Below are 115,343 nucleotides of genomic sequence, written 5' to 3' on the forward strand. Positions count from 1 at the left end.
GTTAACAACCAGAATATCAGTACGGCTTCCGATCTTCGTCTCAAGCCCCAAGGTCGTGGCACGGTTAAATCGAACGACCAAATCGAAACTGTCGATTTTGGCTCCATTCTCATGATCCATGATGGTCGGCGCATTTCCCACAATGGCGATCGACTTTGAGATTGCAAATCGCTTGCGGAACTCGAACGGACTAATTTCCTGCATTATCCCTGGCCATTAAATTGACATCAAGAAGATCCACTACTGAGTCTCGGCTGGCGTGGGAAGCACGGCGAATTCACGTGCGAGCTCAAGCCACTCTTGGGAATATCTGGCATCAATTTCTCGCTTAGGCTTCCAAGTGTCATAACCGAGCCCTGCTTCCTCGCCGAACCATGGCCCGCCGGTGGTGAAATGGACGTTAGCGGGATCAGTCGACTCGTCGGAATGCCCGTCGAGCCAGTTCCACTGGTCTGGCAGGGCGCCAATCTCGTCGTCGGGAAGCCATTGGAAATTATGCAGCCATCGCCCCGGTTTCGTGTTGACATCGTCCACTGTCAGCATGTGATGAGCTGGATGGCCGCAGTTATACAGCACAAAGCTGGACCAATTTTTGCGACTGTATGACGTTTGTAGGCAACCGTACATCTTGCGTTCCTGACCGCCGCCATCGTACTGATGCTGCACACAATGAATGGCAGGTCCGTCCTGTTTCGCAAATTCATCGAACAACAGGCAGGGATCTTTGCGGAAATACATGTCGCAATCCATAAAGACTGCAAACCCTTCGAGCTGGTTCAAAAACGGCACCAGGAAGCGAGTGAAACTGAAATCGGTTGAAAACGGCCGGCCGTCGAATGCATCAACCATGTCTTTGGACGGTGGATTACCCCAGCACGTCGAATCCACATGCGGCGTTCTACGGTACAACCCGGACCGACGCAGCCCCATCACGTTTAATGTGACGACGTTGATGGGACGCGACGCGTGCCGTTCAATGGACTCCATCAGCACCCGCACCGCCACATGCTCGCGAGGATCGTATCCAATGTAGATCGTGTCCAAGCGATCGATCGCTAAACCATCGGAGTTGTTAATTCGCCTTCCCATAAGTAGTCCTCAGTAAGAGAGTTGCAGTTGAATTCAAGCAGCTGGCGATTCGGTCCGCTTTGGCAAACGCCATTTAATGGACTCGTAGACTGCCCCCATAAAGATGGCCGCCTTGCTAATTGAGCGTCTGAGCGGAGACAAGAAGCCGCCTCCAGACTGGCCTTCCAGATGAGCACGCCAGTAGTGGGGCATCAGCCGTTTCTGTGCACCCTTGAAGTGCAGCAGCCAGCTTCCCTGATCAGCATCCAGTATGGTGCTGAACGTATTTTCGGGAGTAAAGTTATGAGTTGCGCAGGGCCACAATTCGATCCGCGCTTCGTCGACCGTAGCACGACGCCGACCGTTGCTTTGCTCACCAACGGACACCGTCGAGTCCAAATCAATCATTTTCGCCAAGGCCAGCTGATCACAGAACCACGCATGTTTATCCGAAAAATCTGACTCCGTAATCTCCCGAAATCGCTGAAAGAACTGGCTACAGATTTCGGGATGTCTATCAGCCAGGATGATCAAGCCGCCGTTCAAAGGCTGGTCGTTGCGTTCGACGTATGTTAACCCGATATCAAAATCGGAATTTGGAAAAAGTCCAGCGAATGATCGATTGAAGAGCATATCGCAGTCGAGCAGAATCAGCGGACCGCCGAAATCATATTGCTGCACGTATCGTTCTTGAGAAACAACTCGGCTGAACATCGGGGTTTTAGGTTCGATATCAAAGCGATGGATCTCAATGTCGCCCCAATTTTGTGGAAACAAAGTCGCTTCATCCGTAAGAACGACCTTTCTACAGTTGGGGTGAAATAGCGACGCGGACCGGAACATCAGATCGATCATCTGAAGATACTGATCGCGAAACGCCGCTCCGTATGGCAAAACGCGACGCGCACGCCGATCCGAAAGATCGACATGAAATGTTGCGAAAGTAATCATGATGTTTTAGCGTTCTGGCGACACGACTCTGGAGAAAAGGCGAGCGTGCAAGGAATCGCATAGATCTTTAAATCCGTAAATTGCTCTGGGGTAAATCATTTCGTGAAGCACTTTGGGTTCGCCGTCTGGCCATTGAAGCGATCGACCATAATCGCGGAGCTTCCAATAGTCAGTCCAACGACGTTGATACTTAGCCAACTCAAGACGCTCAACAAGTTCCTGCAACAGCAGGGTTTCTAACTTCACCGCCAATGCATCTCCCAACAGGTTTTTAGACCGTAGCACCCAATCCAACCGGCTCTTATGGTGCGGCACGCGATGGTCTCCGTCGCGGTGCTGCTGGCCCGGATGTGAGCGATACCCCATCAACTGCTCTGGACAACAAGCGAAGGAACCATGTAGCGAAAGCTCCGCGAAGAAAATCATGTCTTCAGCCCGCTGTGTCCAAGCGGGAAATCGAACCGGGCACGGATTTTTCACCATCGCGGTGCTTACATGTACCAGCGGGGAACAAATCAATGCTTCGACCTGGGTTCGGCTTGCGTACTCTGTTTCATAGTCGAAATGTGACTTTGACTGCCCTTGATCATCAAATTCATAATAGTCGCTGTGTAAGCAGACGGCATCCGTGTGTCTATCCAAGAGCATCAATTGCCGCTCTAGCTTCGTGGATTCCCATCGGTCATCCGCATCCAGAAATGCCACCCACTCCCCACGAGCCTCGTCCAAACCACGATTGCGAGCGATCGATTCTCCCTGGTTCGCTTGCCGTATCACACGGACAATAGTATCCAAGCCTTCAGCCAGGGATGCGGAACGATCGGTGGATCCGTCGTCGATCACCAGAATCTCATCGACCTGATGGGTCTGCGCCAAAATGGAGCGGATGGTTTCTTCGATAAACGCTTCACCGTTGTAACACGGGATGACAACTGATACGGGCGTCACTTGATCGGGGCCGGGCGAAATGAATATGAATGATGGAGCGCGCAGGAATCGGACACCTGGCCGCTAATGCTTGCGTCGACAGACATAGATTCGGTCTTCATCGGGTAACCGTGAGGCCCGTTGTTCGGCTTCGCTGCAAAACCGATTCGGCGTCATTTCATCTACGACAAATCCAGCCCCTCGAAGACGCTCGGAAAAATCCGGCCCATAGCGACGAACATGATCTTCTTGACCGAACAATCGCAGTCGTTCTTGCGGATCTGTAACCGAAGGATCTTCCACGGTCTGCTCTGCGGTGATGGGGACCATCAGAACGGCGAAGCCGTCGGGGTTCAGCACTCGGAGAAACTCTTTCATGGCTTTGCGATCGTCGGGCACATGCTCCAGTACATGGCTGCAATAGATGACATCAAATGTATTGTCCGGATATTGAATCTCCGTAATGTCCATATTTACATCTACGTCATTGGCCAATAAATCGGCGGTCAGATAACTCTCTCCGATATGCTCCTTGAAATGCGGACGCAGGCAAGGCTCTGGGGCGACGTGCAGCATTGCTGGCTGGCTATTCATCACATCGGTCTCCCGAAGAAAATACCACCAGACCAGACGGTGCCGCTCCAAGGATCTGCATCCTGGACAGCGAACCTCTTTACGCAATGGCCTGCCAAAATCTTCAAAATTGCGTCCGCGAAAATCGCAGATCGGGCAATACCTTTTCCAAATGAAGGGCAAACAGGCTTTCAGCAAATTTTTCACGCAACCGTTCCCAAAGGGTTTAAAAACTGCATCGCAGAAGCTCGACTCAAGGAAACTCAACCCTGCGAGAACTTTGGCCGATTTAACACCACCTTTGTGTCACTTAATCGGCGTGACGACCGAGGCGGCAACGAATCTGCGATCTTATCCCTGACCGCCGAAAGATCAGCGCCACTGCACACAGCCTCGAGTATCGTCGACAAACGCTTGAGGCTTGACCCGAGCGGGTAATAGCGACGGACACGTTCGGCCGCTTGGCGGCCCAGTGCCTGGGCGACCGCGGGGTGTCCGACTAATTCAGTCATCTGCATCGCCATGTTGCAAACGTCGCGTTCGTCACTTAGCAATCCTGTTTCACCTTCGACAACAACATCGGGGATGCCGGCGTGGCGGGTTGCGACGACAGCCTTCCCGCACGCCCCCGCTTCAAGGACGGCGTTAGGCGTCCCCTCCATGTCTCCGTTGAAAGCGGTCACCGAATGCATCACGAACGCACGGCACGCCTGCATCTTCTGTGCAACAACTTCATGAGACTGGCTCCCCATGAAGGTGACGGACTCGGCGATCCCCAGAGCCAAGACCATGTCTTGACAGGATCCAAGCAGGGGACCGTCTCCGATCATGATCAATCGAGCCGATGAATCATTGCGGACCAGTTTTTCAAACGCGAGTAATGTCAAATGTGGAGCTTTCTTATCGACAAACCGACCAACGCTTAGAAACGTAGGAGGAGTCTCAATGGAGGAGCAATCGACGAATCTCGCCACGTCGACGCCATAGGGGCAGTAGATCAGCTTTTCCGCGGGGCACCCCAGGGCCAGCAGCCTCCGCTCCATTTCATACGAGACTGCAATGACGGCCGCGGCACACCGAAACATGGCCGGGTAGCCACGTCCCACCGAATCAAGGATTTCGCTGGAACATGCGTCATAACCATGGAAGTGCACGACCAGCGGGATTCCCAGTCGCTGGCAAGCCGCCGCGACCTTCACCCCTGCCATCCCGTATTCGGCAAGGACGACCCCGGCCGCCGACTTCTTGATGGCAGCCTCGATTCCGTCTTCAATCTCTTGTTTCCAGTCTGCCCGACTTAGCATCCGTTGGATCTTACGCGACGCTCTTGGAGCAAACGTTTGACGGAGCGCAGGTGATTTATTCAGATACGGAATCTGATCCTGGAAGTACACAACGCCTTGAACACCCTCCAACCGTTGCTCGTGCAATCGAATGAACGTCTCCGAAACCTCGGAAGGCTTCGGTTTTGCGATTAAAATTCGGGGGGAACTCATACCGGCTTTTGTGCAACCACGACGTATACGCAGGCGTCCCGATTTCTCGCATCCTGTGAACACTTTTTATCTGCACGTTCCATCATTCGCTGGGTAAACCAAGTGAAGTAGCGTTTGCAATACTTCGGAACGCGCGGAAGTGTGGCATCCTGCCAAAGCTGAATCGCCGTCGCCGCGGGCCCCATCATGCCCTCCAAGTCAACAATTTCAAAACCAGTTTCCTCGATAATTCGCCTAAGCCCATCACAGGTCCATCGCCAAAAATCGGTGGGATCTGGGTGATACCTCCAAACTCCGTGCGTTGAGAGAATGAGTTTTCCGCCAGGCTTAAGTACACGCAACGCCTCTGACAGGTACAGATTTGCGTCACCAACGTGCTCAAGAACTTGCGAAGACAGCACAAAGTCGACCGAATCAGTTTCACACGAAAGCCGTCCCTGATCGTCAACGGTGCCATCGGCCAGATCGTTGCCAGGCAAATCATATCCAACAAATTCTTTGACATGAGGCTCAAAGCAAGGTCGATACGGCATGCTGCCGCAACCAAAATCGAGCATTAATGCATCCCTGCTGCCTGCAACATATGTAGTCGACACCTTCATCATTAAATCTCGAAGGCAGATCAAATGCCAATACAGCCTATCTGCCTTGGAAGGCGCAAAACGGTTGTCGCGAAATATCTCCGCCTTGAACTTATCATTCGTCATAAATTTAGCGTTACTCAGCAGAATTCGGATGATTCGACCGTTTGCCGATCTCGGCATGGGTGACCCCAAGAGCCTTTCTTAGCGATTCCAAAACTCGAGCGGGCAAGAGTGACATCAACTTTCCACCTTTACCTTCAAGACGACGTGGGCTACGGGGACTGACGCTTTTCGCCGTCGCCCACTTATAAAGAAATTCAGGTCGGATGCGACAAATATCCTGAATGAGGCCGTTAAGCACCAACTGCCGCTCTGTAGAAACGCGAAACGGATCGACCGAATAGACAGGAAAGCTCAGAGTTCTACAAAAAAGCCGATCTAATTGCTTCAAACTTTCTTCGTCATCACTTCCGATGATCCTGACAGCTTCTAAATAAGCAACTAAAGCCCCGGCCAGCAACGAAACATTCTCAGACGTTCGCGTCACGCTGCGGCAATCTTCGAACGCAAAGTAACCCATCTCCGAAATCGTCACTACTCGCTTGGCTGCCATGAAGAAATTAATATTAACAAGATAGTCCTCATTGATACTCACGCGTCGTGACGTGCTCCACGCGTCCAGTGATTTGATCAACTCACTGCGATACACCTTGTTGCACAGAGAACCTGATTTAAATTCCCAGCTACAGAATCGCTCGAAGAGACAATCGTCATAAACTTTCCGATGCGGAAATCGCACATGGGCCCTGCATTCATTTCCGCCACTGCCTTTTGCGAGGAACATTCCGCAAATTGCGGCGTCCGAGTTTGACTCCTCGCATGCAGCGATCAGGTCTTGGTAGCAGTACCTGCCAATCCAATCATCTGCATCTAAAAACCCCACGTACTTGCCAACCGCACGCTTTACGCCTTCGTGCCGCGCCGCGTGAACTCCTACATTGTCCTCCAGTCGACAAACCTGAATCCGAGAATCCGTTTGCGTGAGACTCTCTACCACACCAACCGTTCCATCAGTAGATGCATCATCGACGACGATAACCTCAACTTCACTAACATGTTGCTGAAGCGCAGATTGAATAGCACGCTTGACATGAGTCTCACCGTTATAGACTGGCAGGATGATAGACAGCCGCATAAAAAACTCAAAATCTTCTGTTGCAAAGACACACCTGAATAATCCGCACCGTTCTAGTACCGCCCTTAATGAAAGTCACTTAACAAGAGAAACAGACAACGAATCACTAAGCCGCTCTTTATTTGGCTCTTATTTGGTTCTTTCAGAAAACTGACTGGAAGCGAGTAACCGCCAAAGCGAACCGTCGCATGAAAACACTTACGATGTGACTCACTCGAACGCACCTGCATCCCTGCAAACGCCTTACTGAGTCAGCGAAGTGTCGCACGACGCTTTCCATTTCCACAAGCGCTCTTGTCAATCGACTTGGTTCAACTCTGCACAAAAGAAAATTGACATAGAACGCGGATTCAAGCACCTATGCGCCAGCCCTGTGTTCGAACCAAGTTCTCTCATTTTGAATTGATCTAATTCGCACTCATTCCACAGAACAAAACTCTCAATAACATGCCGCCAGTATCCTCCAACAAATAATCCGCTCTAATGTCCCACGCAAACGAGACGTTATTTTCACACACCCACTGCAACGCCTAAAGATGAGACACATCTAATTTGGAAAACACAACATCCGTTTGCTGTGACACGCCTCCTCTCAGACGCACTAGAGCGACACGCCCTTGATTGCGAAAATATTCGTTCATTTGATAGCTATTGCCTATGACGTAGGGGTTAAAGCCGAAGGATTGCATAAGATCGATCAATTCCGTTGCGCTCCGCTTACCATCTTCCTGCAATTCCGGACTTATTTCAACAATTAACATCGCCGAGTCAGGCAGTCTTCCGAGCACAGACTGGAGCCCGGTCAGCACGCTAAACTCTGCCCCTTCGACGTCAATCTTAATTGCCTTGATCGCGTCAACGCGGATGCCCGAAAGCAACTCTGACAATGGAACCCCTTGGATCGGTACTCCGCCAATTGCGACTTCCCCAACGTTTGTCTTTCCAATGTTGGTACTTGGGCCTGGAATAACGCAAAGTCTTTTTCGCGAATCAGTTGCAGCGACGTTATGCGGACGGATATTCGAAATTGCATTCAACTCTATATGCAATTTCAACAGTTGGTAAATTTCCGGACTCGCCTCGACCGCGATAACGCACCCGTGATCTCCGACCAACTTACTTGAAAGAAGTGAGTAGTACCCGATATTTGCTCCAACATCAACGAATATATCGCCAGGCTCCAAAATTTCCTCGAGCCATGCTGTTAAATACGGCTCCCAAACTCCAAAAAAAAACAATCGCTGCTGAATATAATCGGTCGATACGCCTTCAACTAAAATCCCCTGACGGATTTCCGTGCGAAACCTGAACTTCCGTCGCCGGATCCGTTCCCATAAATACGCCTTACCCCACTCGAACGGTACATGGCGAAACCACCTGCGAACCAGAGAATAGTGAAGCTTTTCACGCAATTCTCCAATACGAGAATGTTTCTTTGAAAGTTCGATATATGACAAATTGTCCATTTTGGGCCTATAATGCAATCTAAAATGACGAAACCCCACCAACATCAAACGCTACTGTATGTCTATGGCTACAACTCTCACGCTCTTCAATGTGAGACCTGAAGCAATCCGCGATGCCATCTAAAACGAAACAGTTTTGGCGAGTGACAGCAGCATGGCTACTGCGTTCTTGCTGACATGAAAAGTGACGGGCTTCCAAGATACACCAAAAGCCAATTCAATAAGAAGCGAAACGCCAGAGCAACGGCGCAACCGAAAAAAAACAGCGACCTGCAACCTCCACTAGCCGCAAGCAATAGCTAAGCAACGATTTTTCTACCAATCTCTTATCGCGTTTTCCAGCTAAAATACTTTCTCTGAGCAACCCGGATCTCAGCTCAGATCCTTTCGCGGCGACAAACGACGCTGCCAACAAATGCTGCCGGCTTTAAGATAATGAATCCGGCTTAGATCGACCCACCAATCTTTAGCTCGTTAACAGCAGTCGCGCAGTTATCCTGAATCAGCCGTGCATTAACCTCCGCTTCCTGCCCAGCGAAATCCAGGTCACCAAGCTGGATTTTATGCCTGCTTTTTGCGTTCACTTTCTTACTTCTTCTAAAGAAACGCTTCCCCACACGATAGCATGGTGACGGTACCAACCCCAGTTCTCGCTCAAGCATCCGCTCTGACCGACCGGACGTAAGAGCTTCAAATTCGATCTCTACTACTTTCGAACCAAGATCTTGCGCTTTTTTGCGATAAAGGCACGCCCGACGTTCAGTTTCAACGCAGTACCAATAGCATAGCTGGTAGTCTGAGAGATGCTCCCAGTTACCTAACGCCAGGACACCGGGATCATCAGGCTGGAGCAGGTATCTACGCCCTAGGCTTGATCGAGATGGGATCGTGCCAAGCGCCAGCAAACTCTTCGCAACACTTCTCATGTCACGGCGCAGAATGATGAGGTCTGGAAATAACCCCAAATCCACAAGCGGCTCGAAAAACCCCTTGCAAAACAAATGACTCGAATCGAAGTAGAGTGAACTTTTGGTCCATTTGATTGAGGGTAGCTTGGACTCAATGAGAAATTCCTTTGCTTTCCTCGGATCCGACTGAGAGCATCGCATCACGTCGACGAAGTTCGGCTCTTCCTCATGTGCCGAATACACTCCTTGAAAACGGCTCATCTGTCGAGTCAGTAGCCCGGTACCACTCCTTCCAGTTGTAACGCAGAACACAAGACGCGGAAATTCTTGACCATTCATATTTTACAGCCTTTAATGCAGTACGGCCTATCTACTGACGCATCCCGATCTACGTGGCCAAATAACGCGTCCGAACACTCGATAAACACGAACGATGCCAATGGGAGCGTAAGAGGAATCCACTTTTAATTGATTTTTGCAATTGAAAAGATGCTAATCGCCTAACGGCGCCGGCCAAAACCGCAGTGGGAAACTTAGCCCGCGTGCACCTACTGCAACGCAAAAGCTAGTTACCTATCGGCGCGAAATCGCAGCATATAACCAACTGGCTTTAATCATGCCGATCATTCAGATGCAACACGCCCAACCGGACAGTAAGTCGCGTAGAGATGCTTTCTTGTCGTTGCGTTGAAACTAAAGAGATTTATGGACTTTGCACACAGCTTCTTGCCACCATTGCTATATAGATTCAAATTGACGCTGTACCGACCAGTTGAAAGGCATAAATGATTAACGACAAAACTTAAGCGTTGTTCTGATCGCAGGTTCTCCTGGATGTCTACATGCGTCTGTGCTGCCTGCGATCCAGCCTGATCAACTATTCCAATAATTGCAGAGTCCAGTCCGTTGACCTCGCTGCTCCTGAGCGAGACGGAAAATCGCAACTCCCCTCCTTGATGCACATCTCTTGAGTAGTCAATCAATTCGACCCCCAAGATTTCGTCCCCATAGACATCAGCTGTGCCAACTGAGTCCTCCGCTACGCAAAGGTATCGCTCTATCTGCGACGTAGGTGCTCCGCGGCTTACCAGCCTTCCTTTCTCCATGAACAAAACTTCGTCACAGATTTGAGCGACTGTTGCCATACTATGCGAAACAAGAACTACTGCTGAACGCGAGAGGAGCTCAGAGATCCTCACTAATGACTTCGCCTTAAATCTCGCATCTCCAACTGCAAGCACCTCATCAATCAGGAGAATGTCGGGTTTAAGTGATGTTGCAACTGCGAACCCCAACCGAACCATCATCCCTGAACTGTATGTGCGAACTGGTGAGTCAATGAACTCAGACATTTCAGCAAACTCTACAATCGAATCAAATAGTTTTCGCGTCTCCTTCTGCGACAGCCCAAGTATCGATGCATTAACGAATACATTCTCACGTCCGGTCAGGATGGGGTTAAAACCCGCTCCAAGCGCTATCATCGCGCCTACGCGCCCCGAAATTTGCACCTTGCCTTTGTCGGGCTTAATCAGCCCATTCAGAAGCTTCAAGAGTGTTGTTTTTCCTGCACCATTGTGCCCGATCAATCCGACGCACTGCCCCCTCTGGACACTAAACGACACCTCTTCGTTCGCCCAAAACTCATCTTTCCGCAACGCTTCTTTGGCGGTCCGACCACACAAGTCGAAATAGGAATCCTGGATCCCATACCATAAACTCTTGCGAAGGTTCCTGCAAAATTTTTTCGAAACTCTATCAGCTACTATTAAGTTGTTGTTCATTCAGTCGTGTATGTAATGATAGAGAATGTGGTTGCTAGCAAATTGCATGGACGTCCTTGCGACAAGAGTCGGTGCGGTGCCTACATCCCCATTCTTGCGACGAGATGCGGCATTACAATACGAATAGCAACAGTAGACAAAACGCAAATTATCGAAGCGGCAACCAATATTGCGGCCATCGGCATCAGGTGCTGAGTGTCGCCACTCGTGAGAATGTCCCTGGTTCCCATCAAGATAGGTGTCATTGGATTCCACGCTATGACAACAGACGCGATTCCAGATCTTGGCGGGGGGAACACGACGGGCGACAAGTACATGAGAAACCCCATGATTACCGGTATCGCTTGCTGCACATCAGTGTAAAGACTTCCTATCGGCACAAGCATCAATCCTAGAGCAGTTCCAGTTACCATTAGTGTAACAACTATTAGCGGAATAAATACAATGGTCCATGGAGGCATAATTTGGTACGTAAGAAAAACCGGCACCAAAACAATGCTATAGATCAGAAATTCAAATACTGCTCGCGCAGTCCCTGCCGCGATGAACGCCTCAGCCGGAACGTTCAGCTTCATAAATACCGGCTTTCCCTGGGCAAAGGAAACGACAGGACTTTGCAAAAGCTTTACAAAGGTTTGCCAAACCACCGTTCCAATTATCACAAACACTGGATACGGAATTTGAGTTTCCTCAACTGCGATTACTTGTTGTGCATTCAGAAAGAGCCAGATCGCCGTCGTCATCACCGGGGGAAGGAATAGCCAGACGTACCCGAGGTAACTTTGTCGGAACTGAGCCTTTAAATCTCGCAGAAAGAGAATCCAGATTAGTTCGCGATATCGCCAGAGATCGCCGAACACATCTCCTACTAGTTTTCCTGGTTTTGCGAGCGGAGATTCGGGAGAGTAAACTACCTCGGGAAGCTGGTTGGCCGCCGAACTCGTCGTTTGTGTTGTTGATTGCACGGAAGTTGACATCAGATGATTGTATTGATTAGCGAATTGAATCACGGAAGGTCCAACTCAACCGAAGCGTGTCGTTCATTCTACAAAGAGAAAGTCAACGACAAATGACGGTCGTATGCATTTGGGGGTGAGATGGGAATCAATGGCTTGGACGAGGTTGGCTAACTCATGTAGGCAAAATCCTGAGACGGCCATCCGCTATAACCTGATTTTGAAGTGCATTTCTGCCTAGGCAAAAACTCTCTCACGGCCACTAAGCAAGCGGCACCGCCGACGGCGGCGACGGTATACGAGCCCTCCACCAAAGCTCCGGAGGAAAACTGATTGCAAACCAAAAATCCGCAGATCCCTGTCGCCGCCCCGAACAACGCCGCCGAGACTTCCGCCGGGAGCAGACCTTTAACGCTGCGGTTGCGGAGGATGCGAAATGCGGTGAAGCCAGGAATCAACAGAAAAGATAAATAACAAATCAGGGCCGGAATTCCGCAACCGGTCGAAATTTCAAAGATCAGATTGTGTAGAGCCTTATCAGTTCGCTCCATCCCGCCTTCGTAATAAGACGGAACCATCCGACGACCTGCATAGGGGCCAACACCCAGCAGCGGGTAATCTCTTGTGATTTCGTAACCCGCCTTCCACAGTTTCTTGCGTGATTCGGCGGAGGAATCTCGGTCTTCGGCTTTTGCGAAAATTGAACTGAATTGCCGGACCACCGAAGGGCCGGCGAGCGCGAAGGTGCATATGGCGGCGATGGTGATGATCTGAATGTTGTGCCGCGTTCTTGGAACCAGCAGGACGGCCGCAGCCGAAAGTGCGACCAAACCCAACATGCATCCGCGAGATTCAAGCAACATCACCTCATGTACATGCATGACGAACAGAAATCCAGCCAACGCTTGCTGCCAAACCTTTTTGGAATAAAAGACCAGACTCAAACAAGCTGCTGAAATGCAAACTGCGAGGTTTGCAAGCTGGTTGCTTCCGTATCCACCCCAATCATTTTCTCGTACGTACTGGCAGTATCCCGTTTGGAAGTATTCGAGGTTGATTCCCCACGCGTTGTACCCGTGCGCGATGGCGATTGTCCAAAGAAACACGCCGATTTTGCGAGGTGTATCGAGGAGCCTAACAACCAGCAAGGCGGTGACCACAATCTTCCACATGTTACCCATGAAGAATCCCGACATCCATGGATCGATACTCTGCATGCTGCTCAGGTACGCGAGCCCCAGAAAACTGAGAAATCCCAGACACGCGATTCGTATCGGCCCCCGGAGTTTCTGGCCAGGTAATGCAGACAGTAACATGCCCACTACGGTGCACGCAAATATTGCCTTCTGAAAACCTGGGTCCGGCGGAATCGACCATCGCCAATTCCATTCGGGCATGAGCAAGACAAATCCATAGAAACCTACGATCCCGATCCACGGACGCACAAAGGCCACGAGGCAGACCGAGACGAATGCGATGTAGACGAAGAAAAATCCAAGCATGACGCTCTAGTCTCTTAGCGTCAGCAGAAAGCTGACGATGTCATCGAGTTGCGAATCGCTCATCTGCTGGCTGGTCCAAGCGGGCATGGGGGATGTGTCGCGAATCAGCACCTCGCTACCGTCACGAATCTCGACCAGCTCATCCCTCTTCAATTTGCGAATGTGGTATTTTCCGGATGCGTCCTGAGACAGCAGTTCGATTCTTGCGTCGTCTTGCGACAGCAATCGTCCAACATGCGTGTCGCCGTCTTCGGTCAAACACTGGACGGAGCGATACTTCTTGGCAATTTGCTTACTAGGATCGCGGATCGATGTTGTCAGCCAGTCTCGCCCCATGAGTCCAACACCATTCAATGAAGGGGCGGCTAGATCCTGTCCCGCGAAGTGCTCTCCCCAACCGTGACAGCTCTGGCACTGAAATGTCTCAGTGAACAGTTGGCGGCCATTCTCAATATTCGTCAATTTCAGCGTTAGCCCATCTGTTGCCTGACGCGTTTGCGGCGCATCCGCCAACCCAATCACATTGCGAAAATTTGGGGAACTCCCGAGCGATGACAAGTAGGCGACCAAATCCTTCAGCTCGCGATTTGACAGAATTGCATCGTACCCGTTTGGCATCTGGCCATCTTCAACGGCCTTGAAGCGGTCCGGAAAGACGATCGACTCCCAAAGGTATTGCTCAGCAGACATTCCGGCGACTCGAGTTGCTGCAACCTGCCCAATCTTCGCTAACGAAGGCCCCATGCCATCTTGTCTGGACGCGTCATTGGAATGACAACGTTTGCAATGATGCTGAAAGAGATCACTACCGTGAGCAATGCTGATACGCTCTCCCGTAACGGGGAACCACACTGCTGACGATCCGACGCCAATCGCCAGGGGCAGGATCCCGCCGATTGCCATTCGAAGCAAGAAGCTGACCTGAAGCATGTTAAAGACGTTGAAGCTCGCTAGGAATCTGGTCAATCACTTGAAAGTAACCTCGTAAAGTCCCCGGTCACTATAACTGCAGGCGTAAATGGAACCCCGCGGAGAGCAGCAAACGGCAACAACGGATGGAATACGCGCGAGAAATGCGATCTTGGCCGACAATTGATTGTCCTGATCGACCAATTCAACAGAGTTGAGCGCATCGTCGCCGAAACTTGCGACGATCAGCTGATTGTCGATCGGTGTCCCTGCATCACCCAGAAAGGCTAGCCCCTGAGCACTGGAAAGTCGGGCGATGGGACTTTCAATGTCTTCCACGTTGATTGATGAGTCGGTGTCATAAGGATGCCCGTAATGCTTGCCTTCGACGACGTGAATCAGCTTGTCGCCAGGATTTGACTTGTTCTGGTCATTATCGGTGCAAAAAAGATTTCCGCGGTGGTCAAAGCAGATTCCGAACGGATTTCTGAAACCTTTGGCGAACACGTCAAGTTGGTCATCGTCAATGCTGTACCGTAGAATGGTCCCATCGAGCTTTCCGAAGGCGGGGGCGTGATCGGTCGGTGTGCCAACCGTGATATAAAGCCGACCCGCCGTATCAAACGCGATTCCGTTGTTTTGGTGCAAGCCGTCGGGTAACTGCGCCCCGGGCAAGCCCGAGACGATGTCTTCAAAGATTTCATAGTTGCCATCTCCATCAAGATCACGCAGACGGGTCACGGCGCCGGTCGCCTTTTGAATCAGCCTTCCATTGACCGCTTGTGCATACTGGCCGGCTCTGGAAACAAATATTTCGCCGTCTCGGTAAGCCAGGCCATGAGGACGAGTCAGGCCCCGGCCGACGGTGCGAATGCTGGGTTGGTTCGTGCCGAGTTGGACTTCGACGACTGCACCATTTTGAAAATAGAGCCCGGCGTATCCGGTCACTAGGATTTTTCCGTCCCCCGCCCACGCGACTGCAGTTGGACTCACCGGCAGATCCGCAATCCGTCTGACTTGCCATCCCTTGGCCGCATCGGTCGCTACCAGTCCCGATGCTCCGGTGGCATTGGGATCGGCAAGATACGGTGAAATTAGGTTCTGAGCGATCAATGCAGCAAACGACATAAACGCGAGCAGATAGATGCTGGACGCGATCAACAAGTTACGTTTCTTTTCAAATCTAGCGACAACCGAAACTGCCAGTCCGGCGAGGATCCCGGTGCATGCCGCTCCCAAATGCACGGCCAAATCGGCTCGACCACCGATCGTTCGTCCCGATAGCAACCGAACCACTAAGTTCTGCGAGGGACTCCCAGCCGCGACAATCGCCGTGGTTCCGCAGATCAGCACGATCACTCCGATGACAATCGCTACGAATCCCCTGTGCGTGGAGGGCCGTGCAGTCACCAGGATGGCAATCGTTGAACAGATTACAAAAATCAGCAGAAACAGAGATTCATTCATCTCAATTCGCAACGTCCAGTCGATGCTCAGCGATCGCAACGCTCAGCAGGTTAGTGATTTGGCTCATACGGGCGGACCACGCGTAATGATCAACAACCAGTACACGGGCGGCACACGCCATTCTGGTTCGCACAGTGGTATCGTTCGCGAGATCACTGATTGCATCGACCCAAGCCGCTTCGTCGTCGGCGATAATGAATTCGCTGCCGTCGATTGCGTCGATGCCTTCGGCTGATTGCGTGGTGGTGATCACGGGCAGGCCGCAGGCCATCGCTTCGAGGACTTTGTTTTGGATGCCGCGGGCGAGCTTGAGCGGACTGATCGCGATGTCGGCCGCGTGCAGATACGGGCGGACGTCGGGGACTTCACCGACCAGGTTGACTCCGTCGAGCGAGCCGAGGTCTTTGACGGCTTGGTTGGGCCGGCGGCCGACGATGGTGAGTTGGATGTCGACGTGGTTGCGGAGGGTTGGGAGGATTTTGGTGCAGAACCAGATCAGGCCTTCGACGTTGGGCGGGTAGTCGAGGACGCCGGTGAAGAGAAGGTTTGACGCGCCGCTCGCTGACGCTTCCCGCTGGGATGGCGGGCCGCTCGCTGACGCTTCCCGCTGGGAGGGTGGGCGAAAGTAGTCGGTGTTGACTCCGTTGGAGACGCCGTGGACGGGTGTGGTGGTGGTGATGGTTGACTTGAACAGGTCGGCTTCTTGGTCGCTGACCAGCGTAATCGCGTCGGCGCGGTCGGCGATGCGGCGTTCCAGGGTTCGCACGCGTTTGGATTCGATGGAGTAGATCCAGCTTTTGGGTCCGGAACGGTCGATCGAGAGCTGCCGCCATTTCTCGCTGTCGACGTCAACCAGGTCGACGATCATCGGGGTATCTCGGAAGGCGTCGTGATCGACGTAGGGGAACATGCTGCTGCAGAACACCAATGCGGCGTCGAACGGTTGGGCTTGGTGGCAGGCGAGGACTTGGTCGGCGATCGCTGGCTGGTGGAACAGGCCTTCGGTCAGGCTGTGGCCGCCGAGTAACGACACGCCGGCTCGCAACCAACGGGTCGTGCCGACTGGTGCGGTGATGACGGCGCTGCAGATTTGATTGACGTGCTGCAGTTCCGCATCGGAAACGGGTTCGTCGTGGGGACAGGCCAGCGTGACGTCGAAGGATTCCGCCAGGACACGCATCAAGTTGTAGGACCGGATCCGGTCGCCGCGGTTGGGCGGGTAGGGGAACCGATGCGTCAGCAGCAAGACGCGTTTGCGGCGTGCAGTGCCGACTGGCGTGGTGATGGGAGCGTTGACGGTGGTGAAGGCGGGCAAAACAGGGTGTGATTTCAGCGGGTAGCGTGAGCGATCGGCGCGTGGGGTTCAATTATCACGCGCCACTGGCTAACGCGGCGTGCTGGTGTGGTTGGTGCTGAGGAGTGGCAGAATGATGCTGGGGAGTTTTTGGTCAAAAAATGGGGTGGTCAAAAAATGGTAGGAAGATTTTTGGGGTAGGAAAATGAGACGGGGAGAGCTCGTAGGGCATTGCTGTGCATCCCGGTTGGATTGCGATGCACAGCATCACCTACTTCGAACGAGGAGTGGCAAAACGATGGGGGCAAGACGATGAAGGCAGGGAGGCGGAATGATGGATGTCAGCTGGACGCGTGAGCGAGCGGCGCGTTGGGTTTATTGCATCACGCGCCACTGGCTAATGCCACGTGCTGAGGTGTCAGCCGGACCGTGATGCACAGCATCACCTACGCTCCTTGTCTCCTTGTCTCCTTGTCTCCTTGTCTCCTTGTCTCCTTGTCTCCTTGTCTCCTTGTCTCCTTGTCTCCTTGTCTCCTTGTCTCCTTGTCTCCTTGTCTCCGTCCGGGCGGACTTCGTCCGCTTGGGTGACAGGCGGTTTCTGTTTGCCTGCCAACCATGCGGTTGATTTTGATTGTTTTTGGGGACGACCGAAACAGGGCAATGCCCGGTGACGGTCAGCACGATAGGCTGGGGGAATCTCCCCGGCGGGTGTCACCGCTGGTGACGGGTCGCTCTGAACGCAACGGGATGGGTCGGTTTGTTCATCGAGTGATCGATGCGTTTAGATCCGAGCGTTTGTCTGCGGTCTTCTTCTGATGCTGGTCGGCATTTTTTCGTGATTCGGTCATCGTTCCGAACGACAATCGGTTCATCATACGACGCAGTTTCCGCTCGGTGCGTTCGAGTCCGATGTAATGTCGGAAGGCAGCCGAGCGACGCAGCCCTTTCACTCGCGGTTGTTCCGGATCGATTTCCCAGGGATGAATGTAAAACATCGCCGGGCGGTGTTTCTTTTCGATCGACTGGATCGCACGGATTGTCAAGTGAAGCGGTAACAGCCGGAAATATCCTCCCCCGACCGGTACCGGGGCTTTACCGAACCGGGCAATCGATGGCGGATACTCCCGGATCGGTCCGTGCGTCGTCTTACGTGTATGAATGTCTTTCCGCGATCCTGGGACGCCGTAGCGGTCGTGACCGGCGATCGGAAAAATGCTGCTGTCGTCGGTGAACCCGTGTTCGACCAGAATGTCAAGCGCCCAGAGCGAGTCTTGAATGATCGAAAAACTGGGGGCACGATAGGCCGTCGGCCGGACACCGCAGGCTGTGTAAATGGCATCACAACTGTCGCTGATGTCCTTGGCGAATTCATCCGGGGTGATTTCGTAAACCAAGCGGTGCCAGTAGCCGTGCGAGGCGATTTCGTGCCCTGCTCGGGCGATCCGTTTGACCAGTGCCGGGAATCGCTCGGCTACCCAACCCAAGATAAAAAACGTCCCGCGCACGTCGACCTCGTCGAATAGGGACAGCATGCGATCGGTGCTGCGTTCGACCCTGCTTTCTAATTGGTCCCAATCGGAACGGCACACGCGGTCTTCCATGCCGGAGACCTGGTAATAGTCTTCGACATCGACGGTCATCGCGTGGATGGGGCGGCCGGTCATAGGATGAGGCGATGTGGTTGTTTGATTGGATTAAACGTGGGAGAGGATTCCAGCGTGTCGATGTTCGGGGTGATCGGCTGGAAGGCTATCCCATGTGGGGTTGGTGATGCGCTAGGCGGTTGGTTTGGGGTGGGGCCACTTGCTGACGCGTCGTGGTGGGGTCGATTCTGGATGTGTGGTGAAGGGGTTGGGTTGATTGCCTCTGTGTGTTGTTGGGGGGCCACTCGCTAACGCGTCGTGCTGGGGAAGCGTTGGGATGGGGTGGGGCCGCATGGTTTTACTTAGGTCGATGCGGGGGAGAAGTGGATGAGCAAAGACGAGAGGGGCAGCAAACGGACACGTTGGATCACTTGGGTGTCATTTTGGTGCGTGGCGACGGTCACAACGAATCGCGGGATCGCTCCGATGATCGGGGCTGCTGGATCTTTCGGTGGTGTTGGCCGCTCGGCCCCCTTGGTCGGGAAACAGTTTCCGGTTGTCGCCGGGCTGGATGATGACCCTTTCAACGACCAAGGGGGCTCGACACAGCGATAGCAACTTCATCGCTCGGCCGCCGCGAATCCCGATGACGCGCAACCCGGTGGCGGTCAGCATTCTCAAATCCAGCCATAGGTCCGCATTCTGGATGTACAGCAAGTCGAGAAACTGTTTGCGTTTGACGTCCGCGACGGTTTCGTCGGGTTCCAGGTTGATCTGGGCCAACCCGGTGACACCCGGTTTGACGACGTTGCGGTGGTAATAATCGTCGATAAACGTTGTCAGGACTTCGCAAATCTCCGGTCGCTCGGGACGTGGGCCTGTCAACGACATTTCGCCCTTGACGACGTTCCACAACTGGGGCAGCTCGTCCAGGTGGGTGCGGCGGAGGACTTTGCCCAGCGGTGTGATGCGTTTGTCTTTCTTGGTGCTCCAGACAGGCTTACCGCCGCGTTCGGCGTCAACGTACATCGAGCGTAGCTTGTAGACATGGAATGTTTCGCCATGCAGACCGACGCGTTTTTGGCGATAGATCCCCGGACCTCGCGACGTAATGCGGACGAGCCCAATCAGCACGGCGATAACCGGCGCCGCAGCGACAAACATCACTCCGCCGAGGACGCGTTCAACCGCATACTTGCGGCGGAAGTATTTGGCGCGTTCAACTGCGATGCGTTTGCAGTCATCGATACTCGAGGTACGCCGCGGCTCCTCACGCAAGTCATGCGTGTCGGCGCGTTCCCGGTCGCTAACCGCCGTCGAAATCGAGGAGTCTTCATCGCTGTCGTAGTAGTCGTCGTCATGTGGCGATGCAAAGTGGAGCACGGCGCAATCCTATTATTGAACGAGTTTCTCAAGGTGGGGCAAGAATGCTTCGAGGAACGAGTGACAGGGATCAATCGCCGACCCGGTCACGGGACCGGCAAGCTGGATCTTGTACAGGTCATCCGTCAGCCAGAACCGAGGACTGTCTGCTGCGACGAATGCCCCACCGTCGCTAAAGCCGTAATACACTGCCAACGATGCTTCTGGCTCGTCATCGCGGCTGAATTCGACCGACCACACCTGGTGGCGGTTCTCTTTTGTCTTAAAGGTCTCTGTTCGACGCGGACGGGTTTGTTTGGTTCCGACGGAACTGTAACAGACTTCGGGGGTGTGCACGGCGATGGGACCGCGAGGGCCGTACATGACCGCGAAGTTGACCATCACGCCGGTTTCGGTGTGTTGGTAGACCCGGACGACCGAACCGTAACAACGCAACAGACGCTGCGCTGATTCCGGCAAGTCTTGCTCGTCAAGCAATTTCCAGGGGCCGACAGTAATTGGCAGTTGATTGAGCAATGCTCCCTGATCCGATCGCGAAGTTTGCGTCGTCCAGCGTCCGTCCAGGTAGCCGTGCACGACACCGGAAAACAACGCCAGCGTCAACAGGCTGGCGACGATGACGCCTCGTGATTGGAGCGACTTGGGGGCGGATGAATCGGTCATTGTTTTGCGATCAGAACGGCTTTGGTCAATGTTTCGTCAATCGAATTAGCTGCAAGAAACGTGGGGTGAGGAACTCATCTAGCTAGGCTGCCTCTTTGCTGGCTGATGGATTAGTGCCGAGCCGTTGGTGCAGCTGCTTTAACGCATCACGCTCGGCGGGGGTCAGACCTTGCAAGTCCAGTTCTTGGAAGTTGACCTCGGACCAAATCTTCTTGGCGTCCTGGAGGCGATTGAGTTCCAAGAGTGCTTGAACCAGATGGAACTGGTAGCGGGGCAAATTTTTTTCTTCACCGCTTTCGATCGCCTGCTCAAATTGCTCAACCGATTCCTGAACACGGTTGCCGCGCAACAGGACAGTCCCCTTAGTGTCCAGCAACTCGGCGTCGTCGCCTGCTATCTCTATCGCGGCGTCGATGTGCTTGAGACCTTCGAGTTCCCGTCCGGGCAATTCGGCGAAGATCATCGCCAGATTGTTGAGCGGACGAAGACGTCGTTGATCGAGGCGCAGAACCTTCAAGTACAGCGCGATGGCTCGTTCATTTTCGCCTCGCTGCATCGCCCAGGTAGCAACACTATCGTTGAGCGCCGCGTTGTCAGGGTAGGCCTTGACCGCTTCGTCCAGGATTTGTGCGTAGCGAGGTTCAATCATTTCGGGATCGAACGCCAGCAAGGATTCTACCAGCAAGACGGCCGTCGTGGCCGTCGGCTTTTCGTCGTAGCGATCTGCTGCGACTTCAGCAGCCAGGTCGTGGTTACCTGCGAGGGACAAGGCCGCAATGTAATTGACGAAGGAGTCCTTGTTCGCTTCGTAGGCGCGGCGGAACCAAGCCAGACCTTCGTCGATGAAACCGTTCCTCATCAGCGCATCCCCGGCGACCGTTTCCACGCCGCCAGCGACAGTGTCGGCGTTGCCTGTCGATGGATCATTTGCCCATTGGTCCACGATCGCTGGCAGGCCTTCTTTGTCTCCACCCTGGCCGGCCAGCATCATTTCGATCTTTAAGACTTCCAATGCGGACCCGGGCAGCGTTTTCAATCGATCAATGACGTGGCGTGCTTCATCGAGATCGCCTTCGTCATTGATGGAGATTAAAAAGGCACAATATCGGGTCAAGTCGACCAGTGCGGGATTGTCCCGGCCAGCGAGCTGTTTAAAAACCCTTCTCGCTTCGGCGATGTATTGGTCTTTGTCGAACTGCTTTTGTTCCGAAGGTGTCAGCTGGTCATACTGCGATACCATTTCGAACATCAGCGCCGCCTGGACACGAGAGGCACCAAGACCGATCTCGGTTGGGCTTCCCGCCATGTCGCGCAGCAATCGCACCGCTTCTTGCCGCTGGTAATGCGATCCTTTCGAGGCAAGGAGCAGTGCATACACCAAGCGGTTCTGTTCCGTGACAGCCTGATCGCTGTTGAGTAATTTGGCGATTTGATCCCAATCGATTTCTTGACCGCTATCGATCAGCTGTGCGGCCAACTCGGTACGGATGCGAGGATTGTTCGGGTCTTGACGGAAGGCTTGTTCCAGAATGGCCAGGGCGTCACCGCCTCGACTTCTTGATCGAAGCAACCGCACCAACGCCATCTGCGCCTTGAAATCCGGACGAAGATCGTTGGCGGCTTTTAATTTTTCGATCGCGTCGTCGATGCGATCCAGCGCGATCAACGCCTTGGCCTCTAGCAACAGTCGATCGCCTTGCTTCAATTCGCCGTTTTGAAGCTCATTAAGTGCTCGTTCGATCTGTTGCCTGTCGCCGACGGCAATGGCCAAACTCATCCTTGCCGATGCGACCGCGGATTTTTGGGAGGCCATCTCGGCCAACCCTGCTGCTTTGTCAATCGCTTCGTTGGCATCCTTCAACAGCAGTTCCGCATCAAGCGTCTCGGCGACTCCGCTGTCGGAAATCGCTCGGGCCCGCATCACAAGTGCAAATCTCGCGTAGACCAACCAGGCGATCGGATCATCGACGTTGTCCTCGGCGATCTGCTTGGCAGAGTCGAGTGCCAGCGAATAATCGCCCTTGCGTATCGAAATCCCGATCGAAACTTCGTTGTAGGGATCCAGGTCGGTTTGGGTGGCGATGCCGGCCAGGCGAATCTCCCGCTCGGCTTCTTCATCGCGTCCCAACGTCAGCAGTGCCTGCCACAGCAGTTGTCGCGTACGAAGTTGTCGATCACCGGAGTTGATTCCTCGACGCAACTGCTCGATTGCCGACGCGTAGTCTCCGCTTGCGAACGATAACCAACCGCTGAGGGCGACCGCGTTGCCCCAGTTGGGACGCAAGGACTGTAACCGGCTGATCAGCGTCTTGGCTCGCGTGTAATCCCGCTCGTCGCGCTGCACGCCCCCCCGCGCCAGCAGTTTTTCGACCAGCTTCGTTGCCTCAATCAACAGCGAATAAGCCGGTGACGTCTCCGTTTGACCGCCGATCGCACGAGCATCGGCACGATAACCTTCGACACGATGCAATTCGGACAGGTACTGCTCCATCTCGCCGGCCTGATCTTGCAGCTTGGCGATTTGGTAGAGCGAAAAGTAGATCGCCGGGGTGCGTTGAGCTTCGGGGATTCTCAGTAGGGCTTGTTGGGCCAGATCGGGTGATCCGGAACGTTTGGCGTACTCGGACGCAATTTGCGCAAGTCCGGTTGCGGCCTGCGAATCGACTTCCATCGCCTTCAACAGCAACTCGCCGGCCTCGGCATGTTTGCCGGACGCGGCCAACACGCGGGCACGCAACAGTTGCTGCTGGACCGGAGCCAATTTCTGATCCGAATCAAGTCGTTTGAGCACCGACTCGGCCTGCTCAGTTTTGCCTGCCGCGGCCAACCGCTCGGCCGCGTACATTTGCAACTCGGTGTTGTTCGGATTCTCATCGGCCAAGGTTGAAATCTTGGTGGCAAGCTCTTCCGATTGCAGGTATTCCTCGGCGAGCACACCCTCCGGAGGCAATTGAGCCCGCAGGGTTTGCAAGCGAAGTTGTTCTTCGGCGAACGTGTCCCCGGCCTTTTCCAATAGTTCATCCAATTCGCGAACGCGCGATCGCAATGTCGCGATCTCCCGCTGTTCAGGGATCAATCGCAACTGGTAGGCAAACTCGGCCTCCAACGAAGCGACACGGACACGTGGCACGTTTGACAGGCGGGCTCGCTGCCACTGTTTGGCGGCTTGTAAACGGTTCCCCGAGCGGGTCCATGCTTCACCACTGGCCTGGACCAGCGCCTCATTGGTTGGGAACAATTCGGCGGCTTCGGTCAGTGTTGTTGCCGCCAAGTCCCAGGCGAGCTGTCGCTGGTAAGCTCCGGTCAGCTGAGAAATGCCCGCGATTCGGATCTGAGGTTCCAAGCGAATTTCGTCGTCGGTTAAACCGTCGAGCAGGCCGATGATTTCCCGATCGTTCTTCGACGACGGCTCCTTGCCTGCGATGACGGTCGCCTGGGCGACTTTCTTTTTCCAATCGGCGTTCGTGATTGCCTCGGCGAACGCCGTCCGATCGGCCAAACTGATTTGATCGCTGGTCATTAGCATCAATTCACTTTTCTTGCCATTGATGACACCGGAAAATTTCTGGATCGCTTTGTCGGCCGCGTCGGTTGCCGTGGTTTTTGCACTCTCATCGGCTTCGGCAGCTCGCCGCGCGAGCGCCCAGGCGACGTTGCCGAGCAAATCCAGGTTGTCGTCATTGACGACGGTCAATCCTTCCTGCCACAGGTCGATCGCCCGATCCAAGTCTCCCGATGATTCGGCCAACAGCCCGGAGACGAGGTAGGTTTGCTTGACGGCTTCGGGGCGGACCGGTACCGAATCGACCCCGAGGTCGCGGAGCTGACTCAGCCAGTCGGTGGCGAGCTTGATTTCTTCATCGGTCGCCATTTTGACGGCGGCACGGTCGACAATCGAACCAGCACCGAAATAGACACACTGGTAATCCCAGACCAACGCTTCGGCTTCTTCGCTTAGCTGCAGCCCCGGTTCCGGCTTGTTTTCCGTGCTGCCATCACCTCCTGTCTCGGGCTTCGAAAAGTCCTCTGCCGCCAACCTGGCCGATGCTTCGGCGGCGGCAGACTTGATCAACTCGCTCGCCTTGGCGTTTTCCCCAGCCATCGAGGCGTAGCGATACAGCAAGATCTTGGCACGCGAGTCCGGACGCGCGTGAAGCCCCAGCAAAACTGAATCCAGGACTTCGGCGGTGTCCGTGTCCAATGACGCAATGGTTCGGGTAAACGATTCGACATTCTGTTCATCACTGGCGATTACGATACCGAAGGTCTCTGGTTCGGTTTGCAACAGTGCGATGAATGCACCGATCAGGTCCAAGTCATCCGCATTTCGTTTGACCGCTTCACGCAATACGATTCCCGGCGGTTGGTGGGACAACCAGCCGTAGTAATCGTCCTCATGTTCCACTGCGTTTGCATCGCGGGATTGATAGAGCATTTCCTGGACCTGCCCCACCAATGCAATCGCCAGCCATTTGTGAGCTTCCGCATCATTCTGACCAGCACCGAGCAGACGAACGTGACGCTCGACGTCTTTGAAGAAATAGCCACCGCTTTGAATCAGGCGGTTGATCAGCCGCTTGCGAAGATCGCGTCGCATATCCGCCTGGAGGTCGTCAGCTTCATCTGCCGTACCGAGATAGGCGATTGCCGTACCCAGGCGTTTTCGTGCAGTCGTGACGCGGTGAACAAGGTTCTCACGGGTCGCCGTTTCGGCCGCGGTATCGGCCGAGATCGCCGCGCGAATCACTTTCTCGCGGTCATCCGGGTGCAGCAGCAGATAACTGGATAGCCAGCGAACTTCTTCGGCCGGCTTGCCATCTGCCGCCGCCTGGTCGGCACGGCTGAGGAAGGTGCTCGCTGCCTTGCTAGAATGGTAGACGTACGACGCGGCCATTGCGACCATCAGGAACACCGCACCCAAGGCGGTGTAGCCGACCAGCCGCCAATCCATCACCCAGTGGTAACGACGTTCACTCAGTTTTCCCGCATGCGATTCCGAGATCACCTCCGGCTCGTGGCGGCTATCCGCTTGCTGTCGTGCAGCGATTGGGGCGTCGCCGTCTACAGTCTGGGTGGGCTGGGACATGATTGGGTCTTTTGGACGGATCGTGATTCAATTTAACGTGTGAGAACGGGTTGGTCGAATCAGTTTCGGTGCGTGGTCTCCGCTAACATTTGACCGAAATCGCTGTACTTGTAGTCTCCATACCGATAGGAGTACTGTCGCGGCGTTACGCCGCTAAAGATCGTTCCCACGACATTTGCCCCGGAGGCTTCCAAGCGATGCGTCGTGCGGACGACGCTGTCCATACGGGTCAAGTCTCGCATCACGCAGACCAGGGTCGAATCGACGACCGACGCGACGGCCAAGGTTTCACCGGCCGACAGGACCGGGGCCGTGTCCAAGATCACGTATTGATAGGACTCCAGCGCCTCATCCATCAGCTCTTTCATCGAATCTGGCGAGATCAACCGGTGCGGACTGGCTTTCAGGTGACCGGCGGGAAGAACGTGCACCAAGTCGCCCAGCTCGCGATTGATCGCTTCCTTCAGCGGAACCGCTTTGCGCAAGACTTCGTTCAGACCTGGCTCCAGGGCCAGTCCAAAGACGTCGTGCTGGTCCGGACAACGCATGTCACAGTCGACGATCAGCACCGTATTGCCACTGGACTTGGCCAGCGAAATCGCGAGCTGGGACACCGCCGTGCTCTTGCCTTCGCCGGACATCGAACTGACCACGGCGAAGGATCGGGCATGCCGGGTGTCTTTGGAAAGCGCCAGATTGGCACGTAATGCATCCACACTCTCCTCGAACACGCGTCGACTTTTAGAATTCCTACCGACCGCTGCCCGAGGAGCTCGAGCCAGTTCCCCAATCACGGGCGCGATCAAATGCGATTTTTCAAGGTCCAGACTGTCCGTAATGCGTTTAGTCCGAAATTCCCAAGCTAGACCGATCAGAAATGGAATCGCAAATCCGGCACCTCCAGCCATGATCATTTTTTTAAATGGTACGGCTTCAACCGGGCGGCTTGGTGGCGTCGCTTGGGAAATCGACATGACCGAACTACCTCGCTTGCTCTCCATCTGAATTGATGCTAGCCGATCCGTAATGCGGTGTAACATTGATCGAGTCCGCTCCAAATCATCTTGGGCGAAGAGCAGAGCCACACTGACTCCATCACGTTGGCGGAGGATATCTGATTCAGCTTTGTACTGAGACTCCAGCACATCGAGACGCTTTACCAATTGTTCGCGACGCTCTGCTATCTCTGCCTTCTCCTGATCGCTCATCAATTCTGCACGACGTGCGTGCTGCTTCTGCTTTGCAATCGAGCTTGCGACATACTCAGCCCGGGCACGCTCAAGTTCCTCATCGAGCTCTGCCTCCATGATATCGATTGCCCGCTCAGACGCGGCCTTCCTCGCCAGTGCATGCTTCTCTTCCCACTGATCCCGTTCCGTCTGCAATCTCGCGTACCGGTCTTTATCAAACCTCCAACGCTCCGACACTTCCAATTCGATGACCTGCTTGCGGTAGATTTCGTACATCTCTTTCGTGCGGTTGACTTCCTTGTCTCGACTGATGAAATCCGAAAGACGCTTAGGATCAATTGTGCCGCGCTTAACTTTTTCCACAGCCGGAACGAACTCCTCAATTGAGGACTCCCCGAGTTCGCTGCTGCTCAGTGGATTCCGTATCCCTACGCCAGCGTCAAGCAACGCAATTTCGATCTCCAAATCACTAATCTGACTTCGGAGATTACGGATCACCGAAAACGAGTCACTATTCTCTAAAGCGGCAACGCGTTCGCCAGGAGCGACGCCATGAGACTCTTTGGCTAACTGTGCAACAAGTTTCTCTTGTTCCTCAACCTTGCGTTTCAGTTGTTCCACTTGAGGTGTCAACCAGTTCTCCAGTCGCCCGATTCGTCGATTGTCGTACTCATCACGCTTCTGAAGGTACGCTTCAACGATCGCATTGCAAACGTCGGCAGCAAATCGCTTGTCAATATCCCTGTAGCTGATCGACAGTGTGGAACGCGTTCCGCTGTTTCCGATCGTCAAATTGGAGAGTAGAGCCTGTTCTCTGACATCCGGATCGGGATCGTTCAGACTAAAAGCTTGCAGTTCTGGGTTGTTTATCACTTGCGAAAGGACGATTGGGCTTGTTAAGAGCAAACGCTCTGACTTCGCAAGATCCTCCGGCGCTGGGAGCACCCCTCGATCAATCAACCAATCTTTGTTCGCGGCTAAATGATGAGATGCTCTGTACATTGGCACGAACGTCTGCAGGACCAAGAAGGCCGCAACCGTCGCAAGTACGATCCCTATCGGAATCGCCCAAAACCAGCAGCGGCGGAGCGTGATCCATAGCAGCCACGGATCGAATGAGTTGGTTGGTTCACTGCTGGCGGGCACGCGAACAACCGGACCAGCGTGATAAGGCTGCAACTGATTTGATTGATGATCCATTTTTGTCGTTAGCTGTAACGCAAGATTTAGGAAAGGTTCCAACCCGGTGAGATTGGCTGGGAATTCGTCGTGACGGGGAGCTGACTGAAAATCCGATTTCTAAGACAGTCCGAGAAGAGTGGGGTCATCCAGATGAAACCGCCGGTCTTGGCGATCGTCAGTGCTGAAAGGGTCGTTTTCACAACATCTACCTCTCCGTCCGTTTGAACGCCGCCTGGCACAGTGGATACACGAAAAGTTCAGAAATTTTGTAAAGATTGAAGCACATTCAACCGATCCGGTGTGTCCGCCCGATGAGAGGCGGTGAAGCCAGCCTTGGCAGTTGGACGGCCGTCGCCAGCGTGTTTGACAAACTCGCGTCGGCTATCCCCCTGATGCGTCCTTCGATGTGGCAACCCGCACCGGACGGCCTCCATACTACCCAGCCGACAGCGGTAGTCTAATGTTTGACGTGAATTATCTACGAATGGCTGACAGAGCCCCGCAAAGTCTCTTTTGCGGTCATAATCGGAACTCTTTTGTACACCAGCTGCCAGTACCAGCTGACCAAGCCCAGCAATGCGAAGGAGGCGGCGATCATCGCGTACCCCGAAAAGTCATGAATCCAGTGTCGCCCGGCGGCCGAGGAAACCTGTGTGTAGAACAGCCCGATCACCACGATCCGAGCCGCATTGACCAGAATCGCCGCCGGGATCGCCGCCATCACCAACACCGCTCGATCGGACCAATTGCGGTCACTCAGCACGGCCCAAAAATACGCACACGCGGCCATGCCGACGAAGATCCGCAGCCCGCTGCACGCCTCCTCGATCATCAGCTTCTCTTCGCCCATCCACACGATGTGGCCTTCCGCAACCGCGGGCTGACCTAGGGCACGCAGGAAAAACGTGCTCAGATCCGTCGCAACCCCCTGCAGATTCCAACTCAAGGCACTTTCGGCCTGAAACGGCAGCGGGATCGCAAAGAATAGGAACCCGATCGCGGGTAGGGCCCACAGCATCGCCCGCAATCCCAGCAGGCACCAGACCGCACCGGCCAACGCGGGCAGGATTGAATAGGCGTCCAGAAAGTCGGCGTAGGCGAAACGACTGAGCACTCGGATCCCGATCGCCAAGAAAACGAGCGAGAGCCCCTGCCAAGCTACTTTTTCGCTCGCCCCGGGAAACAGATGGCTGCGGCGGTAACAAAGGTACAGAGCAAGCGGGACCACAAACCACCCATGGCCGTAGTCCGGTTCGTTTTGCCAGCTATCGACGATCCACGAGAACGTGGGCAGATAGCTGTAGGCCAGGATCCCGATCGCCAGAGCGAGCATCCCCCAGGTACTGGCCGACCACCGCCTGGGCGGCGCGACCTCGACCAGCGGCTCGGCCTCCGCTTTCTGCGGCGCGAGAGAAACCGACTCGCCACGGGCAAGTTTACGGTTCATTTCGGTAAGGCCCGCGGATTTGCTACGGCTACGGGTCTTTCCGCCGCCGTTTTTTGCCGGCGGCCGGATCGGTTTGCGTTTCTTAGACATGGGAAAAGCCAGTTCCGGTAGATCGGCTCTGGTCGCGGTTCAGGGTTTGCGAGAGGGTGGGGGCTTCTGGCAGGCCTGGCGGATCGCCAAGCCAGTGGTTGGCTGATTCGTTATGCCTAGCCACCTGACGATTCGACATCTTGCTCATTAAACGCTCGTGTTTGGTCCAGCGCGAGACAAAGCGTCACGGGCGTGAGCATGCGAGTGGCTAAGTCGAAATGCGAAGGCTAGTGTGGGTTTCGTGGCTGTATCGGCAGAAACATGGCGTCGTCGTTCTGCACAAAGCGGATCCGTGTATGACGGATTTGCGATAGGTGAAGTTCCAATGATCAGGCGATCGCATCTGCGGGCGATTAGCCTACCCGCACAGAGGGGTTCGCCTTGGGCCTGAGGATAGGCGACAGATACCGACTGTCAAGCAGAAATCCGGATTGCATGATGCTTGGCGAACCTGCGGAATCCGGATATCACGACAAGTTGGAATGACCGGAAAGAAGGAACGCTCTTCCAGACGTTTGAGCACCGGCCAGCTATGAGCCTGGGGCGGGCCAGGTAAGATGTGGGGATACGTGCATCCCTGCCCACAGAAATCGTTTACGGCTTGATGCCCCCATCGGATCACACGTGAAATTAGCCGCGAGCGTACGGCCACCACGCCAGGAAAACGCTCCTAGGCCTGTACGCTTGCGACAAATGGCTGATCAAACCGCCAATCCGCAAGTGCTTCGGTTCGGTTAGTGCCTCGCCGTCGAAAGCCTTGGCGGCTCTCGCCGCAGTCAAGCTCAGCTCTTTTCTCCTCCTCTACTCCCCCCCTCTATGCAGTACTGGCCGTCAACGCGATGGAGTTTCTCGTCCAGGCGAAGGGATGACGACTCATGGGTCGAGCTGCCGCTGCCCTTTGCGCTGATCGGATCACACGAGCGGTGCCAGGTCCATGTCGAGTACAAGCGATTACCGCCAGTGGTTTACTTTGCCGTCGTTTGCGGGTCCCGGGTTGAAGTTTGGCCGCTTTGCGGCATCGCGTTTCCGATCTGGGGCCGCATCAAATCGGACACTCAATTATTGGTGGGCAAGCAACGCCTGTCACTGATGTCGGATGCCGACCCCAATTGGATGCCGCCCATGGTCCTGGCCGAGCGAACGGCGGATGAAACCGAGGCGATTGGGCAATCGTCCACCGAGGCCGAGCCGGCTGATGCGGTCTTGGTGATGGATTGGGGGACGGGGGAGCAGACGCGACGGCTCAGCCGCCAGGTCACCATCCTTGGCGAGGGGCATCCGAGTTCGATGCGTATGCACGGACTGGGGCTGCGCATCTGTGAACTGGGTATCGTTTGCGTCGGCAAGCGGGTCTGGGCGGTACAGCTCAATCCCGATTCCTTGCCCGATGGAGATCCCATGGTCCGGGAGCTGATTCCGGGAGGCCAGTCGATTTGGGTCGGAAACGTGCACCTGTGGGCCAACAAGCTCGGCAGCCGCGCCGACCGCCGTTTCGGAGACCCACTGGCTGAAAACCCGCCTAGCGAGGCCACCCCCACAATGCCGGGGGCTGCGGCAGGCGACAAGGACGACGCGGTTCCTCAGGAATCCAGCCGCCCGATCGTGGTGGTTGACCAGCCGCACCGACGGCCGATGAGCAGCATCACTCGGTCAAATCCCCAACACATCAATACCGACCGCGTCGCGTCCGATTTCACCGATCGCTTGCTGGAGAAAACCGAAAAGCGAGCGAATCGGCAGAGTCTGATCAAATGGAGCGTGACGGGGGGGCTGCTTCTGGCCGCCATTTCCGTCGCCGGATTCGTGCTGATCCGAGGCGTTTTGCCTATTTTCCGAGCGATTTACTCAGAGTAACGAACTGTAGAACAGCCAGTTTTTTTCGAGAGGAAGAGGGCTGAGGAAAATGAAAATATTGCGAGACACCCGCTTAACACCTGCTCCGCTCTGCCGCGGAGCTGAAGGCGTAAATGCCCAAAAGTGTGCCAAGCAACGAAACAACGGCTTGTAGCGATAAAGTGTTAAGATGGGAGGATTTGACAAGGAGGTGAACAGATAATGCTTGCGAAATTGGATTGGAAGAGTACACTAGCCCCCCTTAGGTTGTTTCTTATCCGACTGGGAGCAGGAATAGCTGTGAAAGAGATGAGAAACGTACCAACGAACCGCCCTCCACTCCGATCGAGTGCTTCAATGATTTCGCGAGTATGGATTCCTCGCCGGACGCTTTTACTGTGCGCCGTCTTCGCGGCCGCGCTGGGCGTTTCGCGCGAAGCGACCGCAGGAATTATGCTGGGCAAGCCCGATATCGAACTGTCGCAGTTAACGGGAAGTTTCGATGATTCGACGGGAACCTTGTTAATCACCGGGACGGCCGCTCGCATCGTTTATACAGAGACACCGTTGACGTTCGAGCGGATCTACAAGGGCACGGGAAACACCATCTCGACTGATGGCTGGATGGGTAAATTCCAGCTCACAGCGAAGTTTGACGCATCCGGCAACTTGATTCCGGATTCGGCATCAACCAACAGCACGACGTTTCGGGTCGAGGGAGCTCCCAGTAATGCTGATAGCGCAGTGACACTGCTTGCCGGGTCCCTAACGGAGCTAAGACTCGAATCTGCAGTCCACTTTGACCCCAGCGCAGATTCCGACCCGTCGAATGATTCGGACCCGATTCTGTACAAACTCACGACGACCTTTTTGGCCTCGTCCACCGGCGGGACCAAGCAATCTGACTTCGGCACCGACTTGGTCGTCAACATCGTCACAACCGCGACGTCGGACTCCTTTCTAACCAGCTTCCAAATATCGGCAGGTGGCGGCGATGTCGCAGCCCAAGCAGTGCCTGAGCTGTGTTCGTTTTCATGCTGGGCGATTGGTTGTACTTGCCTGCTCGGCTTTCGCAGAAATCGCCGAAGATTAAGCTGAGTTTCAGCACGCTCTCAGCGTTGATCATTTATTTAATCGGGGCACTTTCGGCGATTAGTTGCCGACCATTTATCGCTGACCACTCAACTGAATGCGAACACAGGGCTCTGGTTCGTGTTTTCTAGCTGAGGGTCGTGAATCACTGCTCCCAAATCGACACGGTCTGGGACCATCACTCCTTTTGTTGGGTCACGGGACGCCTCACCCCGATGGTATAACGATGCTGGTACAGAAAGTTGGTCGGTGGCTAAAAGCCGCACCACGCAGTCGCTCTCATTCAACAATGACGAACCAGAAGCGACGCTTGTTAGTTCAGAGCCTGGAAGACCGTCGTGTTCTCGCTTTGCTGGGACTCCAATTGGAGTACCCGCAGATCTTTGCAAATAGCACCGGTTCGGTGACCTACGACGCAGCGACGGATAGATTCTCCGCAAAAGCGACCCCACTCGATTTCACCGCGTTTGATACCAGCGGCAGTGGCCCTACTGGAATCATTGATCCACCCAACGCGGTCTTCCGGCTAGACTTTCTCGTCGATGATGCGGGAGACTTCGTTGGCGGCATTGCCGGCGACGACTTTACGCTCTCAGGGTCCCTTTCCGATTTTGCCACAGGCTTTACCGCTGACGGCGTGTTGCTGACGGGCGAGGTGATTGCGTTCGGATATAGCAATGGGTCGGTCTCGGATCTCTACGAGGTTGAGCTTCAAGTAACCGGCGGTTTGCTGAACACGTTGCCGTCGCCAGGAGGAGGGCCCGCGTATTTCGCTGGGAAGAACATCGGGATCTTCATCAACAGCGAGAACTCGAGTTTCTCGGGGAGTTTCCATTCGAACTTCAGTGGTGGCAATAAATCCGATGTTGGCCCGACCGAGCCCACTGCTTCGCTTGGTGACTTTGTCTGGTACGACGACAACTCCAATGGGATTCAAGACGACGATGAAGCCGGGGTTCCTGGTGTGACGGTGACGCTCACCGGCGGTGGGCTCGATGGTATGATCGGCAGCGGTGGTGATGACACCACGGCGACGATGGTGACCGATGGTGACGGCAAGTATCTGTTCACGAACTTGAATCCCGGCGAGGAATACAAGGTCACGTTTAGCGACTTGCCGCCAGGCTATGTCTTCACCGCGCAGGATGTCGGAGGCGACACGCTGGTCAGTGACGCGGTCGATTCCGATGCCGATCCGGTGACGGGAATGACGATCATCACAACGTTGGATCCGGGCGAGCAGGACCTGAGCTGGGATGCAGGAATCGTTCGTGACGAAGCGGAAGTCCAGATCGAAAAGTACGTCCGCGTCGATGATCCTCCGGTGCCAGCGATTGACATCGAAAAGTACGTCAAGCCCGTGATCGTGCATTCCGGCGACGTCTGCGACACGATCGGAAAACCATTCGAACTCACGTTCGAGTATGACCCGGGAACCGCGGTCGACACGCTGCAGGACTCCGGCAAAGCAGGAGCCACTGGCGGCGTCGATGCAACCCCCGATGATAGTTTTCTGGTGGTCAACGATGGCGGCTCGCACACCTATTTCTCCGGAACCGTTCCCGCCGGCGAGACATTCACCGCGTTGTCATCCCAGGCCGGCAGCTCGAACTTCGGATCCAATACCGAGATCTTCCTCTACGACAACGAAGCGGCTTATCTATCCGGCGCAAGTCCGCTTCAGTCGATGCAATATCACACCTCCTGCTCCCAGCCGATTCGACTAGGCGACCGAGTCGGCAGCGTGATCGTCGCCGGCTTGGCTGGCGATGAAGGCACAATCGCGAACACGACTACGGGGTATGGCGATGACGCCGATCTGCCGACTGGACCGCAGATCCCCGTTGGCAATGATGTGATGTGGACCTACGTCGTCACCAATCCGGATCCCAACAACCAGCCAGTGGGTGACGTGGTGGTCATCGACGACGCGGGCACCCCCGACGATCCTAGTGATGACTTGTATCCCAGCTATGTCGAAGGAGATGACGACGACGGGTTGCTGGAACCCGGTGAGGTCTGGATCTACACCGCCACCGACACCGTTTCCCTTGCCGGTCAGTACCGCAATATCGGCAAGGTCACCGGTAACGTCGACGGCGACATGGTCATGGACGATGACCCTGCGCACTATCTCGGTGTGAACGAAGGCGTCGGCGTGGTGTGCGACGACGTCGGGCGTCCGGTGCAATTGACGTTCGATTACATCGGCGGGGCCGACCTGAACACGGCCCAAGATTCGGGTAAGGCGGGAGTGAGCGGCAACCCCGATGCAACGCCCAGCGATTCGTTCTTCTATGTCACGGATTCAACGGATCTGCAAAAGGTCTACAACGGCGAGGCCAAGGACTATTTCTCCGGGACGATCGCGCTGGGCAACGCGTTGACGGCCATGGCAAGCAACGCGGGACAGACGCGATTCAGCTCGAACATGATGATCTACTTGTTCGACAATGAAGCAGCGTTCAACGCCAACCAGACTCCCCTGCAAACGATGCAGTATCACACCTCATGTTCCCAACCGATCAATCTGGGTGATGTGATCGGCGGATTGCAAGTGAGTGGCGCGGTCGGTGAAAGCGGGTCGTCCACCGTCATCGCTGATGAGTTGCCGCCACTCGGCCCGCTTGTCCTGCTGGGACCAACGGTGCTGTTGGGTCCAGACATCGTGTTTGACCCGTCAGACATTGGGGTGGACGCGGACGATCCGACCGGTCCGATGGCGCAGTTGGGCGACAAGATCACGTTCACCTACGAAGTGACCAATCCGGGAAGCGTTCCGTTGACTAACGTGATCGTCACGGACAATACGGCAGTGACGGTCGAGGCAATCACCAAGCCCAACGGCTACAATTTCGGCGATCTAAACAACGACGGTGCACTCGACCCGAACGAGACCTGGTATTTCCAGGCGGTGGAGATTGCCGATTCGACCGGCCAACAGATGAACGTCGGAAAGGTGACGGCCGATCCGAATATGGTGATGGATGATGATCCTGCCCATCACTTCGTCAATCCGCTGGATCTCGAAAAATTCACTCGTGGTGAAGCCGAAACGAGCGGACTGACCGGCGTAGATGTATGCGACGATATTGGTTTGGACAAGTTTGCATCGATCATTCTGAGCTACAACGGCGGCAACTTCATCAGCAATCCGCAAGAAGGAAGAGCCACCGTCGAGGGAACGCTGGCCGATCCTCCGCCGACGGATGTGTTTATCGTCGGCAGCAAAGACTCCAACGGTGACAGCGACCTTTTCTTCTCCGGCACCGTCAGCCTTGGCGGCACTTTCGAACTCTCCTCTTCGTTTTCCGGCACTGACTTCGGATCGGAGACGTTTGTGTTGATCTATAACGCGGATCCCAGCATTGGCGGGACGCTACTGCAGCACATCAATTTCCACACCTCCTGCTCCAAGCCACTCGGATTGGGCGACATCTTCGGGGGCGTCACGTTTGTCGGTGCGACCGATGAAGACGGTGACACGGCGACGTTGCCGACATCAGACGGCCCAAACGATTTTGGGCAGGATGCAGATCTGCCAGAACAGGCCGTTGAAATCCCTCTCGGTGATAAGGTCGTTTTCACTTACGCGGTGTCCAATCTCGGCGATGCCCCGATCGTCCTGGATAACGTCGTGGACGACAACGGAACACCTGGCGACCCCGACGACGATCTGTACTGGATTCCGCCGAGCGGATTTGATCAGGCGATCATGCAGATCGTAGACGAAAACGGTCACAACGTCGGAGACATCAACGGGGATGACTTGCTGGACCCGAACGAAGTGTGGTTGTTTGAAGCGATGGACATCGTTCGCCAAGAGGGCTTGGTCGGCAACAAGGGCGTCGTCACCGGAACACTCGCCGGTGTCGCGTTGATGGACATGGACTTCAGTCACCACAAAGGTGTCTTGCCAGCGATTGATCTTTGTGAAACCGGTCAAAAACCACAGCAACTCAATTTCCGTTACACCGCGTCGGACGACTTTGCCAACGGGCAAGGCGACAAGTCGGAGATCACGGTGAGCAACGGCAGCTTGGTCGGAGTTTCGAGTGTCTTTGTCCGAGTGACCGACGACAGTGATGCGTTCAAACAGGGTGCGACCTTGTTTGCGGGTGGAACAGTCCATGACGGGCAAGTGTTTGGCGTGGACGCGATGTCGGCGGGCGACGATCGATTGCCGTCAACGATCTATCTGCATTTCTTGGACCCGGTGACTGGGGCACTGATTCGGACCGTCGAAATCCATGCCTCCTGCTCGGCTCCGCTGGTGCTCGGTGATGATTTTGCCGGCGCGGAGTTGGTCGGCTTTGTCGGCGACGGCGGCGCAGTGCTCGGCTTGCAACCCGACGCAGCGATTGCTGGCGACGGGAACATCGTTGCCGGCGAGGTCTTGTTCGCAGGCAGAAAACTGAAATTCACCTTGACCAATGTTGGCAACACCGAAGCTGTTCTTGAGAGCCTGATGCTGGAGTGGGCGGAATCGAACAAGAAGCTCAAGAAGATCAAGATCGACGGTGTAGAGGTGTTCCGGACCGAGACGGCGTGGACCAGTAGCGGCGTCAACATCGGAGATGGCGACTGGAAATCCAACACCTTGGATGACCGAACAATCGCCGCCGGGCAGATTGTCTTCGTCGAGATCGAATTTGAAAGTGACGTGAGCGAAACGGCCAGTGACTACATGCTGACCATGACGTTTGATGTCGACGATGACGACGATGGCCCTTCTCAGTCGGTCAGCCTATTCTGAGAAACGGCGACACCGGTCTCATAAGCGTGGCCGCAAGCCGTCACGCCTCATCTAATAGAGCAGCCTGACTGGTGAATTCGATTGGGTCGCGCGGCGCGCTGATCTTCGCGTGTTGCGTGCATCCTGGCATCCCATGCTCTGCCCGCGTTGTGCTTCAGGCCGGCGATGACAACGCAGATGCGTGTCGCGTTTGCACGACACGGCATGTTTTTCCCCTTTTTGCCGATTTGGGGACTTCCGTCAGCGGAACAATCGTCACGGACTCGCGTTCTTTTCGCGTGTTTTGCCGCGTAATCTCCTCAATCTCCGGATTGCGATTATGCTCGATCGCAATCCCGATTCCAGATTGCATTGAGTCCTCCCCGCTAAGCCATTGCTCCAATGATTTCAAACCCATTTGCATTTCGCAGTAAGAAGCGTCACGAGAATTCGAAACAACAACGCGTGAAACGAGCGTCGAAACGCAAACTGTTGGTTCAATCGTTGGAAGATCGTCGGGTGCTGGCGCTGCTGGGACTCCAACTAGAGTATCCACAGATCTTTGCAAATAGCACCGGTTCGGTGACCTATGACGCTGCGACGGACAGATTCTCCGCCGATGCGACGCCGCTTGATTTCACCGCGTTTGATACCGGCGGCAGTGGTCCCACGGGAATCATTGATCCGCCCAACGCGGTCTTTCAGCTTGACTTTCTCGTCGATGATGCGGGCAATTTTGCTGGCGGTGTTGCCGGCGACGACTTTACACTCTCGGGATCCCTGTTCGATTTCGCCACAGGCTTCAGTGCAGACGGCGTGTTGCTGACAGGTGAGGTAATTGCGTTCGGATATAGCAATGGATCGGTTTCGGATCTCTACGAGGTTGAACTTCAAGTAACCGGCGGCTTGTTGAACACGTTGCCGTCGCCAGGAGGAGGGCCCGCGTATTTCGCAGGGAAGAACATCGGGATCTTCATCAATAGCGAAAATTCGAGCTTCGCCGGCAGTTTTAGTACGAGCTTCAGCGGTGGCAACAAATCTGACGTTGGACCGACCGCGCCCTCAGTGGCACTTGGTGACTACGTCTGGTACGACGACAATCTCAACGGCATTCAGGACAACGGCGAGTTGGGCGTCCAGGGTGTCACCGTCAATCTTTATCGCGACGGGGACGGTGACGGGATTCCGGAGACCGATGGGTCGGATGGCCCGGTGATCGCGACAGACGTGACGGACAGCAATGGATTGTATTTGTTCGAGAATCTTCAGCCGGGGAACTACTTTGTCGAGTTTGTGACATCGACGCTGCCCAGCGGTTATGTCCTGACCAGCCAAGATCAGGGAACCAATGATGCCGTCGATAGCGACGCCGATCCATCGACGGGGTTAACCGAGGTGATCATTCTCGGCACGGTGGACGATTTGACGTGGGACGCCGGGATCTTCCTGCCTCCGCCGCCTGTGAATCCTGCGATCGACATCGAAAAATTTGTCAAGGTCGTTGAAGATCAGACCGGCGGCGGTGAGGGACTGACTCCTGGGTTTTGGAAGACGCACTCTGAATTCGGACCAGCACCCTTGAAGGGCTGGCCCGATACCGGTTTCGCTCCCCTGGATTCCTACAATTCCGTCTTTGGTGTCAGTGACGATTCCGGATTGACCCTGCTGGATGCGCTGGGACGTGGCGGGGGTGGACTGAATGCACTCGGGCGCCATGCGACCGCCGCACTGCTCAACGCCGCCAATCCCAATGTGGATTACTCCTACACCCAAGCGGAAGTGATCGCGCTGACGCAGGCGGCTTACGCCTCTGGCAACGCGTCGCTGATTGAAAACACCAAGAATCTGTTCGCCGTTCAAAACGAGCTGGGAGCCGACCTCAGCACGCCGGCAAGCGTTCCCAACACCAACCCGAATGACTTTGGCGTCGATGCGGATACCCCGCCCGGACCTTCCGCGGAGCTGGGCGACACGATCGTGTTCACTTACTTCGTCACCAACCCTGGCGATGTTGAACTCACTCCCGTTGTCGTCAGCGATGACAATGCGACCCCTGGTAATCTCGGCGACGACTTCAATCCCGATCCCGTCGAAGAAGATGATGGCGCAGGGAACTTTTTCAACGTCGGCGATGATGACCAAGACGGCCGGCTCGACCCAGGCGAAACGTGGCTTTATCAGGCACAGATCACCGCTCTCGCGATTGGGCAGTTCACGAACATTGGGACCGTCGTCGGCACTCCGGTGGATGACAACGGTGATCCTGTCGGACCGGACGTCAGCGACGAAGATCCGGCCAATTACGTCGTGGGCGCCGCGACCGGAATTGACATCGAAAAATGCGTCGAGCATGTGGTGGCCGGTAGTGGCGAGATGCACGTGATCGATTTTGACGGGTTCGCCGCGGGGACCGTGATTGATAACGAGTACTCGGCGCTCGGTGTGACGATTGCCGCCAACAATGGTCGATCGAGCGGGCCGGACATCGCGATGATCTTCGATAGTGCCTCGCCAACCGGCAACGACTACGATCTGGGCACTCCAAACCAAGACTTCTCCGGTCCCGGGGTCGGTCACGGTGGCAAGAGTGGTGCGGTCGGCGAAAACAGTCAGGCTCTCGGCAATGTCTTGATCATTTCCGAGGATGGTGATTCCAGCGACCCCGATGACGAGGCGCGCGGTGGCACCATCACGTTCACGTTTGATAACGCCGTTCGAATCGACCACATCGGGTTGTTGGACATCGACACCAATGAAAACGGTGGCACCGTCGTCACCGTCCTGACCAATTCCGGTCAGCAATCGTTCAATATCGCGGCACTGGGGAACAACAGCTTCCAACAGATCGACATCGACGTCGATGAAGTCACTTCGCTGGTCGTCACGTTCCCCGGCAGTGGCGCGATCACGGAATTGAAGTTCACCAAACCGAATCAAATGGTCGAGTGCCTGGATGCCGACACCGGACCCGGACCAAGCTTCAATGTCGGCGATGACGTCACGTTTAACTATGTCGTGACCAACACCGGCGACGTTGATTTGGAAAATGTGATCGTCGTCGACGATAACGCCACACCCGGCAATACGGCTGACGATTTCTTCCCGACCTACGTGAGCGGCGATGACGGAGACGGAATCCTGCAAGTCGACGAAATCTGGTTGTACACGGCGACCATCACAGCCACGATGGCAGGCCAGTTCACCAACATCGCTGACGTCGTGGGCACCCCGGTGGTCCCGAATTTGGACGATGTCACCGATGAGGATCCGGCGAACTACTTCGTGATCGGGACGCCCGATATCGACATCGAAAAACTGACCAACGGCGTGCAAGCCGACACGCCCGGCGAAGCGGTTGAGATCGCTCCGGGTGACACCGTGACGTGGACCTACATCGTCACCAACACAGGCGACACGCCGATCAACGCCGCCGACGTCATCGTCACCGACGACAATGGGACGCCCAATGACGCGAGCGATGACTTTACGCCAACCTTTGTCGGACCGGATGACGGCGGCGATGGCATCCTTTCGCCCGGAGAGGATTGGGAGTACACCGCGACATCGACCGCACAAACCTTGACCGCTACGGGCGCGACCAGCATCTTTAAATTCAATCAAAGTGGTTCGATCAGCGGCACCAACGGCAACCAACGCAGCTTCACGACTGACGGTGTATCGGTCAACGCCAGTGCCTTCAGCCGCGATTCCAACGGCAACTGGGATGAAGCCTACTTGGGTATCTTCTCCGGCGGGCTGGGCGTGACCGACACCAGTGAGAGCGGCAGCAACGGCACGCACCGCGTCGACAACATCGGCCGCGACAACTATGTGTTGTTTGAATTCTCCGAAACCGTTGTCGTCGACAAGGCCTTCCTGGACAGCGTGGTCAACGACAGCGACCTTTCGATCTGGATCGGCACCATCCCGGGTGCCTACGGGACGCACCAAACGCTTTCTGACAGCGTGCTGAACGGACTGTCCAACGAAGACAACAACACCAGAAGTTCCTACTCCCGCTGGGCCGATTTCAACGGTGGCGAAGTCGCAGGGAACGTGCTGGTGTTGGCTGCGTCGACGTCGGATTCGACACCGGAAGATGCCTTCAAGATTCGCAAACTGAAGTTCCAACATGTGGTCGACGGCATCTACGGCAACGTTGCGTCGGTGGATATCGGCGTCGCATCCGACTCTGACCCCAGCCACTACAAAAACCCCACCCCGCCACCGCCGGGTGTTCCGAATATTGACATCGAAAAGTCGACGAACTTGGTTGACGCCGATACGCCCGCCGAAGCCGTCGAGATCGCTCCGGGGGCATCCGTCACGTGGACTTACACGGTGACGAACACGGGCGAGACCACGTTTACGTTTGCCGAAGTCGTGGTAACGGACGACAACGGCACGCCGAACGACACCGGTGACGATTTCGTGCCAGACTTTGTCGGTTCGAACACGAACAATGACGGTTTGCTGTCGCCGGGCGAAATTTGGACCTACAACTACAGCACCACCGCAGAAACGTTGACAACGTCTGGTGCCACCAGCACGTTCTACTTCAACGGCAGCAGCGGTCTGGATGGAACCAACGGCAACATGCGAACGTTCACGACCGATGGCGTTTCGGTCAACGCAAGTGCGTTCAGCCGTGACGACAGCGGCAACTGGAACGAGGCCTTCCTGGGCATCTTCTCCGGCGGCCTGGGAGTGACCGATTCGAGCGAAGGTAATGGCGGCAACGGCACCCACCGTGTCGACAACGTCGGCCGTGACAACTTTGTGCTGTTCGAATTCTCGGAAAACGTCGTTGTCGACAAGGCCTATTTGGATAGCGTCGTCAACGACAGTGACCTGTCGATCTGGATCGGCACGATTCCCGGAGCCTTTGGCACCCATCAAACACTCAGCGATGCGTTGCTCAACGGATTGACGCTCAACGAAGTCAACAACACGACCAGCAATGGATCACGCTGGGCGGACTTCAACGGCAATGAAGTCTCCGGAAACGTGCTTGTCTTGGCAGCCTCGACCGTTGACTCCACACCGGAAGATCGATTCAAGATTCGCAAGGTGAAGTTCCAGCACCTGACCGCTGGCCTGTACGCCAACGTGGGAACGGTTGTCGCCGATACCGTCACCGATTCCGACCCCAGCCACTACAAGAACCCGGTGGCGGCACCGTCGGGCAAGATCGGAAACTATGTGTGGAACGACCTGGACCGTGACGGCAAGCAGGACGCCAACGAGCCCGGCATCCCCGGCGTAACGGTCAAGTTGCTTGATCCGCATCATAACGTCTTGGCCACCACCACCACTGATTCCGACGGGCTGTACTCGTTCAACGGACTCGACGGCGGAGACTACTTGGTGCAGTTCATCGCGCCGCAAGACTTTGTGTTCTCGCCACAATACCAAGGTTCCAATCCCGACAACGGCAGCAACGCCGACGCCAACGGCAAGACGGATTTGATCCACTTGGACGACTACGAATGCGACAACAGCATCGATGCCGGTCTGTACGAGGCGGCGGTCGACAAGATGTTCGAAGCGGAAGACTACGAATGGATCGATTGCCCCTGGAAGGTTTACAGTTCCAGCTATGCCTCCGGCGGGAAATACCTCATGGCGCCCAACGGATCGGGATCGCACTACAACAGACCGCCTTCCTACAAGAAGGTGATGTATCAGTTCTCGGTCGATCACACCGCGAACTACGAACTGTCCGGTCTGGTGAAGGCATCCAGCGGCGCCGACAATTCGGTCTGGGTGAAGATCGACAATCTGCCGTGGGTCCAGTGGCACATGGACACCGGACGTTCCTTCGATTGGCAGACCGTGACCGATGGCTGGAACCAGGATGCGACCAGTTTCTACATGGATGCCGGGCACCACACGATGCAGTTGAAGGTTCGTGAAGACGGCGTGAAGCTGGACAAATGGATGATCAGCAAGTTGTCCAGCAACACGATCGTGATCGATGCGACGCAGATGCAACGCAGCGGCGATTGGATGACCGCGTTTGACGACGACGGCAATGAATTCCTGGTCGCGTCCAACGGAACACCGCACTACAGGTCGCCGTCGGTCGGTGATGAACTGACCTACGACTTCGCTGTCGACCACGCGGGCGTGTTCACGATGCATGCCTTGGTGAGTGCGGCTGACGGTGCTTCGAACTCGTTCTGGGTTGCCATCGATGATGGCCCGTGGGTGAAGTGGCACATGCAGGTCAACAATGGACAGTTGACTTGGCAAACCGTGTCCGAGAAAGGAGAAACGGTTCAGTTTGATCTGGAAGCCGGAAACCACACGCTGAAGGTTGCGGTGCGTGAAGCCGGTTCCGGGTTGGACACGATCGTCATCACCGACGACGCCGATTTCCTGACGACCGTGTAAGGGATGACGCGTCCCGCGGGGATGCCTCAGCACGTGGTGTCAGCCAGTGGCGCGTGATGGTTGGTGGATCGAAGCACGCGCCGGTCGCTTACCGGCTGTTGATTTAATCAGCCGTTTGGCGCGAGCCTACGGGCGCCGGAGAGTATTTGACAAGATGAATGCCCGTACGCTTGCGCGCTCGCGGCTAATCCCACGTGCGATCGGATTAAATCAACAAGCCGTTACGCGTCCCGCTGGGAGGCGTTTTCGGTCGGATCGATTCGGCTGTTGGGAACCGCTCTTCGTTTGCTGAGCATGGGGGCGCCTTGGCCGGAGAGCGGACGCTCGGATTGCAGCCGGTTGGAATGTAGCAGCTTGTGAAAATAGTCATACGTTTCGTCGGACCAGGGCCGTGGCACGGTGTCGGTGGCGCTGCTCATCGATCCAAAGAAACGTTCGTAGAGTTCGCTGCCGCGATGGTCTTCGAACACCAACGCCAACATCACCGCCGGATTGCCGTTGGCGTACGGACAGGTCGACATCTTGCCGATTTGTTCGAACGGTAAAATCCGTTGGTAGAGCCGCGCGTGCTTGGGGTGCGCCGCGGCAACCAGTCCGTCGTAGCCACGGGTCTTCGCCACCTGGGCGAGCAGCCGTCCCATCGCGGCGAACGTTTCAATGAAACGCACCGGTGAATCGCGACAGTCGGCAAGGCTACCGATTTCGCCCATCCGCAATCCGCGATTCCTGATCAACTCCACGTTTTTTGGATAAATCGATTCCAACGGTAATCCCAGTTCACCGTCGCCGATCAGCGAGACAGTGGAGACGACTTTGTCAGCAAGCTTGGTCACAAAGACTTCGGTGGTCGGCAACAGATGAAACGGAGTCAGCCGAACCTGGCTTTCGTTTTCTTCGACCAACCCCGCGCGTCGGTACGAATGGTAGATCAGGCTGAACGCTTCTTGCAGGTCATCTCGACGATACGCGACTTCGTACCGGAGTCCGGGTATGGAGCGTTTGGCCGGGGCCTTCGGTGCTGACGGGATCAGCGGGCAGACCGTTGCAGTGCCGGCGGCTACGTGAGTCGTTTGCATGGTGAATGGAAGAGGAGGAGGAGGTCTGGGCACGTCGGTCGTCGCCGAACGCGCTTTCGTATGACAATCCCCCCGGACAATCACCGTGTCTGATTGAACCCTAGATTTGGCGTTAGCGCCGCGCGATCGGATCGCGGCGCAAGAGGCGACGAAGTGATCGTGTCCCGGTCGGTTGTGACGCCTGTTCGGGATGCAGTGGTTGTGGTGGGTCTGCACGCGCCGGTCGCTGACCGGCCTGCTGGTCAGCACGTGGCGTTAGCCAGTGGCGGGCGTGATGGCACGGATTTAAACACGCGCCGGTCGCTCACGCGTCCCGCTGGAATGCGTTTCAGCCAGTGGCTCGCGAATCACGTTGCTGCTCTCCGGACGAACCCTAACGGTGTGCTACGGTTGTTCAGATGTTTCTATCCGGCACGAACAGGGGGGCGGCTCTGTGAAACTTACCCATTGGCATGGGCGATTGATGCTGCGACGCCCGCGAAGTGAGTGGGCTGACGCGACAGTGATGCTCGGCGGCGGCGGCGCCCGCGGCTTGGCACATCTCGGTGCAATGCGCGCCATCGGACACTCCGGGATCGGAGTCGGACGCATGGTCGGCGTCAGCATGGGCGCGCTGATGGCAGCCCTCTGCGCCGTCGAACGAGATGTCGAACGCGCCGAAGCACTGGCCCGTGATTTTCTAGAATCAGACCGCTACCGCACGCTGCAACAGAAAGTCGTCGGCGCCGCAGCGGGGGCTTCAGGACGTGATGAGTCTAACGCGCGGTGGCTACGCCGCTGGACGCGTCTGTTTTGGGCGCAAAAAGCAATCGGTCGCGCCGCGCTGACCGAATCCTTGTTGCCCAGCACGCTGCTGGAAGCGATCACCGACGAACTGTTGCCCGATCTCGCGATCGAGGACCTGCGGACGCCCCTGCACTTGATCGCGGTGGACTTACGCAGCGGAGAACGTGTCGTACTGAGTCGCGGCTCGCTTCGCAAAGCCGTCGTTGCGTCGATGTCGATCCCCGGTGTCTTTCCGTCGGTCGAGATTGACGGTCGGAAACTCAGCGATGTCGGCGTCTACGATGCCGTGCCTTGTGATCTGGCGCGGGGCATGATGGATGGCGAAGGGGAACTGCTGGTGATCGATGTCAGCCCGACAGAATCGGCGCACAAATCTTGCCGAACGGCACTGCAATCGGTGTTGCGTTTTCAGGAGCTGGCCGAAGCGAGAATCCGGCAGCAACAGTTGACGTATGCCGATCTGGTCGTGCGTCCGCAGCTCGGGTCGGTGGCGTGGTTCGATTTTACGAATCCGGATCCTTTGATTCAGGCGGGGTATGACGCCGCGGCGATGGCGCTTGCGCGGGCGGACTGAGGGGTGGCAGAAAGATGGTGGGGAGTGGAGACAGGAAAATTGGTGACAAGAAAATGGCGAGGCGGCCCGAGTGGATTGAGTGATTCCGCTGGAAGAGCTAGCCGGAACTGGCCTTCATGCCCGTTTGTGGGTTATGGCAGCGATATGACAAAGAAATCTGCATTTCGGGTGGTTCGAAGGGCCAACTCGGTGTTGATCGACTAGGGAAAATGGGCGATATTCTCCGGCTGACTCACGGGGCCTAGACTTCTTAAACACTCATTTGGATGGAGCCAATGCTTGCTCGATCGTGTCAACTTTTGGTTTTGGTTGCGTGTCTGATCGGCGTCGCGAATGCGAATGCGGGGTTGGTGATCACGGAGGTGATGTACAGTCCATTGAGCGACGTCAGCAAGAGCTTTGGTGAATGGGTCGAAATCTATAACGATAGTCCCAGCAGCTCAGCCCCGATTGATCTTGCGGATTACGATCTCAATGTCGGTTCGACGACTTTTAATGACACGGTTACGCACATGGGAATCGAGTATGCGGATCTTTCGGGATTCCTTGGCGCTGGTGAGGTCGCTGTATTAATCGATGGGAATTACCCATTCTCTGGATTAGATATTGAGGACGATTTTCGAGCCCAATGGACTCTGCCGAACAGCGTCAAAGTACTTCCGTTATTTAATTGGACCTCATTGCACGATAGTCCCGATTTAACCCTTCTTAATCGCGAAACGTCGGCTGAGAACACACTCACCGATTACAGGAATTCCCCTTGGCCTGATGCAATTGAGCCAGGGCAAAGCATCACACTTCGCGGGCTCGGGTACCCAAATACGGCGGGTGGTAATTGGGTCGGGTCAAAATCACTTTTCGCAATGATCGGATCCGGAAGTGAAAACGAGTATGGATCACCTGGATTCGCTCCCGCGCCGCTAGGACCGCCAGCCACGGTTCCAGAGCCTTCTTCGTTGGCGATTTTCGCCGGCCTGATTTGTGGGACGGTGGGTCTGCGTCGACGTCGCTCTCGCCGAGAGTCATAAAACTTGACGGAAATTGAAACTTGTTCGTGGCCGTGTGCGTGGCCGGAGATTCGTCTCGCGGAGGAGTGCCAGCTTGCGGGGCATCATCCCGCATGGATCAGTTCGCTCGCCGATGGCTTGGGACACAAGGCCTATTTGCTTCGTTGCGTCGACGGACAAGAGGTTTATGGCGTCCTTCCCCTCGTCTTCGTCCGCGGTCCGATCTTTGGCAAGTTTTTGGTGAGCTTGCCGTATCTGAATACCGGCGGGGTCTGGGCGTCGAATGACGACGTTGCCAGCCAGCTGATCGACGCCGCGTGTGATTTGGCCGACCAGTTGGATGTGAAGTATCTGGAGCTGCGTCATGAGCAGCCGGTCGATCATCCGAAGTTCAACATGGTGCGGACCGATAAGTTTCACCTGCGTCTGCCGCTGCCGGAGACGGACGAGGAATTGGACAAGTCGTTCAAGTCCAAGCTGCGGAGCCAAGTCAAGAAGTCGGGGACTTATGACTCCACCGTTCACTTCGGCGGCCAGGAATTGCTCCCAGAGTTCTATGAGGTGTTTGCCCACAACATGCGGGACCTCGGCACTCCGGTGTTTTCCAAGAAGCTGTTTTCGAGCATCTTGACGAATTTTGACGGCGATGCAGAACTGTGCGTGGTCCGCAATGAAGACAAACCGATCGCGGGCGGGCTGATCGTTCACAGTCGTGGCGTGACGGAAGTGCCCAGTGCCAGCAGCTTGCGCGAGTTCAATCGAACCGGTGCGAACATGTTGATGTATCGTCATCTGCTGCGGCGGGCGATCGAGAAGGGTAGCCACACGTTTGATTTCGGACGCAGCAGCGAAGACGCCGGGACGTACAAGTTCAAAGCCCAGTGGGGCGCGAAGCCTCATCCGGCGACTTGGCAATACTACGTCCGCAAGGGCGACCCAAACGAGATGCGTCCCGATGCCGGTGGGAAGAAGCGATTGGTCCAGGCCTGGCAAAAGCTGCCCGTTTGGCTGACCAAGCTGATCGGCCCCTCGATCGTTCGTGGGATCCCGTAACGCAGCCAATACCAGCACGCGGCGTGAGCCAGTGGCTTCCGAGGTTGGCCCGAAAAGGATTAGCGGAACGGCGCGAGCCGTCCGGTCTCCGTTGGGAAACGTGGCGAAAGACCGGAGGGCTCGCGCCCTACCGCTAACGTTGAAACACTGCTGATTTCATGCACGCGCCGGTCGCTGACGCGTCCCGCTGGGGTGGGTTGGTGCGCAGTTGCTGGCGGTGGCTACAATGGTCGCATGGTTGATGTTGCAACAAAATGGAAGCGGCGGTTTTGGCTGATCTTGATCGCCTGGGCTGTCGTTACGCTTGCGTCTTCCTTTGCATCCGTTCGCGGTGTGCTGATTCAACCGCTGTATGTCCATGACGGCGATGCGCGTGGCGAGATTGCCTACGTCATGGCGGATGGGCCTGCCTATTGGGAGCGACTATTTGCGGCGTCGGACCTGTATCACTTCCATCGCGTCGAACAGATCTACCTGCTCGAGGAACTGAATTCGTCGAGCTACAACTTTGTCCGTCGGCAGAACGACACGCGGCTGCAACGGGCAATCGACTACCTGGCGATGCGTGGTGTCCCGGCGGACGTGATTCACAGTGTTCCGGTCCAGCCCAACGTTTGGCTCGGCTCGCGGAGTGAAGCGGCGGGCGTTGCGAATCTGCCACAAAAATTCACCCGCATCGTCGTGGTGACGTCGCCGCCCCACACCCGCCGCAGCAAGCTGTGTTTTCAACGGGAGTTTGGTGACGACACGGAAATCTCGGTTTACGCAGCGACCAGCCCCGGTCAGAGTGTGGAGACGCATTTCCCAATCTGGCTGGAGTATGCCAAACTGGTGGTGTACTGGTTTTGCGCGTGAAGAGGGGCTGGCTGTGGTTGCATTGCAAATGGATGGCATGCACAGCGTGCCCCCAACAAAACGTTCCACTCGTAACTTGAGCGAATGAAATGAAGGGTTCTAAACCATTGATCGGTGTCGCGTTGCTCGCTTTGCTGGCGGTTTGTGTGGCTGGCCAGCTGAGTGCCCAAACGGGTCCGTCGGAAACGGGAGACTCGAAAGCGGCGAAATCGGCCGACGAAGTCCCTCGTGCGGCGCTGTTGACCGAACGCGGACGTCAACTGGCCGAAGAGCTTCGGATGCTCAAACGCAGCCGCGACTCGATGGGATCCAAGCACCCGACGCTTCCCTTGGTCAACAAGAAGATCGCAGCGATCCAGGAACAGCTCGAGGCGTGGGAGCCCGCCGTGGGTGAGCCGCCGGAGAACCCGTTTCATCCGAATCGAGAACCCAAGCCTAAGATGAACGAGTATGACTTGAGGCAGATTGTGATTCGGTTGACGAAGCGTGTGGAGTTGCTGGAGAAGCGGGTTGCGGAATTGGAACGGAAGTGAGAGCGGGGGGAGACAAGGAGACTGGGAGACTGGGAGATGGTGCATCCCAGCGGCACGCGTGAGCGAGCGGCGCGTGGGGGATTGAGCTGCTGTCGCGCGCCACTGGCTGACGCCATGTGCTGAGATTTCAGCGGGACGCGTGAGTGAGCGCCGCGTCGTGGGATGGCGTGATGGATCTTTCTGACGTCTCCGGTCAGGGTCCGGTGGCGATGCGGGCGTTGGAGTTGCGGATGGCGTGGCGGTAGTAGGATTCCAGGCACAGCGTTGCCATCGCGGTCGTGTACACCGTGCCTCCGTAGCCACCCCAAACCGTGTCGGCCGGCCAGCTTCCATCGGCGCGTTGCGTCGCCAGCAAGCGGTCTTTGAGTGCCGCGTTCCAACGCTCCCACGCTTCGTCTTGCAATTGATGCAGCGCCAGCGTGGCGTAGTACCAGTAGTAGTAATTGTCTTGCCGCGTTCCCGGCAACGACTCCAGCAAATACCGTTCAGCTTCGTCGATTTCCGCTTGCGGGACATCTTCGCCGATCAGCAATCGCGTCGCCAACGCTTCAGCCGTCATTGTTCGGCTGATCGCTTCACCGGGACGATAGCATGCCAACCCGCCGCGACCGGCGCGAACACTGCGCAAGAACCTGGCAACGCCCGCGACCGTATCACGCTCGATCGTGATCCCCGCCCGTTTGCCTCCGTCGAGCACCATCGCTTGCCAGCCCAATTGGCTGAGATCACCCGGATCGCCGCGTGTGTAGCGCCAACCTCCGGTCACTGGGTGCTGCATGCGAACGGTGTGGGCGATCGCGCGTCGGGACGATTCGATCGCGGACTTGTCGTTCGTCATCACCGCGGCTTCGCAAAGTGACAATGCGGCCATTGAATGACAATAGCTGGCGGCGTAGACCGTCGCGTTGCCGCTGAGTGATCCGTCGGGGTGCTGGGTCCGAATCAGATACGCCAAACCTCGATAGACATTTTCGGCATAGTCGCCGGAGAGATGCGTGTTTCCGGCCCCCATCATCGCCAGGAGCGAAAGCCCGGTCAGCCCCGTCGCGCTTTTGCTGCCCGCGCCCGGTCGTCGTTCTCCCAAGGGCATGCGATCTTCACCGGCTCCGGACGCCTGCGGATCCCAAGCACCATCGGGACGTTGCGCAGCGGCCAGGAACCGTAGTGCCGCCTTCACTGCGGCTTCGGTTCGCGCGTCGCCGCCGGTTTGTGCGATCGCCAGTTGCTTCGCCGCCCCGACTCGGTTGGCAAAGTCGGCTTGTTCGGATCCGGGAACCACGGCGGCAGCGGAACGTGTGGTCGCGACAGGCGGACGCGTCTCCGCGTGCTCGATCGATTCTGTCGCTTGAGCGATCGGCGGTGCGGCGTCTTGGGGCGGCATCGCATCGGGAACGTGTTGCGTCTGCTCCGGTGTGGCTGCGGCAACCATCGCCGTCTCTTCAGGAATCTCTGCCGCGGCCGCACTCTCGGCCAGTTCCAGTTGCGATTGCAATAACTGATCGAGCGATGCATCGAGGTCTTGAGCGATCTGTTCCAGCGCGGGACTGATCTCACTGGGCGAGGCCGTCGCCAACGATTCCGGCGTCGGCGGCGGTTGATTCGGTGTCGGCGGTTGTTCTTGCGGTTCGATGTCCTCGAGCGAGTCGTCTGCAACGGGCTCGTCGAACGGTTCGGCCAACAGGTCTTGCAACTCGGCGATAGGCAACGGCTCGATCGACGGTGTGTCCATGTCGCCGGATGCGTCGTCGACCGCCAGGTCTGGATCGAAGGTGGAGAACGTCAGGGATTCGACACCGTTTGCGATCGGATCGACTTCCTGTGCCGACGATCCGCCGTCATCCTGTACCTGGTACGGCACCAAATAAATCAGCACGGCGTGCAGCGCCACCGACAGGACCAGGCAGATGGTTCCGGCGGCGCGTCCATCGCGTTTGGCCCGACGGAACAGCCAGATCGTGATCGCCAACAAAACGACTGCGGCGATGGCGACGGCGTAGATCAGTCGCGGATCGTCCCACAGCCCCGTGATTTGACTGATCAGGTTCAACGGAGCATTCCTCCGCCTCCGCCCGCATCCACTTTCACCGCGATACCGATTTGCGCGACGCCCGACCGACGGACGGTGTGGATCGTTTCGGCGAACCCTTGCAGCGACCCCGCGCTGTCGGCCCGCACGACGACTTTCAGATCGGGGTACTGGGCATATTGCGACGCCAAGATTTCGGCAAGCTGTTCGTTGTTGACCACTTGTCCGTCGAGCAACACGTTTCCATCGGCCGTCAATTCAACGACGCGTTCATCGGGGACACGTGAGATGGCATGCATCGGACCGACCGACGGCACCGAGACATCGATCCGGCTTTCCGATTCGCTGAATTTGGTGCCGACCATGAAAAAGATAACGAGCAAGAACACGACGTCGATCATCGGCGTCAAGTTGATCGTCACATCGTCGTCGGATCGGTTTCGTTTGGCCATGAGATTGTTTAAGTGGCGTAAGCTTCCAGCTTGCGATTCAGCCTGATTGGAAAGCAGGATGCTTACCCCACGTTGTTAGGCGGCTTTTCGTTTTTTGTTGCGTTGGGATCCGGCGTCTTCGAGACCTTCGGCGGAGATGCAGTCGATCACACGTTGGCAAAGTTTTTCGATTTCGCCGAGGTAGCGATCGGATTTGCTGCTGAAATACATGTACGCCAAGTAGGCGGGGATGGCGACGGCAAGTCCACCGGCGGTGGTCATCAGCGCCATGCTGATTCCGCTGGCGAGTGTTTCGGGGCGTCCGATCGAATTCTGGTCGCTGATCACTTCAAAGGCATCGATCATGCCGATCACGGTGCCCAGCAGACCGATCAAGGGAGCGACGTTGCTGATCGCGTGAAAGACGCGCAGGTATTTTTTCAGCCCATCGGAAACCCGATCGCCGGCGTCCATCACGGCCTGTTCGATTTCAAACATCGGCCGACCCCAGCGACGCAATGCCGCTCGAAAGACTTCACTGACCGGACAGTCAAACTCTTTGCACAACTCCGTCGCTTCGTCATAACTGAGCACGCCGTCTTCGACACACTCGGTAAAACGACGCACAAACGGACGCGGGATCACGCGACCGCGGCGCAGTGCGATCAGACGCTCCAACGACAGTGACAAGACGACCAGCGAGCAGATCGCCAGCGGCAGCATCAACCAACCGCCCGTCATGACCTTGCTGACAAACGCTGGTGTTTGAAACCAACTCGCACCGGCGTCATCGGCAGCGGTTTCGTCGCTGCCGATCTGCCCCGTCGCAGTCCCTTCGGCGGGCAGTGCCGGGATACCGCTCTGCGTCGACTGCGGTTGGCCCTGTCCGCCGGGTTGCATGGCGGTGCGAAACGCGGGCTGCCCCGGAGTCGCCGAATACTGGGGCTGGTTGCCGTATTGGCTGGGTTGAAACTGGCCGCCGAACTGAGCGTTCCTGAATTGCGGCTGCGTTTGGGCGAGTTGCGTTTGGGCTTGGGCCAAATTAATCGTCGACATCCACCACAGCATGCCGAGGGCCAAGACGACCACCGGCAGAATGTGAGAGATCAGTCCGGCCAGTCGCCTCGGTCGCCGTTCCGGTCGCAATTGGACCTTGGAACGCGATTTTCGGGACGACCGTTTTTTTGAGTCAGAATGTTTCATCGATTGGCGTCAATCAGCGTCGCAAACTTGGGGAAGGGTAAGACGCGGCGTCGTCAGGTGAGTCGTTCGGTGACCCGTTCTGCGGGCTTCCGTTGCCGGAACCACCGGCCGCAGACCGTGCGGCGCCTGGCAAAACCGCCATCCGGCGTCGTGCTTCGGTCGCGTAGGAACTGTCGGCGAAACGGCCTAACAGTGCTGAGTAGCAATCTCCGGCCTCGCGTGTCAGCCCCAATTGCTCAAACGACTTGCCGGCTTGAACCAGCGATGCCGCCACATAAGGGCCTCCGGGGTCCAGCCCTTCGACCTTGCGGTAGTCGTCGATCGCTTTGGCAAACTGACGCTGCATCAAGTGGGTTTCGCCGATCATCCATTGGGCACGTCCACGCAGCGCCGGTGTTGCGTCGGGGCTGCGAACGACACGTTCGTAACGCGATCGCGCGCCGGTCAAGTCGACTCGCCGGACGGCCAAATCACCAGCCAACAGATCCACCAACGCGACTTGCACGCCGGTCGATTGGGATGCTTCTTCGCCCAACGCTGCTCTCACACGCTCCAGTCTTCGCACGGCTTCGACGACGTCGGCATGGGCCACCGCAGACTCGGCACAACGCAGCAACGTCGCAAAATCCGTCGCGCCGTGATGGTCCACGACATGAGCCCACCACTTGGCGGCCGTTTGTCCTCGATCGGTTTGCGTCAGGGCCTCGGCGAACAATCGATCGACGTGAACGCTTCTGCGATCACCTGCTGCGTTCAACCCCGTCGACTCGGCGGCCAATGCCAGCATCGACCAACGTCCCGTTCGGCCCGCCCAGCGGCAAGCCGATTCGCGAGCCATCGGGGTTGAATCCACCAAGTCACCGGAGATCAACGTCGCCGCGATCTGTTCGGCAAACCCGGCGCTGCCCAGTTCCGTCGAATCGTGCAGCAGGACAGCAACCCGCTGCCCCGTTTTGTCTTCGGCCGCCAGTCGTTTCAGCAAGGCATCGAAGCGTGGCGGCGGCAGCTTCGGGCCGGCGAACAACAACGCACGGCTGATCAAGTCCGCCGACCATTGTTGCGGATGTCCCTGCTGGACCACCCAATGCATGACGGAATCCCACAGCGGTGAAGTCGGGTCGGGCGGATCGGTCGAAAGCGTCTGCAGCACCATCTGGTCGGCGCTGTGGCTCGATGGCCAACGCTGAAGCAGGTCCGCAATCGCAAGCACAGCCGCCTCCTCGTCGGCCTTCTGCAGGCATTGAATTCGCATCGCTGCCGCGCTGGCGGCGTCGGCGTGCGAGGAGTACGCGTCGATGAATTGCTGCAGTCGATCCGCAGCGACAGGCATTCGATCGGGCTGCATCGCAGTCGCCCAACCCAAGCCCAGCATCGCCAAGGCGAGATCGCTGCCGACCGCGTCGTCGCCGCCGGTTCGCGTGGCCAAGTCGACGATCCGGCCGTAGAGAGCTTCGGCATCAGCAGGACGCTGTTGGTTCAGCGCCGACCAGGCCGCCCGCATCGCGAGCTTGACCAGCGGTTGCAGTGTGTTGGCGGGCGGCGGTGGAGCGGCGGCGGTGTACAGTTCATCGAAGGCCGGGACCAGAATTTTGGCAACCTGATCGTCTCGATGGGTGGCGGCAAAGTGATTGGCGGCCGACGTGCGAATCAGCAGACGCCGGGCGACCGACTCAGCATCCGGCTGCTGGCGGGACAGCGAATGAACCGCATGCAAATACAGCTCGTCGATCTGCTTGGCGTCTAACTGTCCCTTCGCCGCCCGGGCCAAAAGCACAAAATCCACCGAGAAGTCGGCGTCAGACTGCTCGGCAAGTTCGGTGAGCATTTCGGTCGCGGATTGAACGTCGCCCTGATCGCGGGCGGCCCTGATGTGTGCAATCGCATGGGGCGTTTCTGCCGGGGGGGCAGCGGACGCCTTCGGAAGCGTCGTCAACAGGATCAAGAGCAGGAACCAGGCGACGGGAACCCTCCCCTCGCTGCGCTCGACCCTCCCTGAGGGAGGGTGACTCTGTAACGGGTTGCGCATGCCCCTGGCAGGCAACGCTGTGAAGCAGTTTTTAGCGGTAGGGCGCGAGCCCTCCGGTGTTTCGGGAACGATCAGGGACCGGAGGGCTTGCGCCCTGCCGCTAACACCTCGTAGAACGCTGGGAATAAGCGCAGCGCAGTCACCTGGCCGCATGTCCAGGCATCGTTTCAGAACGGTTTCGGGGAATTCGCTATGCATTTTTGCCGGTACAATCGGAATAATCGGGGTTACCGAATTAGTCTGCCGAGTCGCAAGCCGAATTCGGCCTCCGGTGCCCCTTGATCCCGTGGTTTACCGGCAAACCAGCTATCCCCATCCCGCCGTTTTATCTACTCTTAAGGGGTCATCCGGCCACGTGCCGTAAGCATCCAAAGTGGCGTACGCTTCCAGCTTGCGTCGCGCCATAAGCTCCAGCATCCGACGTGGCGTACGCTCCCAGCTTGCGTCGCGCCCTAAGCTCCCAGCTTCCGACGTGGTCTAAGCTTCCAGCTTGCGTTTCAGCCTGATTGGCAAGCAGGATGCTTACCCCACTTTGGCAAGCAGTTTGCTTCCCCCACCTTCCCGACTTCCTCTCTCTGCTCCCGTATGCTCAAAGCTCTCGAACTCGCCGGCTTCAAAAGCTTCGCGGATCGTACGCGCTTTGATTTCCCCGACGGGATCACAGTGGTCGTCGGCCCCAACGGCAGCGGGAAATCGAACATCGTCGACGCGATGAAGTGGGTGCTGGGGTCGCAGAGCGCTAAAAGTCTCCGTGGCAAGGAGATGTCGGACGTCATCTTCAAGGGGTCGCAGACCCGCCCCGCAGCGGGTGCCGCCGAGGCCACGATCATTTTCGACAACGCCGACGGCAATCTGCCGGTCGACGCCCCCGAGGTCCACGTGACCCGCCGGGTGTACCGCAGTGGCGAAAGCGAATACCTGATCAACAAGCAATCGGTGCGGCTGAAGGACGTGCGGGATTTGATCCGCGGCACGGGAATCGGGATCGACGCCTACAGTTTGATCGAGCAGGGGAAGGTCGATCGAATGCTACAGGCCAACGCCAAGGATCGCCGCGCGATCTTTGAGGAGGCGGCCGGGATCAGTCGCTTCAAAGCCAAGAAACTGGAAGCGGAGCGACGACTGGCACGCGTTCAGTCCAACCTGACGCGGCTGAGCGACATCGTGGAAGAAGTCGGCACGCGGCTGAGAAGCGTACGCAGCCAGGCGACCAAGGCCGAGCGGTATCGCCAAGCCAGCGAACGTCTTAAAGAACTGCGCACCGTCGTGGCGTGGAATGATTGGACCAATCTGAACGAAGAAGTCGCCAAGTGTGACGCGGAGCTGCAGGTCGCCAGCGAGCGGCTCAGCCAATTGCAGGCCGAACGCGAAGAGATGACGACGCGTCGGCAGGCCGCCGATCTACAGCTGCAAAAAATCGCCGACTCGGCGCGGGCATTGGAATCCGAACGACGAGAGACGCTGGGCCGTGTCGCTTCACTCGACGGGCGTAAAGATGCCGATCAAGCCTCGGTGTCCGACCTGCGGTTTTCGATTTCTCAGTCCTTGCGACGCGTCCGGTCGCTGCGATCACAAGCGCAAAAAGCGGCCGCGGAGTTGGCCGATGCTTCCGAGCGCGTCCTGGCGAGCGAGCGAGACTTGGAATCGGTCCGTCAGCGGAGTGCGGAAGTCGAGGCGAAACGCGACAAGATTCAAGTTGAGACCGATGAGATCGTGCAGCAGCGCGACACAACGCAGCGAAACCACTTGGCGGCGTTGCGCAAGGTCGCCGAACTGGAATCGAGTCGGGAACGCATTCAATCGCGGTTGTCTGAATACGGCCGGCTGCTGGTGAATCTGACCAAGCGGGTTGCCGAGGCGTCCGAGTCGTTGCAGTCTGCTAAGTCCGATGACGTCGAGTGGACCAAGCGAGTGGAGTCGCTGAAGCGGACCATCGAGACGGCGAAGGCTGATGTGCGTGCGGCCGAAGTCAAGACCAACGAACATCGCCGCACACTGGACCGCCGCAGTGGCGAAACGGCCGCTTTGAGAACGCGACTGGAAGGGATTCGTCAACGCTACCTGGTGCTGGAAGACCTGCAGCAACGAAACGAAGGGGTTTCCGGCGGCGTGCTCGGCGTGCTGGATCAAGTGACCGCGCCTGATCATCCGCTGGTCGATTCGATCGAAGGCATGGTCGCGGATCTGGTGACGGCGAACACCGAAATCGCGCCGATGATTGACGCCGCACTCGGTGAACGTTCGCAATACCTGGTCGCTCGCTCGGGCGACTTGGCCGAAGCGATTTGCAACGGCGAGATCGAAGCCGACGGTCGGGTGGGGATCATTCGCAGCGATCTGTTGCCCGAGCCGCCAAAAGAAAACCGCATCCAGCTCGAAGGCTTGCAGGGCGTGATCGGTCGCGCCGATCGTGTCATCGACTGCGCGCCCGAACAGATCAAACTGATCAGCCATCTGCTCTCGTCGACTTGGTTGGTCGAGGATCTGCAAATCGCACGGACGGTCAAGATGTTGAGCGGTCCTGGCCAACGCATCGTGACCCGCAAGGGCGAAGTGCTCGAGAGTGACGGCACGATGGTCGTCGGACCAGCGGCGACGGCAACGGGCTTGGTCAGCCGACGCAGTGAGTTGACTGCGGCCGCCGAAGAAATCGAACACTATACGTTTAAGATTTTTGAAAACGACGAAGCGATCACGGAGTTGGCCAAACTCGTCGACACCCATGCGAGCGAGTTGGGCCGTTTAGAAATCGCCCATCGCAACCTGGTCACCGAACTGGCCGCTGCCGAAGCCGAGCGAAGGCACGCCGGCGAGCGATTGGCCGGCATTCAAGCGACACACGATGCCATCGTCTCGGAAGTCGAATCGACTCAGGCCGAGCAGGCGGAAGCGAAAACGGAATCCGAGCGACTGGCGCAGGAAATCGTCCAGAATCGCCAGACGGTCGAGAAGCTGGAGAGCGAAGCGGCGGAAATCGAAGAGACGCTTTCGGAGACCCAGCAGGCGCTGCAGTCAGCGATAGGTGCCGTCATGACGGTCTCGGTCGAAGTCGCCCGCGCCGAACAGAAACACGAATCCCTGGTCGCAACGATCCAGCAGCAACGCCGCGACCAAGTCCAGCGCGAATCCGCGGTCGCAGAAGCTCAAACGGCGGCCGATACCGGATACGCCAGGCTGGCCGAATTGAATCAACGGATCGCCGAAACGCTGGAAGAACTGGCCACGTTGAAAGTCGAGAGCGATCGCCAGGAAAGTGGTCTTCACGAATTGGCAACCAGCGCGGAAACGGTTCGCGAAGCGAGCCGCGAGATCACGAAGGCCAGTGACGAAGCGATCAAGGGAGCCGCCAAGGCCAGCGAAGAGGTTCACGCGATCTCCAGTCGACGCGATGCCGCGAAACTGCGCTTGGTGTCGCTCGCCGAACGCATTCAAGAAGACTATCAAATCGACCTGGAAAACGACGAGCCGCCGGAAGAGCTGTCGGAGATTGAAAACCGGGTCGCGATCGATGAGGAGATCAATCGGCTGCGAGACCAGTTGCAACGCACCAGCAACGTCAACATGGAGGCGCTCGCGGAACTGGAAGGGCTGCAAGAACGCTACGACCATTTGAGCGGCCAATATGAAGACCTGTCCGCAGCGAAAGATTCACTGCAGCGGATCATCGGCCGGATCAACGCGGACAGTCGTCGTTTGTTCCTGGACACACTCGAAGCGATCCGCCAGAACTTTCAAAAGCTGTATCGAAAATCCTTCGGCGGCGGGCACGCGGATCTGGTGCTGGAAGATTCTGAAGACCCGTTGGAAGCCGGCGTTGAAATCGTCGCGACGCCGCCGGGCAAACCCAGCTTCAGCAACTCGTTGCTATCTGGTGGCGAAAAGGCGTTGACGGCGGTCGCGTTGTTGATGTCGATTTTCCAGTATCGCCCCAGCCCGTTCTGTGTGCTGGACGAAGTCGACGCGCCGTTTGACGAAGCGAATATTGGTCGATTCGTCACCGTGCTGAGCGAATTCTTGGACCACAGCAAGTTCGTGGTGGTCACGCACAGCAAGAAAACAATGACCGCCGCGACCACGCTCTATGGCGTCACGATGCAAGAGTCTGGCGTCAGCAAACGCGTCTCGATCCGCTTCGAAGACGTCAGCGACAACGGAGAAATCTCCGAAGGCGAAGCGGCGTGAGGCAAGGGCTCACCGGCTTTGATTTCAGAGAACCGCTGTCCTCATCCCAGAGAGCTGCTGGTTTCATCCCAGAGAGCGACTGGTTAAGCCCCAGAGGGCGGCTGTCTTAGGCCCGGAGGGCCGGTAGAGTGCATGCCGGTGGCGTGAGCCACCGGACTGGTGGCCAGTAGATACTCAAGGCCCGGAGGGCCGGAAGAGTCATGACGGACTCTGTCGGCCCTCCGGGCCTGAACGCAGCGCGGTGCCTGGCCCCGGTGGCTCACGCCACCGGCAAACACTCTGTCAGCCCTCCGGGCTTGGTTGCCATGCAACTTGATTCAATCGAAGACATAGCGAGGATCATATTCAATGCCATGGTTTTTCAGCATTGCAAGGTACTCGTCTTCAAAACTGCGCTTTGAATGGTGTCGCATTTGATTGTCGATGTAATCATAAACCGCCTGACACATCGATGAACTCACGGTGAACGCCCCATAGCCATCTTGCCAGTAGAACTTTCGTGTCAACCACTTGTTCTCGTTGATGTGCTTGCTCGTATTTGACTTGATGCGTCCGACGAATTCGCCAACACAGACCTTGGTGGGAATGCGGGCAAGGATGTGCGCGTGATCGTAAAAGCCATTGACGTTTAGAGCATGTCCGCCAAGATTGTTTGCTACCCCGGCCATGTACGAAAACACATCGTCTCGAACTTTGTCGATCAGCAGTTGGCGTCGTTCCTTTACACTGAACACGATGTGATAGAGCAACTGATGATGGCCCATTGGGCACCCCCGTTTCATTGAAGAGAAGAATGAAGAAGAGAGCAAAATCGTAGAGCGGCGCAAATCTGGTAACAAGCACTCAGCGATCGAACGAAATGCAGAACGAATCAATGAAAGCATTCGCAGTCGGCCCGCTGTCTTAGGCCCGGAGGGCCGGCAGAGTGTATGCCGGTGGCGTGAGCCACCGGACTGGTGGCCAATAGATGCTCAAGGCCCGGAGGGTCGGTAGAGTGTATGCCGGTGGCGTAAGCCACCGGACTGGGGACCAGTAGATACTCAAGGCCCGGAGGGCCGGCAGAGTCATGGAGGCGCGGAACTCTGTCGGCCCTCCGGGCCTGCAGGCAGCGCGGTGCCTGGCCCCGGTGGCTCACGCCACCGGCAAACACTCTGCCAGCCCTCCGGGCTTGGTCGCGCGGAAGTCCGCGCCGGCAAGCACTGTTTCAGCCCATCGGGCGTTGCAGCGCGGTCGTCCGCACACGCAAACACTTTCTCAGCCATTGGGCTTGGCTGCGCGGTGGTTCGCGCAAGCAAAACTCATTCAGCCCATCGGGCTTGGTTGCATCGTGGTTCGCAAAAGAAAAACGGCTTCAGCCGATCGGGCATAGGAATCGGCAGTCCTTCGGGATGCAGTCACAGGCTTCGCGATAATGCTGCTTGAGCCCCGGAGGGCCGGTAGAGTGCATGCCGGTGGCGTGAGCCACCGGACTGGTGGCCAGTAGATACTCAAGGCCCGGAGGGTCGGCAGAGTCATGGCGGCGCGGAACTGTGTCGGCCCTCCGGGCCTGCAGGCAGCGCGGTGCCTGGCCCCGGTGGCTCACGCCCAATGCCACCTATTCTGGACCCTATCGGGTGGCGCGGTCCCAAAAACCCGGTTTTGGCACGATTTTTGCGCCTGGCAGGTAAGTTTACACTTACTGCCTTTCTGACTGGGAATCGCCATGGTCGACCCGACGACACTCGGTGCCGATGAAGAGTCTCGCTTTGGCAAAGCCAAAGCGTTGCTGGCTGAGCTTCTTGAATTACCCAAACTACAACGGGTCTTTGAAGATCACGATTGTGCCAACGCGCGGATGGTCTATACGCAGGCCCCGACCCTCTGGCTACTCGTTTTACAACGGCTCGAAGGAGGCATCTCACTAACCGATGCCGTCGCAGATTTGCTCAAAAATCATACGGATATTTTGCCTGACAATCGAAGGGTTCAAGAGAATCGCCTTTCCGAAAACAATTCGGCCTACAACGCCGCCAGAAAAAGGATTCCGCTCGCTGTCGTGGAAGAGTTTTCCCATCGAATCTGCGATCACCTTGCTTCCCGCGCTCCCAAAGCCTTTCTCGATCGACGTGTATTCATTATCGATGGGACGACGATCACGCTTCCTCCGACCGAAGCACTTCAGAAAGCGTTCCCGCCGGCGTCCAACCAACACGGAGAGACGGTTTGGCCTATTGCGAGATTGCTGGTCGCAAATGAAATGCAGACCGGGTGCGCGTTGTTGCCGCAAGTCGATCCGATGTACGGAGCGGACAACAAAAGTGAACTTGAGCAAGCCAAGCCGATTATTGAACGACTCCCGAAACGCTCGATCGTTCTGGCTGATAGCGGTTTTGGGATTTTTAATGTCGCCCACCACTGCCAATTACATCATCAAGACTTCGTGCTGCGGCTGACCAAACAGCGATTCAGGTCGTACCGCAAGTCGGCTACGTTGGTCGACCAAGGGGACGGGTACAAGACGTTTCACTTGATTTGGCGGCCGACACCGAAGGACCGCCGAACCAATCTCGATCTTAGTAAAGACACGTCTATCGAAGTCTTTCTCCACCAAATTGAACTTGAAAATGGAGACACGCTGGAGATCGTGACGAGCCTTGAGACGGACGCTCACTCGGCCGCTGCCCTGTACGTTCGTCGCTACGATGTGGAGTTCGATATCCGCGATGTCAAAGTGACGATGGACACAGAAAACATTCGCGCCAAGAGTGTCGACACGGTGATGAAGGAGCTAATGGGATCGATCATCGCTTATAATCTTGTCGCTCAGCTACGCAAACAAGCAGCGAAATTGATTCGAGTTGACCCTCGCGAGCTCAGCTTCACGGGAGTTTGGACGACGTTCAAGCATCATCTGCTACGTGAAAAGCTTACGACCCTGGAGGAATGGAGGCTGGCTTATCACGGCGCTTTGGTGAGCGCAGCGGGCCGCAAACTTCCCAATCGAAAATTGCCTCGCAGCTACCCACGCATAGCCCACCCGCGGCGCCAAAAGACAACGAAATTCCAGAAGTCACTTCGAAGAAAAAAACAGCAGCCCGATGATATACCACCCGAATGACCACAAAGTAGGTGGCATTGGGCTCACGCCACCGGCAAACACTCTGTCAGCCCTCCGGGCTTGGTCGCGCGGAAGTCCGCTCCGGCAAGCACTCTGTCAGCCCTTCGGGTTTGGTCGCGTGGACGTCCCCGCCGGCGAATACTCTTTCAGCCCTCCGGGCTTGGTCGCGCGGAAGTCCGCGCAGGCAAACACTCTGTCAGCCCATCGGGCTCGCCCGGCCGCAGGTCTCGCTATCGCTTCGGGATCGTCGGGGCGTTCGGTTGGCCTTCGGCGATTTGAGGCGGCAGGAAGTTCTGGCGGGTGATCTCCCAGTTGGACGGCGGTTTCTTGGGGATGAAGTTGCCCATGAATTGCTGCAACCCGGCGCCGATGGCGTTCCGTTTGACGTCACTGAACTCGTAGTGATCCCATTGCGGAGCCAGCTTTTCATGAAAGTTCGGCGCGTACATGATCAAGACTTCGGGCTCGAACGTCGCGCTCAAGACGACTTGCACCATCTTGTATTGTGCTCGGTCTTCCTGCCGTTTCGGCCAGGCTTGAATCAAAAAGGTGTTGGCTTTGGGCGACGGCTTCAACGTCAACCAATAGCGCTGCTTGATATTTTGGGCGTCCAAGTTGAACACAAAAGGCAACGGGCTGTTGAAGATCTGTTGGCCTTGCATCTCCGGCGGCAGCGTTTGCACGTTGCACTTCTTCTCACCGCGATCGTATTCAATCAACTCCACCCCGTTGCAGACCCAATACTCACCAAACTTATTGGGGTTCGGGCCGTATTGCGGCTTGCCGTCCTTCATGCCCTTGTAAAACATCATGCTGTCGACCCGGAACAAGCCCTTGTCCGGGTTGGCGTATTTGATTTCGCCTTCGGCCTTGTGGGCGTGGACTCCCGCGGGGGCGGCCATCAAATCAAAGTGCCAGCGTTCGAACTTGCATTCGAGCGTCTTGGTACCTTGGCTTTGCGTTTGCCAGGCCAATAACACCTGGTCCAACTGTGCTTGCTGCTGAGGCGTCAAAGCAGGGAACGGCTGTTGTGCGGCGGCGGGTTGGCCGCCACCGGCGACCGCTTGCTGGGCTCCCGGCTGCTGTGCACCGGCTTGCTGGGCAACGAGCATCGGCGTGGTGACCAGACAGCCGATGATTGCTGCACTGAACCATCGAAATGCGCGGCAACGGTTCGTCCAACCGATCCCGTGTTCGCCGTTCCTGATTTGTTGGTACGTCTTTCCCATGGCCAGCGGCACCATCCTTGGAGTCATTGATTGGTCAATTCATTCGACAAGAACCGCGTCAAAGTCCGCGGCCGCTGGCGTTGTAGCAAGTCCGGACGCTCTGCAGAAAGTCGGATTTGCCCCGCGCCGTCAGTTTTGCCACTCGCCAAGGCCTTGCTAGCAATTGGTTTTGGAGATTCCGATTGATCCGGTCATGAGTGGCGGGATAGATGGCCGATGACAGAAGAGAAGCGGGCTGCGCAGAGTTTGCGTTTGCCGGCGAGTGGAATTTGAAAGCAAGGTACGCAGGACCGCCCGGATTGCGGGAGGGAGTCACATGTCAAAACGAACAGCCTCTTTGGACGTCAAACCGGGTCTGTCACGTCGTTGGATACTGACCGCTGCGGCCGGCGGTGCGATGGCAAGTTTTCGCTGGGCACCGTCGGGTTGGGCGACCGAACCGCAGACCCCGGTTGCGGCCGGATTGTCGGCAAAACCGGCGGTTGAACGATTGGTACAGACGAGTGAAAGTCAAATCATTCGGCTCAAGGCGGTCAGTTCGGATTTTGGCAGAACGATTGTCCAAGCGATCGCGTCGGATCCACGAGGCGAGTTGATCGCGGTCGCAGGCGATGATCATGCGATTCGAATCATGGATACTGCGCGGTTGGAAGTCCGCGCGACGCTGCAGGGGCACACGGACATCATTCAAACGTTGCATTTTGATCCCGCCGGCAATCGGTTGGTTTCGGCGGGCAACGATGGGCAACTGATCATTTGGAATCGCGACGCAGATTTCGGTGTGGACCAACGGATGCAGGGCACACCGGCGCTGGCTTGTGTTCGGTTTTCGCCGGACGGTCGAGAAATCGCCGCGGTCGGTTTCGAAAACAAGGTTTACTTGTTCACTCGTACGAAACGTGCGAACCAACCGCAGGCGGAATGCGACTGCACCGACCTGCGTGCGGTGGACTATTCTGGCGATGGAAAGCTGTTGGCGGTCGCCGGACGCAGCGGCGATCTTCACTTGTTTGATCGCGCGACCAACAAACTGATCGACGACTATCTGATCCACACCGGTCGCATTCACGATTTAAAGTTCAACGGATTGTCCCCGGTGATCGTCACCGCGGGCGAAGACGGCTACGTCGTAATGTTTGACACCGACGTTAGAAAGCCGATTGGTCGTATCGCCGTCACGACGGGCAAGCTGTTTTCGGTGTGCATCCTGGACCGCCAACACCTGGCCGTCGCCGGCAGTGACAACATGATTCGGATCGTCAACGTGACGCTCGGTCGTGTCGTCGAAAAGCTGAGCGGGCACACCGGATCGATTGCCGCATTAGCGTCCAGCGGCGACGCTCTGTTTTCTGGCGGATATGACGCAACACTGAGACGATGGGACCTGGGCGGATTAAAAGCTGGCCGAGAACGCATCGCCGAACGCAACAACCCGATCGATCGATAACGCACACATCGCCTCGAGCGGGTCTTTCACGCCGGGGGAGCGGCGAAAGCATCGACATCATCCGCTTGTGACCAGAGCAGAAACTCGGAAAAGCCCCCTTTTCCACTCGTACAGGCACATGGAGGTGCCGCGCTCGTGATTTGGAAACCCAAACGAATTCGCCGTTCATCACGGAAGCAACCGTCGGAAGTCAAGCGTCGTGCGCCTCGGCCACAGCACTTGGAGCGACGTGAATTGCTGGCCGCTGATCCGATTCACGTCGGAGTCGTGTATCTGGAAACGGACTATCTGGAATCCGACAACGACGTGGGCAGCGATTCCAAAGGCGATCGTTTTATCCTGTCGTTCACCGGAGGCGCCGCGGACACCGAGCTGCAGCAACTGCGGATTCGCACCGACAAAGACGGCGATGGCATCTCCGTCGGCGATCCGATCTTTGACACCCAAATCGGCGGCCGCGGCAAAAGCAACGCGCACCATTTCCAGATCATCAAGATCGAAACGCTCGACGGCCGTATCGCGACGGCGGAAGCCACGGTCGCCGATGGCGGGCAAGAGTTGGTCTTGAACCTGCAGAACTTCCGCGCCGGCGATCGATTGGAATTCACCCTCGACGTCGACGAAGTGCTGCGCAATTCGCTGGATCTGGCCGTCTTCAACGATCGCTTGGACGTCATCACGTCGGGACAGGAATTTCAGGATTCGATTCTGGAAGCTGTGTTTGAAGCGCCGCACTATGAATCCGCTACCGCCGACGCGATCTTTTTGAATGATTACGGCGCGCCCCATCTGCAGCATGGACTCAATCTGCCGCCGGATGAAGGCAGCGGCCCGGACAGTCGCCCCAACCGTAGCGCGGCGGCGGTCGCGACGACCAGCCAAACGCCCAAGCCGGTTTCGATCAGCGGTGGAGTCTGGCTGGACAACAACTTGGACGCGATCTGGCAAGACGATGAAATCGGACTCTCCGACGTCGAATTGGCCCTGTTCGCGGCTGGTCAGGATGGCCACTATGTGGACACCGGACACCGAGTCCAAACCGACAGCTCCGGTCGCTACGAATTTGCGCGATCGCTGAATCTGATGCCGGGGCAATATCGTGTGGCGCAGCGGCAACCCGACGGGTTGTTCAGCGTCGCCGCGGTTCCCGGATCGGTTGGCGGTCAGACGACGGGCGTGGTGACGAGCGTCGATGTCTTGTCGGCGATTCAAATTCCGTTCGGGGATACCGACGCGATCGAGATGAACTTTGCCGAAGCGGCACCGGCGTCGATCGGCGGATCGGTGTATCGCGACGACAATGACAATGGCGTCCGCGACTCCGGCGAAGCTGGGATCTCGGGCGTCACGGTACGATTGGTTCCGATCGATACGATTGCGTCCCAAACCGTTAGCACCGCGATCACCGATGCCTCCGGGGCCTATTCGTTCGATGGGCTTGCGCCGGGCGTTTATGAAATCATCGAGGTGACCCAGCCGGTTGATTTTGTCGACGGGACCGATGCGGCCGGAACCATCGACGGGCAGATCGTCGGGGCGGCGGTGAATCCGGGCGACCAGATCCGCGACATTCGTTTGGACGGCGGTGACGTCGGCATCGATTACAACTTTGGCGAACTGGCGCTGGGAGAACTATCGGGTTACGTGTTTCTGGCCGCGCCGGGCGAGGATTGTGAAGGCGTCCACACACCGGGGAGCAATGAGCCGCTCGGTGGCGTGATCGTCGAACTGCAGACCCCCGACGGAAACGTGATCTCACGCGTGACAACGACGCCGATGGGTCACTACAGCTTTGACTCGGTCGCTCCGGGCACCTACCGCATTGTGCAGTACACGCCGTCGCATCTGCTCGACGGTGCCTCTCACATCGGCACCATCGACGGCATCCACAGCGGAACGGCGAACGACGGAACGATGATCCAGAACATCATGCTGACGCCAGGCGGTGTCGGCGTGGAATACAATTTCTGTGAAATCGCCCCCGTCTCGCTTTCGGGCTATGTCTATCACGACCAATCCAATGATGGCCGGCGAAACGTCGGCGAAGCCGGTATCGGCGGTGCGATCGTGACCTTGATCGGTGAAGACGGCCAGATCGTTGCGACGACGGCGACCGACCATGACGGGCGTTACGAATTCAACGACCTGCCACCGGGTGTTTACGAAGTCCGCGAAACACAACCGGATGGATTCTTGGATGGAATCGACTCGGCGGGGCGCGTCGACGGCGTCACGGTCGGCGATGCGTCGGACGACTGGATTCGAAGGATCGATCTTCCGCAAGGCTTGTCGGGCACGGAATACAATTTCGGCGAACTCTTGCCCGCATCCCTTTCGGGACTGGTGCACGCGGACCTGGATGGTGACTGCGTTCGCGATGAAAACGAAGTCGGCTTGGCCGGCGTGATGATCCGGTTGCTCGATGAGAGCGGTACCGAAGTCGCATCGGCGGTCACCAACGCGGACGGCATCTATCGATTCTCCGATTTGATGCCCGGTCGCTACACGGTCGTGCAAGATCAACCGGAAGGCTACTTTGACGGCGGGTCGAAACCCGGATCCGAAGGTGGCGTGGCGAGCGAGAACCTGATCCGTGAGATCGAGTTGGAATCCGGCACGGTGGCAACGGACTACGATTTCTGTGAAGAACCGCCGACAAGTCTGGCCGGTTCGGTGCACGTCGACAGCGACGGCGATTGCGTCCGCGACGAAGACGAACGTGGACTCGCCGGGGTCACGATCGAACTGCGTGACGCAAGCGGGGCGCGCGTCGCGACGACCACCACCGACGCAAACGGCGACTACCGTTTTGACGGGCTGCGTGGCGGCGACTACAGCATCTTTGAAGTTCAACCGGCCGGCTATCTCCAGGGCGGCCAGAAACTCGGCAGCGCCGGCGGTGTCGTCTTGGGCGTCGACTTGATGTCCGTTTCGCTGCAACCGGGCCAGGCCGCGGTCGACTACCTGTTTTGCGAATACGAGCCGGGCACGCTGTCCGGAACGGTCTGGAGTGACAGCGACCAGGACCAGATTCATGACGCCGACGAAGATCGGATCGGCGGTGTGACCATCAAGCTGATCGATGAAAATGGCGTCACGCTGCGAACGACGACGACCGACGTGCAAGGTCGCTACGTTTTCGACCAGCTACCGCCGGGTGTCTACAGCGTCCGCCAAATGCAGCCGGCGGACTACTTTCACGGCGGCCAACGGGTCGGTGACCAGGGCGGCGTTGCCGTCGAAGACGACTTGATTGTGGGGATCAACATCGGCAGCGGGATCGATGCGTCTGATTACAATTTCCCCGAAGTCCCACCGGCAATGATCTCGGGATTCGTTTTCATCGACGGAGACGCGATTGAAACGGAAGACCCGATCGCGGCGGAGGATCTGCGTCAGTATCGCGACGGAGTGTTCACCAGCGACGACACGCCGATTGCAGGGGTCCGAATTGAGATTCGTGACGCCGACGGTGGCCGACTGAACGATGACGCATTCTTGTCCGGGGACGCGTCGGAGCATTCTGTCGTGATGACCGACAGCGAAGGCGTTTACGTATTCACGGGACTGCGACCGGGCACCTACACCCTGTTCCAAACTCAACCCGAGACACTCACCGATTCGATCGACACGCCGGGCACGACCGGCGGTTTGGCGGTCAATGCGGCCGATGAGTACACCGACGAACAAGCTCAGCTGATCGCTTCCATCGATGCCACTCAATCGTTTGACGCGTTGTTGTCGATCAGCGTCGGTGCCGGAATCGAATCGCAGCACAACAATTTCAGCGAAGTGGTCATCGAAATCGTATTGCCACCGGTGGAGCCGCCGGTCGAACCACCTGTCGATCCGCCCGAGTTGCCTCCGCCGTCCGATATCCTGCCGATCCCGGAAACGGTGCGCCTCTCCGCCCCACCGCCACCCATCGAAACGTTTGACACGAAAACGATTTCGTTCACCGCAGGCGAGGTCGCAGAGCGAACGGTACCGCATTTCATCGGCGAAGTCGACGCAGTGACGTGGCACTTGAGCGTGATCAATGGCGGTTACCCGCGAGGCACCGTCGCTACGGGTAACCAATTCAAAGAAGTCGCGATGAAGCGAATGAGTCAGAATTGGTCCGAAGGTGACCACGCCGAAGGCTCGTGGAAGTTGTTGACGATCGAGGGCGAAGTCCGGCAAGAGAGCAAGCAGATGACGCTGGGCGCCGAAGACGCGGTCGCGCTGGTCGGAGATTTCAACGGCGACGGACATGACGAAGCCGCGGTGTACGTCGCAGGTCAATGGTTCGTCGATCTGAACGGCAACGGAGTCTGGGACGAGGGTGACCTGTGGATCTTGCTGGGGACGGCGATGGATCAACCGGTCGTCGGCGACTGGGACGGTGATGGCAAAGACGACATCGGCATCTTTGGACGAAAGTGGGAACGCGACCTTCATCGCGTCAAACTGGATGCCGGCTTGCCGGATCCGTCCAACCGTTCGCGACGCTTCCTGGAAAACCGCAAGACGCTCGGCTTGGTGTCGGCACAGATGCGTGGTGAAGATCGCGCGCGGCTGCTGCGGCGGGGTAACGATGGTGAGTTGCGGGCCGATGCGGTCGACCATGTTTTCCAGTTCGGCGAAGACGTGGACACGCCGGTTGCCGGTGATTGGAACGGCGACGGGATCGACCAAATCGGAACCTTCCGCGGCGGCACCTGGGTGTTGGATGCCGAAGGCGATGGACGTCGCAAAGCCGGCGAAACCACCTTCGACTTTGGACAGCCCGGTGATCGTCCCGTCGTCGGCGATTTCGATGGTGACGGCATCGATGAAGTCGGTGTGATCCGCGGTAACACCTGGATCATCGACTCCGACGGCAACGGCAAAATGACGGCCGATGACCTGCGAATCGAACTGCCGCCGGGCGACGCCGACGCCCAACCGATCGTCGGTGACTGGGACGGCGACGGCAAAGACGAACCGGGTTACTACAACCGGGCGGGGTGAGGAGCTGTTAGCTGTTAGCTGTTAGCTGTTAGCCAGAGTACTGAGTACTGAGTACTGAGTACTGCCGAATCCGGTGGTTTTTGAACGACCTGTGTTGCGAAAAGGCAACGCGTCGGTGGGACGGAAACAACGCGGTTTTGGGGTTCGGATGCAGCTCCGTCGGTTCTGCCCGGCATCGGACGATGGAACGTCTGCTTCGGCACGAATTCTGCATTAGCGAGACTGCACCTCTCGCGTCTCGTCCTTCGATTGCAGTCAACCGCCGATGCATTGCGTTACCCTTGCCGACCTCGCCGCCACGCTGTCCCAGCACGGACCTTCTCTACTGGAGTTGCGGCCGCGTGTTCCGTCCGCAACGATCATACGGTATTGGACGGCATCTCGTTCCCGACATGAACTGTGGCACCGCGTGATGTCTCGTTATCGAGACGCCAAGAACGCAGGAAACTATGGGCGACTGGCGGACTGGTGGTCCGAGCATCGGGTGGTTCTGGAAGAGATCTTGGTGTCCGAACTGTTGACCCGCGTCGTGGCAGCGATCGGAGCGGAGACGGCGGCGACGGACGGCGCCGAGAACCACGAGAGCCACGAAAGTCTGGCCGCGGTCACACACGGGATTTACCTGGGGCAAATCGAAGCCAGCAATCGAGTGGCCCAAATCATCTTGGAATCCTGCGGTGCCCGCGTGGAAGACACCGTGCGTCTGAATCGATTGCGATACGGGGTCGAGCGTTGGACGGACTGGCTGATCGGCCGCGTCAGCGTGCATCGGGATCGATCGTTTCAATACAGCATCGACGCGGAACGATCCAAGACGTTTTACGACGAAGTCCGCGAGGGTGCCTCGTGCACGCACCGAGACACCACGACGTGGTTGATGAATGCGGCGATGCGCGAGATGTTGGTCCGTCGCACCAGTGAGAAATCGGCGTTGGCCCACGCCAACCACGAAGTCGCTTCGTCCGCCCTGGCTCTGTTTCGGCCCGAGCTGTTTGACGACTACGGCGTGCCGAAGTCTGTTTGGTTGCACCGACTGCAAAAAGACGCCGCCAAACTCAAGCCGTTTGACTTTGCATTGGTCGGCGATTGAGCCCTGTCGATTTCTTGCACCGACAGCCCATTGACGCGTCCCGGTGGATGGCCGGTGATCGATCAATCGTCACTGGCCAAGATCTCCACACGCCCGGCGTGGCTGATCACATCCAGGCCCGGAGGCGGCAATCGGTCAGGCTGTCACGTGCGGCGGGGTGAAATGACTACTGTGCCCACGGATGGCAGCGTGAACCCACGGATGTTTGGCACCCTGTCATCCGTGGGTTCGCGCTGCCATCCGTGGTTATTAGTTTCGATGGTTCGCCTGGGAAGAAGACTGAAGTGTTTCGTCCAGATTGAGCCTTGGGGTCGAGGACGTAGCGGAAGCCAATCCCACTGATTTCCTACCAACCTTTTACGATGCGCGGCCTGAGAATTCGGGCTTGGTTTCGATCAAGATGTCGAGAATGTCTCGGCGCATCTTCGGAGTCAGGTGTTCGAAGTCCGGTGAATCGTCTCGGCCTTCGAGGATCGCAAACAAGCGGGCGACGACTTGTTCGCGAACCTGCTTCGGCAACGCATCGAACGCGGGTGAATGAATCAGGTAGCTGCACGGGTACTTGAACAATCGGGTTTGCAAGTCGAACTCACGGAGCGATCGACCGCGTGAATCTCTGATCCCGCGTGATGCGAATTCCGCTTCGAAATCCGACGCTCCCTTCACCGCGTCGGTCAACTGAAACTCGTCGACCATCAACAGGTAGCGCAGCACACGGTCGGCCGACGCTGCGATCCGCCGCTGGGCACTCTCACTGATGTGATCCTTCGGCCGCTCCAGCAGTTCATTCATCTGATAGGACTGGTGCAGGGCTTGGCGCGTTTCGTAGTTGGCCGCCGCAATCGCATTGTGCATTTGCGTTTGGTGTTCCAACACCATCAAGGCCACGATGTCGCTGTGCGGCGCGATGTAATCGTCGGTGTCGATGTACTCGTCCAAGTCGGATTGATTCGCGCCGGGATCACGATCGAACGTGTATTCGTCGCCTTCACAAATCGTGTTGCCCATGTGACGCATCTCACCGTGGCTACCGGTGACGTACCAACCGCCCCAGCGCTGTTCGAAGGGGCTGGTGTGGTCGGTCAGAAACGTGCCACTGCCCAACTTGGGACGGCCCGCGGGGTCCGAGAAGACGCTGCGGATCAAGTAGCCGGGAACCCCCTGTGTGCGGCTGGACGCGTGGCAGGACAAGCAGTTGCCACGGTCGCGAACGAACGACGGCTGGTCGTCCCGAGCGGACTGTTTCAGCGTGTAAAAAATCGCTCCCTGGTTCGCATCGGTCGCGGCAAACTCGAGCACGTCACCGTTTTGGCAGTAGCCGACATAAACATCGTCGTTAAAGTAAAGCGCACGGGGTCGCCGTGGAGAAATGCGATGCAATTGGAGACTGGTTTTGGAAAACACCAACGTTTGAGAACTGACCGGGACGTCCAACGCTTCCAGCACCGATTGCAGGTACCCGAACTGGTCGTCGTAACGGAGCGTCGTTTCGCCGGATTCAAGTTTCTTGGACAGTTGGGCGACCGGGTCGTTGACCTCCGCGTCGAGATAATTGATCGGCTCGCGTTCAAAATTTCCCTGCTGTGCGAACGAATCGGAAACACAGAGTGTGGTCGTGAGAACCGTGACCAGTACGACGATGGCACGCCGAGGACGCATTGACAATCTTCTCCGGCACACGGGAAACTCCCTACAAACGTGAAAACGTGGCGTTCATGAACCCACTGATGCTTCGACCGAATCGAAAATTGGCAGAGCACCAAGCCACCGATCAGGTTATATTTTAACATTCTGCACGTCAATGTGCACTATTTCGCCGTTTCCGAGTTTCGGGCAAATTCATGCTATCCAAAACCGCCGAATACGCCCTTCGCGCCGTCGCTTGCATGGGGGGCCAGCCTGGGGAACCCGCCTCGGCGGACCGTCTGGCCGAGCAGACGAAGGTGCCGCGCCGCTATTTAACTCGCGTGCTTCAGGATTTGGCTGCGGCCGGCTTGGTGCGTTCGCGACCGGGGCCGGGAGGCGGGTATGAACTGAGCCGCTCGACGGACGAGCTGACGATTCTGGACGTGGTCAATACGGTCGCACCGATCGAGCGGATCCGCCGCTGTCCGCTGGGGCTGAAGTCGCACCACAAGCTCTGTCCGCTGCACGCCGAACTCGACAAAGCCTACGCGGCGACCGAAGCGGCGTTTGCCGGCGTGACGATCAAAGCGCTCGTCGAATCGACCAGCGAGATCATCCCGCTGTGCGAATCAAAATAGTGGCGTACGCTTCCAGCTTGCGTTTAGCACGATTTGGCAAGGTCTTCGAGCATCGCGTCGAAGGCTTCCGATGGTTCGATCTCGGCGTCGATCGTCAGCGCCAACAGTGGCCGCTTGGCGATCCGGTCGGTCTGTAACTTGACCAGATCTTTTTGCGTGCAGATCAATTGCTGTACATCATTCAAACCGTCGGCCCAGCGATTGAGTTGCTCGATCGTGTCGCGATCGTATTGGGCATGATCCGGCAGCACCTTTTCGGCGACGACTTCAGCGCCCCCGTCTTCGACGGTTCGGCGGAAGGCGGCGGGATTGCCGATGCCGCTGATCAACGCCACGCGCTGACCGCGCAAGGCGTCGACGGGCGTACGTTGATCGGGGTGCTGCAGCAAACCGCTCGGTCGATGATTTGAACGCAGGACCAACAGGTCTTGATTGCACGAACGGATTGCCTGCATCACCGCCGCGATGTCTCCTTCGGCGACTTGATCACATCGCGTCAAGATCGCGACCTGCGCCCGCGTCAGGCTTGCGATCGGCTCACGCAACAATCCGCGTGGCAACAAGTGTCCGTAACCGAACGGGCACGTCATGTCGATCAAGACGATGTCCAGGTCCCGATGCAGGCGGCGATGTTGAAATCCGTCGTCCATCAGAATCAATTGTGATTCGAGTTCATCGACGGCGATCCGTGCAGCCTCGACGCGATCGGGGTTTTGCACGTGGGGGACATCCGGCAACCGCTGGTGCAGTTCGGCGGCTTCGTCATTTTCATCCGCATCGCCTCGACCGTAACCGCGCGAGACGATCGCCACACGGACGCCGTGCTTGCGGAACCGCCGTGCCAGATCAGCGACGACGGGAGTCTTTCCCGTGCCACCGGTCGTCAGGTTGCCGATACTGATCACCGGCGCGTCGCAGCGTTGGACGCCGTGGCCTTGATCGAAGCGACGATTTCGCCGCGCCACGACGACGGCGTAGGGAACCGCCGCGGCCGATAACCCGGCTCGCATCAGTCCGGCGAACAGACCGCGACGCCGGCCGCTCATGATCGATCGATAGTCCAACGCGAATGACTGAGGGTGTTGGCGGAGCGGGAGTCGGGAACGGAAACGTTGTGAAGCATTGATTTCAGTGTTTTACAACGTATTAGCGGCAGTCCGCGAGAGGCCTATCGATTTGGTCGATGCTCCGAATTCGACGCGATGACGGTAGCCCGACGCGTCAGTGAGGGGCGCTGCGTGGCACCTTGCCATGCATAGGGGCTCAATCGGGTTGCCGAATCCAGTGGCGGGGACGCTCGGCGGCACCGCTGCCGGCTTGGTCATCCGGGGGCGGCAATTGCGACAGCACCGAGAAGTCACCGGATTGGCTGGATCGAGCGGGTGGACCGACGGCCGCCGAGCTTGCCAGTTGGGCGCCGGGAGGGTTGGCGGGATGACTGGGGGACGCGACCGAGTTTGGCGCGGCGGCATCAGCCAGCGAAGGGGGCTCGCCGATCGCGTTCTGGTAAACCCATTGTTTGCCATCGGGGGAGATGGCCGCGGGAGGAACGCTGTCGGTGTGCAGGCCCGCGATCGATTGATCGACGTACTGGGTCTGGGCAAACACGCGTTCCAGTTCGGCCAGCCGCTGTGCTTCATCGGGGCTGGTCGCTCGATCGGCGACGGCTGCGGTGGCGTTGAACCGGTTTTCGTAGAAGGGGTCTCGATCCACCGGCACGGCCAGATCCTGGTAGGTGAGCGGCAGTTGTCGCGGCGGGGTCGACTGTACCGGTGGCGAATAGTCCGTCCGCGGGTCGTAGACGACGGGGACTTGGACATCTTCGGTCACTTCCCGGACCAGCATCTCGATCGACGCGTCATCAAACGGATCGGATTTGGTTTGCTTGGTCCCGTCTTCGATGGCGGAGGCATCGGGCAGCGTTGGCTTGCGAAACGGCAGGGAGAAGAGGATCCCGCCGCCCAGAATCAGAATTCCGAGAGAGGTGCGTCGCACGCGAAAACCTGGGGCTGGAGAGGAAACGGAGAGGGCTCACCGCCGGAGCGGGTGAGGTTGGGCCAGTTTCTTCCATGAAGGTCAAGGCGCTTCGTGCGATTGAATCCTTTCGTCACGTCCGACACCTGCGGTCCAGCCTGGTCGGGCAATTCCGCCGGATCATCGAAGCCGCCCCCCGGTCCTGACGGTTGGGAAAACACTGCGGCATCGGCGAGGGCTGTGCCCTACGAAAAACGCTCCGTCGATGATACGCTTTCCCGTTTCACACACGCCCCCTGTTTGAACAGAGCCATGGAAGCTGGGATTGTCGGATTGCCGAACGTTGGCAAGAGCACGCTATTTAACGCATTAACGAGCTCGCAGGCCGCCCAAAGCGAGAATTACCCGTTTTGCACGATCGAACCCAACGAGGGGATCGTCAACGTTCCCGACGAACGTTTGGGGCGAATCACCAAGTACATCGTTCCCCAAAAAACGATCCCGGCCGCGCTCAAGTTGGTCGATATCGCTGGGATCGTCAAAGGCGCCAGCGACGGCGAAGGCTTGGGCAATAAATTTCTCAGCCACATTCGTCAGGTCGACGCGATCGTTCAAGTCGTGCGCTGCTTTGAAGACGCCGACGTGATTCACGTTTCGGGTGCGGTCGATCCGCTGGCCGACATCGACACGATCGAAACCGAACTGGTTCTGGCGGACCTTCAGACCCTGGAAAACGCCCTCGCCAAAGCCCAGCGGACGGCTCGCAGTGGTGACAAAGAGGCGAAGATTCGGGTGACCGCGATTGAGAAATGCAACGCGCATCTGGAATCGGAGCAGCCCTTGCGAACGCTGAACTTGACCGAACCGGAAGCCAAATCGATTCACAGCTTTGGTTTGATGACGGCCAAACCGATCTTGTACGTCGCCAACGTGGACGAAAACGACTTGGAAGGAAAAGATCCGCTGGTGGACAAGGTTCGCCAACACGCCGAGACGTCGGGAGCCAACGTGGTCTGCGTCAGCGCGAAACTGGAAGCCGAATTGGCGGAACTCGACGACGCCGATCGCGATGAAATGTTAGCCGACGTGGGGTTGGAAGCGCCGGCGCTGAGCACGATCGCGCAGGCCGCCTACAAGACCCTGGGGCTGCAAAGCTACTTCACCGCGGGCGAAAAAGAGGTCCGGGCCTGGACCATCCCCGTCGGCGCGACCGCTCCCCAGGCCGCCGGCGTGATTCACAGCGACTTCGAAAAGGGGTTCATTCGCTGCGAGGTCTACACGCTCGAAGACCTGGAAACCTACGGCAGCGAGAAAGAAATTCGCCAAGCCGGTAAACTACGCGTGGAGGGGAAAGACTACGTTATGCAAGACGGTGACATCTGTCATTTCCTTCACAAAATCTGATTCGGCCACCCTCAACTACGAAGCACTTCCGCTCAGGTATTCATGACTAAGATGCTGATTCCCATCCTCTTTGCCCTCGGCACTGCACTCTTCTGGGGCTGCTACGGACCAACCATTGGAAACGCACAGGCACCGCGGATCGATGGGAAACCGTTGTTGCCGCCCGATGGCTGGACGCCGTTTAAGCCCTACGTGTTCATCGGGATCGCGTATCTGGTGATCGCGATTGCCGGCGGGTTGGCGATGATGAAATTCAAAGGCGACAGTTTCAACTATTTCGCTCCTGTCCCCGGAGTCGATGGCCTCTCACATTTTGCGACCGCGAAATGGGGATTCCTGGCCGGCACCCTCGGGGCTTTCGGCGCGCTCTGCCTGACGACCGCAATGATGACCAGTCGCGGCAACGCGTTGTTGGTGATGCCGATCGTCTTCGGCGGTGCCGTTTCGGTCACGGCAATTGTTTCGATCATTAAACTGCGTGGGCACGGCCCCTTGGAAATCAACCCGTTGTTGTGGGTCGGGATGGGCTTGACCGTTGTCGGTGTCGTCTTGGTGGCGATGAACACGCCGCACGGCCACGCGCCCAAAAAGGCGGCCGTTCCGGCCACCGAGTCGATTGCAACGGCCGATGCCGCCGCCCCCGAGAAACCGGAATCCACGGAAACGTTGTGAGATGAACGCTTCACCGACCGAATCACGCGACCGGGTCGAAGCCATTGACCATCAAGTCGCGCATCTTTGGATGGTGCGAACATTCCTCAAGCACGCCGACGAAGCGGAAGACGACGAAGAACTACGGAGTGTCGTCAGAGACATTTACGACTTCATCCTGGCGGTCGGGCCGATCGACGACGTCCAGGACGATGCGGTCTATCTGAAAATGGCCAAAAAGAAACTCTCCAAGCTCCGCAAAGCCACCGAGTTGTACGAGGAGATTCAACCCGAAGTCAGCGGGCACACCAACTTTGTGATGGCCGCCAAGTCACTCCGTCTGGCGCTCGACGCCATCACCCACATCGTCCATCCCCCCGTGGCGTAAGCTTCCAGCTTGCGTCTCTTGGCCCCTGGGCCAAACCCTAACCGCCCCCCAACCACCACGGCCCCTTCCGTGCCCGATTCCAAATCCAAGACGAAAGATTTTATCGATCCGACGTTTCTGTTTCGGTTTGAAGTCGAGATCCGTCAAGCGGATTTGGAATGGACCTCCAAGGGCCTGAAACTTCCCGAGAGTTGCCGGATGCCATCGTTCGGGGCGCTCGGTGGCCGCAAGGTGTTTGCCGATGTGCGTCTCGGCTGGTCCGAAGACGGGATCGGGGTCCAGATTCTGGTCAATGGAAAGCGGCAAGTGCCTTGGTGCCGCGAGACGCGACTGGATGAAAGCGACGGCTTTCATTTGTGGTTGGACACGCGATGCAGCCCCAACATTCACCGGGCGACACAATACTGCCACCGTTTTCTTTTCATGCCTGCCGGTGGTGGTCCGAGGCGCGAACGACCGATCGCGTCTCTAATCGAAATCAATCGCGCCCGCGGTAACCCCAAGTCGATCGCGGCCGACGCGTTATCGATCAAAGCGTTCGCGCGTCACGACGGCTACGAGTTGTGCGGTCTGATCCCCAGCTCCGCACTGACCGGATTTGATCCATCCGATCAATCACGTCTGGCGATCTATTACGCCGTGATCGATCGCGAACTCGGTTGGCAAACGCTCGGCGCCGGCCCTGAATACCCCGTCACCGAAGACCCCAGCCTGTGGGCCGACGCGGTGCTGGTTTAGTTAGCTGTTAGCTGTTAGCTGTTAGCAGAAAAATGATGGACAGAAAAATGGACGATGAACGGCAACGAGTCAGACAAGAAAATGGGTGACAGGAAAATGTCGGACATCGTCTGAAGACGGAAGTACTGATAACTTGGAACCTGAAACTTGAAACCTAAAACCCCCTCCCCGAAGGTCTCACCGTGAAGTTTCCGTTGCTGGTCGCTCTCTGCCTTTGGATGGCATCGATCGCTGTCGCCGATGGCCCCGCCGACAATCTCGCGGATTCGGTCCGGCCGATTCCGCCGCTGGGCGAGGACTTGGATGACGCACAGTCGCAACAACTGATCGACGCATGCCAGAACGTCCGCCGCGTTTGGAGTGAATTGCTCGGGCGCGCCGAAGAAAAAGCTCGGTCGGGAAACAAGTGGCAACGGGCACAGCATCAGCAAACGCTCCAGACGCTGTCGGAGTTGACGCCAGAAATCCTGGTCTTTCCCCGTGCGGTCGAACTCGCGCTGGAGTTCAAACAGTTTTACCAACCGAACGATTTCAACAACGCGGTCTCGCTGTTGGAGGAGGCGAAACGTCGGATCGATGTCGCCGGGGTGACGCCGCAATGGAGTCGGGTCGTGGGGATCGGTGACGGAGAGAGCCAGCAACTGATCATCGGCGGCTATCAATCCAAGATCGATCGGTCGTACCAGCCCTACGCGGTGGTCGTTCCGGCCGGATACACCCACGGTGACTCGCGGCCGAGACGATTGGACATCTGGTTTCACGGTCGTGGTGAAACACTTAGCGAAGTCAGTTTCTTGGCCAAGGGACGCACCTCCGCCGGCCAATACACTCCCGCCGACACGTTTGTCTTGCACCCGTATGGTCGCTACAGCAACGCGTTCAAATTTGCCGGCGAAGTCGACGTGTTGGAAGCGCTCGAACACGTCCGCGACCACTTGCCCGTCGACCGGTCGCGCACCAGCGTACGCGGTTTTTCGATGGGCGGCGCCGCATGCTGGCAGTTTGCGACCCATTACGCCGATCGCTTTTTTGCCGCCAATCCCGGTGCGGGGTTTTCCGAAACGCCTGAGTTCTTGAAGTCGTTCCAAGGCGAAGACCTTTCGTCGACTCCGGATTACCAGCGGACGCTTTGGCGACTGTACGATTGCCCCCACTGGTCACGCAATCTGGTGCACTGTCCGACCGTCGCCTACAGCGGAGAAATCGATCGCCAGAAACAAGCCGCGGATGTGATGGAGGCGTCGTTGGCCCGGCACGGTATCGATTTGGTGCACGTCATCGGACCGCAAACCGCGCACAAAATCCACGAGGATTCCAAGGTTGAAATCGAAGCTCGGATGAATGCTCTGGCGGCATCGGTCCAGCCGACGGTGCCACGGACGATCGATTTCACGACGCAGACCTTGCGTTACAACCGCATGCACTGGGTCACCGTTGACGGTTTGAAGAAACATTGGGACACCGCGCACGTTCAGGCGAAATTCATCGACGCGGAAAGTCAGACACGCATCGCGGTAGAGACATCCAACGTGACGCACCTGCGGTTGGACTTTGCTCCCGGACAGTGGCCGGGACGTCTGCCCGAGCGTCCCATCGTCGTTATCGATGGCTCCGAATGCCAAACGCCGGCGGTGCGATCGGATCGGTCTTGGAGCGCGGAGTTTGTCCGTCGCGACGGGCGTTGGCTGTCCGGCAAGATCGACGAGGCCGGCGTTCGCAAGCGACCGGGTTTGCAAGGACCGATCGACGACGCCTTCATGGACTCCTTTCTGTTTGTGCTTCCCTCCAAACCATGCGATGACCCGGCCTTGCAAGCTTGGGTGGCTGCCGAAGCCGAACACGCACAGTTGCATTGGCGAAAGCACTTTCGCGGCGACGTTCAACGGGTTCTGGATCGCCAGCTGACGAAAGAACAAATCGCCACCCACCACTTGGTCCTGTTCGGCGACCCGGAATCCAATTCCGTGATCGCCCGACTTGCCGACGCCCTGCCGGTCAAATGGAACAACGACACCATCGAGCTGGGATCGAAGACCTGGCCTCGCAAGGCTCACGCGGTCGCAATGATCTATCCCAATCCGCTAAGCCCCGACCGCTACGTCGTGCTCAACAGCGGCTTCACCTTTCGCGAATACGACTATCTGAACAACGCACGCCAAACGCCCAAGCTGCCCGACTGGGCGATCCTGGAGATCGACGACGGCGCGACGATGCGAGATCCCGGCAACGTTGAAGCGGCGGGATTTTTTGACGAACGGTGGAAGCCTTGAGGCGATGGTGACGGAGAGGCGTTGGGGGAGAAGGTGGCATAACGGATGGCAGAATGATACGGGGCAGAATGATGGGGAGAACACGCTGAGAGGGCGTGCTGCTTCACTTGTTCCCGGGCCCTAACCATCGCTGTGAAGCATTGATTTCCGATGGTCTTAGCGGAAGGGCGCAAGTCGTCCGGTTTGACCTTGAAAGACCGGAGGGCTCGCGTCCTACCGCTAAAATAAACCAACGTTGTTAGCGGAACGGCGCGAGCCGTCCGGTGCCGGCGTAGGTAGACCGGAGGGCTCGCGCCCTGCCGCTAAAATAAACGAACGTTGTTAGCGGAACGGCGCGAGCCGTCCGGTGCCGGCGTAGGTAGACCGGAGGGCTCACGCCCTGCCGCTAAAATAAACCAACGTTGTTAGCGGAACGGCGCGAGCCGTCCGGTGCCGGCGTAGGCAGACCGGAGGGCTCGCGCCCTGCCGCTAAAATAAACGAACGTGGTTAGCGGAACGGCGCGAGCCGTCCGGTGCCGACGTAGGTAGACCGGAGGGCTCGCGCCCTGCCGCTAAAATAAACGAACGTGGTTAGCGGAACGGCGCGAGCGGCCTGTCGGTTTAGTGTATCCACAAAACGAGGGGAGGTGGCTTAGTAGGCATCGTCACGATGTTTGCTATTCTTGGCGGATCGTCGTCGCGATTCACTTCTCACGCAGGGAGGCTTGCCCAGTGAGCCAGAGACAACCCAAGACCAGCTATTGGCAGGAAGCTCCTACACCACGCGGGCAACTGGTCCTCATTCCCACCGCCCTGGAGGAACTCATCCCTCAGGATCATCCCGTTCGCTTGGTCGACGAGATTCTCGATCAGATGGACTGGACTGATTGGGAGGCGGCCTACAACGGCGGATTCGGTCAGCCGCCGATCCATCCCAGCGTAATGGCAAAGATCCTGCTGTTTGCCATGATTCGGCGAATCCGATCCAGCCGGAACATTGAATACGAACTCAAGCATTCGATCGATTTTATCTGGCTTAGCAGCGGTCGCCGCATCGATCACAGCACGATCAGCGACTTCCGCCGAAACAATAGTGATGCAGTCAAAGGCATCTTCAAACAAATGGTCAAGCTGGCGATCAACCTGGGGATCGCCAATCTCTCGGAACTGTGCATCGACGGCACACGCATCCTGGCTGACGCCAACAAATACAAGACTTGGACGGCCAAACGATTAGCCAAAGCACTCGAAGAACTTGACGCGCAAATTGATGAGGCCCTGGAAACCTTCGAAGTCAACGACGCATGCGACGAAGATCTCATCGGCCAGGACGTTTCGGCGGACCGCATCCCCGCCGCCGTCGCCAACTTGAAGTCACGCCGCTCACAACTGGCCGCTCATCTGGAGACGGTCAATGCGATGGACGAAGTCCGCAGGAAAAATGGGACGAAGGGCCCCGCCCAGTTACCCAAGACTGACACGGACAGTCGCATTCTTCCCAATAAGGAGGGTGGTTACGCAGCCAACTTTACTCCGATGGCGACGACCGAAACGCAGAGCGGCCTGATCGTTGCGGCGGACGTCTTGATCGGCAACGTCGAACACCACGAATTTGCCACCATCGTCGACTGTGTGGCCAACGACTTTGGAATTGACATTAAGCGAGTCATGGCTGACTCGGCTTACACGACGGGCAAAAACCTCACTGCGGCTGAGGAAAAACAGATCGAACTGATTGGCCCGCTTGCCGAAACCAATCGCGAGAACAACCCTGCCGAGCGTTCGGATTTGACTGAGCCCGTTGCCGCCGATCAGATTGATCAGTTGCCGGTTAATCCACAAACCAAACGATTTGACAAAGCAGCGTTTGTGTACGACGAAGCGAACGACTGCTATTACTGCCCGGCAGGCAAAGTGCTTTCACATCGGACGACCGAGAACACGACGCATGGCGACGGCTCTCCGGTGCAGCGAAAGGTTTACACCTGTTTTGAATGCGAGGGCTGCACGCTGGCTGGGCGTTGTCGCAAGAACGTGAAGCCAAAAGACGAGGCAAGCAGCAGCGAGGCATCGTCCCAGGAGTCCAGCGAAGCGACCTCGTCGGACAAGCGAGCGGGCAAGCGACGTGGTCGCAAGCCTGGCCCGCCACGTGGTCGCGAGACGATGCATGATGAGCATGAAGGAGCGCGACGTCGGCAGCGTGCGCGAATGGAAACGCCTGCAGCCAAAGAGGCTTACTCTCGTCGTCAGCATTTCGGTGAAACGCCTTTCGCCGTGATCAAGAGCACGCTTGATATGCGGCGATTCCTGCTTCGAGGTATCGCAGGTGTGAATCAAGAATGGCGCTGGGCGGCGACCGGATTCAATCTGAAGAAAATCATGAGTTACTTGGCGAAGCTGCGCGCCGCCGCGGCGACACAATCGCTCGGAACAGCAAACTAGGGGAGATAGGGGGCATTTCGAACGAAATCCGCCACAAGCGAACGCCACGATCCCGTCAACACGCTTACCAACGACTCTGGATGCCCCGCATAGCACCATAAAAGCCTCGTCCGGAACCAAAATCGAATCAACCGTCCCCAGGAACTAAATCGACAGGCCGCGAGCCGTCCGGTGCCGACGTAGGTAGACCGGAGGGCTCGCGCCCTGCCGCTAACAAGAAGCACCCCGTTCGGTCTCAAAGTAAACCGAAGTGCCCACTGCGCGTCCGATGGTATCCACCGCAAGCCCTACTCAATTCGCTTGAACGTCACAAGGATGTGCTGATTCTCAGGCGTGGACGTGAAGTCGGTGGGACGGTCTTTGTCGTTTCGCACAAAGCAAAGCTTTCGGTTCTTTTTACCGAGCTGATAGATCCCGACAAATTGATCGCCGCTGCCTCCGCCCTCGGTCGCGGTGAAGTCGATGGTTTTGGGTCTTGCCCTCGGTGAAATCGTGCTTGTGCCTTTGCTCGTTTCCTTGTCTTCCGAACGCACGCTCCATGTGCCGTCATCGCCGTTGACGACCGTGAGCTTCTTCACGTCTTCGTTTTTTGCTTTGTTGCCGGCGATCACGAGCGAGGTGACTTGCCAAGTGCCCTGCAGTTTCTTGCGATCCTTTTGGACGGCCCGGTCTGTCGCATCGTCCGCATGCGCGGCGAGCGGAAAAGCGAACCCAACCACCAATAGCCCCATCACTAAACTACGCATCGCACCGGTCCTCCACCTCTAAACGGACAACGAAAAACATCCCCGATTGTAGGCGTTGCGTCATCCTCCAGGTCCGATCACTTTTGGATTCGGGTATTCTTGTCACCCATTTTCTTGTCGCATTGCCACATGCTCATCGGCGGCAACTCGCCAATTGATTTTTCGGGCGTGCCAGAGCGACGGGACGTCTACCCGGCACTCGCGCAGCACCCAGGTGATCAAGATCGCTTCGGTATTGGCCAACGTGACGCAAACCATCGAAAGGCGCACGAGCCAGGGGGTGATGCCGGCCAGCCAGAGGGCTGTGCCGGGGATGATGATCAACCAAACCCCCTTGGCGGCCCAGGTGTGGTAGCTGGGCAGCCGCCGAAACTTGATCAGACAGGCTAGCCAATTCAACGCATAACTCGTGATCGCCACCAGCATCCAATACTTCTCGGTGGCGACCAGATCGGGCTGGTACGCAATCAACGCGAGCAGCACGGACGAGTAGAAAACGGCGTCCGCGACCGTATCCAGACGTGCGCCGACGGCCGAAGTGGCGTGGGATCGTCGGGCCAGATATCCGTCCAACCATTCGGTGAAAACCAGAAAGATCGCCAAGGCGGCCAGCCAAGTCATCTGCTGGGCGATCGCCAACGGGACCAGCGCCGGGGAGCCTACAATACGGGACGTGGTGATCACGTTGGGAGCCGTCAACCAACGATCTGTTTCAGGTGCGATAGTCACGTTCCCGGCTCTCTCCCTCCTGCAACACCGCAGGCGGTTGGTGGGCTATCCAACGACACGAACCCGAGCATACCATTGATCCGGACACCACCCGAACCGAATCTTTGCGTGCCTTGCAGGCTTCCGACCAGCGACAACGATGAATCAGCAACCCAACAATCCGCTGCACGGCGTCACATTGGCAGACTTGCTGGAGCGGCTGGTCGAACGGTACGGGTGGGAAGAACTGGGCAACCGAATCCAAATTCGCTGCTTCACACACGATCCCAGTCTCAAATCAAGCCTGAAGTTTCTGCGGAAAACACCCTGGGCCAGAGCCAAGGTGGAGCGGCTGTATCTGCGGTCGATCTGCTACGAGAATCGAAACGTCGCTCCAAACTTTGGGAGCGGGGGCGATGTCGACGGACAGGATGGTGAAGACTGAGTGGGTTAGCCAGCGATGGGGGAATCGCAATCGGATGGCAGAATGATACGGGGCAGAATAATGGCTGGCGGATTGATAGGGGCGGCCGAACGATCGGCGGCCTGATGCGTTCGGTGTGCAACCCATCGAGTGGTTGGCCGGGGGAAGAATCCGGCGATGCAGTGTTTTTGGGGTCGTGGTGGGGACGCCAAATACTGGGGCCGAACGGTGCTGTCACAGAAGGGTACTGCCACAGAACAGGCGGTCACAGAACGGACCGCGGAGAAAGAAGTAGCGAGGACTGGACTTGAACCAGCGACCTATGGCTTATGAAGCCACCGCTCTAACCGACTGAGCTACCTCGCCAAGTGCGGGACAGTATGCCAAAGCCGGCCAAGCCTGACAAGCCTCGTCTTGAACTCTCCCGCGGACCTTCTCCGACGGGAAAATCTTCGTCCTTGATTCACCCCACCGGCCGGTCTGACGGCAACGCATCGGCGTCATCGGTCACTCCCGTGACCCCCATCCTGTCCGGCAACTAAATTCTGGAACGCCTGTTCGGAGAGCACCTTGACCCCCAATTCGTTGGCCTTGGTCAGCTTGCTGCCGGCTTTTTCTCCGGCGACCAAAAAGTCCGTGTTTTTGCTGACGCTACCCGACGCTCGGCCGCCCAGTTCCGAGATCAGTTTTTTGATCTCGTCCCGCTTGTAGTGTTTCAGGGTCCCCGTGACGACGAGGGTTTTCCCTTCCAACAAACGACCGCCCTCGACCTCGACGGGTTCGGGGTCTTCCAATTTGACGCCTTCGGCGGCGAGTTCGTCGAGCGTCTTCCGGCCGTAGTCGCTGTGCAAAAATTCATGCAAACTCTTGGCGATGCGATCTCCGATCTCATGCAGATCCGCCAGATCTTCGACCGATGCCTCGCGGAGCTTTTCGAGGGTGTGGTACTTCGCCGTGATCAGCGACGCGACGCGTGGACCGACGTGCCGAATCGAAATCGAGGACAGCACCCGGGCCAGCCCGCGATCACGGCTCTTGTCGATTCCCGCGATCAGGTTTTCAGCATTTCGCTCGCCGACCTTGACGACAATCAATTTCCCATCTTTCCCTTTGCGTTGTTTCAGCCAATCCAACGACGCGACCTGATCGACCGACAGACGATACAGGTCGGCGTAGCTGTGTAGCAGACCGTGGCCGAGCAGCAGGTCCACGACTTCCTCGCCTAGTCCATCGATGTCCATTCCGGGACGGCTGCCGAAGTAAATCAAGCGCTGTTTCAGCTGCGCGGGGCATTGGGGATTGGGGCATCGGATGTAGACTCCCCCGTCGTCGCGAACCAAATCCGTTTCGCACTCCGGGCACGTCTCTGGAAAACGATACGGCGAAAGCTTTCCCTTGCGCAGGTGTTTTTCGACGCGCACCACCTTGGGGATGATCTTCCCCGCTTTTTCGACCACCACCACGTCTCCGATTCGCACGTCCAACCGTTCGATCTCGTCGGCATTGTGCAGTGAGGCGCGCGAGACAGTCGTGTCGGCGATCTCCACCGGTTCCAGGTGAGCCACCGGGGTGACGGCTCCCGTCTTGCCGACTTGAACGCTGATGTCGCTTAAACGTGTGACCGCTTCGTAACGTTCAAACTTATAGGCGATCAACCATCGCGGACTCTTGCTCCGCATGCCCAGTTTTTCACGCTGCGCGAAATCGTTGACTTTGAACACAATCCCGTCGACCTCAAATGGCAGGTCGGGCATCCCCTGTTCCAGCTCGTCGACCGCCTCGATCACCGCCGCGGCACTGGGAAAGACGCGGACATCGGGTGTCATGGGAATGCCATACGCCGCGATTTCCTCCAGGAATTGCATGTGGTTGGTCGCGGCCAGCCCATCGACTTGTCCCACGCCATGGCAAAAGAATCGCAGATTGCGTTCGGCGGCGATGGCCGGATCGAGCAACCGAATCGTGCCGGCCGTGACGTTGCGGGTGTTCTTGAACGGCTCGGCTCCCGCGGCGACTTGCCGTTCGTTCAAGTCGGCCAGGTCCGTGTTGGTCATGTAGACTTCGCCGCGCACCTCCAACACCTCCGGCGCCTTCTTTCCCTTGATGCGGAGCGGCAAATCACGAACGGTCCGGGTGTTGTGCGTGATGTCGTCGCCGACGGTCCCGTTGCCTCGCGTCACCGCAAGCTTCATCTCGCCATTTTCGTAACGCACCGAGGCGGCCACCCCGTCGATCTTGTATTCCATCACCCACTCGATCGGCTGGCCTTGGAGCAGTTTTTCGGTGCGGTCAAAGTAGGCTTTCAATTCCTCGCGGCTGTACGTGTTGTCGATCGACAGCATGGGGACCGAATGCGGAACCTGGACCAGATGCTCGACCGGTTGATCGCCGATGCGTTGGGTCGGCGAGTCGGGCGTGAGCAGATCGGGGTGTTCGGTTTCCAGGTCTCGCAATTCTTCCAGCAGCCGATCGTATTCCAAGTCACTGATCGACGGCTTGGCCAACACGTAATACGCGTGGTCGTGACGGCGAATTTCATCGCGAAGTGCTTGGACGCGTTTTGCCGGAGTCGTCATGGAATCGATCGAAAAAAGGTCGGTGGCAGACAAGGGGGCGACGTAATTTACCGCGTCGCTTCGGGGGCTCGCCACGGGGCACGGTTTGATTACGATACTTGGCGCACGTGAATTCCCCGTCTTCCCCGCTTGTTGCAAGGATTGTCCCATGGCTCGGCTCGCCCACCACGTTTTTTTTACGCTGAAAGACAACAGCCCGGCAGCGGTCGACAGCCTGGTCGCGGACTGCCAAAAATATCTGGACGATCACGACGGAGTGATCGGTTTTTCGGTCGGCCGCCGAGACACCGAGCTAGACCGGCCGGTCAACGTGAAGTTTGACGTCTCGCTGCACGTGATCTTTCGCGATCGCGCGACCCACGACGTGTACCAAACGGCCCCCCGACACCTCGAATTCATCGAGCGTCAGAAAGAGAACTGGGCGACGGTTCAGGTCTGTGACAGCCTGCTGGAAGACTAGAGCCCCAGCTACCTTGAAACATAGGGTGCCGCGGAAAAGGGGTCAGATACCAATGGCACGGGCATGAGTGTTGGTGTGCAGGCTTTAGCCGCCCGGGGTCGCTGCGGAGCAGCGAACGGGAGCGCCTAAAGGCTAGACACCAACGTGCGCTGGTGTGCAGGTTTTAGCCGCCCGGGGTCGCTGCGGAGCAGCGAACGGGAATCGCCTAAAGGCTAGACACCAACGTGCGCTGGTGTGCAGGCTTTAGCCGCCCGGTGTCGCTGCTCCGCAGCGTACGGGAATCGCCTAACCCGGATATTGCATCCGCTTATTCGACTGCCCCTATAGCGCGAAAGCCTTAGTTCGTGTATCTATTGGAGTTACGACACTTCATAGACCACAAAACCAAGGCTTTCGGCAATGACAAAGCGTAAACGAAATCGTCCCGCATTGAAACGCCTCAGAAGGCAGGCCGTTGAGGTAGATTTCGACGGCGGATCGCTCACTTCCGATGGGGGCCTCGTCCTGCTTCGCGAAGTCGACAAAAAGCTCAATTTGATCAAGCGGATCGACCAAGCGATTCACGACCCGCGTGATCCGATTCACACCGTTCATTCTCAAGCGGAAATCCTTATCAGTCGAATCTTTGCGATCGCGGCCGGATACGAAGACGCAAACGATCAACAGCAGCTTCGCGATGATGCCGCCTTTCAAGTCGCCGCCGGACGGCCCCCTCGAATCAATGACAGGTCGGATGACGATTGGGATCCCACTCTGGCGAGCCCCTCGACTCATTCCCGATTTGAAAACCGAATCACCAAAAAAGAACTCTTCGAACTCAGCAAGATCCTCGTCGACATTTTTCTTGACAGCTTCGACACCCCGCCTGATGAAATCACACTCGATCTAGACGCAACGGACGACAAGGTACACGGCGATCAAGATAAAAAGGCTTTCAATGCCTACTACGACAGCTATTGCTTCCAACCTCTGTACGTGTTTTGCGGCGACCAACTTCTCGTCTCGTATCTTCGTCCAGCCAACCTCGGTGATGGCCATCACGCACGCGGAATCACAAAATTGCTTGTTGCAAGGATCCGCCAACGATGGCCTCGGGTCAAAATCACCCTTCGTGGTGACGGAGGTTTTGCGATCGAACGCCTCATGCGCTGGTGCGACAAAAACGATGTCCACTACGTCTTTGGTTTGCCCAAGAATAAGGTTTTGGTCAAGCAAATTGCCTGCGAAATGACTCGCGCAAGAGTCGAGAGATTCCACCGTGGTGGCAAACAAGCCTTTTACAAGTGGTTTCGCTATCGCACCGGCAGGACGTGGGACCGCCATCGCTGGGTGGTCGGCAAAGCAGAGTATACCGCCAAAGGCCCCAATCCTCGCTTCGTCGTAACAAACTGTTTCTCAAGTGACGACATTGTCGACACGACCTACCATCGACCGATGGTCGATGGCAAAAGGCAGCCGCTACAAGTTAAGACTCCAGGGACATGGTGCTCTGTCGCTTATGACCCGGAGAAGTTTTATCGAGAGCACTACTGCATGCGTGGCGAGATGGAGAATCGGATCAAAGAGCAACAGCTTTGTCTGTTCGCTGATCGCACCAGTTGCACCCGTTTTATTGCCAATCAGTTCCGCGTGATGCTTTCATCATTTGCTTACGTTCTACTCGATGGGTTGCGTCGCCTGGGCCTGAGTGGAACGAAACAGAGTCGTCTACGTGTGGACACGATTCGATTGCGACTGTTGAAAATAGCAGCCCGAGTTCGAGTGACTTGTCGTCGGGTGGTATTTCATCTTTGCAGCCATTGCCCCTGGGAACCGCTGTTCAATCAGGTGCTGGCACGTCTGTGCCGTAGCGATTAGCCACTCCCATCGCATCGTGTGGCACCGCGCAGCGACTTCCGGTCGTCTGGGGGTAGGGGGCCCTCTGCCCGCAGCGAATCGATTGCAGCAAAAACCGGCTATCGTGGACAGCCTCGCCGTAACTCAGTCTAAAATCAGAGTCAACCAGTCAGCGGATGCAATATCCGGGCTAAAGGCTAGACACCAACGTGCGCTGGTGTGCAGGTTTTAGCCGCCCGGGGTCGCTGCGGAGCAGCGAACGGGAATCGCCTAAAGGCTAGACACCAACGTGCGCTGGTGTGCAGGCTTTAGCCGCCCGGTGTCGCTGCTCCGCAGCGAGCGGGAATCGCCTAAAGGCTAGTCACCAACGTGCGCTGGTGTGCAGGCTTTAGCCGCCCGGGGTCGCTGCGGAGCAGCGAACGGGAGCGCCTAAAGGCTAGACACCAACGTGCGCTGGTGTGCAGGCTTTAGCCGCCCGGGGTCGCTGCGGAGCAGCGAACGGGAATCGCCTAACCCGGATATTGCATCCGCTTATTCGACTGCCCCTATAGCGCGAAAGCCTTAGTTCGTGTATCTATTGGAGTTACGACACTTCATAGACCACAAAACCAAGGCTTTCGGCAATGACAAAGCGTAAACGAAATCGTCCCGCATTGAAACGCCTCAGAAGGCAGGCCGTTGAGGTAGATTTCGACGGCGGATCGCTCACTTCCGATGGGGGCCTCGTCCTGCTTCGCGAAGTCGACAAAAAGCTCAATTTGATCAAGCGGATCGACCAAGCGATTCACGACCCGCGTGATCCGATTCACACCGTTCATTCTCAAGCGGAAATCCTTATCAGTCGAATCTTTGCGATCGCGGCCGGATACGAAGACGCAAACGATCAACAGCAGCTTCGCGATGATGCCGCCTTTCAAGTCGCCGCCGGACGGCCCCCTCGAATCAATGACAGGTCGGATGACGATTGGGATCCCACTCTGGCGAGCCCCTCGACTCATTCCCGATTTGAAAACCGAATCACCAAAAAAGAACTCTTCGAACTCAGCAAGATCCTCGTCGACATTTTTCTTGACAGCTTCGACACCCCGCCTGATGAAATCACACTCGATCTAGACGCAACGGACGACAAGGTACACGGCGATCAAGATAAAAAGGCTTTCAATGCCTACTACGACAGCTATTGCTTCCAACCTCTGTACGTGTTTTGCGGCGACCAACTTCTCGTCTCGTATCTTCGTCCAGCCAACCTCGGTGATGGCCATCACGCACGCGGAATCACAAAATTGCTTGTTGCAAGGATCCGCCAACGATGGCCTCGGGTCAAAATCACCCTTCGTGGTGACGGAGGTTTTGCGATCGAACGCCTCATGCGCTGGTGCGACAAAAACGATGTCCACTACGTCTTTGGTTTGCCCAAGAATAAGGTTTTGGTCAAGCAAATTGCCTGCGAAATGACTCGCGCAAGAGTCGAGAGATTCCACCGTGGTGGCAAACAAGCCTTTTACAAGTGGTTTCGCTATCGCACCGGCAGGACGTGGGACCGCCATCGCTGGGTGGTCGGCAAAGCAGAGTATACCGCCAAAGGCCCCAATCCTCGCTTCGTCGTAACAAACTGTTTCTCAAGTGACGACATTGTCGACACGACCTACCATCGACCGATGGTCGATGGCAAAAGGCAGCCGCTACAAGTTAAGACTCCAGGGACATGGTGCTCTGTCGCTTATGACCCGGAGAAGTTTTATCGAGAGCACTACTGCATGCGTGGCGAGATGGAGAATCGGATCAAAGAGCAACAGCTTTGTCTGTTCGCTGATCGCACCAGTTGCACCCGTTTTATTGCCAATCAGTTCCGCGTGATGCTTTCATCATTTGCTTACGTTCTACTCGATGGGTTGCGTCGCCTGGGCCTGAGTGGAACGAAACAGAGTCGTCTACGTGTGGACACGATTCGATTGCGACTGTTGAAAATAGCAGCCCGAGTTCGAGTGACTTGTCGTCGGGTGGTATTTCATCTTTGCAGCCATTGCCCCTGGGAACCGCTGTTCAATCAGGTGCTGGCACGTCTGTGCCGTAGCGATTAGCCACTCCCATCGCATCGTGTGGCACCGCGCAGCGACTTCCGGTCGTCTGGGGGTAGGGGGCCCTCTGCCCGCAGCGAATCGATTGCAGCAAAAACCGGCTATCGTGGACAGCCTCGCCGTAACTCAGTCTAAAATCAGAGTCAACCAGTCAGCGGATGCAATATCCGGGCTAAAGGCTAGACACCAACGTGCGCTGGTGTGCAGGCTTTAGCCGCCCGGTGTCGCTGCGGAGCAGCGAGTGGGAATCGCCTCAAGGCTAGACACCAACGTGCGCTGGTGTGCTGGCTTTAGCCGCCCGGTGTCGCTGCGGAGCAGCGAGTGGGAGCGCCTAAAGGCTGGACACCAACGGTTGCTGAATCACTAATTGGTCAAGTACCTGACCCCTTTTCCGCTCGTCAAAGTTGACGAAGCACTAGAGTCCCAGCACCTTTCGATAAACATCCGCCGTGCGACTGGCCATCGCAACGTCTGAGAAATCTTCGGCGTGACGCTCGATCGCGGCGGCGGACATCTGTTGCCAGTCGTGGACGCCCGAGATCAGCTCCTCGATTTTCTCAGCCAGACTTTCCGCGTCGCCCGGCTCGGCGAGCAAGCCTTGGGCACCGTCGGTCAACGCTTCGGGCGTTCCTTCGACCCGCGTGGCGATGACGGGAAGACCAGCGGCCATGGATTCGAGCACCACCATCGGCAACCCTTCTCCGTACAGACTCGGCAACACCATCGCGTCCAACTTGGCCAGTTCGCCCGGTACGTTGCGTGTAAAACCGACGCGCTCGACCAGTCCCGTGATCTGCAGTTTTGCGATCAGGTCTTCGATCGATTCCTTGTAGGCGTCGGTTTCGAAGGGTCCGATGATCCGTAATCGAACGTCGTGTTGGTCACGCAGTTTTGCGATCGCTTCCAAGGCAATCTCCAGTCCCTTTCGCGGTCGCATCAACGCGACCATGCCGAGCACCCAGCGTCCGCCGACGACCGGGGTAGCCGATCGCGGTGGGCAGATCGCCGGCACGCCGTTGTGCACCACGGTGACATCTTCTTCGTGACAACCGCGGCGAATGCAATCCAATCGCAAACTTTCCGAAACGGTGATCAGGTGGCTGCATCCCCGCAGCGACAGTTTTTCGACTGCGGCATTGGCATGATTCGTCAACGGCTTGGACGAATCACGAGCCGTGGGACTGTGAACGTGATAGACCCACGGCAGCCCGGTCAGACGGGACGCCAGCGACGCGATCATCGCCGTTCGCGGCGTGTGTGCGTGCAGCAAATCGTACCCGTTCTCTCGGACCAGTCGGCGGACCCGCCAAGCGGCTCGGACGTCCAGCCGGTTTTTCATGTCCGCACGGAAACAGCGGCCCCACGCTCCGCCGTGTTCGACCAGCGTTTTGGCAAACTTCCCCGGTTTCACGCACGCGAAATCGGCATCGACGGCGAATCCGGGCAAGCAGCGGCCCAGGTGGGACTGAACCCGTTCGGCCCCCGCGAAATGTTCTCCGTTGACGATGTGCAACACGCGAACGGATGATGTCGCCGCGCGGCCCCCCACCAGACTCGAATCCTGCTCCGCCGGACCAGAGGCCTGCGGATGGATGACGATCGGAGTCGTGGGGAGTGGTCCGGTCGAGCTTGATCGGCCGAGATTTCCAGCTTGCATGATGGCGTTGGGGGTAAAAGAACGGGCTCCAATGACCTGTCTTCAACAAGCTGCGTCGCGATTCCACCCTGCCGCGATCAATTCGGCCGGCCGCGTGCGAACAGACACCCAGGTGGCAGGTCGAGGGATAGGATTTGCGGATTGAACCGGTTAGTCGGGATGCCGAATCGTCCGCCTCGCCTCTGGGGAAAACGGCCGGATTCGGCTACAGTACGCGTTTCCCTGAACAGCCCTTCCTCCCCAGACCAGCCCAGAAACCTTGAAAGCCTCCATCGTTCTTTTGCCCGGCGACGGCATCGGTCCCGAAATCACGCAGCAAGCCAAACGTGTTCTCGAAACGATTGGTGAGATTTTCGGTCACGAATTCACTTTCCAATCGCATTTGATCGGCGGGATCGCGATCGACGAAACCGGTGACCCGCTACCAGAGGCGACCGTTCAGGCCTGTCGAAATGCCAATGCGATCCTGTTAGGCGCCGTCGGCGGTCCCAAGTGGGATGACCCGTCGGCCAAGACGCGTCCGGAAGCCGGACTGTTGAAGATCCGCAAGGAACTCGGACTGTTCGCCAACCTGAGACCGATCAAGTTGTTCGATCAATTGATCGACGCCTCGCCGCTGCGTCGCGAAATCATCGAGGGCACCGACATCCTGTTCTTTCGTGAGCTGACCGGCGGAATTTATTTCGGCGAATCCAGTCGCAGCGGATCCGGTAAAGATGAAACCGCCAGCCAGGCGATGGTCTACAGCGTCGGTGAAGTCGAGCGCATCGTTCGGCTGGCCGCTCAAGCCGCCAAGGGACGCGACAACCGATTGACCAGCGTCGACAAGGCGAACGTGTTGGAGCCGAGCCGGCTGTGGCGTCAAACCGCTGCACGCGTGATGGCCGAAGAGTTCCCCGAAGTCGAATACGACGTCGTGCTGGTCGATGCGATGGCGATGCACCTGATCAATCGCCCGTCGGATTTCGACGTCGTCGTCACCGGCAACATGTTCGGTGACATCTTGACCGACGAAGCGTCGATGTTGCCCGGTTCGTTGGGCATGCTGCCGAGTGCCTCGCTGGGCAGTGACGGTCCCGGATTGTATGAACCGATCCATGGTTCGGCGCCTGACATTGCGGGCAAGGGGATCGCCAATCCGCTGGCGACCATTTTGGCTGCGGCAATGTTGCTGCGTCATTCGTTGAACGCGGATGCCGAAGCGGTTGCGATCGAGACGGCTGTCGGCGACGTGTTGGCCGCCGGCCTGCGAACCGCCGACATCGCTCGGGGCGGCCCGTCGGTCTCCACCGAAGCGATGGGTGACGCGGTCGTCAATCAACTCAAGCAGTGATGGGTTTGCAATGACTCTGTAGCCGGACGTTCTGGCAACGCCGGCTACCCATTGCCATGCACCGGGAACCCTGATGAACGACACACTAATTCAACCAGAAATCGGGATGCTTGCGAGCACCGTCTGGTTGTCCACGCGGGCAATGATTCTCGTTGCGGTGATCCTGTCCGCGCTGGGCATCGCCTCGTTGGTCGGTTTTCTGTTGTCACGTCGCGAAACGATGGGCGTCGAATCGGCCATCGTCCGACGGTACAACCAAAAGCTCCGTGTCTGGTGGCTGATGACGGCGATCTTCGTGTTCGGCTTCTTACTGCAGCGAATCGGTGTCGTCATCCTGTTCGGGTTCGTGTCGTTTTGGGCGCTGCGAGAATTCATCACGATGACGCCGACGCGGCGCGGAGACCACCGCACGTTGTTCTGGGTGTTCTTTGTGTTCACGCCGCTGCAGTACATCTTGATCGCCCTGGGAAGCCATCCCCCCAGCTTCGTTCCCCAGAACGACTACTACGGCTTGTACAGCATCATGATCCCGGTGTACGCCAGCCTGTTCATTCCGGCCCGTGCCGCGATCGCCGGTGACTACAAGCGGTTTCTCGAACGGAGTGCGAAAATCCAAGCCGGATTGCTGATTTGCGTGTACGCGCTCAGCTACGCTCCGGCGCTGCTGGATCTGGATCTGGTTCGAACCGGCGGCGAGCCGTGGCACGGCAGCAACGTCAGCGTGTTGATCTTTCTGGTCGTGATCGCGCAGTTGGCTGCCGTGCTCGAACGCGGCTGGACCAAGCTGGCCGGGCGGCATGTCATTGCGGAAAAGATCAACGGTTCACGAACCTGGGAAGGCGTGCTGGGATCGATGGTGACCACCGGGCTGATCGCCGCGGCGCTCTCCTGGGCGACTCCGTTTTACCCCTGGGAAGCCGGTGTCCTGGCGGCCGTCGTCACCACCATGGCCTGCGGCGGCGCGATGACGATGAGCGCCATCAAACGCGACCGTGGCGTCACCGATACGGGAACGCTGGTCCAAGGTCACGCCGGCGTGCTCGATCAAATCGACAATATCTGTTTCGCCGCACCGGTCTTTTATCACCTGACTCGCTACTTCTTTTCAGCCTAATGACGCTGCGACTGTTCGACACCCACGCGCACCTGAACGTCGATGCCTTTGCCGAAGGTTTGGACGAGACCGTCAGCCGCGCGCGCGACGCCGGTGTGGAAGCGATCATGGTGATCGGGATCGATGTCGCAACCAGTCGCCGCGCCTGTGACCTGGCAGCCGAATACCCGGGATTCCTGTACGCCGCTGTCGGAATCCAACCAAACTCCGCCGCCGAAGCAGATGTCGGCGATTTCGCGATCATTGAAGAGTTGGCCGGATACCCCGGTGTCCGCGCGATCGGTGAAACCGGACTGGACTGCTACTGGGACGACACGCCGATCGAATTACAGCACGTGTATTTTGATCGACACATGCAACTCTGTCGCGACACTTCGCTGCCGATGGTCATCCACATGCGCGACAGCGGTGATTTGATCGTCGAACAATTGAAACGGCAAAGCTCGGTGCCGCCGGGGATCATGCATTCGTTCACCGGCGATTGGGAGTGTGCCAAAACGTGCTTGGATCTCGGGCTGCACATCAGCTTTGCCGGGATGGTGACCTTCAAAAAGAGCGACGACCTGAGAGACGTCGCCCGACAAGTTCCCGCAGACCGATTGCTGGTCGAAACCGATTCGCCGTACCTGAGCCCCGAACCCCTGCGAGGCAAACGGCCGAACGAACCGGCGCGGGTCGAACACACGCTCCGCTGCTTGGCCAAGCTTCGTGGCGTTTCGGCCGAATCGCTGGCTGAAACAACGACCGAAAACGCAAGACGTTTGTTTCAACTGCCGTAGCGAGACAGCGAACAAGTGGGATCGGCTTCCAGCTTGTCAATCCTTCGCTGCGTCGATCAAGTCGTCGGCGACAGGAATCGAAGATGATGGGCCGCGTGGGCGCTATGAACACGCTCGAGCATCTTTGCATCAAGCCGACCAAAGCCCGGATGGGGATAGAATGCACCCTTGTGGGCTTTCAATCGGCCAACGCTCTCGCAAAAGAGCGAGACTTCTTCGGCATCGTCAACCTCAGCCGCCGGGACAAAGATCCTGGACGTTTTGATCCCGACAGGAGAGTCATCGGCAAGGATCTTCGGCAACAAAAGTCGCCTGACCAGGGGACGAAGTGGCGCAAACAATGACATCCAAAACGGATAGCCGTCCAGACTCGGGTCTTGCACCACGCGCAGGTGCTGGCAAATCTGCCCCAGCGTCCAGTTGCCGTGACGCTGGTATCCGCTTGCGAGTAAACGCTGTGCGTCGTCCACTGCCTCATCAAGCGTGCGGAAACGAAGTTGACGCAGCGCTGCAGTACCTTGTTGGTTCGGTGAAAACGCTGGACGGGAAGCGGAGCGTGTCATCAGGGCATCTGGGCATCAGCGGTGGACGGCGGCAACGCCGGTTTCTCATCAACGGCACAGGCTGAGAACGTGAGAGGGGGCAAACAACATGAGACACTCGCGTCTTGTGTTAAAATTCTGCTGCAATGAAGACGTTCGTGAAACGATGCCTCAGGATCTCAGCGCGATGGAATTGGACCAACTTCGATACTTTTTGCAAGTCGCCGCGGACGGCAATTTCACCCGTGCGGCGGAACATTTGGGTATCTCCCAGCCAGCGCTGAGTCGATCGATCGGACGGCTGGAAGAGGAGATCGGGCAGCCGGTGCTTCAGCGGCAATCCAAATGTGTCTCGCTGACCGATGCCGGCAAGTTGTTGCAGGGTCGCGCCAAAGAAGTGCTGTCCATCTTGGAGGACACGCTCGCGGAGATCGTCGACGATGGGCAAGTCGGCCGCATTCGAGTGGGGGCCATCCCGACGATCGCGCCGTTTTTCCTGCCCGGACTGCTGCGCCGTTTTGCCGAAGACTATCCCCAAGCCACGCTGGTCGTCCAAGAAGCAACCACCGATGAATTGTTGAAAGCATGCGCCGACGGCGTCATCGATGTGGCGATTCTTGCGTTGCCGATTCAAGCCAAGTACCTGGAGATCGAGGAACTGTTTGAGGAGGAGTTGCTGTTGGTGTTGCCGCCAAATCACCCACTCGTTTCAAAACAATCGATCGAGCTATCGGACATCGATCAGATCCCCTTCGTCTTGCTCGGGGAAGCTCATTGTCTCTCCGACAACATTGTCTCGTTCTGCCGCAAACAATCCTTTCACCCGGTCTCGGTAGAACGCACCAGCCAGATGGCGACGGTCCAAGAACTCGTCTCGTTGGATCACGGCATCTCGATGATCCCGATGATGGCCCGGCGATTGGATCAATCCGAACGTCGCGTCTACCGCTCCCTCAACGGCGCCAGGCCGACACGCACGATCGTCGCCGTGTGGAATCCCTATCGCTTTCAAAGCCGTCTGATGGAAGCCTTCCGCAACACGGTACGGGCCTACGCAGGAACGATTGAACAGGTGACGGGAACGCCGTAACGGATCGATACGAATCGATACGCGAATCCCGATCCGTTGGTCGTGCTTTTGCGGACAATATCACCGATGATGTGATCGACCGATGTGTTCGTGCCGCATCGTCGCGAGATTTGCCGGTCGTTTTGGCCGGCCGCCCCATCGTTCACTTCTTGATCGCCAACTGAAACTTGAGACCGGATCGAATGTTGCTGCAACGTCCCGATGTTCTTGCTGTCTTCCTTGCCGCCGTGGTGATGTTCGGGACGAATCCCGCTCGGGCTGCGGATGCCGCGTCGAACGCAAGCGGCCCCATCGGCATGAACGTCGCGGACTTCACGCTGGACAATTGCTACGGCAAGTCTGTTTCGTTGAGCCATTTTGATGACCGCCAAGCGATCGCGATCGTCTTTCTCGGGACGGAGTGTCCGCTCGCCAAATTGTATGGCCCTCGGCTGACGGACATTCAAAGGCGTTACGCCGATCGCGGAGTCCAAGTGATTGGGATCAATTCCAACACGCAAGACAGCATGACCGAACTGGCAGCTTACGTGCATCGCCACGCGATCGGTTTCCCGATGTTGAAAGACCCGGGCAACGTCGTCGCCGATGCGTTGGGCGCCACGAGGACACCGGAGGTGTTTTTGATTGATCGTGAACGCACCGTTCGCTACCACGGTCGCATCGACGATCAATATGGCGTCGGATACTCGCGTGAGCGTGAAGCCGAGCCGGAGTTGACTCGGGCGATCGATCAGTTGTTGGCCGGTCAGCCGATCAGCGAGCCGTCGACCGAGCCGGTCGGTTGCCACATCGGGCGTGTGAAACCGATCGAGGCGACGGGCGAGGTGACCTATGCCAAGCACATCGCGCCGATTTTCAATGCCCATTGCGTCAGTTGCCATCGAGACGGCGAGATCGCTCCCTTCACATTAAACAGCTACGACGATGTGCTGGGCTGGGAAGATACGATCCTGGAAGTCATCGCCGACAATCGCATGCCGCCATGGTCGGCCAATCCGGCACATGGAACCTTTGCCAACGATCCCCGATTGAGCGAGCGGGAACGCGAATTGATTGAAACCTGGGTCGACAACGGGATGCCCGAAGGCGATGCCCGTGATCTGCCCACCCCGCCCGTATTTGTCGCCGGATGGCAGATCGGCCGGCCGGACGAAGTCATCACGATGCGGGACCAAGCGTTTCGGGTTCCCGCCGAGGGAATCGTCGACTACCAGCGATTTGTCGTCGATCCCGGCTGGGACGAGGACAAGTACATCGTCGCAGCGGAAGCACGCCCGGACAAACGAAGCGTCGTGCATCACATTTTGGTGTACGTGATTCCCGAAGGCGAACGACGCCAGGATGTTCGTCAAGTCGTCGCCGGATACGCGCCGGGCAGTCCGCCGATGCAGCTCAAAGACGGCGTCGCACTCCACGTCAAAGCCGGCAGCAAGTTGCTGTTCGAAATGCACTACACGCCCAACGGAACCGAGCAGGAAGATCTCAGTTACCTGGGCGTCAAATTCACCGCCAAGCCAAATGTTCGAAAGCTGTTGCGGGGCCGGCTAGCGATCAACACCAAGTTTGAGATTCCGGCCGGTGAAGCCGATCACGTCGTCTCGGCGACCTACCACGCCCGCACCGAAGAAAACCTGATCAGCATGTCTCCCCACATGCACTTGCGCGGCAAATCGTTTCGTTACGTTGCCCATTTCCCCGACAACACCACAAAAGTGTTGCTCGATGTGCCGAACTACGACTTCAATTGGCAGCTGAAGTATGTGCTCGCCGAGCCGCTGCGCATTCCACGCGATACTCGGATCGAATGCACGGCCGTGTTCGACAACAGCGAATCCAACCTGACCAATCCCGATCCGACCCAACCGGTCCGCTGGGGGGATCAGAGTTTTGAAGAAATGATGATCGGGTTCATGGACACCGTCCCGATCAACGACGAATTTTAAGCTATTGAGCAGGGTCGTACGATTCCGCCTCAGCTCAATTTCCAGTAGTGGACGAGGCGACGAGTCCCCAGTAGTGGACGAGGCGACGAGTCCCCAGTAGTGGACGAGGCGACGAGTCCCCAGTAGTGGACGAGGCGACGAGTCCCCAGTAGTGGACGAGGCGACGAGTCCCCAGTACTGGGCGTATTGGCGGAGGACTCGTCGCCTCGTCCACTACCGCCTACGCGAAACGCAAGGTGAAACGGAGCTGCAGTGGTCCGTCGGCAATTTTGACGCCACCGGCGACTCTCGCCGACAGACTGGTTAGAATCTCAGCTGTTCTGTCCGTTTCTCTCGGTGGGTTGCCATGAAAACGTTTGTTTCGCTCGTTCTGCTGCTGTTGACCTCTCATGCCGTCCTTGCCGACGACCGGCCCAACATCGTCTTTTTCTTCACCGATGACCAGACGACCAGCACGCTGGGGTGCTATGGCAACGATGTCATCCAGACGCCGAACATCGACGCCCTGGCGGCTCGTGGAACGCGGTTCGAAAACATGTTCGTCAGCCATTCGATCTGTTGGGTCAGCCGGACCACCATTCTGAGCGGGCTGACCGGCCGCAGCTATGGCTCACCGAGCAATCCCGAACAGGCACGGGCCGAAGCAGTCAACACGCTGTACTCGGACATCTTGCGGGAGCGTGGTTATCGAACCGGATACTTCGGCAAATGGCATGCGAAAATGCCCAGCGGCTACAAGCGGGAAGACCACTTCGACGAGTTCGAAGCGATCGGCCGCAACCCGTTCTACAAGAAACAACCCGACGGAAGCTTGCGGCACGAAACCGAAGTGATCGTCGACCGAGGCGTCGAGTTCATCAAATCGCAGCCGAAGGACAAACCGTTTGCTCTGAACATGTGGTTCAACGCCTGTCACGCCGAAGACGGTGATCGCCGCCCCGGGATCGGTCACTTTCCGTGGCCACGCGCCGTCGATGGGATGTATGACGACATCGACATCGCCCCGCCGCGTTTGAATGCTCCCGAAATCTTTGAAGCCCTGCCCGACTTCCTCAAAACGACCATCAATCGCGAACGTTTTTTCTGGCGTTGGAACACCGATCAAAAGTACCAAACCAACATTCGCGCGTACTATCGAATGGTCAGTGGGATCGACAACGCGATCGGCCGGTTCCTGTCCGAACTGGAAAAAGCCGGCTTGGCGGAAAACACGATCATCGTTTATTCGGCGGACAACGGCTATCACATGGGTAACCGCGGATTGGCCGGAAAATGGTCGCACTACGAAGAGTCGCTACGTGTGCCGCTGATCATCACCGACCCGCGCGTCGATCAAGCTCAGAAAGGCAAGGTGACCGACGCGATCGCTTTGAACCTGGACTTGCCCGCCACGTTTGTCGATTGGTCCGGCGGAGAGGTTCCCGAGCGATACCAGGGACACAGCTTGAAACCGATTGTTTCCGGTGACAAACCGTCCGATTGGCGAACCGAATCGTTTCACGAACATTTTGCCGTCCGCACACGCATCCCGGCGTTTGAAGGCATCCGCAACGAACGTTTTAAATACGTCCGCTACTTTGATCACGGCAACCGCGAGTTCCTGCATGATTTGAAGCAGGACCCTGACGAGTTGGTGAATTTGGCCGATGATCCCGCCCACGCCGAAACGCTCGCTGCGATGCGTGAGCGGACGGACCAACGAGTGAAAGAACTTGGCGGTCCGATCGACCCGTTGAACGCCCCCTTCACCCCGTCAACGGTGCCGCATCCCGAGGCATCCGCTGCCGTTTCGTTCCGACCAGGGAAAGACGGTTTTGTCAATTTGCTCAATGGCCGAAACTTGAACGGTTGGGCAGGCGATTCGAAATACTGGTCGATGCGTGACGGGGCGTTGACCGGCGTGACCGACGGCTCGCTGAAGATGAATCGCTTCATCACCTGGACGGGTTCGACGATCCGCAACTTTGACTTGCGCGTCAAAGTCAAAGTGTCGCCCGGTGGAAACAGCGGGCTGCAGTACCGAGGCACCTCACGCCCCGATCTGGGGCTGGACGTGGTCACCGGTTACCAGTGTGACGTCGTTGCCGACAACCCGAACTACAACGGCATGTTGTACGAAGAGAAAGGGCGACGCATCCTTTCACACACCGGTGAGAAAGTGATCATCGACCCGCAGGGACAGCCCTGGATCGTCGGCAAGATGCCGGTCAAAGAGTTTCCCGCCGATCAGTGGCATGAATACCGGGTCCTGGTCGAAGGCAATCACCACCGGCATTGGATCGATGGCCACATGACCGCGGACCTGATCGACTTGGATGAAAACGGACGATCGCTCGAAGGCGTGCTTGCCGTTCAAGTTCACGTCGGTCCGGCGATGACGATCCAGTACAAGGATTTCAAGATCAAGCACCTGCCGGATGATCTACCGCTGATCCAACCGTCCGAGGCCGTCATCCCCAGCGGTGCCGTCGGCGTGCGTCCACAAGGGCGTTTGCCGAAAGATTGGAAACCGCCGGTTTACGGACAATAGTGGTCCGAGCATCGTGCTTGTCGGTCCGGCTGACGCCTCGCAAGCTACAAGCCTGCGACTCGGGTAGTGGCGTGATTTCCGATGGTGTCGATTGCAGGCCCCGAATTCTGCGTGGCGTCAGTTTTTGACACGCTCGGACAACAATGCTCGCGAGCGGTTCGCTATCATCGGTGATGGCTTTTCAGACACCTTTTCAAGAACCCAGCCATGCCGAATGTCCTAGTCGTGGACGACAGTGCCACCCAGATCGCGATGATCACCTCGGTCTTGCAGCAGCAAGGATTGACGGTGCGGACCGCGGGCAACGGCTTGGAGGCGTTGGCCGCGTTGCGGGAGCACGCACCGGACCTGGTCGTCACGGACATGCAGATGCCCGAGATGAACGGTGTCGAGCTGATTCGCGCGATGCGGACGGAATGCTCGCTTGTCCCTGCCGTCTTGGTGACGGCGTTCGGCAACGAGGATCTGGCCGCCGAGGCACTCGGTGTGGGCGCCGCCAACTACATTTCCAAGGACCACGTCGGAATCCTGCTGCCTGATATCGTTAACCGAATCACGGCCTTTGCCCAAGCGAATGCTCAATCGCTTTACTTGAAGGGAGCGTTGACGCGGACCCGGTTCGATTTTGTTCTCGATTGCTCGATCGAGCGAGTCACGCCGCTGGTCAGCCTGGTCGTTCGGTTGCTGGCCGCGATGAACGTCTTGCACACCAGCGACCGAATTCGAATCGCCGAAGCGCTCGACTATTTGATCGTGCACTCCATCATTCACGGCAATTTCGAGCAACCCGTCCGCTCCACGCCGATGTCGATCGACGACGCGCGGGCGTTGGTGGCAGAGAAACTCGATGACGAATCATCGAGGTCGATGACCGATCGGATTGTCACGGTGCAATTGGAAGTGACGGATGGGGAAGCGAGATTGGTGGTCGTTCATGAAGGTTCCGGCCAGTCGATCCATCACGCCCCGATGCCGGGGACCCCACAAAGTTTTTCGGACGAACGTGGACGCGGCATGCTGCTGCTGACCAGTGTGATGGATGAAGTCTTCATCGATTCGGCGTCGCGGAAAGTGACTCTGGTCAAGTACATCTCACGCTGAAGATCAGCCGGCAGCGGAATCGCCGTCCAGACCGGCATCGATGGCATCGCTCCACCCCAACCGCTGGACGTCCCGGCGATCGGCCCAGCGACTCGCCGTCCACAGTCCCCCGTGACAGACAGGGCATTCCGGATTTTGGGCATCCACGTAGTGGTGTTCCGTTTGGACATCGGGATCCATCCAAACCGCTTCGCATTCGTCACACATCACAAAACCGCGGTCGGGCAGCGGCTGGGTAGGATCGTCTCCGGTGCAGATCCGAACGCCGCACAACCCGCCGTCACAGATGGGGCAAATCGCGACCGATCGAATCGGCCCTGGATTCAGAGGCGGCCGGGCGCTGTCTTGATCGTGGTCCTGGTTCATCGTTGCGTCACAACGGGTAGGCGGTGATCACGATGGTGTCTTCGAGCACCAACTTGACCCGACGGGCGATCGGATGGTTTTGGCGTTCGCCTTCGCGGCCGCCGACGTACCCGACGCGACGTTCCATGTCGACGGTGTAGATGGTTCGATCCCGATCGGTCTGTTTTGTCGACCGCTGTTTCTTCTTGGCCCGCCCGTAGGCATCGTCGATCGTCACCAACGCACCTTCCATTCCGCCATCAAAGACGCCGTGTTTCCCAGGTCGAGACGGCATGTCCTCGGTGTGGCGTCGCAGGTGCTCCAGACGGTGCCCTTCCGCACTTCCGGGGACGTACCGCAATCCTTCCGGCGAAACGAACTCATTGGGCCGAACTTCACGGAGCAACCCGTAGCGCAGATCGGCGATTGAATTTCGGCCGTCTTGATCCGTGGCATCGGCGGAACCCGAAGCCGATCGGTCCGGCGTCTGCTCTGGGGATTGTGTCGGCCGGGTGGGGACAGCAAACGTGTCCTGTTCGGCTTGCTGATTCAAGCCGGGAAGCTGCCAACCAAACTGATCATTCAGATGGGGCCGGGCGAACGCGTACAAGCCGACCAGCAGAACAACGGCGATGGAGCCGATGCCCTTGGTCCCCAAAGGCAAGCGCCAGCCAAACGGCTGGCTTCCAGATCGGTTCCTGATTCGATTCATGCGGCGCGGTCCTGGCCTATGACCGCACGTTGGTCCGACGCCGTTCGGGGACGACCTTTGGAGCAAACGGAGCGGCGTCGGGGGAGGTGATCTTGCGGTCAGCGAATTCGGAGTCGGTGAATTCTGGGTCAGCGATCTCTTGTTCGTAAGTCCCCGGTTGGTGGCCGGACTCGGCAGGGGCGGCGGGCACCGACACCGGATCAGAAGCGTGTTTGCCTTTGACCACATAGGTGTCCTGCGTCTTGGCTTCCTGTTGGTAACGTCGGCGATACTTGTCGCCGTAACCATAGCCGATCGACTGGTAGCTTCCGCTGGCGCTGCTCTTGTAGGAGGCTCCGCCGCTGACGTCGTCGATTTCGTTGACCACCACACCCATCACCCGTGCGCCGGCAGCTCGCAACATCGAGATCGCTTCTTTGGCGTTCGGCTTGCACCGTCGTCGGATCCGCATCACCAACATCGCGGCGTCAACGTAGGTCGTGACGACGGCGGGGTCACTGACCATCAGCAGTGGCGGCGTGTCGACGATCACAAAGTCATAGTTTTCGCGAGCCCACTGAAAGACTTCGGCCAGTTCGGCAAGTGTCAAGGCTTCTGCGGGGTTTGCCGGCAGCGGACCACAGGGAAGGATGTCCAGGTTTTCGATCGGCGACTGGTGAATCGCTTCGGCCGGTCCGAGTTCGCCGTTGAGCACGTTCGTCAGCCCGGTCTTGGCCTCCAGGTTGAAACGCAGGGAAAGCCGGGGGCTGCGAAGGTCCAAATCGATCAACAATGTCCGTTTACCAGATTGGGCGACCGAGCAGCCGACGTTGGCCGCCAAGGTGCTCTTGCCATCGCCCGGCAGCGGACTGGTGATCTGGAACACCTTGCTGTTGTATTGCCGGCGGTCGAACAGCATCGCCGTCCGCACCCCACGCACTGCCTCGGCCGCGGGAGAATAGGGGCGGTGAACGACCGAGAGTTTCGGGTCCAGCTTGGCGATCTCGGAATCGACCAGCCCCTTGCCTTGTTGAATCCTGCCCTCATCGAGCGGGATGTGGGTCAACACGGGAAGACGCAACTCGCGTTGGATCTCTTCGGCACTGCGAAACATTTTGGCGGTGCTTTCGAAGATCATCGCCAGCAGCCCGCTCAATCCCAGCCCCAACATGCCGAACAGCACGAGGTCTTTTTTCAGATCGGGTCCGGTTTCATAGGCTTGGCCGGTGTCCAGCAACGGCTCGACGAGAATCCCGCCTTTGACATCGGCCAGGTTCAATGCCGCCAGCTGTTGCTCCAACTGCGTTTCCAAGCCACGCATTGTTTCGATTCTGCGGTTGAACGAGGCGTCTCGTTCTTCCACGATCTTCAGCTTGTCCGCTTCGTCTTTTTGCTGTTCGATTTGCAAGTCGATGTCACTCATGTCCTGAGCGAGCACGGTCAGTTGTGCTTCCAGCCCGCGGATGTAGGCGTCGACAGCCATTCGGGCGCGTTCGTCACGAGCCTCCCGAGCCTCTTTGTCATAATCGGTCCGCTGAGATTGGGCTCGCAACTCGGCGATCCGCTCGGACATTTGTTGGTTCAGCTCGTTGAGCTTGTTCTGCGAGCTTTCGATCTGCATGGCGATCGATTTCACTTCGGGGTGAGACGCTCCGTAGGCAAGTTCCAATTGATCCCGTTTGATCTGCAACGGAATCAAAGTCCGTTCGACTTCCAGCTTCTTGAGCGTCAGGTCATCCGGTGCCGCGTTTCCGGGACCGACGATTTGCCGCAACGGTTCAAATTCATTGACGACGCTTCCCAGATGGCCGATGATCTGTGCCACCAGCACCGGGTCGCTGTGCAGTTTGCGGGTGTTGATGGCCAGGCGGAGATCACTGTTGAGTTCCCGTTTCTTTTGCTCCAGTTCCGTTCGATAGGATTGCAGCTGAAACTGTCGCTCTCGATAGGGGTTGATCGCTTGACCTTCCACATTCCATTCCAGATCCGCGTTGTCGCGAAACGTCAAGTATTCACTTTCCAGGTCTTTCTGTTCACGGATCAGCTTGTCCATCGCGTTACGAACCAATTCGCCGACTTCGTTGATGGTCGATTGGCGTTCGCGTTCGAAGTGCTGACTGATCGCTTGACTGACGGCGTTGACGGTGGCGACGCAGACCTGGGGATCACGGCCGTCAAAATTAAGCGCGGCGATCATCCGATCCCGCGAATCGCTCTGGTCGGTCAGCGTCTGAAACCGGATGCCGCTGCGAACCAACGAAACGATCTGAGTCTCGGTGCTGGATTCCAACGACGGAATCGACTTCAGCTCGGGATTGGCTGCGACGCGACGGACAATTGCGTCGGAGGTGATCAGCGATTGCATCAGCTTGCCGCTGGGGATCCCGCCACGAACGATGCCGGTGTTGGAGTCCAATGAAATCGGTGTATCACTTTTGAACATCAACTGGGTCGTCGCGCGGTACGTCGTCGGTTTCTGCTTGTACATCCAGTAACCGATCGATGTTCCGATAGCGACAAAGGCGGCGAGCAGCCACTTGAATCGCCACAACACCGTCAGAATGGTTTCGCCATGGTGCTGCTCCTGCGCCGGATCAAGCGTAACACTTGAGTCGTAGTTGACCGGCTGTGGTGAAGTCTGATCCAGCATCGACGAATACACAGTTAGAAGGATTGGAGGTGCGTGATTGATAAGGGCCGAGCGTAGTTCACATTCTTGAACCGTTCAGCCTTTTTGACGCATCTTTGCGCGGGGGTGTTCCCTCAGAAACCTACAGGCACCGGTTCGTCCAGGCCCTAAGTTGTGCATCCAAGCCGAGGCGAAAATCTGTCCGCCGATCGTGCAATCGTTTCATTCCACGCTTCCTGCACAAACGGTACGCAGACCAATCGGCACCGTCGGAAGAAACATCCCTGTGGCAAGAAACTTAAAGCCGTCTTTCCGCGGCGACATTTGCCAAGCGGCAAAACCTCGTTGCTCTTGGCCCCCCCTATCCTTCCCTAGTCACGGCATGGTTTCAAGCCCCTCTTGCGATGGCGACATTCGACAAAATCATTACTCCACTGATGACCGACAGCCCGCTCGCGCCGTTCCACTAACCTCGCTCAGACGCGTTACGGCGCGGTCGAGTGGCGTTCGGCCAGGCGGCGGTGTTGTTCGGCCAGGTCGTCTTCGCCCAGTTTTTCGTAGGCGATTGCCAGGGACGGGTGGGCCAGCGGACGCATCGCGGGTTCCTTGAGCGCGGCCTCCAAATCCACGATCGCCTCCTCGTAACGCTCCATTCGCAGCAGGATTTGACCGCGGGTTTCGAGCAGATACGGATGTCCCGGCAACTGGTCCAAAGCGGCATCGGACAACCGCAACGCTTGCGGAAGTTTGGCGGTGTCTCCATTTTGCGACAGTGTGACGGCGAGATTATTCAGCAGGCCCGCCATGTTTTTCCATTCGTTTGCGGCCAGGGACAGGTGTCGCTGGGCGCTCTCATGGTCCCCGGACATCAGCGCCACGGTGCCTTCGATAAAGTGCATCGCCGGCGGATCGACCCCGCTGAGCAACTTTTTGCGAACGTTCTGCAACGCCTGGTCATCCGCTTCGCTGCATTCAATGGAAAACTGCACGACGGCCTCAAGCACCACCGGACTCTTGGGAGCCAACTCGAGTGCTTGATAGAGGATGGGGCCTCGTTCAGCGAGTGTTTCCCGTGCGCCAATGTCACGTTTGAGTCGATCAGCGGTGAAAATCCTCGCTTCACCAGCTGCCAGCAACAGCAAGCCGTCGCCTGTCAACTGATAGCCTTCAGTTAGCAACTGGTATGCTTGTTCGTCTTGTTCGTCGAGAACAAGAGCCTGTGCCAGGTTGAGTCGCTTGTCGACCGAAGTCGGATCGGCCAATAGAGCTGGGCGAATAAAGCGGATAGCAGCCTTGGCATACTCTCGCACCGTCAGGTAGTCGCCGTTCCGCTGGGCTAATTGGTGAGCGAGTTGGGCTGCGATCAAATTGACTTCGGGATCGGTGTCCGCGATAGATTCGTAGAGCGCTAATGCATCGCGTGCCGCGCCGATCTCGGTCAAGAATCGGGCGTACATTCTTTTTGCGAATATGGCGCGCTGTGATGGCAGCTTGGTCAGTGCAACTGTAGCGCAGCGATGGCAGATAGTTTTTTCGTCATCGCTCCATTTTTTGCGAGGGACCAGTTGCAAGTTTTGCTCGTCATCGCTGGCGGGTGACGTCATTTCGTCGTAGATCAGAGCCTTGAGCATCCAGAGCGCTGCCGGTCCATGCTCTTCTTGAACCGCCAACCGATAAATCGCCAATCGCGCGGATTCCTTTTTCCCCAGTTCGTCGTCCAGCATTGCCAACTGGTACTGATGTTCCAAGTTGTTGGGATCAATGGCCAGCAAACGCTGCACGGCGACTGAGGCGACAGCGGTGTTTCCTTCGGTGAGCGAGGTACGCAATGTATCCAGATAGATCGTTTGCGTCGCTGCCTGGTCTCTTCGGACAACGATCAGCACGACCGCTAAGAGGATCACGGCCACGACTATCGCGGGCATCGCAGGGGCAAGCGTCGCGTAAGGCCGGCTCGCGACCCAACTGACAAAGAACCGTGCCCCCCAGGCCATCCAATACAACGGATTGATCGCCTGTTTCCAAGTCGTTGGAGATTCGTCAGCCGCTAAATCGCGACGTAGACGTTTCGCCCATTCGTGCTGGGGAAATGAAAACGCATGGATCGTCAGTTCGACCACATTCAAAGTTCGCGGCAACCGCATAACGAAGCGAATCGCCGACACGAACATCCGCCACCAACGCCGCAGGATTCGAATAGGCTTCATCGTCCGCCCCTTTCATCGAACACCATCGTCAGATTCGGGCTCGCGGTGCGTGGTTGCGTTATTGAGTCTGGATCACGGAGTTGATCCAGGACTGTCGTCCGGAAGGAATCAAACAGCGATTGAAGTTTCTCTAACTGCTCGGGAATCAGTGGCTTTTGCGTGACGGTCCAAAGCTGCAGCATGATGATGTTTGATTGCAGTGCTTGCCGATCCTTCATGCGATCGCCGACCAGCGAATACAGCCCGCTCATCGGCGGCGAAAGGAGATCGCAGTCACGTGTCAAACCGCAAAACAGCAGGGTGCCAAACTCACCGGTGTCACGTACCATCTCGGCGTACGACACCTGCCACTGATCGATTCGCGGTCTGGCCGTTCCGTCTGGCGCGTTGATCGATGGAAGCGTCGGATTCCAATCATTTACCTGCCATCCGTCTCCATTGTAACAAAGCCGCATGTCGTGCCATTCCGGATAAGGCTGACTGACCGCGATCCGAACAGCCATGCCCTCCAAAAAGACCGTCCATACGTCTGCATGGTGGCCCAACTGTTTACTGTTGGCTTTGCGCAAGGCTTCATGGTCGGTCACCGCCGACGCGTACGCGGTTCGATTCATCAACGCTGACCCCGGATCCCACAGCAATGGGCGATCGGCATTGGCCACCTGACGCTCAAATCGAGTCGCAACGATCCGATAACCCAACCCAAAACCAGGCACGCAAAACAACGTGACCACGGTCAACATGGCGACCGCATAAGGGCTGGCCACAGTCCCGCGTTCTGTCGTTTCGCGCCCCTCGGATGGCTCAAATTGATCACTCGGTCGCGACACCCCGTACACCAAACAACGGTTCCAAAACCAGGTCGCCGGATTGGAAAACTGCCCCGATTCGTCCACCGGCACGGGATAGAACATCACTCGCAACAAGCGGTCGGTCGACAGAATCATCAACACCGCAATTACCAGGCAGATCCACCCCAAGATTTCGTGAGGTATCCCGGAGGATAGATCACTGCCGTACCATTCTTGGGCCAACGCTACCGAATTGATCCGCACCACATTCATCACGACCGCCCAGAAGATCCCGACGGCTAGATAGGCAGGCGCGGCTACGATTGGACGGCGACGATAGACCAACCACAAGCAAACCAAAAATAGGATCGTAAACAACGACTGCACCCCGCTACACGCCTCTTCAACAAACAGCGTCCCGCCGGGAAGCTCGATCACATTGCCTCGCAAATAATGCGTGACCCCAAGAAAATCAAGAAGATTACTGCTGACTTGAGAGGTCGTTCGTTGCAGAGCAGTCGTCAGCCGTAAATCCAGATTCAACGGGAGCCGAATCGTCATCAGCAGCATCAAGCTCAAATACGTCAACCGCTGATCCCCCGCTTCGCAAGCACGATGGGTGCGGAGCCAGGCGACCAAGGCAACGGCAAACGCAATCGACGATAACCACGGCGAGGCGCGATACCCCGCAAGTAGGTTTATCAGCAACGAACCCGCAACGATCGCGATGGAAACCGGTTCCGAGGGCAAATGAAATCGATGGTCCCAGCGAAACAGAATCAACGCGATCAGCGACAAATACAGCGGAAAAATGTATCCGTACTGCTCCAAATCACTCAACCATCCCAAATAGACACTCATCCCCGGAAGCGGGGAAAGCAACACCAGCGCCCAAAAGATCGCCGCGAGATAATTAAACCTTTTCGAATCTGGCATCTATATTGACGGACGGCGTTCGACGGGATGGGGGCCGAGACGTTGGAGGTCTTGGTTAGGTTGTGGTGTTAAATACCACCCGAGTGCCCCAATCCTCCCACAATGTTCCGCGATAATTCCAGACAGAAACCGCATGCACCTACGAAAAAAAGACAAGAACCTCACCTCGGGGCTCTTGCCTAATCTTAGCGAACGCACAAGGCGATTTTTAGCTGGGGTTATGCCTCGGAAGCCTCGACCGCCGTCTCTTTGTGCTTTTTTAGCCGACGCCGATAGCCAATCCCGCATCCGGCAATGACAAACCCACTTAGCGCGACCATCGTGTTCGGCTCGGGAGCCCCCCGAACCACTCCAAAACCGCGGACAGGCCCCGATTTGAAGTTGATCGACGTCGGCCCGGCAATCATCTGAGCCACTGCCAGTGGACTCAGATTGTTCGAACTAATCGTGTTGGTTGGTTTGACGAAGGCAAACGTGTACCGAGAAACACTCGGCCCCAACAGTCCGGCAGCGATAATTCCATCAACGCTGAAGATATCCTGGCCCGATGTGCCGGCATTGTTGGCCATTGCAAAATTCCCCGTCGTTGCCACTGTCACCTGTGGATCAGAAGTGTTGGCCAAAAACGTAAATGTCCCCGAAACCGTCGACAACCCAGTTGCACTGGGGGTGTAGTTGTAGGTGATGGTGAAATCCCGAGGCAGTGAATTGAGCACGGGGCCGGCCTGTTGGAGGCTCCCAGCGGGAAGGGTTCCCAAAAAGGAAACGACCGCAGCGTTCGCCGTGGAGACGCAAAACGCGAACAATAGAGCAACAAGAGGGGTAATTCGCTTCAGAGCCATGTTCGTTTGTCCAGTGCAACTGTTTCAGCGTGAATTGCTGTTTCGACGCACAGGTTAGTACGTGCTTTCGCAAATGCAACCAAAACCTGGAAGAAACCCTCACCAAAGCCGTATTTTTCCAGGACAAACGGTCCAACGGTTCGCTTCTGCCGCCGCCCCGAATCAGGTATTCTTTCGTTTCGCTCGATGGCTTTTCGACCTAGCCCCGCATGCCCGGGGCCACGCGGTGCCCCCTCGACGACTCGATCGCAATCGGGTCATCGCGTTGATCAAGACGACAGACGACCAAATCCACAAACCTTCTTAATCCACAGACCTTCTACGGAAGGCCGGGCGTAAACCTCTGATTGGATCGAGCCGGAGTCGATGCCCCCAGCCCCAGCGTTCCGATGAACACCCCGGCGAAGAGCAGCACCCAAAGCGCGTTGGGTGGATCGCCGCTGAAGTGCTGGTGGGATGCGACGAAGGACGCGAAGTTCGCCATCAGCAAGGCGAAAAACATCGCCTGCAGTTCGATTAACGGTAGGTACCTCTGCTTCCGAATCATCCGGCGGCAATGGGAAAGCAAAGTGGATAATGCGATCAAAATGAGCACAACACCTGGCACGCCGAGTTCTTTGAAGAGACGAGTGATTCCGTCCTCCTGCCATGCATCCTGACGCTCTTCGACCGCAAAGTGTTGCGCGCCCTGGGTTGCGACGCCCAGTCCCGACCCCATCAGCCCCGATTGGCGGAGCGTTTCGACAATCCCCATCGCGACGTTGTCCCTCAATCGTGGCGCGACATCACTGATCGTCGTCGCATAGTACGCTTGGTGGTCGGCGATCGCGTCTTGGTCACGATAGATCACCAGCGGAATGGCTCCGATCGCGACGATCAATAACAGATAGCTTCCTACCTGAACGAAGTTTCGCCGCGCGGCCAACTGGATATAGAGCAGGTAGGCGGCGACAAAGATCACGGGCATGATCAGCATCTTTCGCCTGCCACACAGTAGCAGCGGCATGAAACTCCAGATGGCCGTCGTCAACCAGAGCGGATTGATCCGGCGGCGCATCCCCGGTTTGTCCCCCCGATTGAGCAACAGAATTGCCGAGACCATCATCGCGTTGGCCGCGTGAAACCCGGCGATGTCGGGGCTTCGAAAGAACCCGGAGATCAATTGAACGATGACGCCGGGCATGTGTCGGATCCACTCGAATCCCGCCAGGCCCCCCAACGCAGGCCAATCCCATTGCAGCCACTCGGCGAGCGACCCGATGAAGGCGATGCAGTTGACAAGGACATAAACCTGCAGCAGGTGCCTCAAGTGCTTCAATTGAAACGCCAGCGCGATTCCAAGCCCGACTCCTAGCAACGGAGCGGCGTAAGAGATGAAACCAAGTGCGGCGAGCAGAATGCCGTTCTGATACAGCGTTAGCGAGAGCACGGCGCCCGGCAACAGACCGAGGACATACCAGGTAATCACCCGTTCGACCCAGGGAAATCGGGCGCGAATTTGCCGCAGTCCGCCTTCCGACCCGAAAAACAAGCCGACGAAAGCTGCCGCCCAAACCACACTCACGCAATACGTGACCAGGGTCGGTTCACCTTCGGTCAGTTTGCGCACCGGATCGCGCAAACAATCCAAGACGATTGCGATGGGCAACCCGACCCGCCAGTCGGTAACGGCCACCAAAGCGCCGATCACAACGGTAATGTAGAAAATGAAGTCCACTTCAGCCTGTTCCCAATGGTGCGCCGTCTGACGCGGCGGGTTCAGACTTGCGAATCGTAATCATCGTCTCATAGCAAGCCATCATCCGACAAAACCTCAACCCGGCGGCGCCATCCATAAAACCGCGTCGCAGCACATATTGATAGAGGAATCGCAGCGTTCCGCGGGCCGGTAGTTTCCGAGCGATTCCCCGAATCGCCCGCCTTCGCCGACTGGAGTCGAGACTGAAAACCTGATCGGCGCTCGCTGTGCCATCACTGCATCGCTCCTGTTCCGCCTCACGCCCCGCATAGCGGACGTGCCGCATCCACCAATCGTCCATTCCGCGGCTAAACGCTTCGTGAATGAACGGCGACCGGATCGTTCCCAGATCGCCATCGACCGCGGGCACCGGCACTTCACCATGACCGCTGTCTTCAAACCGCGCGCGACCGCGCCGAACCAACCGCATGATCCAAACGGGAAATCCGTCAGAAAATTTCAACCAGACGCCGTCGAGCATCGTCTTTCGGCACGTGCGGAAAGCGACCACCTCGGGACCGGCCGACTCAATCGCCCGCCCAATTTCCTCAGCAAATTCCGCGGTGGAAACCTCGTCCGCATCCAGCATCAATACCCATTCGTTTCGCAGGCCGGCATGATCGAGTGCCCAATTCCGCTGACGCGCGAACGACGCAAAGGGATGACTGACGACGCGAGCCCCCGACTGCTCGGCCAATGCCACGGTCGCATCGGTCGACGCATCATCGACCACGACGACTTCATCCGCCCACGCCAATGCATCCACACAC

General features: G+C 57.4%; 78 protein-coding genes and 1 tRNA gene (2 of these 79 cut by a window edge). 32 read left to right on the top strand and 47 right to left on the bottom strand.

The annotated features are described in order from the left end of the window. From TBK1r_RS08810 to TBK1r_RS08915, 22 genes are all read right to left on the bottom strand, one after another. Positions 1-204: the 5' end (the start) of a glycosyltransferase family 29 protein gene (locus TBK1r_RS08810; RefSeq protein WP_145209034.1), read on the bottom strand. It extends 576 nt beyond the left edge of the window; 204 of the gene's 780 nt are visible here — the first part of the coding sequence; it begins with the start codon at positions 202-204; the stop codon falls past the left edge of the window. Positions 205-240: 36 nt separating this feature from the next. Then, entirely contained in the window at positions 241-1,044 is an 804-nt protein-coding gene (locus tag TBK1r_RS08815; RefSeq protein ID WP_145209036.1) for a hypothetical protein, read from the bottom strand. 78 nt (positions 1,045-1,122) lie between these two features. After that, positions 1,123-2,019 carry a hypothetical protein gene (locus TBK1r_RS08820; protein WP_145209038.1) on the bottom strand — a complete coding sequence of 299 codons (897 nt, stop codon included), beginning with the start codon at positions 2,017-2,019 and terminating at the stop codon, positions 1,123-1,125. Between the two features lie 6 nt (positions 2,020-2,025). Then, a complete protein-coding gene (locus tag TBK1r_RS08825; protein WP_419581140.1) occupies positions 2,026-2,967 on the bottom strand; it encodes a glycosyltransferase family 2 protein in 942 nt (313 codons plus the stop codon). 63 nt (positions 2,968-3,030) lie between these two features. Beyond that, positions 3,031-3,726, bottom strand: a complete 696-nt coding sequence (locus tag TBK1r_RS08830) for a methyltransferase domain-containing protein (protein ID WP_419581141.1) — start codon at positions 3,724-3,726, stop codon at positions 3,031-3,033. 56 nt (positions 3,727-3,782) lie between these two features. Continuing rightward, a complete protein-coding gene (locus TBK1r_RS08835) occupies positions 3,783-5,015 on the bottom strand; it encodes a glycosyltransferase (RefSeq protein ID WP_145209042.1) in 1,233 nt (410 codons plus the stop codon). Beyond that, positions 5,012-5,722, bottom strand: coding sequence for a class I SAM-dependent methyltransferase (locus tag TBK1r_RS08840; protein ID WP_419581142.1), 711 nt, complete (start codon positions 5,720-5,722; stop codon positions 5,012-5,014). Before TBK1r_RS08840 ends, TBK1r_RS08835 begins: the two co-directional genes overlap by 4 nt. 10 nt (positions 5,723-5,732) lie before the next feature. Further along, the gene (locus TBK1r_RS08845) at positions 5,733-6,794 is read right to left on the bottom strand and encodes a glycosyltransferase family 2 protein (RefSeq protein WP_145209046.1); all 1,062 of its coding nucleotides are present in this window, start codon (positions 6,792-6,794) and stop codon (positions 5,733-5,735) included. A 530-nt stretch (positions 6,795-7,324) separates the two neighbouring features. Further along, on the bottom strand, positions 7,325-8,260 hold the full coding sequence (locus TBK1r_RS08850; RefSeq protein ID WP_419581143.1) for an FkbM family methyltransferase: 936 nt from the start codon (positions 8,258-8,260) through the stop codon (positions 7,325-7,327). A 446-nt stretch (positions 8,261-8,706) separates the two neighbouring features. Further along, positions 8,707-9,507 (bottom strand): hypothetical protein, encoded by an 801-nt coding sequence (locus TBK1r_RS08855; RefSeq protein WP_145209050.1) that lies wholly within the window; start codon positions 9,505-9,507, stop codon positions 8,707-8,709. 284 nt (positions 9,508-9,791) lie between these two features. Beyond that, the gene (locus tag TBK1r_RS08860; protein ID WP_145209051.1) at positions 9,792-10,952 is read right to left on the bottom strand and encodes an ABC transporter ATP-binding protein; all 1,161 of its coding nucleotides are present in this window, start codon (positions 10,950-10,952) and stop codon (positions 9,792-9,794) included. An 80-nt stretch (positions 10,953-11,032) separates the two neighbouring features. Continuing rightward, positions 11,033-11,929, bottom strand: a complete 897-nt coding sequence (locus TBK1r_RS08865; protein ID WP_145209052.1) for an ABC transporter permease — start codon at positions 11,927-11,929, stop codon at positions 11,033-11,035. 149 nt (positions 11,930-12,078) lie between these two features. Next, positions 12,079-13,410, bottom strand: a complete 1,332-nt coding sequence (locus TBK1r_RS08870; protein WP_145209053.1) for an O-antigen ligase family protein — start codon at positions 13,408-13,410, stop codon at positions 12,079-12,081. 6 nt (positions 13,411-13,416) lie between these two features. After that, complete coding sequence (locus TBK1r_RS08875; protein ID WP_419581144.1) at positions 13,417-14,313, bottom strand: c-type cytochrome; 897 nt, start codon at positions 14,311-14,313, stop codon at positions 13,417-13,419. A 63-nt stretch (positions 14,314-14,376) separates the two neighbouring features. Continuing rightward, positions 14,377-15,786 (bottom strand): PQQ-dependent sugar dehydrogenase, encoded by a 1,410-nt coding sequence (locus TBK1r_RS08880; protein ID WP_145209055.1) that lies wholly within the window; start codon positions 15,784-15,786, stop codon positions 14,377-14,379. Between the two features lies 1 nt (position 15,787). Next, the gene (locus TBK1r_RS08885) at positions 15,788-17,101 is read right to left on the bottom strand and encodes a TIGR03087 family PEP-CTERM/XrtA system glycosyltransferase (protein ID WP_419581145.1); all 1,314 of its coding nucleotides are present in this window, start codon (positions 17,099-17,101) and stop codon (positions 15,788-15,790) included. A gap of 740 nt (positions 17,102-17,841) precedes the next feature. Beyond that, positions 17,842-18,744 carry an XrtA system polysaccharide deacetylase gene (locus TBK1r_RS08890; protein WP_145209057.1) on the bottom strand — a complete coding sequence of 301 codons (903 nt, stop codon included), beginning with the start codon at positions 18,742-18,744 and terminating at the stop codon, positions 17,842-17,844. Between the two features lie 357 nt (positions 18,745-19,101). Next, a complete protein-coding gene (locus tag TBK1r_RS08895; RefSeq protein WP_419581146.1) occupies positions 19,102-20,046 on the bottom strand; it encodes a sugar transferase in 945 nt (314 codons plus the stop codon). A 12-nt stretch (positions 20,047-20,058) separates the two neighbouring features. Next, entirely contained in the window at positions 20,059-20,709 is a 651-nt protein-coding gene (locus TBK1r_RS08900) for an exosortase-associated EpsI family protein (RefSeq protein ID WP_145209060.1), read from the bottom strand. 82 nt (positions 20,710-20,791) lie between these two features. Then, positions 20,792-25,795 (bottom strand): tetratricopeptide repeat protein, encoded by a 5,004-nt coding sequence (locus tag TBK1r_RS08905; protein WP_145209062.1) that lies wholly within the window; start codon positions 25,793-25,795, stop codon positions 20,792-20,794. Between the two features lie 59 nt (positions 25,796-25,854). Beyond that, complete coding sequence (locus TBK1r_RS08910) at positions 25,855-28,185, bottom strand: polysaccharide biosynthesis tyrosine autokinase (protein ID WP_145209063.1); 2,331 nt, start codon at positions 28,183-28,185, stop codon at positions 25,855-25,857. A 460-nt stretch (positions 28,186-28,645) separates the two neighbouring features. Then, positions 28,646-29,704: an exosortase/archaeosortase family protein gene (locus TBK1r_RS08915; protein ID WP_419581147.1), complete on the bottom strand. Its 1,059-nt coding sequence runs from the start codon at positions 29,702-29,704 to the stop codon at positions 28,646-28,648. An 816-nt stretch (positions 29,705-30,520) separates the two neighbouring features. On the opposite strand from TBK1r_RS08915, the gene TBK1r_RS08920 reads away from it, so the two are divergent. The 4 genes from TBK1r_RS08920 (at position 30,521) to TBK1r_RS08935 (ending at position 43,760) form a co-directional block, all read left to right on the top strand. After that, the gene (locus TBK1r_RS08920; protein WP_145209065.1) at positions 30,521-31,558 is read left to right on the top strand and encodes a hypothetical protein; all 1,038 of its coding nucleotides are present in this window, start codon (positions 30,521-30,523) and stop codon (positions 31,556-31,558) included. 336 nt (positions 31,559-31,894) lie between these two features. Then, a complete protein-coding gene (locus TBK1r_RS08925; protein WP_145209067.1) occupies positions 31,895-32,635 on the top strand; it encodes a hypothetical protein in 741 nt (246 codons plus the stop codon). A gap of 283 nt (positions 32,636-32,918) precedes the next feature. Continuing rightward, positions 32,919-37,385, top strand: a complete 4,467-nt coding sequence (locus tag TBK1r_RS08930) for a DUF7467 domain-containing protein (protein ID WP_419581148.1) — start codon at positions 32,919-32,921, stop codon at positions 37,383-37,385. A gap of 381 nt (positions 37,386-37,766) precedes the next feature. Then, positions 37,767-43,760 (top strand): SdrD B-like domain-containing protein, encoded by a 5,994-nt coding sequence (locus TBK1r_RS08935; protein ID WP_145209071.1) that lies wholly within the window; start codon positions 37,767-37,769, stop codon positions 43,758-43,760. 221 nt (positions 43,761-43,981) lie between these two features. On the opposite strand, the gene TBK1r_RS08940 is transcribed toward TBK1r_RS08935, so the two are convergent. Continuing rightward, complete coding sequence (locus tag TBK1r_RS08940; RefSeq protein ID WP_145209073.1) at positions 43,982-44,836, bottom strand: N-acyl amino acid synthase FeeM domain-containing protein; 855 nt, start codon at positions 44,834-44,836, stop codon at positions 43,982-43,984. Positions 44,837-45,269: 433 nt separating this feature from the next. Between TBK1r_RS08940 and TBK1r_RS08945 the strand changes: the two genes are divergently transcribed. From TBK1r_RS08945 to TBK1r_RS08965, 5 genes are all read left to right on the top strand, one after another. After that, a complete protein-coding gene (locus tag TBK1r_RS08945) occupies positions 45,270-46,196 on the top strand; it encodes a patatin-like phospholipase family protein (protein ID WP_145209075.1) in 927 nt (308 codons plus the stop codon). 275 nt (positions 46,197-46,471) lie between these two features. Then, positions 46,472-47,224, top strand: a complete 753-nt coding sequence (locus tag TBK1r_RS08950; protein ID WP_419581149.1) for a lamin tail domain-containing protein — start codon at positions 46,472-46,474, stop codon at positions 47,222-47,224. 3 nt (positions 47,225-47,227) lie between these two features. Next, complete coding sequence (locus TBK1r_RS08955) at positions 47,228-48,256, top strand: FemAB family XrtA/PEP-CTERM system-associated protein (protein ID WP_145209081.1); 1,029 nt, start codon at positions 47,228-47,230, stop codon at positions 48,254-48,256. A gap of 234 nt (positions 48,257-48,490) precedes the next feature. Further along, positions 48,491-49,111, top strand: coding sequence for a YdcF family protein (locus TBK1r_RS08960; RefSeq protein WP_145209084.1), 621 nt, complete (start codon positions 48,491-48,493; stop codon positions 49,109-49,111). Between the two features lie 89 nt (positions 49,112-49,200). After that, on the top strand, positions 49,201-49,644 hold the full coding sequence (locus tag TBK1r_RS08965) for a hypothetical protein (RefSeq protein ID WP_145209087.1): 444 nt from the start codon (positions 49,201-49,203) through the stop codon (positions 49,642-49,644). Positions 49,645-49,837: 193 nt separating this feature from the next. Here TBK1r_RS08965 and TBK1r_RS08970 read toward each other — a convergent pair whose 3' ends face one another. The 4 genes from TBK1r_RS08970 to TBK1r_RS08985 form a co-directional block, all read right to left on the bottom strand. Next, positions 49,838-51,691 carry a prenyltransferase/squalene oxidase repeat-containing protein gene (locus tag TBK1r_RS08970; RefSeq protein WP_419581150.1) on the bottom strand — a complete coding sequence of 618 codons (1,854 nt, stop codon included), beginning with the start codon at positions 51,689-51,691 and terminating at the stop codon, positions 49,838-49,840. Continuing rightward, a complete protein-coding gene (locus tag TBK1r_RS08975) occupies positions 51,688-52,122 on the bottom strand; it encodes an ExbD/TolR family protein (RefSeq protein WP_145209090.1) in 435 nt (144 codons plus the stop codon). Before TBK1r_RS08975 ends, TBK1r_RS08970 begins: the two co-directional genes overlap by 4 nt. Before the next feature lie 75 nt (positions 52,123-52,197). Further along, positions 52,198-53,304 carry a MotA/TolQ/ExbB proton channel family protein gene (locus tag TBK1r_RS08980; RefSeq protein ID WP_372898534.1) on the bottom strand — a complete coding sequence of 369 codons (1,107 nt, stop codon included), beginning with the start codon at positions 53,302-53,304 and terminating at the stop codon, positions 52,198-52,200. Positions 53,305-53,317: 13 nt separating this feature from the next. Continuing rightward, positions 53,318-55,237 (bottom strand): tetratricopeptide repeat protein, encoded by a 1,920-nt coding sequence (locus tag TBK1r_RS08985; RefSeq protein ID WP_145209093.1) that lies wholly within the window; start codon positions 55,235-55,237, stop codon positions 53,318-53,320. A 678-nt stretch (positions 55,238-55,915) separates the two neighbouring features. Here TBK1r_RS08985 and smc point away from each other — a divergent pair. Beyond that, complete coding sequence (gene smc, locus TBK1r_RS08990) at positions 55,916-59,512, top strand: chromosome segregation protein SMC (protein ID WP_145209096.1); 3,597 nt, start codon at positions 55,916-55,918, stop codon at positions 59,510-59,512. A gap of 317 nt (positions 59,513-59,829) precedes the next feature. Here smc and tnpA read toward each other — a convergent pair whose 3' ends face one another. Then, positions 59,830-60,396 (bottom strand): IS200/IS605 family transposase, encoded by a 567-nt coding sequence (gene tnpA / locus TBK1r_RS08995; RefSeq protein WP_145209099.1) that lies wholly within the window; start codon positions 60,394-60,396, stop codon positions 59,830-59,832. Positions 60,397-61,214: 818 nt separating this feature from the next. On the opposite strand from tnpA, the gene TBK1r_RS09000 reads away from it, so the two are divergent. Further along, complete coding sequence (locus TBK1r_RS09000) at positions 61,215-62,609, top strand: IS4 family transposase (protein WP_145207138.1); 1,395 nt, start codon at positions 61,215-61,217, stop codon at positions 62,607-62,609. A 230-nt stretch (positions 62,610-62,839) separates the two neighbouring features. On the opposite strand, the gene TBK1r_RS09005 is transcribed toward TBK1r_RS09000, so the two are convergent. Further along, on the bottom strand, positions 62,840-63,865 hold the full coding sequence (locus TBK1r_RS09005) for a TIGR03009 domain-containing protein (protein ID WP_419581151.1): 1,026 nt from the start codon (positions 63,863-63,865) through the stop codon (positions 62,840-62,842). A 289-nt stretch (positions 63,866-64,154) separates the two neighbouring features. On the opposite strand from TBK1r_RS09005, the gene TBK1r_RS09010 reads away from it, so the two are divergent. The 3 genes from TBK1r_RS09010 (at position 64,155) to TBK1r_RS09020 (ending at position 71,367) form a co-directional block, all read left to right on the top strand. Next, the gene (locus tag TBK1r_RS09010; RefSeq protein ID WP_145209102.1) at positions 64,155-65,285 is read left to right on the top strand and encodes a WD40 repeat domain-containing protein; all 1,131 of its coding nucleotides are present in this window, start codon (positions 64,155-64,157) and stop codon (positions 65,283-65,285) included. Positions 65,286-65,420: 135 nt separating this feature from the next. Beyond that, complete coding sequence (locus TBK1r_RS09015; RefSeq protein ID WP_419581152.1) at positions 65,421-70,277, top strand: SdrD B-like domain-containing protein; 4,857 nt, start codon at positions 65,421-65,423, stop codon at positions 70,275-70,277. 412 nt (positions 70,278-70,689) lie between these two features. Continuing rightward, positions 70,690-71,367 carry a hypothetical protein gene (locus TBK1r_RS09020; protein WP_145209105.1) on the top strand — a complete coding sequence of 226 codons (678 nt, stop codon included), beginning with the start codon at positions 70,690-70,692 and terminating at the stop codon, positions 71,365-71,367. A gap of 357 nt (positions 71,368-71,724) precedes the next feature. Here the strand turns inward: TBK1r_RS09020 and TBK1r_RS09025 are convergent, their stop codons facing one another. Further along, the gene (locus TBK1r_RS09025) at positions 71,725-73,026 is read right to left on the bottom strand and encodes a hypothetical protein (protein ID WP_145209108.1); all 1,302 of its coding nucleotides are present in this window, start codon (positions 73,024-73,026) and stop codon (positions 71,725-71,727) included. 182 nt (positions 73,027-73,208) lie between these two features. Between TBK1r_RS09025 and TBK1r_RS09030 the strand changes: the two genes are divergently transcribed. Further along, positions 73,209-73,631, top strand: coding sequence for an RrF2 family transcriptional regulator (locus TBK1r_RS09030; protein WP_095738279.1), 423 nt, complete (start codon positions 73,209-73,211; stop codon positions 73,629-73,631). Positions 73,632-73,654: 23 nt separating this feature from the next. Here TBK1r_RS09030 and lpxK read toward each other — a convergent pair whose 3' ends face one another. Continuing rightward, the gene (gene lpxK / locus TBK1r_RS09035; protein ID WP_145209111.1) at positions 73,655-74,695 is read right to left on the bottom strand and encodes a tetraacyldisaccharide 4'-kinase; all 1,041 of its coding nucleotides are present in this window, start codon (positions 74,693-74,695) and stop codon (positions 73,655-73,657) included. A gap of 199 nt (positions 74,696-74,894) precedes the next feature. Further along, entirely contained in the window at positions 74,895-75,626 is a 732-nt protein-coding gene (locus tag TBK1r_RS09040) for a RodZ family helix-turn-helix domain-containing protein (RefSeq protein ID WP_145209114.1), read from the bottom strand. Between the two features lie 291 nt (positions 75,627-75,917). Between TBK1r_RS09040 and ychF the strand changes: the two genes are divergently transcribed. The 6 genes from ychF (at position 75,918) to TBK1r_RS09075 (ending at position 83,477) form a co-directional block, all read left to right on the top strand. Then, positions 75,918-77,009 carry a redox-regulated ATPase YchF gene (ychF, locus tag TBK1r_RS09045; RefSeq protein ID WP_145209117.1) on the top strand — a complete coding sequence of 364 codons (1,092 nt, stop codon included), beginning with the start codon at positions 75,918-75,920 and terminating at the stop codon, positions 77,007-77,009. Between the two features lie 51 nt (positions 77,010-77,060). Further along, positions 77,061-77,681 (top strand): hypothetical protein, encoded by a 621-nt coding sequence (locus tag TBK1r_RS09050; RefSeq protein WP_473772496.1) that lies wholly within the window; start codon positions 77,061-77,063, stop codon positions 77,679-77,681. A 1-nt stretch (position 77,682) separates the two neighbouring features. Beyond that, positions 77,683-78,048: an amidohydrolase gene (locus TBK1r_RS09055; RefSeq protein ID WP_145209123.1), complete on the top strand. Its 366-nt coding sequence runs from the start codon at positions 77,683-77,685 to the stop codon at positions 78,046-78,048. Between the two features lie 69 nt (positions 78,049-78,117). Next, a complete protein-coding gene (locus TBK1r_RS09060; RefSeq protein WP_419581153.1) occupies positions 78,118-78,786 on the top strand; it encodes a DOMON domain-containing protein in 669 nt (222 codons plus the stop codon). Between the two features lie 182 nt (positions 78,787-78,968). Further along, positions 78,969-81,056, top strand: coding sequence for a prolyl oligopeptidase family serine peptidase (locus TBK1r_RS09065; RefSeq protein ID WP_419581154.1), 2,088 nt, complete (start codon positions 78,969-78,971; stop codon positions 81,054-81,056). Between the two features lie 711 nt (positions 81,057-81,767). After that, complete coding sequence (locus TBK1r_RS09075; RefSeq protein ID WP_419581155.1) at positions 81,768-83,477, top strand: IS1182 family transposase; 1,710 nt, start codon at positions 81,768-81,770, stop codon at positions 83,475-83,477. Positions 83,478-83,764: 287 nt separating this feature from the next. Here TBK1r_RS09075 and TBK1r_RS09080 read toward each other — a convergent pair whose 3' ends face one another. After that, complete coding sequence (locus tag TBK1r_RS09080) at positions 83,765-84,223, bottom strand: TIGR03067 domain-containing protein (protein WP_145209129.1); 459 nt, start codon at positions 84,221-84,223, stop codon at positions 83,765-83,767. Between the two features lie 102 nt (positions 84,224-84,325). Next, on the bottom strand, positions 84,326-84,952 hold the full coding sequence (locus tag TBK1r_RS09085; RefSeq protein ID WP_419581156.1) for a CDP-alcohol phosphatidyltransferase family protein: 627 nt from the start codon (positions 84,950-84,952) through the stop codon (positions 84,326-84,328). Between the two features lie 139 nt (positions 84,953-85,091). Between TBK1r_RS09085 and TBK1r_RS09090 the strand changes: the two genes are divergently transcribed. After that, positions 85,092-85,376 (top strand): VF530 family protein, encoded by a 285-nt coding sequence (locus TBK1r_RS09090; RefSeq protein ID WP_145209135.1) that lies wholly within the window; start codon positions 85,092-85,094, stop codon positions 85,374-85,376. A gap of 271 nt (positions 85,377-85,647) precedes the next feature. Here the strand turns inward: TBK1r_RS09090 and TBK1r_RS09095 are convergent. After that, positions 85,648-85,721 (bottom strand) — tRNA-Met (locus TBK1r_RS09095). Positions 85,722-85,855: 134 nt separating this feature from the next. After that, positions 85,856-87,931: an NAD-dependent DNA ligase LigA gene (gene ligA, locus TBK1r_RS09100; protein ID WP_419581157.1), complete on the bottom strand. Its 2,076-nt coding sequence runs from the start codon at positions 87,929-87,931 to the stop codon at positions 85,856-85,858. Positions 87,932-88,079: 148 nt separating this feature from the next. On the opposite strand from ligA, the gene TBK1r_RS09105 reads away from it, so the two are divergent. The 3 genes from TBK1r_RS09105 to TBK1r_RS09115 all read left to right on the top strand — a co-directional run bounded on the left by TBK1r_RS09105 (position 88,080) and on the right by TBK1r_RS09115 (position 92,308). After that, a complete protein-coding gene (locus TBK1r_RS09105) occupies positions 88,080-88,391 on the top strand; it encodes a Dabb family protein (protein WP_095739011.1) in 312 nt (103 codons plus the stop codon). Between the two features lie 399 nt (positions 88,392-88,790). Then, positions 88,791-90,248 (top strand): IS1380 family transposase, encoded by a 1,458-nt coding sequence (locus tag TBK1r_RS09110; RefSeq protein ID WP_145208447.1) that lies wholly within the window; start codon positions 88,791-88,793, stop codon positions 90,246-90,248. A gap of 602 nt (positions 90,249-90,850) precedes the next feature. Further along, a complete protein-coding gene (locus TBK1r_RS09115) occupies positions 90,851-92,308 on the top strand; it encodes an IS1380 family transposase (protein WP_145208447.1) in 1,458 nt (485 codons plus the stop codon). 412 nt (positions 92,309-92,720) lie between these two features. Here TBK1r_RS09115 and TBK1r_RS09120 read toward each other — a convergent pair whose 3' ends face one another. Next, the gene (locus TBK1r_RS09120; RefSeq protein WP_145209143.1) at positions 92,721-93,962 is read right to left on the bottom strand and encodes a glycosyltransferase family 4 protein; all 1,242 of its coding nucleotides are present in this window, start codon (positions 93,960-93,962) and stop codon (positions 92,721-92,723) included. 259 nt (positions 93,963-94,221) lie between these two features. Here TBK1r_RS09120 and leuB point away from each other — a divergent pair, with 259 nt between their 5' ends. The 3 genes from leuB to TBK1r_RS09135 all read left to right on the top strand — a co-directional run bounded on the left by leuB (position 94,222) and on the right by TBK1r_RS09135 (position 97,188). Beyond that, the gene (gene leuB, locus TBK1r_RS09125; RefSeq protein ID WP_145209146.1) at positions 94,222-95,295 is read left to right on the top strand and encodes a 3-isopropylmalate dehydrogenase; all 1,074 of its coding nucleotides are present in this window, start codon (positions 94,222-94,224) and stop codon (positions 95,293-95,295) included. Positions 95,296-95,368: 73 nt separating this feature from the next. Continuing rightward, positions 95,369-96,409: a phosphatidate cytidylyltransferase gene (locus TBK1r_RS09130; protein WP_372899159.1), complete on the top strand. Its 1,041-nt coding sequence runs from the start codon at positions 95,369-95,371 to the stop codon at positions 96,407-96,409. Beyond that, on the top strand, positions 96,409-97,188 hold the full coding sequence (locus tag TBK1r_RS09135; RefSeq protein ID WP_145209149.1) for a TatD family hydrolase: 780 nt from the start codon (positions 96,409-96,411) through the stop codon (positions 97,186-97,188). Before TBK1r_RS09130 ends, TBK1r_RS09135 begins: the two co-directional genes overlap by 1 nt. Positions 97,189-97,244: 56 nt before the next feature. Here the strand turns inward: TBK1r_RS09135 and TBK1r_RS09140 are convergent, their stop codons facing one another. Continuing rightward, on the bottom strand, positions 97,245-97,751 hold the full coding sequence (locus TBK1r_RS09140; RefSeq protein WP_145209152.1) for a DUF1569 domain-containing protein: 507 nt from the start codon (positions 97,749-97,751) through the stop codon (positions 97,245-97,247). Between the two features lie 166 nt (positions 97,752-97,917). On the opposite strand from TBK1r_RS09140, the gene TBK1r_RS09145 reads away from it, so the two are divergent. Then, complete coding sequence (locus TBK1r_RS09145) at positions 97,918-98,820, top strand: LysR family transcriptional regulator (protein WP_145222341.1); 903 nt, start codon at positions 97,918-97,920, stop codon at positions 98,818-98,820. On the opposite strand, the gene TBK1r_RS38435 is transcribed toward TBK1r_RS09145, so the two are convergent. Next, positions 98,781-99,176, bottom strand: a complete 396-nt coding sequence (locus TBK1r_RS38435; RefSeq protein WP_419581158.1) for a hypothetical protein — start codon at positions 99,174-99,176, stop codon at positions 98,781-98,783. The two genes, TBK1r_RS09145 and TBK1r_RS38435, sit on opposite strands and share 40 nt — an antisense overlap. Here TBK1r_RS38435 and TBK1r_RS09150 point away from each other — a divergent pair. The 3 genes from TBK1r_RS09150 to TBK1r_RS09160 all read left to right on the top strand — a co-directional run bounded on the left by TBK1r_RS09150 (position 99,168) and on the right by TBK1r_RS09160 (position 104,394). Further along, positions 99,168-100,763: a redoxin domain-containing protein gene (locus TBK1r_RS09150; RefSeq protein WP_419581159.1), complete on the top strand. Its 1,596-nt coding sequence runs from the start codon at positions 99,168-99,170 to the stop codon at positions 100,761-100,763. The genes TBK1r_RS38435 and TBK1r_RS09150 overlap by 9 nt on opposite strands. A 346-nt stretch (positions 100,764-101,109) precedes the next feature. Beyond that, on the top strand, positions 101,110-103,293 hold the full coding sequence (locus TBK1r_RS09155) for a sulfatase-like hydrolase/transferase (protein WP_145209158.1): 2,184 nt from the start codon (positions 101,110-101,112) through the stop codon (positions 103,291-103,293). Positions 103,294-103,500: 207 nt separating this feature from the next. Further along, the gene (locus TBK1r_RS09160) at positions 103,501-104,394 is read left to right on the top strand and encodes a response regulator (protein ID WP_145209161.1); all 894 of its coding nucleotides are present in this window, start codon (positions 103,501-103,503) and stop codon (positions 104,392-104,394) included. Positions 104,395-104,397: 3 nt separating this feature from the next. Here the strand turns inward: TBK1r_RS09160 and TBK1r_RS09165 are convergent, their stop codons facing one another. From TBK1r_RS09165 to TBK1r_RS09200, 8 genes are all read right to left on the bottom strand, one after another. Continuing rightward, positions 104,398-104,760 (bottom strand): hypothetical protein, encoded by a 363-nt coding sequence (locus TBK1r_RS09165; protein WP_145209164.1) that lies wholly within the window; start codon positions 104,758-104,760, stop codon positions 104,398-104,400. A gap of 7 nt (positions 104,761-104,767) precedes the next feature. Further along, positions 104,768-105,451 carry a hypothetical protein gene (locus TBK1r_RS09170; RefSeq protein WP_145209167.1) on the bottom strand — a complete coding sequence of 228 codons (684 nt, stop codon included), beginning with the start codon at positions 105,449-105,451 and terminating at the stop codon, positions 104,768-104,770. A gap of 16 nt (positions 105,452-105,467) precedes the next feature. Beyond that, on the bottom strand, positions 105,468-108,080 hold the full coding sequence (locus tag TBK1r_RS09175) for a polysaccharide biosynthesis tyrosine autokinase (protein ID WP_145209170.1): 2,613 nt from the start codon (positions 108,078-108,080) through the stop codon (positions 105,468-105,470). A 464-nt stretch (positions 108,081-108,544) separates the two neighbouring features. Continuing rightward, positions 108,545-110,266: a tetratricopeptide repeat protein gene (locus TBK1r_RS09180; protein ID WP_145209173.1), complete on the bottom strand. Its 1,722-nt coding sequence runs from the start codon at positions 110,264-110,266 to the stop codon at positions 108,545-108,547. Then, complete coding sequence (gene xrtU / locus TBK1r_RS09185; protein ID WP_145209176.1) at positions 110,263-111,993, bottom strand: exosortase U; 1,731 nt, start codon at positions 111,991-111,993, stop codon at positions 110,263-110,265. Before xrtU ends, TBK1r_RS09180 begins: the two co-directional genes overlap by 4 nt. Positions 111,994-112,211: 218 nt before the next feature. Beyond that, complete coding sequence (locus tag TBK1r_RS09190) at positions 112,212-112,709, bottom strand: hypothetical protein (RefSeq protein ID WP_145209179.1); 498 nt, start codon at positions 112,707-112,709, stop codon at positions 112,212-112,214. 445 nt (positions 112,710-113,154) lie between these two features. Further along, positions 113,155-114,552, bottom strand: coding sequence for a hypothetical protein (locus TBK1r_RS09195; protein ID WP_145209182.1), 1,398 nt, complete (start codon positions 114,550-114,552; stop codon positions 113,155-113,157). Position 114,553: 1 nt separating this feature from the next. After that, on the bottom strand, positions 114,554-115,343 hold the 3' portion of the coding sequence (locus TBK1r_RS09200) for a glycosyltransferase family 2 protein (protein ID WP_145209185.1). 95 nt of this gene lie beyond the right edge of the window; the window shows 790 of its 885 coding nt (coding positions 96-885); its start codon lies off the right edge, out of view — the gene reads right to left on this strand; its stop codon occupies positions 114,554-114,556.

The sequence above is a fragment of the Stieleria magnilauensis genome (genome assembly GCA_007753675.1).
GTDB classification, from domain to species: domain Bacteria; phylum Planctomycetota; class Planctomycetia; order Pirellulales; family Pirellulaceae; genus Stieleria; species Stieleria magnilauensis.

Bases quoted from the DNA above. Each gene is read 5' to 3' on its own strand.
- tnpA (WP_145209099.1), bottom strand. From the start codon at position 60,396: ATGCTTTCATTGATTCGTTCTGCATTTCGTTCGATCGCTGAGTGCTTG.
- TBK1r_RS09005 (WP_419581151.1), bottom strand. From the start codon at position 63,865: ATGACTCCAAGGATGGTGCCGCTGGCCATGGGAAAGACGTACCAACAA.
- TBK1r_RS09115 (WP_145208447.1), top strand. From the start codon at position 90,851: ATGACAAAGCGTAAACGAAATCGTCCCGCATTGAAACGCCTCAGAAGG.
- TBK1r_RS09055 (WP_145209123.1), top strand. From the start codon at position 77,683: ATGAACGCTTCACCGACCGAATCACGCGACCGGGTCGAAGCCATTGAC.
- TBK1r_RS08960 (WP_145209084.1), top strand. From the start codon at position 48,491: ATGGTTGATGTTGCAACAAAATGGAAGCGGCGGTTTTGGCTGATCTTG.
- TBK1r_RS08925 (WP_145209067.1), top strand. From the start codon at position 31,895: ATGATTTCGCGAGTATGGATTCCTCGCCGGACGCTTTTACTGTGCGCC.
- TBK1r_RS09165 (WP_145209164.1), bottom strand. From the start codon at position 104,760: ATGAACCAGGACCACGATCAAGACAGCGCCCGGCCGCCTCTGAATCCA.
- TBK1r_RS08975 (WP_145209090.1), bottom strand. From the start codon at position 52,122: ATGGCCAAACGAAACCGATCCGACGACGATGTGACGATCAACTTGACG.
- TBK1r_RS08940 (WP_145209073.1), bottom strand. From the start codon at position 44,836: ATGCAAACGACTCACGTAGCCGCCGGCACTGCAACGGTCTGCCCGCTG.
- TBK1r_RS08875 (WP_419581144.1), bottom strand. From the start codon at position 14,313: ATGGCAATCGGCGGGATCCTGCCCCTGGCGATTGGCGTCGGATCGTCA.
- TBK1r_RS08880 (WP_145209055.1), bottom strand. From the start codon at position 15,786: ATGAATGAATCTCTGTTTCTGCTGATTTTTGTAATCTGTTCAACGATT.
- TBK1r_RS09110 (WP_145208447.1), top strand. From the start codon at position 88,791: ATGACAAAGCGTAAACGAAATCGTCCCGCATTGAAACGCCTCAGAAGG.
- TBK1r_RS09140 (WP_145209152.1), bottom strand. From the start codon at position 97,751: ATGACACGCTCCGCTTCCCGTCCAGCGTTTTCACCGAACCAACAAGGT.
- TBK1r_RS08910 (WP_145209063.1), bottom strand. From the start codon at position 28,185: ATGGATCATCAATCAAATCAGTTGCAGCCTTATCACGCTGGTCCGGTT.
- TBK1r_RS09170 (WP_145209167.1), bottom strand. From the start codon at position 105,451: ATGAATCGAATCAGGAACCGATCTGGAAGCCAGCCGTTTGGCTGGCGC.
- ychF (WP_145209117.1), top strand. From the start codon at position 75,918: ATGGAAGCTGGGATTGTCGGATTGCCGAACGTTGGCAAGAGCACGCTA.
- TBK1r_RS08855 (WP_145209050.1), bottom strand. From the start codon at position 9,507: ATGAATGGTCAAGAATTTCCGCGTCTTGTGTTCTGCGTTACAACTGGA.
- TBK1r_RS08920 (WP_145209065.1), top strand. From the start codon at position 30,521: ATGCAGTACTGGCCGTCAACGCGATGGAGTTTCTCGTCCAGGCGAAGG.
- TBK1r_RS08950 (WP_419581149.1), top strand. From the start codon at position 46,472: ATGCTTGCTCGATCGTGTCAACTTTTGGTTTTGGTTGCGTGTCTGATC.
- TBK1r_RS08930 (WP_419581148.1), top strand. From the start codon at position 32,919: ATGACGAACCAGAAGCGACGCTTGTTAGTTCAGAGCCTGGAAGACCGT.
- TBK1r_RS09155 (WP_145209158.1), top strand. From the start codon at position 101,110: ATGAAAACGTTTGTTTCGCTCGTTCTGCTGCTGTTGACCTCTCATGCC.
- TBK1r_RS09180 (WP_145209173.1), bottom strand. From the start codon at position 110,266: ATGAAGCCTATTCGAATCCTGCGGCGTTGGTGGCGGATGTTCGTGTCG.
- TBK1r_RS08935 (WP_145209071.1), top strand. From the start codon at position 37,767: ATGATTTCAAACCCATTTGCATTTCGCAGTAAGAAGCGTCACGAGAAT.
- TBK1r_RS08905 (WP_145209062.1), bottom strand. From the start codon at position 25,795: ATGTCCCAGCCCACCCAGACTGTAGACGGCGACGCCCCAATCGCTGCA.
- TBK1r_RS09020 (WP_145209105.1), top strand. From the start codon at position 70,690: ATGTCTCGTTATCGAGACGCCAAGAACGCAGGAAACTATGGGCGACTG.
- TBK1r_RS09120 (WP_145209143.1), bottom strand. From the start codon at position 93,962: ATGCAAGCTGGAAATCTCGGCCGATCAAGCTCGACCGGACCACTCCCC.
- TBK1r_RS08890 (WP_145209057.1), bottom strand. From the start codon at position 18,744: ATGACCGGCCGCCCCATCCACGCGATGACCGTCGATGTCGAAGACTAT.
- TBK1r_RS09025 (WP_145209108.1), bottom strand. From the start codon at position 73,026: ATGCGTCCTCGGCGTGCCATCGTCGTACTGGTCACGGTTCTCACGACC.
- TBK1r_RS08915 (WP_419581147.1), bottom strand. From the start codon at position 29,704: ATGTCTAAGAAACGCAAACCGATCCGGCCGCCGGCAAAAAACGGCGGC.
- TBK1r_RS09145 (WP_145222341.1), top strand. From the start codon at position 97,918: ATGGAATTGGACCAACTTCGATACTTTTTGCAAGTCGCCGCGGACGGC.
- TBK1r_RS38435 (WP_419581158.1), bottom strand. From the start codon at position 99,176: ATGGCTCAACGAAACAGACTTGCCGTAGCAATTGTCCAGCGTGAAGTC.
- TBK1r_RS09160 (WP_145209161.1), top strand. From the start codon at position 103,501: ATGCCGAATGTCCTAGTCGTGGACGACAGTGCCACCCAGATCGCGATG.
- TBK1r_RS08845 (WP_145209046.1), bottom strand. From the start codon at position 6,794: ATGCGGCTGTCTATCATCCTGCCAGTCTATAACGGTGAGACTCATGTC.
- TBK1r_RS09135 (WP_145209149.1), top strand. From the start codon at position 96,409: ATGACGCTGCGACTGTTCGACACCCACGCGCACCTGAACGTCGATGCC.
- TBK1r_RS09080 (WP_145209129.1), bottom strand. From the start codon at position 84,223: ATGCGTAGTTTAGTGATGGGGCTATTGGTGGTTGGGTTCGCTTTTCCG.
- TBK1r_RS08860 (WP_145209051.1), bottom strand. From the start codon at position 10,952: ATGAACAACAACTTAATAGTAGCTGATAGAGTTTCGAAAAAATTTTGC.
- TBK1r_RS08965 (WP_145209087.1), top strand. From the start codon at position 49,201: ATGAAGGGTTCTAAACCATTGATCGGTGTCGCGTTGCTCGCTTTGCTG.
- TBK1r_RS08835 (WP_145209042.1), bottom strand. From the start codon at position 5,015: ATGAGTTCCCCCCGAATTTTAATCGCAAAACCGAAGCCTTCCGAGGTT.
- TBK1r_RS08850 (WP_419581143.1), bottom strand. From the start codon at position 8,260: ATGGACAATTTGTCATATATCGAACTTTCAAAGAAACATTCTCGTATT.
- TBK1r_RS08865 (WP_145209052.1), bottom strand. From the start codon at position 11,929: ATGTCAACTTCCGTGCAATCAACAACACAAACGACGAGTTCGGCGGCC.
- TBK1r_RS09090 (WP_145209135.1), top strand. From the start codon at position 85,092: ATGAATCAGCAACCCAACAATCCGCTGCACGGCGTCACATTGGCAGAC.
- TBK1r_RS08870 (WP_145209053.1), bottom strand. From the start codon at position 13,410: ATGCTTGGATTTTTCTTCGTCTACATCGCATTCGTCTCGGTCTGCCTC.
- TBK1r_RS09175 (WP_145209170.1), bottom strand. From the start codon at position 108,080: ATGCTGGATCAGACTTCACCACAGCCGGTCAACTACGACTCAAGTGTT.
- TBK1r_RS09010 (WP_145209102.1), top strand. From the start codon at position 64,155: ATGTCAAAACGAACAGCCTCTTTGGACGTCAAACCGGGTCTGTCACGT.
- TBK1r_RS08840 (WP_419581142.1), bottom strand. From the start codon at position 5,722: ATGACGAATGATAAGTTCAAGGCGGAGATATTTCGCGACAACCGTTTT.
- TBK1r_RS09130 (WP_372899159.1), top strand. From the start codon at position 95,369: ATGAACGACACACTAATTCAACCAGAAATCGGGATGCTTGCGAGCACC.
- TBK1r_RS08900 (WP_145209060.1), bottom strand. From the start codon at position 20,709: ATGACCGATTCATCCGCCCCCAAGTCGCTCCAATCACGAGGCGTCATC.
- TBK1r_RS09050 (WP_473772496.1), top strand. From the start codon at position 77,061: ATGCTGATTCCCATCCTCTTTGCCCTCGGCACTGCACTCTTCTGGGGC.
- TBK1r_RS09000 (WP_145207138.1), top strand. From the start codon at position 61,215: ATGGTCGACCCGACGACACTCGGTGCCGATGAAGAGTCTCGCTTTGGC.
- smc (WP_145209096.1), top strand. From the start codon at position 55,916: ATGCTCAAAGCTCTCGAACTCGCCGGCTTCAAAAGCTTCGCGGATCGT.
- TBK1r_RS08980 (WP_372898534.1), bottom strand. From the start codon at position 53,304: ATGAAACATTCTGACTCAAAAAAACGGTCGTCCCGAAAATCGCGTTCC.
- TBK1r_RS09030 (WP_095738279.1), top strand. From the start codon at position 73,209: ATGCTATCCAAAACCGCCGAATACGCCCTTCGCGCCGTCGCTTGCATG.
- ligA (WP_419581157.1), bottom strand. From the start codon at position 87,931: ATGACGACTCCGGCAAAACGCGTCCAAGCACTTCGCGATGAAATTCGC.
- xrtU (WP_145209176.1), bottom strand. From the start codon at position 111,993: ATGCCAGATTCGAAAAGGTTTAATTATCTCGCGGCGATCTTTTGGGCG.
- TBK1r_RS08820 (WP_145209038.1), bottom strand. From the start codon at position 2,019: ATGATTACTTTCGCAACATTTCATGTCGATCTTTCGGATCGGCGTGCG.
- TBK1r_RS09105 (WP_095739011.1), top strand. From the start codon at position 88,080: ATGGCTCGGCTCGCCCACCACGTTTTTTTTACGCTGAAAGACAACAGC.